We start from the raw sequence: 112,257 nt of genomic DNA on the forward strand, positions 1-112,257 counted from the left end.
GCCGGTACGGCGTCCCGGTAGAACGGCGTGAGCTGCTGCAGCGCACCCCAGTCGCGCGACCAGTCGTCCTTCAGGTAGGTCGGCAGCGTCGTCGGGCGCACCAGCAGTTCGGTGATGCCCAGCGGGCCACCGCCGAGGTAGTCCATCACCGGCGAGTTGGCCTCGGCGCCGAACCGGTCCGGCATGATCCGCCACTTGGGCACCTCGACGACGCCGTTGCGGTGTTCGAACGGCCGCTGGCAGGGGAAGGCGAGCCCGACCAGCCAGTCGAGCAGCACCGGGTCCTCGGAGCCCACCACGTCCTGCAGTGACCGCAGCTCCGGGATGCGCGGCGGGGTCAGCGCGGTCCACTGGTCGGGGCTCAGGTCGTCGTCGGTGGCGACCAGTCGCAGCCTGGTGGCCTCGGCGGGGATGGCGGACAGCGGCACCCGCAGGTTCCGCCACGCCGGCGATGCCCCGACATCGGCGAATCCGACGCTGCCGCCGGGCTCCGGGTCGGCGCCGCCCGCGTCGGTGGCCCACTGGACCACCACGTCGCCCGGGTCGAAGCGGCCCGCCGCCGACACCACGAGCAGCGGTCCGGCCTCGTCGCGTGCCGGCAGCCGGTACCACGCCGACCGCAGGTTGGCCGGCGCCTGAGTGCCGCTGCGCCAGCTGCCCAGCACGGGGGTGCGGGCCGGGTCCAGGTTGAACGGCAGCCGGGCGCGGGAGCCGTTGACACCGGCGCGGGCGGTGGTGCCGCCCTCGGTGCCGGCTTCGCCGCCGGTCTCGGTGTCGCCGTCGGTGTCGGCGAAGTTCGTCGCCCCCGTCTGGTTCATCACCGCGTCCGCGGACACGTCGGACGGGATGCCGTTGGGGCTGAACCCCTGTGCGGACCCCGCCCCCAGCGCGGCGCCGGCCGGACCGTCGAGGGGAGCGAGGAGCCCGTCGTTCGGATCCTGTTCGACCATGACGTCGTAGGCGAGCCCGCACGTCTTCCCGGTCAGCGCTTCGAGGTTGGACCGGCCGACCGTCCATGCCGGGTACTGGCTGACCATCGCCAGCGTCAGCGACACCACCTCGAACAGGACCACCAGCCAGGCGGCGATCGCGAGGGGGGACTGCACGATGCGGCGCCAGCGCCAGCGGCCGTCGTCGTCGGGGGAGGCGTCGCGGCCCGAGAAGTGGAACCACGCCGCCAGCAGCAGCGTGACCACCGACAGCCCGAGCAGCATCGTGGTGAAGCCGAACTTGTACTCCGGGAACGAATTCGACCACGGCACACCGAAATTCGAGACGTACCACCAGCCGTTGACGGTGGCGAACGACAGCGCGGCGACGAACAGCACCGTGGCCGCGAACATGGCCCGGTTGCGTCGTGAGCGCATCGCCACGGCCAGCACCGCGACCGCGGCCAGCGCGCCGAGCGAACCCGCGAGCCCGGCGAACACCCCGAAGTGGTGGGTCCACTTGGTGGGCGTGAACATCATCGCCAGGAACGAGATGATCGTGATGCCGACGATCCGGCGGCTCGGCCCCGCAGCGGTGCCGGGGATGCGGCCCTTGCGCAGCGTCATGGCCACCGACACCGTCAGCGCGAGCAGCAACGTCAGCACCGCGAAGCGCCGCGCCACCGACCCGTCGGGGCTGGTGGTGAACAGCCGCGCATAGCGGATGTGTTCGTCGAACCAGCTCAGGCTCGGCCCGACGGCGCTCTTGAAGCTGCTGGCCTGCAGCTCGCCGACCAGCGTCTGGTCCCGGAAGATGAGGATCGCGGTGACGGTGCCCGCGGCCAGGACCGGCGCCAGCAGCGCCAGGTGGCCGAACCGTGAGGTGTGCCGGGCGACGATCGTCTTCAGCGGTCCGACGGCGACCAGCAGCGCGCCGACGGCGGCGATGCCGGTCGGTCCGGAGAACAGGGTGAGCGCGCCGATGATGATGGCGATCGCGACGGGCAGCAGCCGGCTGGTGGCCACGCCGCGCTCCACCGAGCACCAGGTCAGCAGGATGCCCAGCGCGATGATCGGCTCCGGCCGCAGTCCGTTGTTCAGGGGCAGCCAGAACGCCAGGAACATGCCCGCCGCGGTCCAGGCCGCCGCCCGGTTGGCCTTCACCGCATGTCCGAGGCGGGGGATCACCTCGCGGCTGATGACCCACCAGCAGGCCAGCGCCATCAGCAGCGTCGGCAGCCGCATCCACACGCTGGCCGTGCTGACCTGCGACCACAGCGCGAGCAGGTCGTAGTACCAGCCGAACGGGGCCTCAGGGGTGCCGAACCAGCGGTAGTAGTTGGCCATGTAGCCGGCGTGCTCGGACACCCGGGCCATGGTCAGGATGTAGCCGTCGTCGGCGGTGTTGGCGCCGACGAAGTGCCACCACACCAGCACGGCGGTGACCAGGCCGTCCAGCGGTGTCATCGACCACCAGCGCGACGGCAGGAAACGGCGGTGGCGCATCCCGTCGTCGGTGTCGAGGACGTGCAGCGCGCCGAGCGCGATCACCGTCAGTGCGACGCCTGCGAACATCACCAGCAGTTTGAGCAGGGTCGGGGTGCTGCTGTAGCGGGAGTCGACGGTGGCCGAGAACTCCAGGCCGGGCGGCGCCGGTCCGGACAGGTCGGTGAAGACGCCGACGATCTGCGGCCGGAAGTCGTAGCCGCTGCGTTCCCCCCGCAGCGGGCCGCCGGGCTCCTCACCCGGTTGCACGTCGTCGGGGCCCTGGACGAGCCCGACGAACTCGCCGGTCACCTTGTCGGCGTGGGCGGTGAACACCAGCTGCTCGCACTGGGGGCTGAGCACTTCGGTCAGCGGCGCCGAGACGACGGGTGTGTTGCGGACGATGACCAGCAGGTCGTTGTTGACCCGCTCGATCAGCAGGCCCCGGTCGATGGCCTTGGGCGCCTGTTTGGGGACGGTGGACAGCAACACGGTGCGGCCGGCGTTGGCCGGTCCGGCGAGCCCGGCGGCCGCCTGGCACGGCACCGTGATGGTGAGATCGGTGGCGACGTAACCGATCAGCGGGGCGTCCACACTGCGCAGCACGCCGTCCTGTGGCCAGTTCAGCTCGGCCGTCGTCTGCTTCACCGGCAGCAGCGGGGTAGCCAGCGCCATCGCCGCGCCGAGCAGTCCCGCGACGATGGCGATGAGGCGCGCCGTCCGGTGGTTGCTCCCGACCGCAACCCCAGAGTTCACGGGCGTAGATGTTAACGGCCTGGGCTGGGTGTCAGCCATCGACCGGTTGCCTGATCGCCAGGACGAACGGTCCGATGTCGGAAACCTCGAAACGCGGGTCGTCGAAGAGTGCCGCGTCGAGCTTGACCTGGTACCGCCGCACGTTCGGCTGGTTGGGGTAGACGTCGGAGGCCAGCCGCAGGGTGTAGGTGTCCTCTGATCCGCGGCGCATCAGGAACACCGTCGGCGGATCCCACGGCAGGTCGTCGAGAGCGGCGACGAACTGGTCGGCATCGCCGAGGGTCTGCCATCCCTCGATCGCGTCGGCGCGCTGGTCGAACTGGGCCAGCGGGTTCGCGTAGTGCGACGTCAGACCCTGGAACCCGTAGTAGGGATAGTAGGACAGGAAGCTGTAGTCCGCGGTCAGCACGATCGTCTCGTTGCGGGGTCGGCCGGTGGCCTCGAGGATCGCCGCGTCCACTTCGCGGTAGTAGCGTTCGGCGCCGGGCGGCCTGCGGTCGGCGCGCTGTCCGTAGCCGTCGGTGTCGGTGTAGGCGACGGCGATGTCGGGCCGCAGCGTGTCGGGGATGTCCTGGCTGAACGTCAGCGCGCCGATGGCGCCGATCGCTCCGGCGGCCACGAGCAGGCGCCGGCTGGAGAAGCTGTCGGCCAGACCGCGCGCCGCCTCCACGAAACCGAAGACGCCGGCGGCCGACAGCAACACCACCAGCGTCGGCTGCAGCCGGAACGACAGCAGCGTGGTGCCCGCCAGCGTGGTCAGCATCGACAGCAGCGACCAGGCGTAGACCGCGAGCACGGCGATCGCCAGCGCACCGGCGCGGGTGGACATCCTGGCGCGCACCACCAGCCAGACGGTGCCGACGAGGCAGAGCGCCCCGAGCAGCGTGAAGCTCAACATCGGGAACGACAGCTGCGCGCCGTCGGCGGGCAGATAGTGCTGCGCGGTGCCGGTGTCGGCGGGGGTGCCGCGCAGCGCTTCGAGCAGGTACGGCGCCCACCCGATCAGCGCTATCGCGCCGGAGATCACCGCGATGACGAGCAGCCGCAGCAGCGGATCGACTCTCCGGCGGGCGACGGCGACGACGGCCGCCATGATCACCAGCGTGAACGCCGCATAGGCCAACAGCAGTGTGTAGAACAGTGCGGCCACCCCGAGGAACAATCCGACCCCGACGATCGCCGCCCAACCGCCGCCCCGCACACCGGCCCGCAGCCCGGACCACGCCAGCACGAACACCGGGGGCAGCAGCACGGCGATGATGGCGGCGTACGGTTCGGCCGGCGAGTAGGCCAGCATCACCGCGGTGGTGGCGGTGGCGACGATCAGCGCGTACTGGAACCGGACCATGGCCGCCCACAACACGAATGCCAGGGCGACGGCGACGGCGATCGAGATGATCGCCCACGGTTTGAACATCTCCCAGGCCGGGGTGCCGGTCAGGGCGGCGAGCCGACCGCCGAGCCAGAACCACCCGGGCGGGTAGAACGGCGGCAACCCGTAGTAGGTCATGTCGTGCAGCGCGGGGGTGTCGGCGAAGCGGGTCAGGTACTCGGTGCGGAACTGCTGGTCCACCGAGATGCCGAACAGGTAGAGCCTGGTCGCGCCCAGCGGCATCGCCAGTGTCACGACGGCGAAGGCCGACAGGAACACCGTCGACGCCGCGTGCGCGAGCAGGCGCCGTCCACGCCGGTGCAGCCAGCCGGCCGCGAACAACCCTGCCAGAGCGCCGAACTGGCCGACGGTGGTCAGCGCGTGCAGTTGGTTCGAGGAGTTGTACGCCGGCCACTCGACCCGCGCGATCGCCGCGAGCGAGATGACCGCGACGGCGGCGGCGATCAGCGCCGCCACCACCATCCGGCCCGCAATCGTGATCGGGGCGGCCAGCGAGTTGGTGCCCACCGGGTTAGATGGGCAGCTTGCGGAAGATGGGCCGCGGGATGTGGCGGAGCACCATCATCACGTAGCGGAAGGCGCCGGGCGCCCAGACCAGATCCTTGCCCTTGGCCGACGCGGTCACCGCCAGTTCGGCGACGTACTCCTTGTCGACGGTCAGCGGTGCTTCCTTGACGTGGGCGCTCATCCGCGTGCGCACCTGGCCGGGCCGGATGACAAGCACGTGAACCCCGTACTCGCGCAACGCCTCTCCGAGGCCGAGGTAGAACCCGTCCAGCCCGGCCTTGGTCGAGCCGTAGACGAAGTTGGACCGCCGCACGCGTTCACCGGCCGCCGAGCTCATCGCGATGATCTGGCCGAAACCCTGTGCGCGCATCTGCTCGCCGAGCAGCACACCGACCGAAACCGCTGCCGTGTAGTTGATCTCGGCGATCTGCACCGCCTTGCGCTGGTTCTGCCACAGTTCCTCGGCGTCACCGAGCAGCCCGAAGGCGACGATCGCCACGTCGATGTCGCGGGACCCGCCGGCGGTGGCCTTGTCGATGACGTCCGGGTGGCCTTTGGTGTCGACGGCGTCGAAGTCGATCACCTCGACGGATTTGGCTCCCGCGCTGCGCATCTGGGCGACCGCGGCGTCACGGCCCGGATCGTCGGGCAGGGCGGCGAGCACGATGCGGGCGGGCGCGTTGCGCAGGTAGCGCTCGCAGATCGCCAACCCGATCTCGGAGGTCCCGCCGAGCAGCAGGATGGTCTGGGGGTTACCCACGGCGTCCAGCACCATCTAGAGCAGCTCCAAACGTCGGGCCATGTCAGAGGCGAACACCCCGTCGGGATCGACGCGGCGGCGCACGGCGATCCACTCGTCGATGCGCGGGTACATGGCGTGGAAGGTTTCCGCGGTGGTGCGGGAGTCCTTGGCGGTGTAGAGCCGTCCGCCGAACTGCAGCACCCGGTGGTCGAGCCCGCTGACGAACTCACCGAGGCCGGGTTTGATCGGGAAGTCGACGCAGACGTTCCAGCCGGGGATCGGGAAACTCAGCGGCGCTTTGTTTCCCGGACCGAACAGCTTGAACACGTTGAGGAACGAGTAGTGCCCGGACCGCTGGATGTCGACGAGGATCGCCTTGAACTCGTCGACCGCCTCGGTGGGCACCACGAACTGGTACTGCAGGAAGCCGTTGCTGCCGTAGGCGCGGTTCCACTCACCGAACATGTCGAGCGGGTGATAGAACTGCGTCAGTTTCTGGATCTTGCCGCGATAGGTGCCCGACTTGCGGTACCACAGTTCGCCGATCGGCCCGAACGTCCACTTGTTGGCCAACCCGTTGGGGAAGACGTCAGGGAACGTGAGCAGTTGCGGTGCATCGAATTTCAGCGGATCGCGGCGCAGCTTCTTGGGCAACTGGTCGAGGGTGGCCAGCGAACCGCGGGAGATGGCGGCGCGGCCGAGCTTCGGCGGCGGGCTGATCGCGTCGAACCACGCGCTGGAGTAGGTGTAGTTCGCCTCGCTGCCGTCGCTGTGGATCGCGATGGTCTCGTCCAGGTCGGCGGTGACGTCGCCGTCGGCGATGAAGTACGCGGTCTCGGTCGGGGTCATCGCGATGGTCGCGCGAAGGATGATGCCGGTCAGTCCGTTGCCGCCGACGGTCGCCCAGAACAGGTCGGCGTCCTTGCCGCGGGGTTTGAGGGTGCGCACGGTGCCGTCGGCGGTGAGCAGGTCCATCGAGCGGACGTGGTTGCCGAAGCTGCCCGCGCTGTGGTGGTTCTTGCCGTGGATGTCGCAGGCGATCGCACCGCCGACGGTGACCTGCCGGGTGCCGGGCAGCACCGGAACCCACAGGCCCAGCGGCAGCGCCGCTCGCATCAACTGGTCGAGGTTGACCCCGGCGTCGACGTCGACGAGCGCGGTGTCCACGTTGATGGTGTGGATGCGGCTCAGGGCGGTCATGTCGACCACCAGACCGCCGCCGTTCTGCGCGTTGTCGCCGTAGGAGCGGCCCAGCCCGCGGGCGATGACGCCGCGCTGCGGATCGTCGGCGACCCGCGCGACCGCCTTGGCGATCTCCTCGGGGTCGGGCGTCGACAGCACCTCGGCCACGGTGGGCGCGGTGCGGGCCCATCCGGTGAGCCGCCGGGTCGTGGTCTGCAACATCGTGACGAGGGTACCGCCCCGGCCGTCGGGCCCCGTCGAGCCCGGAGAAAGGTGCGCGGAGCGGACGCGGCGCCGCGGTAGCGTTGAGCAAACTCGATCCGGGGGCGGGAATGCTGCTGAGTGACATCGACTCGTGGAATGTCGGTGCGCTGCATTCCATCGCGTTCGAACTCGGCGACGAGCTCAAGACCGTCGAGGGTGTTGCGTCCGATCTCGAGCTGATCTCCCGGTTACCGGGCTGGGAATCCCCGGCGGCCGACGCCGCCCGCGGCAAGATCCACGACACCCGCGGCAAAGTGCTCGACGACGCGGCGGTGATCGGCGCGGTCGCACAGCTCGCCGAGGAGACCGCTGCGGCGGTGACGACACTGCAGACGGAGCTGGCGTCGGTGCGCGCCGACGTGGCGGCGCAGGGCGGTTTCCTCACCCTCGCCGACAACGGCGACGTGACGGTCACCGGCCCACCCGAGGTCCAGCAGGAACTGCGGGCCGTCGCCGAGGACGTCGAGTCACGCGCCAAGGCGCTGATCCACCAGGCCGAGGACATCGACGCCGACTGCGCGGAGGTGTTCGGGCACGTGCAGGCCGGCGACATCACCGCGCGGGGCGCGACGGACTTCGCCACCGCCCAGGAGGTCGGGCGCGACCAGTCGGGGTTGTCGGCGCCGTATCCGCCCGAAGGCGACGGCGCCACCCCGGGCGACGTCAACGCATGGTGGAACGCGTTGAGCGAGGAGGAGCAGCGCAAGGTCATCGCCGAGCATCCGGAGTGGATCGGCAACCGCGACGGGGTGCCGGTGTGGGCACGCAGCGATGTGAACAAGGCCACGCTCGACCGGGAACTCGCCGACGCGCAGCGTGACGTCGACGCGATCCCCAGCCGCGAGGAGTTCCGGCGCGACCATCCCGGTCTGAACGGGGCGCAGCTCAACGCGTTGTACAACAAGATGGCGGGCGAGCGCCGGGCACGCCTCGAGGACCTGCAGGCGATGAAGAACGCGGTGTCGACCGGCGGCAAGGACGATCCGAACAAGTACCTGATGCTGCTCGAATTCCCTGAGGGCCGCGAACCGCGCGCGGCGGTCGCGGTCGGCAACCCCGACAACGCCAGGCATGTCGCGGTCACCACACCGGGGGTGGGGACGACCCCGACCAGCTTGCCGGACATGGTCAGCGAGGCGTCCGCGCTGCGCAGCGAGATCGAGAACCAACTCGGTCTGGCGGGCAGGGGCGGTGAGCCGGTATCGACAATCGCCTGGCTCGGCTACGAGCCGCCGGCCAAGGACGACATCTCGGTAATCGAGGCGGGGTTCGAACGCCGGGCGAACGAGGCTGCGCCGGATCTGGCCGACTTCTACCGCGGCGTCAACGCCACCAACGTGCACGGTTCGGACGTGAACCTGTCGGCGTTCGGTCACTCCTACGGATCCCTGACCACAGCGCAGGCGCTGCACGAACTCGGGGAGGCGGGGGTGGTCGACAGCGCAGCGTTCTACGGATCCCCCGGTCTCGGATTCACCGACCAGACGACCACCGAGTGGCACGGCAACGTGCCGTACGAGGCGGCGGTGCCGATCCGCGACGAATCGGACCTGTTCCTGCCCGACGGCCAGGCCTACGTCATGTCCGCTCCGGGCGATCCGGTCTCCGGCGATCCGACGGTGCTCGGCGTCCCGGTGCCGGCGCTGGGCGATTTCGGTGCCCTCGGCCCGAACCCGCTGACACTGCCGATGGAGCAGTTGTCCTCCGGTGCCACCGTCACCCCCGACGGCGTGTCCCGGGACGGCGCGGCCTCGCACGCCGACTATCCCCGTTCCGTACCGCAGCCCGACGGATCGCAGGTGCTGCGGACCCCGGCGTACAACCTCGCGATCATCGCCGGGGGCCTGGCCGGTGTGCCCCTTCCCAACGGAGACGAAAGGCTGGTCCGATGACAGCTCGGTGTGCGCGCTGGACGGTGGCCCCGCTGGCGGCGCTGTTGTTGACCGCATGTGGCGGCGGAAGCGGGGACGAATCCCCGATGGCGACCCAGGAGGTTCCGAAGATCGACATCGCACAACTTCCGGATATCGAACAGACCCGGACCCAGATGACCGAACTGGTCGACCGCGTGCGCGCGGAGGTCGCGCGACTCGTTCCCGGGAGCGAGCCATGGACGCAGTCCTACGACGAGTCCCGGGAGAACTGCACCCAGCAGGGGACCGGCAAGAAAGGGACGGCGCTCTACCTCGCCAAATGGACCTCGCAGCTGTCGATGACCGATGCGCAGTGGAGCCTGGTGTTCCCCGCGGTGCAGCGGTTGGCCGCCGACGCCGGACTGTCCACGGTGACCGCGATGGCCGACTCCAGCCGCAACCACGACGTGCGGTTCAGCAGCGATGACGGCCGGACGCTGGTGTTCGGCTCGAAGGAGGCCTCATTGCTCACCGGCAACATCGCGTGCCGCAGGTCGGCAGGAGACGCGCAGTGAGCGGGAACGTCCAGGTCGAGACGGCGGCGGTCCGCCTGTCCGCCGCTCAGATGCATGTCGTCGCCGAGGAGGCGTCGTCGAGCCGGGCCGCGGTGGCCGGCAGCATCTCCGGTCAGGAGTCGGCGTGGAAGACGGCCGGTAAGCCGGGCTTCTCGGCGTTCATCGACATCCTCGAGGCTCAGGCCACCCGGTTACACACCGATCTGACCGATCTCGGGGACAAACTGCGTGCCGCTGCCGACGTCTACGACCAGCAGGACGCCCTGGGCGGCGCGGCGCTCGACGGATCGGTCCGCTACCGCTGACGGCCTACCGCAGCCGGAAGATCACCGTGCGCTGGACGATGAAGTTGATCACCGTCGCGGTGCCCTGCGCGATGACGAAGGCCACCGGCACCCGCCAGGCCTTGTCCTCCCAGGCCATGTAGAAGACGTAGTTGAGGCCCACCTGCGCGGCGTAGGTCGTCGCGTACAGCGCGCACACCGCGAGGAACCGGGCGCGGCTCGGCGGGGCCTGGAAGGTCCAGCGCCGGTTGATCAGATAGGCGGTCGTGGTGCCTGCGATGAAGCTGAGCGTCTTGGCCACGTTGACGTGCAGTCCGGCTTCGAGCAGCAGCACGTAGAGGCCGAAGTCCACGATCGCGGAGAAGCCGCCGGTGAGCAGGAACCGCCACACCTGCGTGGTCAGCGACAGCTGGGGCGACATGGGGGGCTCGGCCACCCCGGCAGCTTATGCGGTGCCGCGCTCAGCGCAGCGTCGCCTCCAGCACGCCACACAGCGCGTCGACGGCCGCGGGGAAGGCGTGTTCGGCCGGTGCGCCGAAGCCGATGATGACGCCGTCGGGATCGGCGACGTCCGTCCCGGCGGCCGGGTGCCGCATCGCGGACAGCCCCACCAGCGCGACACCCGCGTGGCCCGCGCGTTGCAGCACCTCCTGCTCGGCGCCGTCGGGCAGGGTCAGCAGGACGTTGAGTCCCGCTGCGAGGCCACGGATTCCGATGTCGAACGGTGCGAGAGCTTCGACGAGGCGGTCGCGCCTGCGCCGGTAACGCATGCGCATCCGGCGGATGTGGCGGTCGTAGTGACCGCTGGTGATGAAGTCGGACATGGTCAATTGGGCGAGCGCGTCGACGAAGAACTGGTTGCCTCCCGAGGCGGCGACGACGGGTTCGACGAGGGCGTCGGGCAGCGCCATCCACCCCAGCCGCAGCGCGGGCGCCAGGCTCTTGCTGGCCGAACCGAGGTACACCACCCGCTCGGGGTCCAGGCTCTGCATCGCGCCGACCGGTTGCCGGTCGTAACGGAACTCGCCGTCGTAGTCGTCTTCGAGTACATACGCGCCGCGGCGCTGCGCCCACTCCACCGCGGCGGTGCGGCGGGTGGGGTGCAGCGGCATCCCGTGCGGACTGTGGTGGGCCGGGGTGAGCAGCACGGCGGGCACGTCGTGGCGGGCGAGGTCGCCGATCACCGCACCGTGGTCGTCGAGGCCGATGGGCACCGTCGACGAACCCAGCGCGCTGATCGCATCGCGAAAGATGAACAGACCGTAGGCCTCGACGGCGATCGGGCGCTGTGTGCCGAGGACGCGGGTGAGCAGTTCCACCGCGTGCCGCACGCCCGCGCAGATCACGATGGTCTCCGGTGAGGTGCGCACACCGCGCACCCGTCCGAGGTAGTCGGCGAGTGCCTCGCGGAGTTCCGGTCTGCCGCGCGGATCGCCCATCCACAACGCCTCGCTGGGCGCCGCGGCCAGCGCGCGCCGAGCCGAGGCGAGCCAGGCGCTGCGCGGGAACTCCGACACGTCGGGGGAACCGGGCATCAGGTTGTGCCGTGCGGTCGCGCGTGACCCCCGCGGCCGGGCGGGCCGGCGCCGCGCACCGGCGTTCACCACCCATGTGCCGGCGCCCTGCCGCGAGGCGAGCCAGCCCTCGGCGACCAGTTCGGCGTACGACTCGGCGACGGTGTTGCGGGCGATGCCGAGGTCATGGGCCAGTGTGCGCGACGGTGGCAGCATGGTGCCCGGGGTCAGCCGGCCCGACCGCACGGCCTCGCGCAGTGCGTTGACCAGCAGTTCGCGCACTCCGCGAGCGCCGGGACGGATGATTTCGCGCAGGTCGAGGTGGAGGTCGCGCGTCCCCGGATTGGCCCACGAAGTCATGTCTGAATTGAACCATCTGCGTGGGCTTTTCGGGATTACCGTTCGAGGTATGACACAGACACTGGAAGCCGAGAAGACCGCCCGCATCAAGATGTTCAAGGCCGCGCCGGAGCTCTACAGCGCCATGATGACGCTCTCGGAGGCGTCCGCGAAGGACCTGGATCCTGTGATCGCCGAGCTCATCAAGATCCGTGCGTCGCAGATCAATTGCTGCGCCTTCTGCCTCGACATGCACACCCGCGACGCGCGCAAGGGCGGTGAGACCGAACAGCGGCTGGCGTTGATCGCCGCCTGGGAGGAGGCCGGCGACCTGTTCACCGAACGCGAGCGCGCCGCGTTGGCGCTCGCCGAGGCCATCACCGAGGTCGCGGGGCGCGGGGCCGTCTCCGACGAGGTGTACGGGCGCGCGGCCCAGGTGTTCACCGACCGTGAGCTCGCCCAGGTGATCGCGATGACGGTGACCATCAACGCCTGGAACCGGATCAACCTCGCCGCGCCGCAGCAGTTCCTGCGCCGCTGACCCAATACCGTCGCAGGTGTGCAGACCCGGTCCGGTGCGCAGATCGCCTTCGACGGTGACGTCGTGGCCAAGCTGCACCGACCCGGGACCGACCCGCGGGCGTTGCGCACGCGGCTGAAGGTGGCCGACGCGTTGCACGGCGTTCTGCTGGCCCCGTTGTCGGTGACGCCCGAGCGTGTGGGGCCACGGTGGCGAACCCGGTGGCCTCGCGTGGAAACCGTTGAGCCGGAACCGGACCGGCTGCCGTGGGCCGAGGCCGGCGCGCTGCTGGCGAGGCTGCACGCCCAGCCCGTCACGGTGCGGCTGCCGCACGGCTGGCCCGTCCGGATGCGGCGCGTCGTCGAGGCGCTGCGATCGGCGGACTCCGCCGCCGAACCGGTGCGGCGGGCGCTCACGGAACTGCCGCCCGCGGTGTGGCGGGCGGGTTCACCGGACCGCCCCTGCACCGTCGTCCACGGCGACTTCCACCTCGGCCAGCTCGGCCGGTGCGCGCCCGGACAGCCGTGGGTGCTCCTCGACGTCGACGACCTCGGGGTGGGCGATCCGGCCTGGGATCTGGCTCGACCGGCGGGATTCTGGGCGGCCGGGCACATCCCCGACAAGGATTGGTCGGCGTTCTTCGACGCGTACCGGCAGACCGGCGGCGCAGCGTTGGCCGATGCGCCATCCGATCCGTGGCCGGTACTCGACCCGTTCGCCCGGGCGGCCGTGGTGGCCGCAGCGGTGCATGACCCGGACGACGAACTGCTGGCCGCCGCCTGCGCCCGGATGGTCTAGCTCGAGAAGAACAGCCGACCGAACCCCTGCTTGCGGTAGTGCTTGCTACCGCGGTGCCCCCAGCCCGGGCCGTAGCCGTAACCCGACCCGTAGCCGCCGCCGTAGCTCGCCGGTGGTGGCGGCGGTGGTGGTGCGGTCTGCATGAACCGGTTCTCCATCTCGGTGAGCGCTTCGAGTTCGCCGAGATCGAGGAAGATGCCGCGGCAGGTGTCGCACTGCTCGAGGTGAATTCCGTTGCGCTCGTAGGTCCGCATGACGCCCTTGCACTTCGGGCACACCAGGGTGTTGCCCGGTCCTGGTGAGGACGAAGAGGTCGGCGGCTGGTATGGCGGGATGCTCATATCCGCATAGCGCCGGATGATCGGTGAAAGTGCCGGGGCTCACAAACGCAATCGGTCCCTGCCGGGTGGCGGGGACCGATTGGTCGACGATGGTCGCGGCTCAGTGCCGCGGAACGGGTGTCAGTCGCCCGCTGCTGCGGCCTTCTCCGACGTGGTGTCGGTGTCCTTCTCCGCGGCCGGAGCCTTCTCCTTCTCGGCGGCCGGGGCCTTCTTCGACGGACGCTGCGTGAGCTTCTTGCCCAGATCGTTGACCGCCGAATTCAGTTGGTCGCCCGCCGACTTGAGGGCGCCCGCGAGCTTGGCTCCGGGGTTGACCCGCTTCTTGGCGGGCTTCTCCGCCGGCGTTTCACCGGCACCCTCGTCGAGGACCACCGGGGTCAGGGTGCCGTCGCCCGTCGCCTGCTCGGCGTCGGTGGGCGTTGCGCTGCCGGCGCCGGCTTCGACGCCGGGCGCCGCCTCGGTCGACGGTGCCCCGCCGGCGCCCTGGTCGGCGTCTGTCGTCGACACCGTGACCGTGGTGGTCGACGCAGTGAGAAGCTCGGTGTCGTCCACGAGTCGCAGAGTGGGCTCCGGCGCATCGAGCGGCGCGGGCGGTGCCTCTTCCTCCTCGTGCAGCGGATTGCCGGTGCCGTCCCACCCGAGCGCCCGGGCGATGGCCTGTGACAGGTTGATCAGCGAGCCGATGGCGCCCGGTCCCTGCCCGGGGATCGAGATGGGACCGAGGGCGATGTCAAGCGCGTTGAAGATCGACCCCCCGGGGCTGAGCAGACCGCCGAAGGCGATCCCGATCTCGGTACCCGGAGGCAGATCCAACCCGAGTGCAGGTCCCAACGCCGACAGCACGGGCGTCAAGTCGAGCACCTGGCCGCCGTTGAGGAACGCGTCAGCCACTGCGGCGGGCGTGTTGATCAGGGTGTTGAACGCCGCACCGATGTCCGGGGTCTCACTGGTGAGTTCGGCGAAGATCGCGCTTCCGCTAGCAGCGAGAGCCAGCACCGGGCCGATGATCGGGCCCACCAGGCCGAGTAGAACGCCACTCAGCGATGTAGTCGAGAAATCGAGGATCGGTCCCAGGTCGGCGAGTGCCGGCACGATCCCAGGAAGGAGGGCGAAGGCGAGTTGGTGCAGCGGGTCGAGTGTTGTCAGGTCCCGCTCGTACAGAACACCCGCCGCCGCCTCGATGTTCTCGGCGATCTGTCCGGCGATCAGCTCGAAGTCGGGGAGCTCGCTGAAGTAACGGAGCTGGTTGACGATGACCTGCTGCAGCACCGGGAACGGAGCCTCGGCCCAGTCCTCGATGAGGCCGGCGAGGTTCGTCTCCGCGTTCTCGAAGACGTCCACCCACGGAGTGATCGGGTCGATGGTGGCGGAGAGGTTGATCGACGGGCTGGAGATCTTGATGTCCGGCAGCGGCGGCGCCACCGGAGCCATCGCGATCGCACTCGCGCCCACGAGCGCGACCCCGGCAGACGCGTACGGACGAAGTCTCAGTTCCATCACGATCTCCTTACGGCTACGTAAATAATGTGTTTGAGAACGTAACTGAAAAGACCTCGAACGGAAGCAAATTTGCTTGATTCGTCGAGCTATTTATTGGCGGATGCAAACATTTTCAAGATCAATAAAATGGGAGCCCATTCTTGAAAGCTCAGCATTCACGCAGTTCCGCGCGTGCGGACACCCGGCACCGATCGGAAATTGCCTCTGTGGGGACGCGTTCGCCATGTCAAATTTTGCGATGACACGCAGTCGGCGGGGCGCGGACGGAAGGATCTGACGGTTCGTAGCGCGGGCGCCGGCCGGTGGCTATCCCGCAACCAGCGCCGCTATTGCGCGCGGCTCGGAGCCCCTAGACCCAGTACGGCACCCGCGCCCGGTACTGCTTCATCGCCAACGCCGCCATCGCCCACCCGAAGACGGTCAGCACGAGCACCACGATCCAGTGCCGCAGCTCCTGGTCCGCGCCCAGCAGCGGCGCCCGCACGATGTCGAGGTAGTGCAACAGCGGGTTGAGTTCGACGATCTTGGCGTAGGACCCGGCCCCCTGCTGCTGCAGCGTCGCCTCGTTCCAGATGATCGGCGTCATGAAGAACAGCAGCTGCACGACGCTGTTGAGCAGCGGGCCGATATCGCGGTAGCGGGTCGCGAGGATGCCGAAGCACAGCGACACCCACACACAGTTCAGCATGATCAACACCAGCGCCGGAATCACCGCGAGATCAGTCCAGTGCCACGGCTTCGGATAGATCATCGCGATGATCACGAAGATGATGATGTTGTGCCCGAACAGGATCATCTGCCGCCACACCAGCCGGTAGACGTGCACCGACAGCGGCGTCGGCAGTTGTTTGATCAGGCCCTCGTTGGCGATGAAGACCTCGGCGCCCTCGAGGATCGACGCGTTGATGAGGTTCCAGACGATCAGGCCCATCGTCACGTACGGAAGGTGTTCGGACAGCTCCAGTTTGAACAGCTTCGAGTACAGCAACCCCATCGCGACCGCGGTGGCGCCGGTGGCGATGGTGATCCAGAACGGACCGAGCACCGAACGGCGGTAGCGCTGTTTGATGTCCTGCCATCCGAGGTGCAGCCACAGCTCGCGCTTGCCGAACCCCTCACGGAGGTCACCCCAGGCGCGCGCCATCGTCTTCGACTGCGCTGAAGCCTCATCGAAACTCATGTGCCCGGCCTCCCGAACCTCTCCTCGCGACCAAGACGGCGCAACCGGATCCATTCCCGCAGCCCGGCGGGGTCGCGTCGCGACACCAGGAAGTACCAGCCGAACCGCACCCACTCCTGCGGAAGCAACTTGCGAAGTCCCGGCTGGGACAACAGGTATCCGCGATTTCGGTAGGTGAAGAAGCGTTTGGTCGCGTCGTCGGGATACTGCGTGTGCATGCGCCCACCGAGGATCGGCTTGAATTCGTCACTGCCGCAGGGGTGGACGTATGTCGCGTCGAGGCACGTGCCGAACGGCAGACCCGATCGCACCAGGCGGCGGTGCAGTTCCACCTCGTCACCGCGCACGAACAGTCGCAGGTCCGGTACGCCGACCGCCTCGATGGTCGAGGCGCGGAACAAAGCGCCGTTGAACAGCGAGGCGATGCCCGGCAGCAGGTCCCCGTCACCGAGTTCCGTGACGCGTCGCCGCCACACCAGCCCCCGCCGCAACGGGAACGCCAACCGGGTGGGGTCGGCGATGTCGCACACCATCGGCGACACCTCCGCCAGGCCGTGACGCTCGGCGCACGCCAGCAGCGTCTGCAGCACCGAGGGATCCAGCGGCCGTCCGTCGTCGTCGGCCAGCCACACCCAGTCCGCGCCCTCGGCCAGCGCGTGCAACATGCCCAGCGCGAAACCTCCGGCGCCCCCGAGGTTCCGGCGCGAACCCAGATACGTCGACGGAATCGGTTGGGCCGCAACCAGGTCGCGCACGAGCGAATCGTCGTCGTTGTCCACCACGATCAGCCCGTCGGGCCGCCGTGTCTGTGCGCACAGCGCGTCGAGCGATTGCGCCAGTGACTCCGGACGCCGGTGGGTCACGACGACGGCGTAGATCCTCGAGGTCATCGCGACGGCTGGTCCGATTCGTCGGTTGCTGGATCCTCGTCGGTTGCCGACCACTCTCCGCGGTGTTCGTCCAACACCTCGCGCACGTGACGCGCGGCGTCGTCACCCTCGTACGCACGCACGACGTCCTCGATGCCGCCGGTCATCTTGACCGTGCCGTGGTCGATCCACATCGCGGTCTTGCACAGCCGCGCGAGGAACTCGTTGGAGTGGCTGGCGAACACCAGGATTCCGCTGCGCTCGACCAGGCTCTGCAGCCGCGACTGGGCCTTCTTGAGGAAGTCGGCGTCCACCGCGCCGATGCCCTCGTCGAGCAGCAGGATCTCCGGGTCGATGCTGGTGACGACGCCCATCGCCAACCGCACCCGCATACCGGTGGAGTACGTGCGCAGCGGCATCGACAGGTAGTCACCGAGTTCGGTGAACTCCGCGATCTCGTCGACCTTGGCCAGCATCTGCTTGCGTGTCTGCCCGAGGAACAGGCCGCGGATGATGATGTTTTCGTAGCCGGAGATCTCGGGGTCCATCCCGACGCCGAGGTCGAACACCGGCGCCACCCGTCCGGTCACCGTGGCCGAACCCCGGGTGGGTTCGTAGATGCCCGAGAGCAGGCGCAGCAGCGTGGACTTGCCCGCGCCGTTGTGCCCGACCAGACCGACCCGGTCCCCGAGTTCCAGCGACATCGTGATGTCGCGCAGGGCCTCGATGACGACGACGTTCGAGGCGTTGCGTCCGATGGCGCCGCCCGCCTTGCCGAGGAACGCCTTCTTCAGCGATCGGGTCTTGGCGTCGAAGATCGGGAACTCGACCCACGCGTCACGGGTCTCGATGCGAGGAACCGGCACCGCAGCCCTAGAGGTACTGCCCGGTGCCGGGGTGCGCGGGTCCGCCGCGCTGGCCCTGCACCGCGATGCCGGGAGGCAACGCACCCTGACGCATCTGTTCGAGCTGGGCCCTGGCAGCCATCTGCTGGGCGAACAGCGCGGTCTGGATCCCGTGGAACAGCCCCTCGAGCCAGCCGACCAGCTGCGCCTGGGCGATGCGCAGCTCGGCATCAGACGGGACGCTGTCCTCGGTGAACGGCAGCGTCAGCCGTTCTAGCTCATCGCGCAGCTCCGGCGCCAGGCCCTCTTCGAGCTCCTGGATGCTGGTGTGGTGGATCTCGCGCAGCCGGTTACGGCTGGCGTCGTCGAGGGGAGCGGCCCGCACCTCCTCGAGGAGCTGCTTGATCATGGTGCCGATCCGCATCACCTTGGCCGGCTGTTCGACCAGGTCGGACAGCGACTTGCCGTCGCCGTCGGCGGGGTCGCCGCCACCGGGGTCGCCGCCACCGGGGTCGCCGCCGATGATCTCGATGTTGTCGTCGTCGTTGTTCAGCGTCATCTGAGTCGCATTCCCTCTTAAGGCTGTTCTACCGGTGTGACACTAGTCCGTTGTCGGCGCGACTCCCGCACGCCACCGCCCGCTCGGGTTGCCGGTGCCTCGGAAGGCGAACAGCGGGCACGCCCGAGGAACCCGTCCATTGCCCACACAGTCGCCGCGGAGGCCCGTGGACGCCTCGCACGCGTCGGTGAGCGCCGCTGTCGGCAAACACGAAGCAGACAGTGCGAAATGCCGGTCGCCGACACATCCACCGTCGCGAGGTCGGTCGCGGCGTCGCCGAGACGACCAGGAAGCCCGGCGCGAGAACCGCCTCAGCAACGACGGGGGGATTAGCACTCAACTCTCGAAGGGTCCTGGACTAGTATGGCTCGGCAGGTGTTCCGATCCGGTGCGGCGACGGGCATGCGCGCGGTCGGACACCGACGGGAAATCGTGTCGGTTTGTGGAATTCACGAACGCTCTAAGGTGGCTGGAATGGCATACGACGTCGCCCGGGTGCGTGGATTGCACCCCTCATTGGGCGACGGATGGGTGCACTTCGACGCCCAGCACGGGATGCTGGTCCCCGACGCGGTGGCCACGACGGTCTCCACCGCGTTCCGGGGATCGATGTCGACCACCGTCGGCCCGCATCCATCGGCGCGGCGCAGCGCCGCGGTGTTGCATGCGGCCCGCCAGGCGGTCGCCGACCTGGTGAACGGTGATCCGCGCGGTGTGGTGCTCGGCGCCGACCGCGCGCTGCTGCTGGCCTCGCTGGCCGACGCCGCGTCGTCCCGGGTCGGGTTGGGATACGAGGTGGTCGTCACCCGACTCGACGACGAGGCGAACATCGCGCCCTGGCTGCGGGCGGCGAACCGGTACGGCGCCAAGATCAAGTGGGCCGAGGTCGACATCGAGACCGGCGAACTGCCCGCCTGGCAGTGGGAGGGGCTGATCACCGGACCGACGCGCATGGTGGCGATCGCCTCGGCGTCCTCGACCATCGGGACGGTGACCGACCTGCGGGCGGTGACCAAGCTGGTGCACGAGGTCGGCGGTCTGGTGGTCGTCGATCACTCCGCGGCGGCCCCCTACCGGCTGATCGACCTCGAGGAGATCGACGCCGACGTGGTCGCGCTCAACGCGGTGGCGTGGGGTGGCCCACCGATCGGCGCGCTGGTCTTCCGCGATCCGTCGACCATCGAACAGTTCGGGTCGGTGTCACTGGACCCGTATGCGACGGGACCGGCGCGCCTGGAGGTCGGCGTGCACCAGTTCGGCATGCTTGCCGGGGTGGTGGCCAGCATCGAGTATCTGGCCGGCCTCGACGAGAACGCCACCGGCACCCGGCGCGATCGGCTGTCGCTGTCGATGCAGTCCGCCACCTCGTACATGAGCCGGCTGTTCGACTACCTGTTGATGTCCCTGCGCTCGCTGCCGCTGGTGATGGTGATCGGTCAACCCGAGGTCCGGATCCCCGCGCTGAGTTTCGCCGTGCGCGACGTGCCTGCCGAGAAGGTGGTGCAGCGGCTCGCCGACAACGGTGTGCTGGCCATCGCGAACGCGAACTCCCGCGTGCTCGACGTCATCGGCGTCGACGACATCGGCGGTGCCGTCACCATCGGCCTCGCGCACTACACGACCACCGCCGAGGTGGATCAGTTGGTGCGCGCGCTCGCGTCACTGGGCTGAGGGCCCGAGCGGTCAGTCCCTGACGCGCAGCAGAACCTTGCCCGACACCTCACCGGAGGCGAGCAGTTCCTGCGCGGCCCGGGCCTCGTGCACCGGGAACTCGGCGCCGATGATCGGGCGCACCCTGCCGTCGGCGACCATCGGCCACACGTTGGCGACCACCTCCGCGACGATGTCGCTCTTGCTGCCCGCTCCGGTGACAGGGCGTGAGCGCAGCGCGGTCGCGGTCACGCTCGCGCGCTTGGCGAGCAGCTTGCCGATGTTGAGTTCTGCCTTGACGCCGCCCTGCATGCCGATGATGACCAGCCGTCCGCCCGTGGCCAGGGCGTCGATGTTCCGGTCGAGGTACGCCGCACCCATGATGTCGAGGATCACGTCGGCGCCCGCCCCGTCGGTCTCGGCGCGAAGCCGCTCGACGAAGTCCTCGTCGCGGTAGTTGACGGCCACCTCGGCGCCCAGTTCCCGGCAGAGGTCGAGCTTGTTCGCCTTCCCCGCGGTGACGGCGACCCGGCAGCCGAGCGCGTTGGCCACCTGGATCGCGTGGGTGCCGATCCCGCTGGCGCCGCCGTGGACCAGCAGCACCTCGCCGGGGGCGAGTGCGGCGGTCATCACGACGTTGGACCACACGGTGCACGCCACTTCAGGCAGGGCGGCCGCATGGGCTAGTTCGACCGACTCGGGCACCGGCATCACCTGACCCGCCGGAACCGTGACGTTCTCGGCGTATCCGCCGCCTGCCAGCAAAGCGCAGACCGGTTGCCCGACGGACCAGCCGGACACCCCGTCGGCGATGTCGCTGATGACGCCGGAGACCTCGAGACCCATGATGTCGCTGGCGCCCTTCGGGGGCGGATACTTGCCTTCGGCCTGTAACAGGTCGGCGCGGTTGATACCGGCGGCAACGACCTCGATGCGGACCTCACCCGATTGAAGTGCACGTTCCGGTACTTCGGTCCAATTCAGCTTTGCTGGGGACTCCGCGACAATCGCATGCATCATCTCAACCCTACCCTTAGGTACAGTTCGCTTCCCGGACACCGCTTCGTGCTTTACCATGAGCGGATGGAGGGGATGATAGGGGGGCGTACGGCGAGCGACATGCCGGGCCTCGACATCGCAGAACAGCGGTCCTGGCAAAATTTCCTGGACGCCGCGCTGAGGCTCTACGCCACGCTGAACAAGACGTTGGTCGAACAGCACCATCTGACGCTGAACGACGTCCGCCTGCTCGACATGCTGGACAAGTCACCGACGGGGGCCGCCCGAATGGGCGATCTCGCGGAGAAGCTGATGTCGCTGCCCAGCCGGGTGACGCGGCAGATCCGCCGGCTGGAGATGCAGGGCCTGGTGCGGCGGGGCGCCAGCCCGGACGACGGTCGCGGCGTGCTGGCCTCGATCACCGACGACGGGCGCACCCAGGTCCGCGAGGCGATGGTCACCTACTCCGAAGGCGTGCGGAACCATTTCCTGGGCAGGCTGTCCCGGCCGCAGATCGCGGCAATGGGGGAGAACTGCCGCCGGGTGAGCGCCGCGATGCGCGCCGGCTCGGCGCCCGCCAGGCTCGGCCGCGTCTAGCACCCACTACGCTGTTGCGCGGTGGCGTGGCAGAGCGGCCTAATGCACTCGCCTTGAAAGCGAGAGACGGCTAACACCGTCCGGGGGTTCAAATCCCTCCGCCACCGCTCATCGGATCTATTCGCCGGTGAAGTTCGGCGGCCGCTTCTGGAACATCGCGGTCACCGCTTCGCCCAGATCCTTCGACGGCAGGAACGCCGAGTTCCACGCCGCGACGTAGCGCAGACTCTCCGACACCCGAGCGATGCGCTGCTGGTCGAGGACGTCCTTGACGCCGTGGACGGTGAGCGGCGGGTTCGCGGCGATCTCCTCGGCGGTGGCGTGCGCGGCCGCCAGCGACGCCTCCTGATCGTCGTACACGTCGTTGACCAGACCGATCTTCTCGGCCCGGGCGGCGTCGATGTCCTTGCCCGTCAGCGCGAGTTCGCGAAGGTGCCCGTCGGTCAGGATCAGCGGCAACCGCGCCAGCGAGCCGACGTCCGCGACGATCGCCAGCTTGACCTCGCGCACCGAGAACTTGGCGTCGGCACTCGCGTACCGGATGTCCACCGCGCTGATCAGGTCCACGCCGCCGCCGATGCACCAGCCGTGCACCGACGCGATCGTCGGGGTGCGGCAGTCGGCGACCGCGCTGATCGCGCCCTGCATCTTCTGCAGCGTCTTGTGGAAGTCGGCACGCGACCGGGCGCCGGCGTCGAGGCCGGGCAGCGTGCCACCCATGGCGGCGAGGTCGAGGCCGTAGCTGAAGTTGCGGCCCGAGCCGGTGAGCACGATGGCGCGCACGTCGGGGTCCGCGTCGAGCGAGGTGAACACCTCGGGCAGTTCGGCCCAGAACGCCGGCCCCATCGCATTGCCCTTGCCGGGACCGATCAACGTCACCCGCGCGACGTGGCCGTCGACGTCGACGGTCACCGACTCGTATGTATCGCCCATGGTGGTCGAGGCTAGCGCCCGATGAGGATGTCGCTGAGCTTGGCCGAGGGCAGCACCTCGCAGATCGCGTCGGCCAGCGTCTTGGCGACGACCGCGCGCTGGTTGCTCAGCCGGCCGCTGCCCTCGGCGACCAGTTCGCCGACGATCGCCAACTGGGCGTCCTCCTCGAGTCCGAGGTACTCCTTGCAGGTGACCGTCGTCGCGTCGGGGATCGGCGGGCCCGGTTCGGTGGTCTGGGCGACCGTCCCGGTGACCGTCTGTGTGCAGCCGGCGAGCACTCCCGCGCACAGCAGTGCCGCAACCGTCAGAGTCCTCGCGTGCGTGCCCATCTGGGCCACGATAGGTCACCGGCCACGTAACGTGAACGCCATGCGTAGTGACCTGCCGCAGGGCCCGGATTCACCGCCGACCGACGAACTGCGCAGTGCCGAGCTCAGTCTCGGTGTGCTGCATCAGGTGGTCCGCCCGATCGCGGCCGACGACATGGGCAAGCAGACGCCGTGCCGTGAGTTCGACGTGGCCGGGCTCACCGAGCACCTGCTCCGGTCGATCACGATCCTCGGCGGCGCGGCGGGCGCCGAGATCCCGGAGCGCGATCCGTCTGATTCGGTCGAGCGTCAGGTGATCCTCGCGGCCCGGCCCGCGCTCGACGCGTGGCACCGCCGTGGCGTCGACGGCGTTGTCGACGTGGGTGGCAACACGATGCCGGCCACCGTCCTGGTCGGCATCCTGTCGCTCGAATTCCTGGTGCACGCTTGGGATTACGCGACGGCGGTCGGACACACCGTGCCTGCACCCGATTCGTTGAGTGAGTACGTCCTCGGCATGGCGGAGAAGATCATCACCCCGGAGGGCCGGGACCGGGCGGGGTTCGACGAACCGGTCGAGGTGCCCGACGACGCCCCGCCGCTGCAGCGGCTGCTGGCATTCACCGGCCGTCGCGCCGAGGTCTAGACCCGTTCGAGGTAGAAGTACAGGTGACGGTCGCCGTCGAGGGCGCCCTTGCCGTTCATGATGCCCATGACGGCGTTGTCGTCGACCTTCTTGAAGTGGTCGTGCACGGGCGCGCCGTCGTAGACCATGGATGCGGTCACCTCACCGCGGAACTGCTCCATCCACAGGCTGGCCTCGCCCTTCATCGCCTCGGTGTTGGAGAACCTGTTGCCGTCGGCGTCCAGACACACCAGGGGTTTGGCGTCGGTGGCCGAATGGAACGTCTTGCCGAACCAGTTGAGGCGCTCCATGAACCCGTTGGCCTTGTGCCCGGTGTGGAACTCGCCGCCCTTCCACTCGCCGATCATGAAGTCGATGTCGACGGGTTCGAGTGTGGCCCAGAACTCGTCGAGTTCGGCGTCGCCGAGGGTGCCGGTCCGACCCTTGAGCTCGTCGAAGGTCTCGCGGGTCGTGCGCGTCGAGGTCATGGTTGTCCAATCCACTTGCGGGCGAAGTCGAGGAAGGCGTCGTTCTCGTGGGGCGCGGAGACGGTCACCCGGACCCCGTCCTCACCGTAGGGGCGGACCACGAGCCGGTTCTGCGCGGCCTTCTCGACGAAGTCGAGGGTGCGCTCGGCCAGCGGCAGCCACACGAAGTTCGCCTGCGACGGCGGCAGCGTGAACCCGGCACTGCGCAGAGTGTCGGTGACACGGTCGCGTTCGGCGACGACCTCGTCGGTGCGGGCCAGCAGTTCGTCGGCGGCGTCGATCGAGGCGATCGCGGCGGCCTGGGACAGGCTGGTCGCGGAGAACGGCACGTAGACCTTGCCGAGCGCGGTGACGATGTCGGCGTCGGCGACGGCGTAGCCGACGCGCAGGCCGGCCAGCCCGTAGGCCTTCGAAAAGGTCCGCAGCACCACGACGTTCGGGTGGGACCGGACCAACCCGAAACTGTCGGGCAGCATGCCGTCGCGGATGTACTCGACGTAGGCCTCGTCGAGCACGATCAGGATGTGCGGCGGAACGGCCGCGACGAACTCGGCCAGCGCCGCGGGGTCGACGACCGTGCCGGTCGGATTGTTGGGGTTGCAGACGAAGATCAACCGGGTGCGGTCGGTGATCGCGGCGAGCATCGCGTCGAGGTCGTGGGTGTGGTCGCGCAGTGGAACCTGCACCGGGGTGGCCCCGGCCGTACGCACCTGCAGCGGGTAAATCTCGAAGCTGCGCCAGGCGAAGATCACCTCGTCGCCGACCGACGTGGTGATCTGGATCAGTTGCTGGCACAGGCTGACCGAACCGCAGCCGACGGAGATCTGCTCGGGGGCGAAGGATCCGCCGTCGAGGTGCTTGGCCAGGTGCTCCCGCAGCTCGAGGTAACCGTTGTCGGGGTAGCGGTTGATCTGGTCGGTTGCCTTCTCGATCGCGGCGCGCACGCTCGGCAGCGGGCCGTGCACGGTCTCGTTGCTGGCGATCTTGATGGCACCCGGAACCGTCTTACCCGGTGTATAGGCCGGGATGTCGGCCATCTCGGGGCGGAGGCGGGCGGTCACCTGACCAGCATAGGGGGGTGGATCGACCGCTTTGCTTCCGCGGCCGACGGATGTGTAGGCTGTGCGACCGGCGGTAACGTCAGGAGGCGTGCCAGAGCGGCCGAATGGGACTCACTGCTAATGAGTTGTCCCCCTTACAGGGGACCGGAGGTTCAAATCCTCTCGCCTCCGCCGCGGCTGACTCGTCAGCCACGACACAACTGAACATGCAAGCGCCCGTAGCTCAACGGATAGAGCATCTGACTACGGATCAGAAGGTTAGGGGTTCGAATCCCTTCGGGCGCACTCACCGAGCGACAACGACTCCCGGAGCCTGCACCAGGCCCGGGAGTCGCGTCGTCTCGCCGTCTTACAGCCGGTCCACCGCGTACGTGGCGCCCTGCTGCGTCATCCCGTTGACCCCGTACAGCGCGTGCGCGATGCTCGGCTGCCCGCCGGGTGCGCCGTTACAGATCGTGTCGCCCTCGGCGCACAGTTGCAGCGTCTTCGGTGCGTATTGCGGACCGATGACGACCGGCGGGGCGCCGAACGTGCCGAGCCACTGCGGTGACGGGAGTCCGAACAGGGTGACCGCCGCGACGTGCTCCGAGATCTCGGCGGCGAGCGGCTGGGGCACCGAGTTGCGGTACGCGGCCGGCACGGCATCCGGAACCGTCGACGAGGTGACGAATCCGGCGACCACCGCGCCCTGCGAGAACCCGCCCAGCACGATCCGGGTGTCCGGGCACGTCGTGGCGATGGTCTGGACGCGGTTCCCGGCGTCGCGGATTCCTTCGACGACGGTCCTGGCGAGATCGTCGCGAGCGTCGAAGTTGTTGGACGCCGCGTAGTTCACCGAGTACACGTTGACGGTCCGCGGGCCGGCCTGAGCGCGCACGGCGTCGACGAACGACTGGCCGACGCCGCCGACACCCGGCGCCTCACCGCTGCCGCGGGCGAAGACGATCTCGACGTCCGGACACGCCTCAGCGGAGGCCGACGGGGCGGCCACGCCCACCAACGCGGCCCAGGTGGTCACGGCCACCGCGCCGAGGACGCGACCGAGGGGACGAACTCTCATGAGGTAACTCCTGCTGAACGTATTGGCCCGACGAGAGGCGTGATTACCCTCACGTGGGTCCGCCAAACTCCGCGTAATCTCGCACGGTATGACGACACCCACCGTGATCCAGCGCTGGCTCGACCTCATCGACGGTGATCACGGCGATGTGACGCCGCTTCTGGCCGAGGACGCGGTGTTCTACTCACCCGCGGTGTTCACCCCGCAGGAGGGGCGGGACAAGACCGCCGCCTATCTGAACGCGGCGGCAAAGGTGTTCGGTGGGAACGGGTTCCGCTACGTCAACCAGTGGTATGCCGACCGATCGGCGGTGCTGGAGTTCGTCGCCGACCTCGACGGCGTCCATGTCAACGGCATCGACATGATCGAGTGGAACGACGCGGACGAGATCACGTCGTTCAAGGTGATGCTGCGTCCGTTCAAGGCGCTGCAGACCGTCATCCCGAAGATGGCCGAACTGCTGCAGGGCTGACCGATGCGGCTGCTGATCATCGCCGACACCCACGTGCCCAAACGGGCCCGCGACCTGCCCGCGGCGGTGTGGGACGAGGTGGCGCGCGTCGACGTCGTCATCCACGCCGGCGACTGGGTCGAGCCGGGCCTGCTCGACGTGCTCGAACAGCGCTCGCAGCGGCTGGTGGCGTGCTGGGGCAACAACGACGGCGCCGAGTTGCGCCGCCGCCTGCCTGAACGCGCCGACGTCACGCTGGGCGGGGTGCGGTTCACCGTCGTGCACGAGACCGGGGCGTCCGGTGGGCGGGACGCGCGGATGGCCAAGCTGTACCCGGACACCGACGTGCTCGTGTTCGGGCACAGCCACATCCCGTGGGACACCACCGCGACGACGGGCCTGCGGCTGCTGAATCCGGGTTCGCCGACGGATCGGCGCCGCCAGCCGTACTGCACATACATGACGGCGACGGTCGGCGACGGGGCGCTCGGCGACGTCGTCCTGCACAACGTGGTTCCCGCCGGTGCGGCGCGGCGTGGCTGACCGTCCCGCCCGGGTCGCCGACGTCCACGAGGTCGCGGCCGCGATGCCGCACACCACACGCATCGAGGGGCCGAAGGGCAACGCGATCTACCAGGTCGGCGGGAAGTCGTTCGTGTTCTTCCGCACCCCGCAGCCGGACGCCGCCGATCCCGCCACCGGTGATCGGTATCCCGACGTCATCATGATCTGGGTGGAATCCGAGGCCGACAAGCTGGCCCTGGTCCAGGACCCGCACTCACCGTTCTTCACCACCGACCGTTTCGACGGTCACCTGTCGGTTCTGGTGCGCGGCAAGGACATCGGACGGATCGGGCTCGATGAACTGACCGAGTTGATCCAGGATGCGTGGCTCTCGCGGGCGTCGCGCCGGCGCGCCGAACGCTGGCTGGCCGGTCGGCAGGACTGAGAAGCCGCTGCACGCCGGGGAGCATGGTGACATCATCGCCAAGGTGGCCCCCGACACCCCGCAGTCCATCGCCTATCCCGCGCCCGGTGCGCATCCGCACCGCATCGACGAGGAGAAGCTCGATCCCCACGTCATCGTGTTGTTCGGGGCGACCGGCGATCTGGCGAAACGCAAACTGCTGCCCGGTATGGCGTACCTCGTGCAGTCCGCGCTCGCACCCAAGATCCGTGTCGTCGCCACCTCACTCGAGGAGCTCAGCGGTGACGAGTTCCGTGCGCTCGCCCGCGAGGCCGTCGACGCGTTCGGCAACCACACGCTGACCGACGAGGAGTGGGAGGGCTTCGCCTGCCGGATCTCCTACGTGCCGCAGAGCGCGGGGCCCGAGGCGCTCTCCTCGGCGGTGAAGGCGGCCGAAGCCGAACTCGGCCCCGACACACGGCGGCTGCACTACCTGTCGGTGCCGCCCAAGGCGGCCAAGGCCGTCATCACCATGCTCAAGGAGTCCGGACTCGTCGACCGCTCGCGGGTGGTGATGGAGAAACCGTTCGGCACCGACCTGGCCAGCGCATGCGAACTGAACGCTTTCGTGCACGACACCTTCGACGAAGCGCAGATCTTCCGCATCGACCACTTCCTGGGCAAGGAGGCGGCGCAGAACATCCTGGCGTTCCGGTTCGCCAACGGGTTGTTCGAACCGATCTGGAACCGCAACTTCATCGACCACATCCAGATCGACATCCCGGAGAAGCTCGGCCTCGACCAGCGGGCCAACTTCTACGAGAGCACCGGCGCGTTCAAGGACATGGTGGTCACCCACCTGCTGCAGGTGATGGCCTTCGTCGTGATGGAGCCGCCCACCGCGCTGGAGCCCAGGGCGATCAGCGAGGAGAAGAACAAGGTCTTCCGGTCGATGCTGCCGGTGGACCCGAAGAAGGTGATCCGCGGTCAGTACGTCGGGTACCGGCGGGAGGACGGCGTCGCACCGGATTCGGAGACCGAGACGTTCATCGCGATGCAGGTCGGCATCGACAACTGGCGCTGGGCCGGCGTGCCGATCTATCTGCGTACCGGCAAGAGGATGGCCGAAGGGCAGCGGATCATCTCGATCGCGTTCAAAGAGGCGCCGCGCTCGATGTTCCCGCCGGGTTCCGGCGTCGGGTCCCAGGGGCCGGACCACCTCACGTTCGACCTCGCCGACAACTCGAAGGTGTCGCTGTCGTTCTACGGCAAGCGGCCGGGGCCGGGGATGAAACTCGACAAACTGTCCATGCAGTTCTCGACCCAGGAGACGGGCCGCGTCGGCGACGTGCTCGAGGCCTACGAACGGTTGATCCTCGACGCGATGCGCGGTGACCACACCCTGTTCACGACGGCCGCGGGTATCGAATCACTGTGGGAGCGTTCGGCTTCGCTGATCGAGGACCCGCCGCCGGTGAAGATCTATCAACCCGGTACGTGGGGCCCCAACGCCATCCATCAGCTGATCGCCCCCAACGCGTGGCGGTTGCCGTTTGAACGTGAATGGCGGGACAACACGCCCGATTAGGTCAGCCGGCGTCGCGGCCGGCTTCGGCGCCGACGAGATCAGCCGCATCGCCCACACGATGAGGTGATCTGATGGCAGGGTCGACTGTATGGATGCGAAGCCACCGAGCGCGGCCATCGACGCGGCTCACCGGGATCACCTGAGTACCCTGCCGTTCGCCGACAGAAGGGATTTCGACGACGCCGACCGCGGGTTCGTCGCCGCCCTCGATCCGTGCGTGGTGACCGCCGCCGACGGGCGGGTGGTGTGGGACAACGACGCCTACGCCTTCCTCGGCGGGGACGAGGCGCCGCCGTCGGTACACCCCAGTCTGTGGCGGCAGTCCCGGCTGGCCGCCAAACAGGGTCTGTACGAGGTGGTCGAGGGCATCTACCAGGTGCGTGGCCTCGATCTGTCGAACATCACGTTCGTCGAGGGGGACACCGGCGTCATCGTCATCGATCCGCTGGTGTGCACCGAGACCGCTGCAGCGGCACTGGCGCTGTACCGCGCACACCGCGGTGAGCGCGCCGTCAGGGCGGTGATCTACACCCACAGCCACGTCGACCACTTCGGCGGTGTGCTGGGCGTGACCAGCCAGGCCGAGGTCGACGCGGGCACCGTGTCGATCATCGCGCCGGAGCACTTCACCGAACACGCCGTGCAGGAGAACGTCTACGCCGGCACCGCGATGGCCCGGCGCGCGGCCTACATGTACGGCACCGTGCTGCAGCGCGGCGTACGCGGCCAGGTCGGGTGCGGCCTCGGTCAGGCGCCGTCGACCGGTGAGGTCGCGTTGATCGTGCCGACCGTCGACATCCGCGTGACCGGCGAGACCCACACCGTCGACGGCGTCGAGATCGAGTTCCAGATGGCGCCCGGCACCGAGGCTCCCGCCGAGATGCACTTCTACTTCCCGCGGTTCCGCGCGTTGTGCATGGCGGAGAACGCCACCCACAACCTGCACAACCTGCTGACGCTGCGCGGTGCGCTGGTGCGCGACCCGCACGGCTGGGCCGGTTACCTCACCGAGGCCATCGATGCGTTCGCCGACCGTGCCGACGTGGTGTTCGCCTCCCACCACTGGCCGACCTGGGGACGCGAGCGCATCGTGGAATTCCTGTCGCTGCAGCGGGATCTGTACGCCTACCTGCACGACCAGACGCTGCGCCGACTCAACCAGGGCCACACGGGCATCGAGATCGCCGAGACCTTCGCGCTGCCGCCCGCGCTGGAGAAGGCCTGGCACGCCCACGGCTACTACGGCTCGGTCAGCCACAACGTCAAGGCGGTGTACCAGCGCTACATGGGCTGGTTCGACGGCAACCCCGGCCGGCTGTGGCAGCATCCGCCCGCGGCCGCCGGACCGCGCTATGTCGCGGCGATGGGTGGGCTGGACCGCGTGGTCGAACTCGCCCGCGCCGCTTTCGATGACGGTGACTTCCGCTGGGCGGCAACGCTTCTCGATCACGCCGTGTTCACCGACGAACACCACGGCGGCGCACGCGACCTGTACGCCGACACGCTGGAGCAACTCGCCTACGGGGCGGAGAACGCCGTCTGGCGCAACTTCTTCCTGTCCGGGGCGACAGAACTGCGCGAGGGCAACTTCGGAACCCCCACCCAGGCGACGTCGCCGACGGTGCTGGCGCAGCTCACCCCGGAGCAGATGTTCGACGCGCTGGCGATCAACGTGGACGGTCCGCGGGCGTGGGACCTCGACGTGGCGGTGGACGTGACGTTCGTCGACACCGGCGACAACCACCGGCTGACGTTGCGCAACGGAGTCCTGGTGCACCGCAGGGTTCGTGCGGACGGGGAGAGCGCGCAGGCCACCATCCGGCTGTCGGACAAGCTGCGCCTGCTCGCCTACGCCGCGGGCGACACCGCCTCGCCCGGCGTCGAGATCGCCGGCGACGAGGCGGCGCTGGCGTCGATCGTGGGTGTCCTGGACCGGCCGGATCCGGGGTTCGACATCGTCACGCCGTAGCGGCCGTTCCGCACAAGCCAGGAGTCAGGGGATGCCGCCGTCGGCGCGCAGGATCGAGCCCGTCGTGAAACTCGACGCATCCGACATGAGGAACAACGCGGCGCCGACGATCTCGCCGGGTTGACCGGCCCGCTGCAGGGCGGAGTGGCCGAACGGGTTCGAGTCGCCGTCGGTGAACGTCCACGCCTTGCTGATGTCGGTGAGGAACGGCCCCGGCATCAGCGTGTTGACCCGAACGGTGGGCCCGTAGGCCTGCGCCAGGGCCTCGGTCATCGCGTTCAGGCCCGCCTTGGACGCCGCGTAGGGGATGAACGACGGGTGCGGTCGCAGCGAGCCGTGCGTGCTGACGTTGATGATCGAGCCGCCGCCGTCGGCGGCCATGCGCTCACCGGCCAGAACCGACAACCGGAACGGGCCCTTGAGATTCAGGTTCACCACCGCGTCGAACAGCTTCTCGGTGACGCCGCTCAACGAGTCGTACAGCGGCGACATCCCGGCGTTGTTGACCAGCACGTCGAGCTTCCCGAACCGCTCGTACACCGCGTCGACGAGGCCGTCGAGCTGATCCCAGCGCCCGACGTGCACCGGATAGGCCATGGCCTGGCGGCCGGTCGACGCGGTGATCTCCGCGGCGGTCGCCTCGCACGTCTCGAGCGAGCGGCTCGCGATCACCACGTCGGCTCCGCACCGGGCCGCACCGAAGGCGATCTCGCGGCCGAGACCGCGGCTGCCGCCGGTCACCAGCACCACCCGGTCGGTCAGATCGAACAGATCGTCGGCGTAACCCATGGGCCCATATGGTGTCACGGTGCAATTGCTTTTGGTCAGACATGCGCTGCCGATGCGCAGCGAACCCGGTCAGGGCTCCGACCCGGACCTCTCTGAGGACGGATTCGAACAGGCCAAGCGGCTGCCCGACGCCCTCGCCCGGTTCCGGGTCGCGCGGCTGGTGAGCAGTCCGCAGCGGCGCGCCGTGCAGACCGCGCAGCCGGTGGCCGACGCGCTGGGCCTGGCCGTCGAGGTCGACGAGCGGCTGGCCGAATACGACCGGGACCTGCCGCACTACATCCCGATCGAGCAGATCGCGAAGGAGAACCCTCAGGAACTCGAGCGTCTGATGAGCGGTCGGCTGCCCAGCGGTGTCGACGAGGAGGCGTTCATGGCGCGCATCGTCGCCGCCGTCGACGACCTCGTGGCCGATGCCCAGCGGGAGGACACCGTCGCGGTGTTCAGCCACGGCGGGGTGATCAACGCGCTGCTGCACCGCGTGCTGGGCACCCAACGGTTGCTGTCCTTCCACGTCGACTACGCCTCGGTGACCCGGCTGCTGTGGTCGTCACGGGCCGGTCAACTGGCGGTGGCATCGGTCAACGGGACCGAGCACGCATGGGACCTGCTGCCCCGAAATCTGCGGTGGTAGACATTTCGCCATGACGTCTTCCACCCTCGACGGGCTCGACCTCGGCGCACTCGACCGCCATCTGCGGGCCGAAGGCATCGCCCGCACCGGCGAGCTCCGGGCCGAACTGATCGCGGGCGGCCGCTCCAACCTGACGTTCCTGGTGTTCGACGAGGCGTCGAAGTGGGTGCTGCGCCGCCCGCCGCTGCACGGCCTGACTCCCTCGGCGCACGACATGGCCCGCGAGTACCGCGTGGTGGCCGCGCTCGCCGACACCGCCGTCCCGGTGGCCCGCGCGGTCACGATGCGCAACGACGACTCGGTGCTCGGCGCCCCGTTCCAGATGGTCGAACACGTCGAAGGCCGGGTGGTGCGCACCGCGGACGAACTGCAGGCGCTCGGTGACGTGGCGACACTGCACTCCTGCGTCGACGAATTGATCCGGGTGCTGGCCGAACTGCACGCTGTGGACCCGGCCGCGGTCGGACTCGGCGATTTCGGCAAGCCCAACGGATACCTCGAACGTCAGGTCAAGCGGTGGGGGTCGCAGTGGGGACACGTGCGCCTCGACGACGACCCGCGCGATGCCGACGTGCACCGGCTGCACGCCGCGCTCGCCGAACGGGTGCCCGCCGAGAGCCGCGCGTCGATCGTGCACGGCGACTACCGGATCGACAACACGATCCTCGACGCGACGGACGCCACCACGGTAAGGGCGGTGCTGGACTGGGAGATGTCCACGCTCGGTGATCCGCTCAGCGATGCGGCGTTGATGTGCGTGTACCGCAACCCGATGTTCAACTACGTGCACAGCGATGCGGCGTGGACCTCGGAGCTGCTGCCGACCGGTGACGAGATGGCCCAGCGCTACGCGACGGCGTCGGGGCAGGAACTCGCGCACTGGGACTTCTACATGGGGTTGGCGTACTTCAAACTGGCGATCATCGCCGCGGGCATCGCGTTCCGCGCCCGGATGGGCGGCGTCGAGGACAACGTGGGCGAGGCCGTCGGCCCGCTCATCGCCGCGGGGCTGGACGCGCTCGGTTAGCGCATGGCCGCCTTGTAGTTCTTCTTCGCCGCGCGCCGCAGCTGGAAGAGCCGCGCGGCCCCGGCGAGGGAGGCGATCAGGCCGCCGCACACCGCGGCCAGCAGGATCGCCACGCCCACCGGCAGGCTCCAATGCCAGCCGAGGAAGGCGAGTTCCACCGACTCGGTGTTCTGGGCGATGAAGATCAGCAGCACGATGAGGATGAGCAACCCGACGATCACCGCCGTCCAGACGGCGGCCGCGCGGGTGAAGTGGACCTTCTTCACCTCGGGCGGAGTGCGATCCGCGACGTTGTAGTCGCCCGGGACCGGGGGACCGGGGTTCGGCGCGTCGTAGGGCTCTGGCTCACGCCCCGCTGACGGTCCGTACGGATCGGTGCTCATAGCTCATCATTTCCCCTCGCGGCTGTTTGCGAAACCCCCGTGCGCAGGCATCGCGGTGAGGCAAAGGACGGCGCGTCCCGCCGCATCCCGCTAGTGTCCGCAGGAGCCACCGCACGAGCCCACCCGCCGAGAGGACTTCCGCATGGCGAGCACGCGCAGACGCAGACGGGGTGTCACCCGATGGGTGGCCCTGCTGGCCTCGGCGACGCTGACACTGGCCGGCTGCGGCAGTTCCAACCCGCTCGGCGGCGGAGAGATCTCCGGTGACCTGAAGACGATCACCGTCGGGTCGGCCGACTTCACCGAATCCAAAATCATCGCCGAGATCTACGCACAGGCGTTGGAGGCCAACGGTTTCGAGATCAGCCGGCAGTTCGGTATCGGCAGCCGTGAGACGTACATCCCTGCGGTACAGGACCACTCGATCGACCTGATCCCCGAATACACCGGAAACCTGTTGCAGTACTTCGACGAAGAGACCGAGGTGACCACCCCGGACGCCGTCGTGCTCGGATTGCTGCGGGCGCTGCCCGGCGACCTGTCGATCCTGTATCCCTCGCCCGCCGAGGACAAGGACACCGTCGCCGTGTCGGCCGAGACGGCGCAGCGGTGGAATCTGAAGACGATCGCCGATCTCGCCGTTCATTCGCCGGAGGTGAAGTTCGGCGGCCCGTCGGAGTTCCTCAACCGCACCGAGGGCCTGCCCGGGCTCAAGGCGAAGTACGGGTTGGACGTCGCGCCGTCGAACTTCATCGCGATCAGCGACGGCGGCGGGCCGGCGACCGTGCGCGCCCTCACCGACGGAACGGTCACCGCGGCCAACATCTTCAGCACCTCGCCGGCCATCGAGCAGAACAACCTGGTGGTGCTGGAGGATCCGAAGAACAACTTCCTGGCGGCCAACGTCGTTCCGCTGGTCGCGTCGCAGAAGAAGTCCGACGACCTCAAGGCGGTCCTCGACGCGGTGAGCGCGAAGCTGACCACCGAGGCCCTCATCGAACTGAACTCCGCGGTCGAGGGCAACCGCGGTGTCGACCCCGACGAGGCCGCGCAGAAGTGGGTCGCCGACAACGGGTTCAACCAGCCCCTGCGGAAGTAGGCGACCTGTGATCACGTTCTCCAACGTCACCAAGCGGTACCCGGACGGCACGGTCGCGGTCGACGACCTCAGCCTCGAGGTGCCCGAGGGCACGCTGACGGTGTTCGTCGGTCCCTCGGGCTGCGGCAAGACCACCTCGATGCGGATGATCAACCGGATGATCGAGCCCACCTCGGGCACGCTGACCGTCGACGGGAACGACGTCACCCAGGTCGACGCCGTCAAACTCCGGTTGGGCATCGGGTACGTCATCCAGAGCGCCGGGCTGATGCCGCACCTGCGGGTGGTCGACAACGTCGCGACGGTGCCGGTGCTGCGCGGCGAATCCCGCCGCAGCGCACGCAAGGCCGCGCTGGCGGTGATGGAACGCGTCGGCCTCGATCCCGCACTGGGCGACCGCTATCCGGCGCAGCTGTCCGGCGGTCAGCAGCAGCGCGTCGGGGTCGCCCGCGCACTCGCCGCCGACCCGCCGATCCTGTTGATGGACGAACCGTTCAGCGCCGTCGACCCGGTTGTCCGCGAGGAACTGCAGACCGAGATCGTCCGGCTGCAGAACGATCTGCGCAAGACGATCGTCTTCGTCACCCACGACATCGACGAGGCGATCAAGCTCGGTGACAAGGTCGCCGTCTTCGGCCGCGGCGGTGTGCTGCTGCAGTACGACGCGCCGGCGCGGCTGCTGTCCAACCCGGCCGACGATGCGGTGGCCGGTTTCGTCGGCGCCGACCGCGGTTACCGCGGTCTGCAGTTCTACCCGGCGACGGGCGCAGCCGGTCTACCGCTGCACGACATCCGCCACGTCCGCGAATCCGAGGTCGACGCACTGCGATTGGGGCCGGGCGACTGGGTGCTGGTGACCCGGCCCGACGGGACGCCGTATGCGTGGATCAACGCCGACGGCGTCGCGCTGCACCGCAGTGGGAGCTCGCTCTACGACAGCACGATCGCCGGCGGCTCGCTGTTCCGGCCGGACGGCACGCTGCGACTGGCGCTCGACGCGGCGCTGTCCTCTCCGTCGGGGCTGGGCGTGGCCGTCGACGACGCCGGTCAGGTGATCGGCGGGGTGCGGGCCGACGACGTGCTCGCCGCGCTCGACGAACAGCGCACCGCGAGTCAAGAGGCGTAGCCACGATGCGCTACCTGCTGACCCACCTCGACGACCTGTGGGCACTCACCGTGATTCACCTGCGGCTGTCGCTGATCCCGATCGTGCTCGGGTTGGTGATCGCGGTGCCGCTGGGCGCGCTGGTGCAGCGCACCACGGCGCTGAGACGGTTGACCACGGTCACCGCGAGCATCGTCTTCACGATCCCGTCGCTCGCGCTGTTTGTGGTGCTGCCGCTGGTCATCCCCACCCGCATCCTCGACGAGGCCAACGTGATCGTCGCGCTGACGCTCTACACCGTGGCCCTGCTGGTGCGCGCGGTGCCCGAGGCGCTCGACGCGGTGTCGCCCGCCGTGCTCGACGCCGCCACCGCCGTGGGCTACAAACCGCTCACCCGGATGATCAAAGTCGAACTGCCCCTTGCTGTTCCGGTGCTCGTCGCCAGCCTGCGCGTCGTCGCGGTCACCAACATCTCGATGGTGTCGGTCGGTTCGGTGATCGGGGTCGGCGGGCTCGGCACCTGGTTCACCGAGGGGTATCAGGCCAACAAGAGCGACCAGATCGTCGCGGGCATCATCGCGATCTTCGTGCTGGCGGTCGTGATCGACACCCTGATCATGCTGATCGGCAGGGCGCTGACGCCCTGGACCAGAGCCATCCGGCCGGTCCGGCGCAAGGCGGGGGCGGCCGCGTGAACTTCCTGTCCGAGGCGCTGTCGTTCATCTTCACCGCCGCCAACTGGGCCGGCCCCGCGGGTCTGGGCGCGCGCATCGTCGAACACCTCGAATACACCGTCATCGCGGTCGCCTTCTCCGCGCTCATCGCCGTCCCGCTCGGGATGATCATCGGCCACACCGGCAAGGGCACGTTCCTGGTCGTGACGGGAGTGAACGCGTTACGCGCGCTGCCCACCCTCGGCGTGCTGCTCCTCGGCGTGCTGCTGTGGGGCCTGGGCCTGGTCGGCCCGACCGTCGCGCTGATGCTGCTGGGCATCCCGCCGCTGCTGGCGGGGACCTACGCCGGGATCGCCAACGTCGACCCGGCGGTGGTCGACGCGGCGCGGTCGATGGGGATGACCGAGCGGCGGGTGCTGCTGCGGGTCGAGGTGCCGATCGCGCTGCCGCTGATCCTCGGCGGGCTGCGGACGGCCACCCTGCAGATCGTGGCCACCGCCACCGTCGCCGCCTACGCGAGCCTCGGCGGGTTGGGCCGCTACCTGATCGACGGCATCAAGGTCCGGGAGTTCTATCTGGCACTCGTGGGCGCACTGATGGTGACGGCGCTGGCGCTGATCCTCGACGGGTTGCTCGCGTTCGCGGTGTGGCTGTCGGTGCCGGGCACCGGGCGGTGGCGCCGGGCGGCCCGGATGCCGCAGCCGTTCCTCGGCGACGAGGTGGCTCTGGAGTCACGAAGTCACGGCGGTTCGCGGTCGACTTCGGCGGCGGGCTACGAACCGGCGGGCGCGTCGCCTACGGTAGAAGGGTGAGTGAAGCCGACCGCTCTGACCTGAAGAACACCTGGCCCGCGGTCCTGACGTGGCGGGCGCACGACGTCGCCCGGATGGAATCCGTCCGGGTGCAGTTGTCGGGCAAGCGCATCAAGGCCTACGGCCGGATCGTCGCCGCCGCCTGCGATGCGCACCCGGCGTTCTCCGCCTCCTACGACCTGGTGACCGACGAGCACGGGGCGACGAAGCGGTTGGCGATGACGGTCACACTGGCCGAGCGGGAGCGCCAGGTGTCGTTCGCCCGTGACGAAGAAAACATGTGGCTGGTCCGCGATCAGCAGAACCAGATGAAACGCGCCGCGTTCGACGGAGCGCTGGACGTGGACGTGGCGCTCAGCCCGTTCTTCAACACGCTGCTGATCCGCCGTGCCGGCCTGCACGAGCACAGCGATTCGATCACCGTCCCGGTGGTGTACGTGCGGCTGCCCGAGTTCTCCGTCGAGCAGGCGTCGATCAGCTACAGCGGCGGGCCCGGCCCCGGCGGCATCAAGGTTCAGTCGCCGGTCGCCGACACCACGATCACCGTCGACGCCGACGGGTTCATCGTCGACTATCCCGGGTTGGCAACGCGGATCTGATCACCCCGCCCGCGCGCCCGGCGGCGGCCAGTTCGTCGCGCCAGTCCTCGGCGCCGATCACGGTGGTGATGATCTCGGGGCGGCTGAAGCTGTCGTAGCGCATGCGGGCGGCGTGACCCGATTCGACCAGTTCGGCCAGCGACCCGTGCCGCGCCAGCGCCTCGCGTGCGGCGGTGAGCAGGTCGATGCTGCGGTCCAGGGCCGGGACGAGTTGCGGAGAGTTCGCCTCGCACATGGCCCGCACCAGGTCGGGCGCGGTACCGGCCACCCGGGTGCCGTCCCGGAACGATCCGGCAGCCAGCGCGAATGCCAGCGGCACCTCACCCGCGGTGACGGCCAGCGCCTCGGCGAGCAGATGCGGCAGGTGCGAAATGGCGGCGGCGGCCGCGTCGTGTTCGTCCGAGCGGGCGGGCACCACCACCGCCCGGCAGTCCAGCGCGAGCGTCATCACGTGCGTCCACACGTCGGGGTCGACGTGGTCGTCGACGCTGATCACCCACGGCGCACCGACGAACAGCGCGGCGTCGCCGGCTGCCCAGCCCGAGTGTGCGGTGCCGGCCATCGGGTGCCCGCCGACGAAGCGGTCCTGCAGGCCGAAGGTTCGAACCTGTTCCAGCACAGTGCCTTTGACACTCGTCACATCGGTGAGCGGGCAGTGCGGCGCGGTGTCGCGGATGTGGCCCAGCATCAGCCCCAGGGCGGGCACCGGCACGGCGAGCACGATCAGCGCCGACGTCTCCGCGGCGCGGCCGAGCACCTCGTCGAGGTGTTCGCTGGCGTCGAAGCCGTCGAAGCGCGCAGCCTGCACACCCTCGACCGAGCGGTTGTAGCCGAACACCACGCGTCCGGCGGCCGCGGCCGCGCGCATCACCGAGCCGCCGATGAGGCCCAGGCCCAGTACGCACACGGGTGGATTCGTCACCGTTCCAGGTTGGCATACGGTGTCTGCGGTCGTGGCCACGCCTGGTCAAAAGCGCTGGTGGGCGACTACCGTAACGCGACATGGGAGCACAGAGTGCGCCGGCGCAGGGCACGCCCGACGGGTTCGGGGTGGCCGTTGTCCGCGAGGACGGCAAGTGGCGTTGCGCGCCCATGCGACGGGCTTCGCTCAACAGCCTCTCGGTCGCCGAGAAGGAGTTGTGTGAGATCCGCAGTGCGGGAGCGGTGTTCGGTCTGCTCGACATCGACGACGAGTTCTTCGTGATCGTGCGCCCCGCCCCGTCGGGCACGCGGCTGCTGCTGTCGGACGCCACCGCGGCGCTGGATTACGACATCGCCGCCGAGGTGCTCGAACAGCTCGACGCGGACATCGAACCCGACGACCTCGACGACGTCGACCCGTTCGAGGAGGGCGACCTCGGCCTGCTCTCCGACGTGGGGCTGCCCGAGGCGGTGCTCAGCGTCATCCTCGACGAGACCGACCTGTACGCCGATGAGCAGCTCGGCCGCATCGCCCGCGAGATGGGGTTCGCCGACGAGTTGTCCGCGGTGCTCGACAAACTCAATCGGTGAGGTCCGACGAACTCCTGATCCGCGCCGCGCTCGACGCCGCGGCGCTCGCCGGTCCCAGGGATGTGCCGATCGGCGCGGTGGTGTTCGGACCCGACGGCGCCGAACTGGCCCGCGCCGCGAATGCGCGCGAAGCGCTGGGTGATCCGACCGCGCACGCGGAGGTGCTGGCGTTGCGGGCGGCGGCCGTGGTGCTCGGCGACGGGTGGCGGCTGGAGGGGACGACGCTGGCGGTCACCGTCGAACCGTGCACGATGTGCGCGGGTGCCCTGGTGCTGGCGCGGGTCGCGCGGGTGGTGTTCGGGGCGTGGGAACCCAAGACCGGTGCGGTCGGATCGCTGTGGGACGTCGTCCGCGACCGCAGGCTCAACCACCGTCCGGACGTGCGTGGCGGGGTGCTGGCCGACGAGTGCGCCCGGCCGCTGGAGGCGTTCTTCGCCCGGCAGCGCTGAGCCTCAACGCCGAACGTGCGCTCACCGCGAAATTCTGGGCGGATTCTCGCAGTGGACGCACGTTCAGCGAGGGCCGGCAGGCGATTAGGGGCTGCGCGGCCCGTTCGGTAAGCTGCCACACGGTGGCGTGTCCGAGCGGCCTAAGGAGCACGCCTCGAAAGCGTGTGACGGGTAACCCCCGTCCGAGGGTTCAAATCCCTCCGCCACCGCCACAAAGCTCCCACCGGTTCACGCTGGTCGGGAGCTTTCTTTCTCGCACGCTTACCCGGCGGACAGTAAACCCTTCCTTCCTACCTGGTGATTCTGGCTTTCCGGCGATTACGCAGCCGCTGCCTGGTCGGCAGTATTTCCTCTACCGCCCCACCGAGAGGAACCACCATGATCACCGCCACCGCCAGCAAACTGTCCCGCCGCAACTACGCCGCCGCGCTCCTCGGCGCCGCAGCCCTGTTCGCTCTCGCCCCGGCCACCGCCCACGCGCTTCCGCCGGGCAACACCACCGGCAACACCGGCTGCCACTACACCGACAAGGACGGCTACGACATCCCGATCGACGACGGCCAGTCCGTCATCGTCGACGGGAAGACCGTCACCTGCAGCGGCGGAACGATCACCGTCAGCGGGGCCAAGGTCGACGGCGTGCGCCCGCAGCGCATCCCCACCCTGCAGGTCTTCGAGGCCCAGAAGCCGGTCCTCACGCAAGCCCGCTGACCCACGCGTCGGCCCGCCACCCGCGACAGCAGATGGCGGGCCGGTTGGCGGAAGCGGTCGCCGGCGGGCCGGCACCGGCGATACTGACCCGGTGTCTGACCGCAATGTGCTCGGCGGCCCGCTGCAGGAATGCGGCACCGATCCGCTGACCGGCTTCTACCGCGACGGCTGTTGTTCGACCGGACCCGAAGACCTCGGCGCGCACACGATCTGCGCCGTCGCCACCGCGGAGTTCCTCGACCACCAGCGCTCGATCGGCAACGACCTGTCGACCCCGCGGCCCGAATACCGGTTCCCCGGGCTGAACCCCGGCGACCGCTGGTGCGTCACGGCCGCCAACTGGCTGCGCGCGCACCACGACGGGTGCGCCGCGCCGGTGGTGTTGGCCGCCACCCACGAACGGACCCTGGACGTGGTGCCGATCGACGCGCTGCGCCGGCACGCGGTCGACGTCCCCGACGACCCGGGCGGTCTCTGATCAGTAGTAGAACGCGGTGAAGTCGGGTTCCCAGCCGTCCTGACACGTCAGGACCAGCCCGTCGGGGGACTGCGCGACACCGGTGCTGCCGTCACACGGGGCGCCGATGGTCCGCACGCCCACCAGCGGTGGCTGCGGAACCCAGGCCCGCTGCGCATTGCACAGGTAGTTGTTGCCCGACGCGTCGAGCCCGAACAGGTAGCGACTGCCACCCGAGACGCAGGCGTCGCTCGGATCGATGTTGCGGTCCACGTACGGCACGCAGTCCACGCTGTTGCAGGGGATCGCCGCGGCCGGCGAGGCCGTGACGAGGGGCGCGGCGAGCACACCGCCGGCCACGGCCAGGACAGCCACCAGTTTCATGGGCTCAGCTTGCCCGATTCAGCCCGCCGGCCGCAGGAAGTTGCCCGAGACCGTGATCGCCGGCGCCGACGAATCCCCGCCGACCACCAACGTCGCGAACGCGATGTCACCGGCGATCCCCGCGAACCACCCGTGTGAGTGGGTGTTGTCGCCGAACTCCGCGGTGCCGGTCTTGCCGCCGAGGTCGGCGATGTCGGACAGCTCGCTCGCGGTGCCCTCGGTGACCGTCGCGCGCATCATCGTCCGCAATGCGTCCACCACGTCGGCGGGCAGCGGTTCGGGCTGCGTGTCGGCCGTCGTCTTCTCGCCGAGGACGAGCGTGGGGGTGATCGTCGAGCCGTGCGCGAGGCTGGCCTCGGCGACCGCGAGACCGAACGGGCTGACCGTGACCGTGCCCTGGCCGATCCCGTTCTCCACCCGCTGGGCGGCGGTGTCCGCGGCCGGCACCCGCCCGGTCACCGTGGTCAGGCCCGGGATCACGTAGTCGACGCCGATCCCGAACGCGCGCGCCGTGGTGGACAGCGCATCGGCGGGCAACCGGTCGGCGAGCGCGGCCATCGAGGTGTTGCAGGACCGGGCGAACGCGGTGGTCAGCGGCACCGTGCCGAGATCGAACTCATCGTCGTTGGGGATCGTGCGGTTCTCGATCGTGAGCCGGCCCGGACACTCCACCGGCGTCTGAGGGGTCGCCAGGCCGGCCTCGAGGGCGGCGGCGGTGGTGATCGTCTTGAACGTCGACCCGGGCGGATACAGCCCGTTGAACGCGATGGCTCCCTGCGCGTCGGCCGCCTCGTTCTGCGCGGCCGCGAGAATGCCACCGTCCGATGGCGAGATCGCGACGAGCATCGTGGGCCGCGGCTCGGCGGCGACGGCGGCCTGGGCCAGCAGCTGCAGCCGCATGTCCAGCGAGGTGCGGACGGGGTCGGTCGGTGCGGGCGGGGTGGCGGTCAACCGTTGCGCCGCGGCGCCCTCGCCGTCGACCAGGTACACCGACCAGCCGGCGGTCCGGGTGATGCGGTCGTGCCACACCTTCGGCAGGTCGGCCATCGCCGGGGAGGACAGCGCCCGGTCCGCGGTCAGCAGGTCGCCCTGCTCGACGATCGCCACACCGGGCACGGCGCGCAGTTGCTCGGCGATCGGCGTGAGATCGGCTTCCCGCAACCGGATCACGGTGACCACCTGGTCGTCGTTGCCGTCGAACTGTGCCCGGATGGAATCGGGTGTGACGGTCGGTTCGATCGGGGCGAGCAGCGCTGCGAGCGCGGGAGCCGAATCCCGATGAGCGCGGTCCAGATCGACCAGCCCGACGGTCTGCCACGTCATCAGCGGCTGACCGGTGCGGTCCAGCACCGGTGTCTGCAACTCGCTGTCCTCGCTGTACTGAAACGCCATGCCGGGCTTGAGATCCGGGTGCAGCAGCGCGGGCGACCAGTCCAGCCGCCACTCGTCACCGCTGCGCTCGGCGGTGCCGGTCGCCTGGTAACCGAACTCGCGGCCGGGGGCCAGCGTCCACCGATAGCTCAGCGTCTCGGTCGCCTCCTCACCGGCGGCCTGCACGCGCACGGTGGCGTCGGCGCCCAGTCCCGCGAACATCGCGGCCATGACCGGTTCCGCGGCGGCCGGGTCGTCGGTCTGCTGGGCGGCCGCCTTCGCGTCGCGTCGGCCGAGGGCGTCGGCGAAGGCGCGGAACGGGTCCGCGGGGCTGGGCGACGAGCAGGCCGTGAGGGTGAGGACGAGTGCGCACACCAGCGCGAGGACGAGTCGCTTCACGACCCCATCGTGACAGTCCGCGAAAAGGGCCAGAAACGCCGACCAGTAATGGGCGTCGCGTGTCGCGCGCCGAGGCGGCAGGATCGTCGCTGTGACGGAAATCAACGACCTCGCCCAGGGTCGGATGCGGATCCTCGACGCCAAAGCGGTCAACCTCGACGGATTCAGCGTCACCGACCCGGTGCTGGGCCTGGTCGCCATGCGCAGCCCACACGACCCCGAACCGTCGCTGGTGGTGCGTGACGGCCGCGTTCTCGAACTCGACGGCAGGCAGGCCGCGGACTTCGACGTGATCGACGAGTTCATCGCCCGCTACGGCATCGACCTCGCGGTCGCCGAGGAGGCGATGGCGCTCGACGATGCGGTGCTGGCCCGCATGGCGGTCGACGTCAACGTGCCGCGTGCCGAGGTGGTGCGCCTCGTCGGCGGGATCACGCCCGCCAAACTCGCCCGCGTCATGGCGGTCATGACTCCGGTCGAGATGCAGATGGCGATGCACAAGATGCGGGTCCGGCGCACCCCGAGCAACCAGGCGCACGTCACCAACCAGCTCGACGATCCGCTGCTGATCGCCGCCGATGCGGCCAGCGCGGTGGCCTACGGGTTCCGCGAGGTGGAGACGACGGTGCCGGTACTCGGTGACGCCCCGTCGAATGCCGTTGCGCTGCTGATCGGTTCGCAGGTCGGCGTCGCGGGGGCGATGGCGCAGTGCTCGATCGAGGAGGCGCTCGAACTGCGGCTCGGCCTGCGCGGGTTGACCAGTTACGCCGAGACGATCTCCATTTACGGCACCGAGCAGGTGTTCGTCGACGGTGACGACACCCCGTTCTCCAAGGCGATCCTCACCTCCGCCTACGCGTCGCGCGGGCTCAAGATGCGGGTGACCAGCGGCGGCGGCGCCGAGGTGCTGATGGGTGCGGCCGAGAAGTGTTCGATCCTCTACCTCGAATCCCGGTGCGTGTCGCTGGCGCGGGCGCTGGGGTCCCAGGGGGTGCAGAACGGCGGGATCGACGGTGTCGGCGTGGTGGCGTCGGTGCCCGAGGGCATGAAGGAACTGCTCGCCGAGAACCTGATGGTCATGATGCGCGACCTCGAGTCGTGTGCGGGCAACGACAACCTGATCAGCGAATCCGACATCCGCCGCAGCGCGCACACACTGCCGGTGCTGCTGGCCGGCGCCGATTTCATCTTCTCGGGATTCGGTTCGATCCCGCGCTACGACAATGCCTTCGCGCTGTCGAACTTCAACGCCGACGACATGGACGACTTCCTGGTGCTGCAGCGGGACTGGGGCGCCGACGGCGGTCTGCGCACCGTGTCGCCGGAACACCTGGCGCGTGTGCGCCGCCGCGCCGCCGAGGCGGTGCAGGCCGTGTACCGCGACCTCGGGCTGGCCGATTTCGACGACGACCGCATCGACGCGGTCGTGGTCGCCAACGACTCCCGCGACCTGCCCGCCGGTGATCCGAAGGCCGTGGCGGAGGCGGCCACCGCCGTCGAGGCCCGCCAACTCACCGTGTTCGACGTCGTCGCTGCGTTGCACCGCACCGGGTACACGCCGGAGGCCGAGGCGATCATGCGGCTGACCCGGGAACGCCTGCGCGGTGACCAGTTGCAGACCTCGGCGATCTTCGACGAGGAGTTCCGGGTGCTGTCCAAGATCACCGACCCGAACGACTACGCCGGGCCCGGCACCGGATACACGCTCAGCGAGGATCGTCGCGCGGAGATCGACGGTATCCGCCAGGCCCGCACCGCCGCCGAGCTCACCGCCGACCAGGCCGAGCACCAGGGCCACCTCGTGTTCTCCGACGTCGAACCGGCCCGTCAGGGCAGCGATCCGCGGGAGGTCTGCATCGGCCTGTCCCCGGCGCTGGGACGGTCGGTGTGGCTGACGCTGTGCGGTCTGACGGTCGGCGAGGTGCTCCGTCAGCTCTCCGCCGGTCTCGAGGAGGAGGGCTGTGTGCCGCGCCTGGTCCGGATCCGGTCGACCATCGACGTCGGGCTGATCGGGCTGACCGCCGCCCGCCTGTCCGGATCCGGTATCGGAATCGGGTTGCAGGGCAAGGGAACCGCGCTGATCCACCGACGCGACCTGGCACCGCTGGCCAATCTCGAGCTGTTCAGCGTCGCCCCGCTGCTGACCGCGAAGATGTACCGGGAACTGGGCCGCAACGCCGCCCGGCACGCCAAGGGGATGGCGCCGCTGCCGATCCTCGCCGGCGGCACCGACGAATCCATCTCCGCCCGCTACCACGCCCGCGCCGTGGCGTTGGTGGCGCTGGAACGCCAGGCCTGCGAACCGGGGCAGGTGCCGATCACCGTGGAGGCCGAACGCGTATGACCGACAGATTCACGGTGGAAGCCGCCGTCGACGGCAAGCTGACGTTGTCCGATCTGCGGATGGACCCCACCACGCTCGCGTACCAGGCGGTCGTCGCGGAGGAGAACGGCAATCCGCAACTGGCCGAGAACTTCCTGCGCGCAGCCGAACTCGCGGTCATCGACGACGAGGCGGTGATGGGTCTCTACGAGGCGCTGCGCCCCTACCGGTCGACGGCGGCCGAACTCGAGGCGCTGCGCGTCTCGCTGGACAACCGCGGGGCATCGCGGTGCGCCGAACTCGTGCGCCAGGCCGCCGACGTCTACGCCAGGCGAGGTCTGTTGCGGTGAGCGGGCATTCGGTCGTGGTGGCCGGATGCGACGTCGGCAACCACACCACCGAGATCGTGCTCGCCCGCGTCGGCGCGGGCGTGGTGGAGCCCCTGACCCACGGGCAGGCGCCGACCCGCGGGCGCAAGGGTTCGGCGGAGTCCCTGGAGGGGGCCGCGGCGTTACTGCACCGCCTGGAGGTCGACGCCCGGGTGCGCGTCGACGAGGTGGTGCTCGCGGCGATCCGGCCGGTGGACACCGCGACCGCGCCGCTCCCGCCCGCGGTGTCCCCGCGCGCGCCGGTGCGCAGCCTGCGCCGGCCGGACGCCAGCACGCCCGCGGGCACGGGCCACGGCGTCGGCGCCCACGTGCCGCTGGCCGATCTGTCCGGACCGGTGCATCCCGGCCCGGTGATCGTGTCGGTCTCGGCGGCAACGGATTTCGAGGTCGCCGCGCAGGCGGTCAGCGACGGGGTGGCGCGGGGCTGGGACATCGTCGGTGTGCTGGTCGCCCAGGACGATGCGGTGCTCATCCGCAACCGCATCCCGATCGACGTCCCGGTGGTGGACGAAGTCGACCTCGACGGGCTGCGCCGGGGTGCACTCGTGGCGGTCGAGGTGGTCGCCGAGGGCCGGGCGTACCGCGCGCTGGCCGATCCGATCGCGCTGTCGGCGGCGCTGCACCTCGGCCATGACCGCCTGTTCGACGTCGCCGAGTTCACCCGCGAACTGGCCGACGCCCCGGCGATCGCCGTCACCGCACGCACCGAACCACCGGCTCCACCGGCGGTCGACGACGACTACGTCGACTGCCGCACCGGCGGCGAGATCGTCCGGTACGTCCCTGCGGCGGCGCACGCCGTCCTGCGTCTGGAACCGCCGGGCAGCGCGGTCGAGGTCCGGTTGCGCGCGGTGCCGGCCGCCGAGCACGGCATCGCGGTCGACGACGCGTTCTTCACCGACCTCGCGGCGATCGACAACGGCGCATGGTTGCGCCGCGGCGTGGCCGACGCGCGCGGCACCGTCGTCGCGCTGCTCTCCGCCGAGCCGGTGACCGACGCGGCCGCAACGCTTTCCGCGCTGACCGGCCGCCCCGCGAGCACCATGGCCGGCGAACCCGCGGCGGCCGCACGTGGCGCGCACACCACGCCGGGACTGCCGCCTGCAGCGGTGGTGTGCGACATCGGCGGCGGCACAGTGGATCTGATCGGGCAGGGTCGCACGGTCACCGCGGCCGGCGCCGGCGAGACGATCACCACGGCGGTGGCCCGGGTGCTCGGCATCCCGCGCGCGCTGGCCGAGCGGGTCAAACGGACACCGGCGCTGCGGGTGGAGGGTCCGCACGTCGCCCATGAGGAGGACGGCCGCCGGGTGTTCCTCGACAGCCCGGCGCCCGCCGACGCGATCGGCAGGTTGTGCACGCGGGGCAGCGCGGGTCTGGTGCCGTTCTCGCACCGGTTGGCCGCCGAGGAGTGGCGCAGCCTGCGGTTGGCGATCAAACAGGAGACCGTCGCGGCGAACATCGCACGGTGTCTGGCCACGTTCGACGAACCGCCGCGCGCGCTGGTACTCGCCGGCGGCGGCGCACTCGACGACGAACTGCTGCGCACGGTGGGGGAGTCGCTACGGCCGGCGCGGGTGGTGGTGGGCCGGGCCGACATCGACGGGGTGCACGGTCCGCGGTTCGCGGTGGCCTCCGGTCTGGTGCACCTCTATGCCGAGGAGCGGGCGCAAGCCGTTCCTCGCGGGTGAGGCTCAGGCGGCGTCGGCCGGGGTGTCCTGGGCCTCGCGGTCGGTGTCCTGGTCGGGCGCCTCATCGGCGGGTTCGGTCTTCGCCGAACCGTCGTCACGCGGCCCGGAATCCCGGTCCCCGACCGATTCGTCGTCGTCGTTCGTGCGCTGCACGGCTTCGGCGTCGTCCCGGAGGTCGTCGGCGACCTGCTTCTGCTTCTTCTTCGCCACCCGGGTGTTGACGGCGGGCGCGGACGGCAGGGCGTCGACGAAGTTCTGCGCGCCGTCGCGCAGCGCGTCGGGCAGCGCGGATGCGGTCTCGACGATCCGGTCGGGCGGGGTGATCACGGAGAACCGCGTCGGCTGGTCGGCGTCCTGGTAGTCGGCCTTCTCGTCCACCCCGACGGTGCGGTAGTCGCGGTCGGTGTAGCCCATGTCGACGAGCAGGCGCAGCGTGGGTTCGACGGCGCCGACGAACGGTTCGACCACCGCCGTGGTCCCGGTGGCCGCCGCCAGATCGCGGATCGGCCGCAGCAGGGGAAGGTGTTCGGCGCGGATGAGGACGTAGGTGTCGGTGCCGCCCGCGTCGCTGGTCACCACCATCACCGACTGCGGGGCGGATTCCAGGTCGACGTTGTCGGGTCCCTGGTCGCCGTGGACGTAGATCAGGCCCGCGACGGCGTTGGCCAGCGACAGCGGGTTCGCATACGCGGGGAAATCGCCGATGAGGTCGTACTCGAGCGTCACGAACGTCTCGTCGTACGGCGACGGCGCCGCCGCGCCGGTGCTGGTGAACCCGGGGAGCCGCAGGCCGGGGAACCGGGAGTAGACGCCCCCGTTGGGAACGAACGGCGCGGCGATGAACAGGAAGGTGATGCCGTCGACGTCCGGGGCGCCGTCGGCGACCAGGGCGCGCTTGTACCGCTCGGCGACCAGGGAGCCCTCCGAGTAGCCGACGATCAGCACGGAGCCGTCGGCCGCGTCCACCGCATCGTCGAGCGGTTCCTGCCCGGCGGCGACGCTCGGATCCACCGGCAGCTGGGCCGGATACCGCACGCCGACGAACGGCTGCCCCGGCGCCACCAGCGCGCCCTCGAACTTGTTCGGGATCCGGTCGCTGGTCGGATTCCGCCAGCCGCCGACGCCGATCACCGTGTCGGCGGTGGGAATCGTGGCGGCGGTCGCGTTGGTGGCGTGACCCAGAGCCAACGCGGTGGAGATCGCGGCGGTGGCGCCGGCGACGAAGACGGGGGCCGCAGCGGAACGCCGCGTCCTGCGATGTTTGGCCAAGACCGTGCTTTCTGGGAAGGGTGGCGGAGAAGTCGCCGACCTCGAAGGCTACCGCACAGCAAATCGACCCGCGCACCGAAACCGTTACCGCAGCAACGAAGACGGCGGCCGCCCGCAGGGCAGCCGCCGTCACCGTGCAGATGCAACGACTACGGGCAGGTGACCTCGATCTCGAAGGGTTTGGTCACCGGCTGCAGCGGGTTGGCCATGTCGACGCCGGTGGCGTTGCCCTTGATGTTGTAGGTCTTGTCGTCCTTCTCCACCTCGGCGTTGCCCTGGCCGGTGCCCTGCTGGAAGCCGAGCGTGACGCCGTTGAAGTTGCCGAGGCCGACCGACTGCACCGCCGGCGGATCGGCCTCGGTGACCACCGCACCGATCCCGGTGGTGGCCTGACCGATCGCGATGTTGAGGTTGCCGCCCATGGAGGTGCAGGCGACGGTGCCCTGGATGTTCTGTTCCTGTCCGTCGATCACGACCTTCGCGCCGCCGGGGGCCGAGGTGGCCTCCGCCGAGGCGCTGGCCGTGGCGGTGTCGCCCGACTCCGCGGATGTCGTGGACTCGGAGGAACCGCTGTCCGAGGAACAGCCCGCCAGCCCCGCGATCACGATCGCCGCGCCGCCCACGCTCACCAGGAACCCACGTTTCACAATCGATCTCCTTCAGTCTTCGCGGCCCGTCCTCAGTGGCGGAGCCGTCCCGAGCAGTATCGGTGCGCTCAGCGCCGCCGATCATGATATTCGGGAAAATCCGCTTGCGGACGCGAGTAGGTTCGCCGTCATGCAGACCCTGCGCACCCCGGACGACCGCTTCCGGAGCCTGCCTGACTTCCCTTATCCGCCAGACTATTCCGACATCGACGACGGTGACGGTGGGCACCTGCGGGTGGCCTGGGTGCAGGACGGCCCGGTCGACGGCGAACCGGTGCTGATGCTGCACGGGCAGCCGTCATGGTCGTTCCTCTACCGGAAGATGATCCCCGTGCTGGCCCGCGCGGGGTACCGCGTGGTGTGCCCCGACCTGGTCGGCTTCGGCCGCTCCGACAAGCCCACGCGCATCGAGGACCACACCTACGCCCGGCACGTCGAGTGGATGCGGACCCTGGCGTTCGACGTGCTCGACCTGCGCGGTGTCACGCTCGTGGCACAGGACTGGGGTGGGCTGATCGGGTTGCGGTTGGCGGCCGAGCACCCCGACCGGTTCGCCCGCATCGTCGCCGCGAACACCGGTCTGCCCACCGGCGACTTCCCGATGCCCGACGTCTGGTGGCAGTTCTACAACGCCATCTCGAGCCTCTCGGAACTGGAGGTCGGGAGCTGGGTCCAGGCCGGTTGCGCACGCCCCATGTCCGTCGAGGTCCGCGCCGCATACGACGCCCCGTTCCCGGACGACTCCTATTGCGCCGGCCCCCGGGCGATGCCGCTGCTGGTGCCGACGACTCCCGACGACCCGTCGTCGGCGGCGAACCGGGCGGCGTGGGCGACCCTGACGCGAAGCGAGACCCCGATGCTCGTCGCGTTCAGCGACAGCGACCCGATCACCGGCCCGATGGCGCCGATCTTCGCCCGCCAGATGCGCGGCGCCGCGGGCATCGACCACCCGACGATCCGCGAGGCGGGACACTTCCTGCAGGAGGACGCCGGCGAGGAACTGGCGGCGGCGATCGTGGATTTCCTGGCCCGGCACTGATCGGTGTTGAATACCTGCGTGCAGCAGGGGTTCTTCGACGTCGAGACCGAACTCCCCGGACGACGGGGCCGGGTCGGCGTGATCCACACGCCGCACGGGGACATCGAGACGCCGGCGTTCATCGCGGTCGGAACCCAGGCCACGGTCAAGGCGGTGCTGCCTGAGACGATGAGTCAGCTTGGCGCCCAAGCCGTTCTCGCCAACGCCTACCACCTGTACCTGCAGCCCGGGCCCGACATCGTCGACGCCGCCGGCGGGCTCGGCGCGTTCATGAACTGGTCCGGACCCACGTTCACCGACAGCGGCGGGTTCCAGGTGATGTCGCTGGGAGTGGGGTTCAAGAAGGTGCTCGCGATGGACACCGCGCGGGTGCAGACCGACGACATCATCGCCGAGGGCAAGGAACGGCTGGCGCACGTCGACGACGACGGTGTGACGTTCCGCTCGCATCTGGACGGCTCGCGTCACCGCTTCACGCCCGAGGTGTCGATCGGCATTCAGCACCAGCTCGGCGCCGACATCATCTTCGCGTTCGACGAGCTGACCACGCTGGTCAACACCCGCGGTTACCAGGAGCAGTCGGTGCAACGCACCCACGAGTGGGCCGTGCGGTGCCTGGCCGAGCACAGGAAGCAGTCGGCGTTGCGGGCGGAGAAGCCGGCGCAGGCGCTGTTCGGGGTGGTGCAGGGCGCGCAGTACGAGGATCTGCGCAGGCAGGCCGCCCGCGGACTGACCGAGATCGTGGACGCCGAGGGGCAGGGTTTCGACGGGTACGGCATCGGTGGGGCGCTGGAGAAGCAGAACCTCGCCACCATCGTCGGTTGGGTCACCGACGAACTGCCCGACGACAAACCCCGCCACCTGCTCGGCATCAGCGAACCCGACGACCTGTTCTCCGCGGTCGAGGCCGGCGCCGACACCTTCGACTGTGTGTCGCCGTCGCGGGTGGCCCGCAACGCCGCGGTGTACTCGGCGACCGGTCGCTACAACATCACCGGGTCGCGCTACCGCCGAGACTTCACGCCGATCGACGGCGAATGCGACTGCTACACCTGCGCCCATTACACCCGCGCCTACATCCACCACCTGTTCAAGGCCAAGGAGATGCTGGCGTCGACGCTGTGCACGATCCACAACGAACGCTTCGTCATCCGCCTCGTCGACCAGATCCGGGCCTCGATCGTGGCGGGCAACTTCGACGAACTCCGCGAGCACGTGCTGGGCCGCTACTACGGCTAGTGGCACTCTGACCTTCGGTTTCCCCGCGCGGCTGCACAATGACAGCCATGACCACCGCGGATCCCCAGACGCTGCTCGGCCGGCTGCTCGACCCCGCCAACCGCGCCGATCCCTACCCGCTGTACGCCGATCTGCGGGCCGCCGGACCGCTGGTGCTGCCCTCGGCGAACCTGGTGGTGTTCTCGTCGTTCGCCGACTGCGACGAGGTGTTGCGGCACCCCGCCTCGGCCAGTGACCGGCTGAAGTCGACCGTCGCGCAACGGGAGATCGCCGCGGGCGCGGTCGCGCGGCCGTTCGGCGCGCCCGGATTCCTGTTCCTGGACCCGCCCGACCACACGCGGCTGCGCCGGCTGGTCAGTTCGGCGTTCGTGCCGAGGGTGGTCAAGGCGCTGGAACCGGAGATCGTGTCGCTGGTCGACGCGCTGCTCGACGCGGTGGCGGCCAAGGGCGAGTTCGACGTCGTCGCCGATCTGGCCTATCCGCTGCCGGTCGCGGTGATCTGTCGCCTGCTCGGCGTGCCGCTGGAGGACGAGCCGCAGTTCAGCCGCGCGTCGGCGTTGCTGGCCCAGTCCCTCGACCCGTTCGTCACCGTCGCCGGGCAGGCGGCGCAGGGGTTCGAGCAGCGGCTGGAGGCGGGGCAGTGGCTGCGCGGGTACCTGCGGGAGCTGATCGGCAAGCGCCGGGTCGAACCGCGTGACGACCTGATCTCCGGGCTGATCGCCGCCGAGGAGGCCGGTGACCAGCTGACCGAGGACGAGATCGTCGCGACCTGCAACCTGCTGCTGGTGGCCGGACACGAGACGACGGTCAACCTGATCGCGAACGCGATCCTGGCGATGCTGCGCCACCCGGATCAGTGGGGCGCGCTGGCCGCGGATCCGCAGCGGGTGTCGGCGGTGGCCGAGGAGACGCTGCGCTACGACCCGCCCGTGCAACTGGTCGGCCGTATCGCCGCCGAGGACATGACCGTCAACGGGGTGACGGTGCCCAAGGGCGACTGCATGCTGCTCCTGCTGGCGGCCGCGCACCGCGATCCGGACGCCTTCGAGCGGGCCGACGCGTTCGACCCGGACCGAGCCCACCTCCGGCACCTCGGGTTCGGCAAGGGGCCGCACTTCTGCCTCGGGGCGCCGCTGGCCCGGTTGGAGGCGGCGGTCGCGCTGTCGGCGGTGACGGCCCGTTTCCCCGACGCCCGATTGGCGGCCGACCCGGTCTACAAGCCGAACCTGACGCTGCGCGGCATGGACACGCTCCCCGTCGCCGTGTAGCGCCCAAACGAACAAACGGGCGGGAAAGTGCGAGAAGAACTCGCCATTTCGTCGATCTCGGCGGCGAGCGCCGTCCAGCGGCACGCTTTCCGTCGCCATATGGCGCCCAAACGAACGAATCGGCGGAAAAGTGCGAGTAAAGCCGACCATTTCGTCGTTCTCGGCGGCTAGGTTCGAGGGATGCGAATCTTGTTGGTGGGCGCCGGCGGCGTCGGTTCGGCGTTCTGCGCGATCGCCGCGCGCCGCGACTTCTTCGAGCAGATCGTCGTCTGCGACTACGACGAGGCCCGCGCACGCCAGGCGGCCGAAGCGGTGGGTGACCCGCGGTTCGCCTCGGCGCAGGTCGACGCGACGTCGGCGGACGGGGTCGCGGCGCTGGTCCGCGAGCATGCGATCACCCACGTCATGAACGCCGTCGACCCGCGGTTCGTGATGCCGATCTTCGACGGGGCGCTGGCCGGCGGCGCCGACTACCTCGACATGGCGATGAGCCTGTCGCACCGCCACCCCGACCGGCCCTACGAACTGACCGGGGTGAAACTCGGCGACGAACAGTTCGCGGTCGAGGACCGGTGGCGCGACGCCGGCCGGTTGGCGCTCGTCGGCATCGGCGTCGAACCGGGCCTGTCCGACGTGTTCGCCCGCTACGCCGCCGACCACCTGTTCTCCGACATCGACGAACTCGGCACCCGCGACGGGTCCAACCTCACCGTCGAGGGTTACGACTTCGCGCCCTCGTTCTCCATCTGGACCACCATCGAGGAATGCCTCAACCCACCGGTCATCTGGGAGGACGGCCGCGGCTGGTTCGTCACCGAACCGTTCAGCGAGCCGGAGACCTTCGACTTCCCCGACGGCATCGGCCCGGTCGAGTGCGTCAACGTCGAGCACGAAGAGGTGCTCCTCATGCCGCGCTGGGTGAAGTGCAAACGGGCGACGTTCAAGTACGGTCTGGGCGCCGAATTCATCGATGTGCTCAAGACGCTGCACAAACTGGGCCTGGACCGCACCGACAAGGTCAGGGTGGGTCCCGTGGAGGTGTCACCGCGCGACGTGGTGGCCGCGTGCCTGCCCAACCCGGCGACGCTCGGTCCGAAGATGAAGGGCAAGACCTGCGCCGGGCTCTGGGTGACGGGCACCGGCAAGGACGGCAATCCGCGGTCGACGTACCTCTACCACGTCGTCGACAACGAGTGGTCGATGGCCGAATACGGCCACCAGTGCGTCGTCTGGCAGACCGCCATCAATCCCGTTGTGGCACTGGAACTCCTGGCCAACGGCACCTGGCGCGGTGCCGGCGTGCTCGGTCCTGAGGCCTTCGACGCGGTGCCGTTCCTGGACCTGCTCACCGAATACGGCTCCCCCTGGGGCGTGCAGGAGATCTAGAGCGGGTTGAGGATGCGCTGCAGGAACTGACGCGTGCGCTCCTCCTTCGGGTCGCCGATCACCGCCTCGGGCGGCCCCTGTTCGAGGATGACGCCCCGGTCGGTGAACAGCACCTGGTGCGACACCTGTCGCGCGAACTGGATCTCATGGGTGACGACGACCAGAGTCCACCCCTCGACGGCCAGATCCTTGATGACGGAGAGCACTTCGCCGACGAGTTCGGGATCCAGGGCCGAGGTCGGCTCGTCGAACAGGACCACCTTGGGCCGCAGCGCCAACGCCCGCGCGATCCCGACCCGCTGCTGCTGTCCACCGGAGAGCTGGTACGGGTACTGGTCGCGTTTCTCCGCCAGCCCCACCTGGGCGAGCAGCTCGTCCGCGGCCGCCTCGGCCTCCTCCTTCGGTCGCTTCTGCACGACGATCGGGCCCTCGGTCACGTTCTGCAGCACCGTCTTGTGCGGAAACAGGTTGTGGGACTGGAAGACGAACCCACTCTGCATCCGGTAGCGGCGCAACTCGTCCTTGCGCACCGGCTTGGCGAAGTCGACGCTGACGTCACCGATGCACACCGTTCCGGCATCGGGCACGTCGAGCGCGTTGAGCGCGCGCAGCAGCGTCGTCTTGCCCGACCCCGACGGCCCTATGATCGTCGTCACCGACCCCGCGGGCACCCGGAACGACACGCCCTTGAGCACTTCGTTGTCGCCGAAGGCCTTGTGCAACCCCTCGGCGACCACCCGATCCTCGGTCATCTCGCCACGTACCTTTCCAGCCGGCGTTCGATGCGGCCCTGGCCGAACGACAACACCAGGCAGATCACCCAGTAGTACACCGCGGCAGTGCCGTACAGCGCGAAGAACTCGAACGTCGGGGCGGCGACGATCTGCGCCTGCCGCAACAGTTCGGTCACCAGGATGGTCGACGCGAGTGACGTGTCCTTGACCAGCGAGATGAGCGTGTTCGACAGCGGCGGCACCGCCACCCGCGCGGCCTGCGGCAACACGATGCGGCGCAGCGACGTCGCGTAGTTCATGCCGATCGTCTCGGCGGCCTCCCACTGACCCTTCGGGATGGACAGGATCGCCGACCGGATGATCTCGGCGGCGTAGCCACCGACGTTGAGCGAGAACGCGATCACCGCAGCCGGGAACGGGTCGATACGGACCCCGAACTCCGGCAGCGCGAAGAACACGATGAACAACTGCACCAGCAGCGGCGTACCGCGGATGACGGAGATGTAGAAGCGGGCGACATTGCTCAGCACCACATTCGACGACAGCCGGGCCAGCGCCACCCCGAGCGCGATCACCAGGCCGATCGCGAAGCTGATCACGGTCAGCGGAATCGTCATCGTCAGCGCCGCCCGCGCCAGCGGCCACAGATTGTCGCCGATCAGCTGCCACGTCGAGCGCGGCGCCGCGGCGTCGGCCCGTTCGGGTGCCCCGGAGGCGTTGGCGTTGAGGTACTTCTGCGATATCGACGCCAGCGTGCCGTCGGCGCGCAACTCGTCGAGTGCGCGGTTGAGTTCGGGCAGCAACCCGCTGTCCTTGCGCGCGGCGAAGCCCTGTTCGCTCTTTTCCCCGACGGTACCGGCGATCTTGACCGAGGTGTCGCCGGTCTCGGCCAGGTACGCGTACACCGCGATGCTGTCGTTGACGACGACGTCCACCCGGCCCTGGTTGAGCAGCGTGATGGCCTGGGTGAAACCCTCGACGGCCTCGACCCGGGCGCCGGCCTTGCGCGCGACCTCCGACCAGTTGCTGGTGGCGTTCTCCGCGGCGACCTTGCCCGCCAGGTGGTCAAGCGTGGTGATGGAGTCGTCGTCGGCGCGGGTGACGATGACGCCCTCACCCACCGAATAAGGCTGGGACAGGTCGTATTTGGCCTGCCGTTCGGCGTTGATGGTGACCTCGTTGGCGACCACGTCGAAGCGGCCGGCCTCCAGCGCGGCGAACATGGAGTCCCACGGCGTCTCGACGAACTCGACCGTCACCCCGATTCGCTCGGCCACCGCCCGTGCCACGTCGACGTCGTAGCCGACGAGCTGACCGGAGGCGTCGTGATAGCTGAACGGGGCGTACACCCCCTCGGTGCCGACGCGCAGCACCCCCGCCGACTTGATCGGTTCGTCGCTGCTGTCCCCGCCCGATCCGCACGACGCCACGGCCAGGACGGCGAGCAACATCAGGAGCGCTCGAAGAAACCTCACCGGCGGACGCTAACAAGCCCGCCGTCGCGACAGTAGGGTTCTGCTCAGTCCGGGACGTATATCCACGGATGGCGGGGGAGCCGGGCCGGGTCGAACCGGTCGAGGAGTTCGTCGAGTGTGTGAGCCGGCCAGCCGAGCGAGGCGGTGATCCGGGCGAACGCGCGCTGCACCCCGATCTCGGCGAGCGTCACGGCGCCGTCGCGCTTGGCCAGCCGGGCGCCGTCCTCGTTGAGCACCAGCGGGACGTGGGCATACGTCGGCTCCGCGAATCCGAGCAGTCGGGCGAGGTAGGCCTGGCGCGGTGAGGAACTGAGCAGGTCGTCGCCGCGCACCACCTGGTCGATGCCGGACGCCGCATCGTCGACCACCACCGCGAGGTTGTAGGCGGGCACCCCGTCGCCGCGGCGCACCACGAAGTCGTCGACGATGCCGGTGTGCTCACCGTGCAGCAGGTCGGTGACGGTGTAGGTGAGGACGTCGGTGCGCAACCGCAGGGCGGGCGGGCGGCCGGTCTCGCGGCGGCGCGCGGCGCGCTGCGCGTCGGTGAGATCGCGGCAGATCCCTGGATAGGCGCCCTGCGGTGCGTGTGGCGCACGGGGTGCCTGCGCGATGTCCTTTCTGCTGCAATAGCATTCGTAGACCATGCCGTCGGCGATCAGACCGTCGATGACGCTGTCGTACCGGTCGCGGTGTGCGGACTGGTACTCCGCGGGCCCGTCCCAGGTCAGTCCGAGTGCGGCCAGGTCGTCGAGTTGCCGGGCGGCGACGTCGGAGTCGGTGCGGTAGTCGAGGTCCTCGACCCGGATCAGGAAGCGTCGGCCGGTGGACCGGGCGAAGAGCCAGGCGAGCACCGCCGTGCGCAGGTTGCCGATGTGCAGATCGGCCGACGGGCTCGGCGCGAACCGGCCCGCGGGGGAGCGGGTCACGACCGCAATCTAGCCCGCACCAGCGCGTCGGTTCGGTACCGGTCGACGGAACCCGTACGCTTACTGTGACCGCCGTGGACACATACATTTAGGGGACGCCGTGGCGAAGGACCTGACACAGGTGCAACTGCTGACCGAGCTCGAACCGGTCGTGGAGGCCAATCTCAACCGTCACCTGCGCATGCGCAAGGACTGGAACCCGCACGACTTCATCCCGTGGTCGGACGGCAAGAACTTCTACGCGCTCGGTGGCCGGGACTGGGATCCCGAGCAGTCGCAACTGTCCGAGGTGGCCAGGACGGCGATGGTGCAGAACCTGCTCACCGAGGACAACCTGCCGTCGTATCACCGCGAGATCGCGATGAACTTCGGCCTCGACGGCGCCTGGGGGCAGTGGGTCAACCGCTGGACGGCCGAGGAGAACCGGCACGGCATCGCGCTGCGCGACTACCTGACGGTGACCCGCGCGGTCGACCCCGTCGAACTCGAGGAACTGCGCGTCGAGCAGATGACCCGCGGCTTCTCCCCGGGCCAGAACGGCCAGGGCGAGGCGGCGTTGTTCGCCGGAAGCCTGTTCGACTCGGTCATCTACGTGTCGTTCCAGGAACTCGCCACCCGCGTCTCGCACCGCAACACCGGCAAGGCCTGTAACGACCCGATCGCCGATCAACTGCTGCAGCGGATCTCCGCCGACGAGAACCTGCACATGATCTTCTACCGCGACGTGTCCGAGGCCGGGTTCGACATCGCACCCGACCAGGCCATGCACTCGCTGCACCACGTCCTGCGCAACTTCAAGATGCCGGGGTACACCGTTCCCGACTTCCGCCGCAAGGCCGTCGTCATCGCCGTGGGCGGCGTGTACGACCCGCGGATCCACCTCGACGACGTGGTGATGCCCGTGCTCAAGAAGTGGCGGATCTTCGAGCGCGAGGACTTCACCGGTGAGGCCGCCCGCATGCGCGACGACCTCGGCGTACTCGTCGAGGAACTCGAGGAGACGTGCGAGAAGTTCGAGACCGCCAAACAGCGCCGCCTCGAGCGCGAGGCCAAGATGGCCGAGAAGCGCAACGCCAAAGTGGCCGTCTCCGTTTGATCTCGGCGGCCTGACTCAGCCGCCCAGCCCCGGCACGATATCGCCGAGGCTGAAGGTGACCGGCTGCTCGAGCTGCGCGTAGGTGCACGAGCGCGGATCGCGGTCCGGGCGCCAGCGGTTGAACTGCGCGGTGTGGCGGAACCGTGCACCCTCCATGTGGTCGTACCGCACCTCGACCACCCGTTCGGGACGCAACGGCACGAACGACAGGTCCTTGCCTGCGTTCCAGCGCGAGCCGCCGCCGTAACGGCGCACGACGTCGGGGTCGACGTGGGCACCCCAGTTCCACGGGTGGCCCTCGAACGCGGTGACCAGCGGCTGCAACTCGATGAACAGCCGGCGGCGCGTGGCCATCGGGAAGGCGCCGATGACCCCGACCGAGGCCAGGTCCCCGTCGTCGGTGTAGAGGCCGAGCAGCAGCGAGCCCACCGCGTCGTCGCCCGATTTGTGCAGCCGGTAGCCGGCGACCACACAGTCGGCGGTGCGCTGGTGCTTGATCTTGTACATCACCCGTTTGTCGGGCTGGTAGGTCAGCGTCAGCGGTTTGGCGATGACCCCGTCGAGCCCGGCGCCCTCGAACTCGTGGAACCAGCGCTGTGCGGTCGCGAGGTCGGTGGTGGCGGGGGTGAGGTGGATCGTCGGCCCGCTCTTCGCGAGCACGCGCTCGAGAGCTTCGCGTCGCTCGCTGAACGGACGGGCTGTGTAGTCATCGCCGCCGAGAGCGAGTAGATCGAAGGCGATGAACGACGCCGGCGTCTTCTCGGCCAGCATCCGCACCCGCGACGCGGCGGGATGCAGCCGCAGCTGCAGCGCCTCGAAGTCCAGACCGTCCGCGGTGGCGATGACGATCTCCCCGTCGACGACGCAGCGTTCGGGTAGCTCGGCGGCCGCCGCGGCGACGAGTTCTGGGAAATAGCGGGTCATCGGGCGTTCGTTGCGGCTGCCCAGCTCGACCTCGTCGCCGTCGCGGAAGAAGATCGACCGGAACCCGTCCCATTTCGGCTCGTAGGACAGCGCGGCGGGATCGCGGGGGAACCCGGGCACCGATTTGGCGAGCATCGGCCGCACCGGCGGCGAAACGGGAAGTTGCACCCAACCATTGTCGCCGAGGCCGTACTATACGGCCGTACAGCGAGACGAGAGGCGATACATGGCCGGCTACGACTACATCATCGCCGGTGCGGGCACGGCCGGATGCGTGCTCGCCAACCGGTTGTCACAGGACCCGAAGGTCACGGTGTTGCTGCTCGAGGCCGGCGGCGGCGACCGAAACCTGTGGTTCCACATCCCCAAGGGTTCGGGGAAGCTGTTCGAGAGCGAAAAGCACATGTGGCACTACGAGACGACGCCGTTCGGGCCCGACTCCCACGTCGAGCAGTGGATGCGCGGCAAGGCGCTGGGCGGGTCCAGTTCCATCAACGGCATGATCTACAACCGGGGCAGCCGCGCCGACTACGACGGGCTCGAACGGCTGGGCAACAAAGGTTGGGGCTGGGACGAGATCCTGCCGATCTTCAAGTCCTTCGAGGACAACGCATTCGGTGCGTCCCCGACGCGCGGCGCCGGCGGGCCGCTGCACATCTCCGTGCCGCGTGACCCCGATCCGCTGTGCGAGGAGATGATCGACGCGGCGGGCCGTACCGGTATGACGCGCGTGCAGGACATCAACGAGTCCGACGGGGAACGCATCGGCTACGCCACCTCCACGATCCGCAACGGATGGCGCGTCAGCGCGGCCACCGCGTTCCTCAAACCCGCGCTGCGCCGACCCAACCTGACCGTGCGCACCGGAGCGATCGTCCGCCGGGTGCTGTTCGACGGTGACCGGGCCGCAGGTGTCGAGGTGGTGACGGGTGAGGGCGCCGAACAGGTGCGTGCCGGCCGTGAGGTGATCGTGTCGATGGGCAGCCTGAACTCCCCGAAGCTGCTGCAGTTGTCGGGCATCGGTCCCCGCGACGTGCTGACCGCGGCTGGGGTGGAGGTGCGCCTCGAACGCGACAACGTCGGCCGGGGGTTGCGCGAACACCGCTGTGCGACATTGCGGTTGCGTCTCAAGGAAGACCTCGGATACAACAAATACCTGGCCGGCAGATTCGGGCAGGCGCTCACCGGCATGAGATTTCTGGCCAGCCGCAAGGGTCCGCTCGCCGCACCGTCCTTCGACGTCGTGGGATTCGTCAAGGCGCAGGCCGACGCCGAACGGCCCGACGGCCAGGTGATGATGGGGCCCTACACGCTCCCGCCCTACAACACGGGCGAACCGGTCGTCATCGAACGGTCGGCGGGTGTGTCGTGTCTGGGGATGGTGCTGCGGCCCACCTCCGAAGGCTGTGTCGAGATCACCTCCGCGGATCCGGTTGGGCCGCTGCGGATCAACCCGAACTATCTGGACACCGACTACGACCGTGAGACGACGGCGAAGCTGCTGCGCAGGATGCGTGCGGTCTTCGAACAGTCGCCGATCGCCGAACGGATCAGCCACGAGACCTATCCCGGTCCGCACGTGCGAAGCGACGATCAACTCGTCGACGCCGCGCTCGACGGCGGGTACTGCGGCTACCACGCCACGGCGACCTGCGCGATGGGGCCGGGTGACGACGACGTCGTCGACGATCGACTGCGGGTCAGGGGCGTCGACGGCCTGCGGGTGGTGGACTGTTCGGTGATGCCCACGATGGTGGCGGGCAATCTCAACGGTCCCATGATGGCGATGGCCTGGCGGGCAGCGGATTTCATCCTGCAAGGCCGCTGACCTCACATCACCGCGAATCCAGCGTCCACGGGCAGCGCGGTCCCGGTGATGTAGCGGGCCCCGTCGCTGACCAGGTACATCACGGCCGCGGTCACATCGCTCGGCTCGACGAACGGTACCGGCAGCAGGTTCCCCGACATCGCACTGCCTTCGGGGTTGGCCTCGAACACCCGCGCCATGTGCTCGTTGAAGATCATTGGCGTCGCAAAACCCGTCGGGTGGATCGAGTTCACCCGGATGTTGTGCGGGGCATGCGCATGGCTGCCGAGCGCATCAGGCCGACGACACCGTGTTTGGACGCCGCGTAGGCCAAGGTCGCGGCACTGCCGTCGCGGCCGCGCCCGACCAGGCCCTGCATCGAGCTGATCAGAATCATCGATCCGCCGATTCCGCCACGAATCATCGACGGTGCCGTCGCGGCGATGGTGTGCCACGCCATCCAGGTTCACGTCGACGATGTCCCGGTAGACGCGGTACCGGTGATCACCGCGACGCGAGATGCGCTGTCTGTCATCGGATCACTGCGGGCATGCTGTCCCAGCCGCGCACCGTCGAGGTCCGCGACCGGCGGGCGCCGCTCATGTCGATGTCCCACTCCGGCCAGCGTTTGAGCACCTCCTCAAGGGCCACCCGCCCCTCCAGCCGGGCCAGCGGGGCGCCGACGCAGAAATGGGCTCCGCGGCCGAAGGTGAGGTGACCGCCAGGCTTGCGGTGGATGTCGAACTGATCGGCGTTCTCGAACTGTCGTTCATCGCGGTTGGCGGAAGCGAGCATCAACAACAGCGGGCTTCCCGCGGGCACGACCACCCCGTGGAAAGTGACGTCGTCGGTGGCGACGTAGCGCGCGACATGGGGGCCCGGTGGTTCGTAACGCAGCAACTCCTCGATCGCGGTCGGGATCGATGTAGGGGTGCAGGCCAGCTCTTTGCGCTGATCCGGGTGTTCTGCCAGTACCTTGCCCATCCAGCCGAACAGGCGCCCGGTGGTCTCGACGCCCGCACCGGCGACGACCGCGAGGAACACGGTGAGCTCCTGTTTCGTCAGCTTGCGGACCGTGCCGGTCTCGTCTTCGAACTCGACGTTGAGCAGTTCGGTGATCAGGTCGTCGGACGGGTTCTTCTCCCGCCACTCGATGTACTCGCCGAACATCTCGCCGGTGAAGTAGCGGTCCTTGTCGATCGCCATCGGCTTACCGGCCTCGTTGCGCAGGACTTCGTTGGCGTGCTCGCGCACCGCCGGCTGTTCGGAGTTGGGGATGCCGGCGAGCATGCCGATCGTGCGCATGGGGAGTTCGGCACCCAGGTCCTCGACGAAGTCGAACCGGTCGCCGCCGACGAGCGGATTGAGGCACGCGACGCAGAACGCGCGAATCTTGTCCTCGATCGCCCTCATCTTCTTCGGCGTGAACGCCCTGGCGACGATCGCGCGGTGGATGGTGTGCAGTGGCGGATCTTCGTTGATGAAGATGCCGGGAGGCATCACCGGATCCGTCATGACGACCTCGAGAATGTCACCCTTGGCGGAACTGAGGCGCGTCGTATCCTTCAGCGCCGCATCCACATCGGCGTACCGGCTCACGCCCCAGAAGCCGTGCTCGTCGTTGTGGTACACGGGCGCCTCGTCGCGCAACCTGCGGTAGGTCGGATAGGGGTCGATGTCGATGTCGACGTGCCACGGGTCGTAGTACAGATCGCTCAACGTGCTCTCCTTGCCGGCTGGTTCGTGCGAGCATATAGGCTGTGCTATACATCCGTACAGCTTGTGAGGAGACCTGTTGAGTCGTGTAGCTGTGGTGACCGGCGGGGCGTCCGGGCTGGGCGAGGCGATCAGTGCCGGTCTTGCCGCCGACGGCCATCGGGTGGCGGTGCTCGACGTCAACGCCGACGCCGCGGAGAAGATCGCCGCCGAATTGCGTGGCCACGGCGCGCAGGCGCTCGCCGTGGGCGTCGACGTCTCCGACGAATCCTCGGTCGAGGAGGCGTTCGCCGACGTACGGGCCGAATTCGGGCCGGTCGAGATCCTGGTGACCAGCGCCGCGATCGGCGGCTTCACCCGTTTCGACAAGATCACCCTCGACGAGTGGAACCGCTACCTGGCGGTCAATCTGACCGGCACGTTCCTGAGCATCCGCGCCGCGCTGTCGGACATGGTGGCGGCCGGCTGGGGTCGGGTCGTCACGATCTCGTCGGCGGCCGGCCAACAGGGAGCGCCGCGGCAGGGGCACTATTCGGCGACCAAAGGCGGCGTCATCGCGATGACCAAGACCGTCGCCCGCGACTACGCCCGGCACGGCATTACCGCCAACTCCGTGCCGCCGTTCGCGATCGAGACGCCGATGCTGCGCCGGCAGCAGTCCGAGGGCAAGCTACCGCCGAACGAGTACCTCACCCAGGCGATCCCGGCCGGACACGTCGGCAAACCCGAGGATGTGGCCGCGGTGTGCGCGTTCCTGTGCACGGACGCAGCCGGCTATGTGACCGGACAGGTCATCGGTGTCAACGGAGGAGCAGTGCTGTGAATCCCCCACCCGCGGAACAACCGAACTACCACTTCGACCGGCACAGCCCGCAGTACCGCGACGAGTTCCTCGACATCACCCACGAGATGCACAGCAGGTGCCCGCTGGCGTGGACCGACACCTATGACGGTCACTGGGTCGCCGCGGGCAGCGACGCGGTGTTCGAACTGGCGCGCTGCCCGCACGTGTCCAACGACCACGACGTCAACAACGAACGGCGCGGCTACAAGGGCATCTCGATCCCGCGGATGGTGGAGGCGGAGGGCTTCCGCGGCGGCATGCTGGAGATGGACGATCCCGAACACCGCCACTACCGGACGGTGTTGAACCCCTACCTGTCGCCGGCGGCGGTGAAGCGCTGGGAACCGTTCGTCGACGAGATCGTCCGCGCCTGCCTCGACGACCGCATCGAGACCGGCCGGATCGACTTCGTCGACGACCTGGCCAACGTGGTGCCCGCGGTGCTGACCCTGGCGATGCTCGGTGTGCCGCTGCAGAAGTGGGAGATGTACAACGAGCCCGCCCATGCCTCGGTGTACACCCCGCCGGACTCACCCGACGCCGAGCGGGTACGCGAGCTGTACCTGGCCATGGGGGTGGACCTGTTCACCAACCTGGTCGAGATCAGGGAGAATCCCCGGCCCGGCATCATCGACGCATTGGTGAAGCTGCGTATCGACGGCGAGCCGGCACCCGACATCGAGCTGATCGGCATGCTGAACCTGCTCATCGGCGGGGGATTCGATACCACGACCGCGTTGACCGCACATGCGCTGGAATGGCTGTCGGAGAACCCCGCCGAACGGACCCGGCTCAGCGCCGAGCGCGACACGCTGCTCAATCCGGCCACCGAGGAATTCCTGCGGTACTTCACCCCGGCGCCGGGCGACGCCCGCACCGTCGCCGAGGACATGACCCTCGACGGCATCGAACTGCGGGAAGGTCAACGGCTCTGGTTGTCCTGGGCGATGGCCAACCGTGACCCCGCCGTGTTCGGCGAGCCGGACCAGATCATCCTGGACCGAAAGGGTAACCGGCACTTCAGCTTCGGCCTCGGCGTGCACCGGTGCATCGGATCCAATGTCGCGCGCACGGTGTTCAAGTCGATGCTCACCGCGGTCCTGGACCGGATGCCGGACTACCGGTGTCTACCGGAGGGGACCGTGCACTACGACAGCATCGGCGTGATCCAGGGCCTGCGGCACCTGCCCGCCGAGTTCACCCCGGCGGAGCGCCGTGGCGCCGGAGTGGCGGAGACCGTCGACAGGCTTCAAAAGATCTGCGAAGAGCAAGGATTGGCGCGACCCATCACCGAACTGAAGGAATCCGCGCGCATCGAGGTGACGGCGTGACCGGTGAACGTCCGGTCGCCGTCGTCACCGGAGCCAGCCGTGGCGCCGGCGCAGGGATCGCACACGCGCTGGGCGCACACGGCTGCACCGTCTACGTGACGGGCCGCACGGTGGATGCAGGCGGGACGGCGCCGGGCACCATCGGCGAGACGGCGCAGAAGGTCACCGCCGCAGGCGGGCAGGGCATCGCGGTCCGTGTCGATCACGGCGACGACGAACAGGTGAAGAACTTCTTCGATCGGGTCGCCCGCGATCACGGGCGGATCGACATCCTGGTCAACAATGCCGCCGTCATCCGCGACGAGATGATGGGCCGCACCAAGTTCTGGGAAGAACCCATCAACGTCATCGACACCCTCGATGTCGGACTGCGCAGCAGCTATGTCGCCACCGTCTTCGCTGCGCCGCTGATGGTGCCCAACGGTGAGGGGCTGGTGGTGTTCACGTCGTCGTCCGGTGCGGTGCACTACGCGTTCGGACCCGCCTACGGGGTGCCGAAGGCGGGCGCGGACAAGATGGCCGCCGACATGGCCTACGACTTCCGTGACGCCGGCATCGCGTCGGTGTCGATCTGGATGGGCTCGCTGCTGACCGACCGGGTACGCAAGATCGTCGCGAGCAACCCGGAGAAGTTCGGCCACATCCTCGACACCGCCGAGACACCGGAGCTGACCGGGCACGTGATCTGGGAGCTGCATCGCGATCCAGACGTGATGTCGCTCAGCGGGCAGACGCTGATCGGCGCCGAGCTGGCGGTGAAGTACGGGATCAAGGACGAGGACGGCCGGCAACCACCCTCCTATCGCGACCTGTTCGACGTACATCCGCCTCGACAGTGCACCCATGTGATGCGATGAGGCCGTGCGGATAGGACTGACCGGCGGGGCCTCTACTGTCGACAAGATCGTGGCGCAGGCGCAGCAGGCCGAAGCCGACGGGTTCTCCGCGCTGTGGTACGCGAGCGCGGTCGCCGGCGATCCGTTGGTGGCGATGGCGATCGCGGGTCGCGCCACCACGTCGATCGAGCTGGGCACCGCGGTGCTGCAGACCTATCCCTGTCATCCGCTTCTGCAGGCAAACAGGGTGGCGGCGGCCGCCAACGCGATGGGACGCCCCGGTCTGACACTGGGAATCGGGCCGTCCCACGAACCCATCGTCCGTGATGTGCTGGGGCTGTCCTACGACTATCCGGTGCGCAACACCCGCGAATATCTCCAGATCCTCACCGGCCTGCTCGCGGGGCGCAACGTGGACGTCGACGGCACCGACTGGACCACGCACAGCTCCGGCCGGATGGCCGCGGTTGATCACCGCGTCCCGGTTCTGCTCTCGGCACTGTCGCCCCGGATGCTGCGGGTCGCCGCGGAACTGACCGACGGCGTGGTGTTATGGCTGGCGTCGGCGACGGTGATCGCCGAACGGATCGTCCCGACGCTCGCCGGCGGCCGCGTCGTGGCGGGGTTGCCGGTCGCGGTACACGACGACGAACGCGAAGCCCGCGAGGCGATCGCCGCGACGGCCGGCGGCTACGAACGAATGGTCAACTACCAGAACATCATCCGAGCCGGAGGTGGCGCCTCGGCGGCCGACGTCGGCATCGTCGGTGACGAGGAGGCCGTAACCCGACAGCTTGAGGAACTGCTCGCTGCCGGTGCGACCGACGTGTGGGCGCAACCCGTCGCGGTGGGTGCCGACCGGGTGCAGCTGTCGGCGTCGGTGAAACGAACCCGGGCGCTACTCGGTGAGCTGGCGCGCGCGGGATAGTTCACTTGCCGCGGGGTCTGGCTCCGCGCCCGTAGGTGATGTCGGCGCGCTCGGGGTTCCACCGGTTGCGGAACACCACATCCGAGAGCGGCCGACGCCGCACCGGGCCATGGCGGCCGCGCGGCCAGCCCACCACCACGTGACCGGCCAGGAACCATTCGTCCGGGATGCCGACCGCCTCGCGCAAGGCCTTCTCCCCGCCATAGGACGCCCAGCTGGTGATGCACGCGCCGAGTCCCTGGGCCCGGGCGGCGAGATAGAAGTTCTGCAACGCGGGGTAGATCGAACCGCCCTGCAGGAATTCCGACGAGAACTCGTTCTTGTACGCGACGAACAGCACCGAGGTGAACTCGCCGGCACGGTCGTGCAACTCGTAGGTGGCCCGGTTGTTGCGTGCGGCGCGGCTGTCGTCGTCGGCAGCGGGACGTGTCATCCCGTAGATGGATTCAATTGACTCCAGGGCGATTTGGGCCGCCTGAGCCACCGCGGCCCGCTGTTGCGCACCGTCGAGGACGATGAACCGCCACAGCTGCGCGTTGGCGCCGTTGGGCGCCCACGTCGCCGCCTGTAGGCAGCGGTCCAGGGTTTCGGCGCTGACGGGTTCGTCGGTGAACCGCCGGATCGAGCGCGCGGTGGCCATCACTTCCCAGACGTCATCGGTCGGATGCGGCATGTCCACTGGTGTACTCGACTCAAGCCGGGGTGTCCAGCACCACTGATGCTGTACAGTCGTACTGCACGAGGGCAGACTGAATGGGAGTGATGCTGTGAGCGACAGGTTTTCGATGGACGGCAAGGTTGCCGTCATCACCGGCGGTGGTACCGGCATCGGGCGTGCCTCGGCATTGGTACTGGCCGAACACGGTGCCGACGTGGTGCTGGCCGGACGGCGCGCGGAGCCGCTGAAGGAGACGGCTGCCGAGGTCGAGGCGCTGGGTCGGCGCGCCCTGGTGGTGCCGACCGACGTGACCAAGCCCGAGGAGTGCCAGGCCCTGGTCGACGCCGCGCTCGCCGAGTTCGGGCATGTCGACGTGTTGCTAAACAATGCCGGCGGCGGCGAGACGAAGTCGATGATGAAGTGGACCGACGACGAATTCCACCAGGTGCTCGATCTCAACCTGTCCAGTGCGTGGTATCTGTCGCGGGCCGCGGCGAAGGCGATGATCGCGCAGGGCAAGGGCGCGATCGTCAACATCTCCTCCGGCGCCGGGCTGCTGGCCATGCCGCAGGCGCCGGTCTACGGTGCCGCCAAGGCCGGATTGCAGAATCTGACCGGTTCAATGGCCGCTGCCTGGACGCGAAAAGGCTTGCGGGTCAACTGCATCGCGTGCGGAGCGGTCCGCACCCCCGGACTGGAAGCTGACGCGAAGCGGCAGGGCTTCGACATCGACATGATCGGCCAGACCAATGGATCCGGCCGGATCGCCGAGGCCGACGAAATCGGTTACGGTGTCCTCTTCTTCGCCTCCGATGCCTCGAGTTACTGCTCGGGGCAGACGCTCTACATGCACGGTGGCCCCGGACCGGCGGGGGTCTGAGCATGGACGTCAGCCACGTCGGTGTCCGGGTGCGTGATCTGGACGCGTCGGTCAAGTTCTATGAAGCGCTGGGGTTCGCCGAGGTCAAGCGGCTGACCGTGCCCGACGGAATGGCCGAAGGCCTGCTCGGGTTGGCTCGGCCGATCGGGTTCGAGGCTGTCTACCTGCGCAACGGCGGTGTCGTGCTGCAGCTGCTGACGTTCTCCGGACACCCGGCGCCCGACGAGCCCGAGCGGGGCATGGTCGGGGCCGGCCTGACCCACCTGTCGATCGCGGTCTCGGATCTGGCCGCGGCGCAGGAGGCGGTGACCGCGGCCGGGGGTTCCGTGGTGGCCGATCCCGGCGGCGGATTCGCCTGCATGGTCCGCGATCCCGACGGTCAGCTGCTCGAGCTGGTCAACGAACGGGTGCGTCCGGTACCTGCGTCCTGAGGCGCACCGGGGCGGCCACCGGTCAACGGAGCTCGGTGGCCAACTCCGCGTACCGGTCCAAGAACTCCCACGACGACGCGACGTCGTCGCCGTTGCGCCGACCACCTCCGACCACGACCCGGTTGAACCCGAGATCCCGGTACCGGGCCAGCCGGTTCGCCGACGGGTCACCCCACGCCATCACCGTCAGGTCCAGTTCGGCCGGATTCCGGCCGGCCTCCTCGGCGCGCCGGCGGAACTCCGCCACCGCGGCAGGGAGATCCCGGTACGCCGCGTCGCCGGGCAGCCAGCCGTCGGCCCACGGTAGACACTCACCGATCGCCTTGGGCCCGGTGGCCGCGGCAAGCAGTGGCGGGCCGGGCCGCTGCGCCGGTTTGGGGTGGCACCACACCGGCTCGAAGTCGAAGAACTCGCCGTGGTGTTCGGCCTCGTCCTGGGTCCACAGCGTGTGCAGCGCGGCCACCATGTCCGTGAGTGCCTTGTAGCGGTCCGCCCATGCGATCGGGCTCGTGACCGCGAGCTCGGCGCGCACGCCGACACCGATCCCCAACACCACCCGGCCATCGCTGAACTGGTCCAGAGTCGCCACCTGCTTGGCGAACGTGAACAATTCGTGTTCCAGCGGCAGGGCGACCGCGGTGCCGAGACGCAGCGTGGACGTATTCTGCGCGGCGGCCAGCAGCGACAGCAGGGGGTCCCAGATCCGCTGCTGGGCGTGCAGCAGCGCCGCAGGCATGCTGCCTGCGGCCGACACCGGGATCTGGGGATGCTCGCCCACCCACAACGATTCGAAGCCCCGCTGTTCCAGCTCAACGGCCAGGACGCCGGGGGCAATGTCAGCAGGGGTGTTCATGCTGACGAATCCGATGTACATCGACTCTCCCTCACGCGGCGGCTTGTGCTGTACGATCGTACAGGTGAGCGGCTTGCGTTACGACCCTTATGACGTCGAGATCGATGTCGATCCGTATCCGGTGTACCGGCGGCTGCGCGAGGAAGCGCCGCTGTACTACGACGAGAAGTTCGACTTCTGGGCGCTGAGCCGTTTCGACGACGTGGAATCCGCGCTGAAGGACGTCGACAACCTCAGCAACGCCAAGGGTGACATCCTCGAGGTGGTCAAGGCCGAACCGGTCATGCCCGAGGGTGTGTTCATCAACGAGGATCCGCCGGTGCACACGGTGCACCGACTGCTGGTGGCACGGGCGTTCACGCCGCGCAAGATGAATGCTATCGAGGAGCAGATCAGGGCGTTCTGCGCAGCCTGCCTGGATCCGCTGACCGGCGGCGACCGCTTCGACTTCACCCTCGACCTGGGTTCGGAGATGCCGATGCGGGTGATCGGCATGCTGGTCGGGATGCCGGACGAGTTGCAGCGCAGCGTCCGCAAGGTCGCCGGTGCGCGGCTGCGCAACAAACCGGGCGAGCCGCTGCCGGTGAAGAAGGACAACTACTTCAACGGCAACATGTTTCGTGACTACGTCGCGTGGCGGAAGGACAATCCCTCCGACGATCTGGTGACCGAGTTGCTCAACGTCGAGTTCGACGACGTCGACGGCCGGCGCCGCAAGCTGCGCAGCGAGGAGTTGCTGGTGTTCCTCGGTGTCATCGCCAACGCGGGCACCGAGACGGTGGGCCGGTTGTTCGGCTGGCTCGGCAAGGTGCTCGCCGACCATCCGGATCAGCGCCGCGAACTCGCGGCCGACCCGTCGCTGATCCCCGGGGCCATCGAGGAAGTGCTGCGCATCGAGCCGCCGGTGCACAACATCGCACGTTATGTCGCCAACGACGTCGAGTTCCACGGGCAGACTGTGCCGGCCGGCAGTGCGCTGCTGCTGATGGCGGGCGCGGCCAACCGGGACGAGCGCAGATTCGACGATCCGGACCGATTCGACATCCGGCGCAACCCCAACCATCTGACCTTCGGTCGGGGCGCGCACTTCTGCCTCGGCACATCGCTCGCCCGGATCGAGGGCCGGGTCGCGCTGGAAGAGATCTTGAAGCGCTGGCCGGACTGGACCATCGACGAGCAGAACGCCGTCCGTGCGCCCACCGCCACCGTGCGGGGCTGGGATTCGATGCCGGCGATCGTCGGTTAGCGCGGGCGCACCGGCACGTTGAGACGGCTGTCCGGGCCCGGTACCACGCCGAACTTCATGGGCCACGGCGGTTTTCCGTGCTGCGCCACCCAGCAGGTGCCGGTGGTGTCCTGCGGGGCGGCCAGTGCCGTCAGCACGGCGTCGGCGATCGCCTCGGGTTCCATGACGGGCACACCGATGCGTTCGACTAGGGAGCGTCGGTCGCCCAGGACGCCGGTCTCGGTGATGCCGGGGCAGATGGTGTGCACCACAATGCATTCGGCGGCCAGGCTGGGGGCGACCGACCGCATGAACCCGACCACGCCGTGCTTGCCCAGCGCATAGACGGGATCGGGATACCAGGGCATCAATCCGGCCAGCGATGCCGTCGCCAGGATGGCGCGATCGGCGGAACCTCCCAGCGATCGCATGGTCCGCACCGCCGCGCGGGCGCCGAACACCACACCGTCGAGGTTGACGCCTACCGACCGGCGGTACTGGGCCAGGTCGAGTGAGCCGATGTCACCGGACCAGTCGATGGTGATGCCGGCGTTGAGGAACGCGAGATCCAGCCCGCCGAGTCGATCGGCACACGCCGCGAACGCCGCATCCACCTGATCGGGATCGGTGACGTCACAGGCCAATCCGGCACCTCCGAGCGGCTCGGCGACCGCCTCGGCCGCCGAACCGTCGATGTCGACCACGCACACCCGCATGCCCACGGCGGCCAACCGGACGGCGGTCGCGCGCCCGATCCCCGACGCGCCGCCGGTCACCAGCGCGACGCGTCCCGTGAGCTTCACGCCGTCACCACCGGTCGACAGGATCGTCCAGTTTCAGCGGGCGGAGATAGGAGGCGTCGGTCTTGTCCCACGCGCCCTTGATGAATCCCTTGACCGCGCCTTTTCCGAGGATCGACGAGTCGCCGCTGATCATCCACTCGATGGTGCATCGGCGCAGTGCGATCTTCCAGACGCCGTCGCGACGTTCCAGGCGGTCGATGTAGCGGCCACCCATCAGTGACACGATCTTGCCGCCCTTGACCCGCATCGCACCCATCACGTAGCTCTCGGCGTGGGCGACGTCGCCGTCGATCTCGCAGGTGTGGGTGGTGACGTTGTGGAGATGGTCCTCGAAGACGGCGGTGTGGGCGGCATTGGCCCAGTCGCCGTACTCGGGGCCGGTCTTGACGGTCGGTCCGTGCTCGTCGATGCCGTCTTCGAAATACACGCTGCCCATGAGTTCGGCGTCGTGGCGGTCGTGCCCGCGGGCCTGGTTCATCACGCAGTCGAGGACTGCGGTGCGGTCCTCGAGGTACTGCACGCGCTTGCGAAGCTGTTCTAGTTCATCGGAATCGGGCACAGATCTGTCCTTCCACAACGATTGCCTTGTACGAGTGTATAGCATGAACTGATGGACAAACGCATGATCTTCACCCTGCTGGTGATGGACTCGATCGGGCACAACTTCCACGGCAGCTGGCGCCACCCGGACGCGCGGAATCGCGAGTACAAGGAGTTCGACCTGTGGGTCGACCTGGCCAAGAAGGCCGAGCGGGCCAAGGTCGACGCATTCTTCTTCACCGACGTGATGGGTGTGCAGGGCGAATACAACGGCTCGCGCGACATCGTGTTCGAAATGGCGATGAACGTTCCGATCGCCGACTGCACCATGTTGATCCCGGCACTGGCCCAACAGACCGACGACATCGGCTTCCTGTACACCAGTTCGGTCATCTCGCACCACCCGTTCGTGTTCGCCCGGGCGGCATCGAGTCTCGATCAGCTGTCGAACGGCCGGATCGGGTGGAACATCGTGACCTCGGCCAACGAGAAGGCCTTTCGTAACCTCGGCCTGCCGGGCAATCTCTCGCACGACGAGCGCTACGCCTGGGCGCAGGAATACGTCGACGTCACCTACAAGCTGTGGGAGGGCTCGTGGGACGACGACGCGATCGTCAACGATCCCGGGAAGGGTGTGTACGCCGACCCGTCGAAGGTTCACGACATCAACCACAAGGGTGAGCGGTACAGCGTCGAGGGTTTCAACCTGATGGAGCCCTCACCGCAGCGCACCCCGGTGCTCGCCCAGGCCGGCGGCTCACCGGCGGGCCTCGACTTCGCGAGCAAACACGCCGAATTGATGTTCCTGTCGGCGTTCTCGCTGGAGACCATCGCCCAGCAGGTCGGTGCGGTCCGAGAGTTGGCTCGGGCCAAGGGCCGTCAGGACGGCGACATCCTGTTCCTGCAGGGCATGATGTTCGTGATCGGATCGACCGACGAAGAGGCCTACCGCAAGTGGGGTGAACTCGAGGAGTGGCGCAGCCCGGAGGCGCAGACGGCGTACTTCTCCAGCCTCAGCGGGATGGACCTGGGCCGATACGACTCGGCGACCCCGCTGGAGGACATCCTCGACGAGATCCCCGGAATCCAGGGAGCTTTCCTGGCGGTGATCAACGCGTGGCCCGAAGGTTCCAAACCGACCATCAAGGACTTCTTGACCTCGCTGTCGTTGCCGCAGATGGTGGTCGGATCGCCGGAGACCATTGCGGGCCGGCTTCGTGAGTATCAGGGTGCCGGTGTGGACGGTGTGCAGGTGATGAACGCGCTGATGCCCAACAGCTATGAGGAGTTCTTCGAGCATCTGGTGCCGGTGTTACAGGACCAGTGCATCATGCAGAAGGAGTATCAGCCGGGAACGTTGCGGGAGAAGCTGTTCGGGCACACAGCTGACATCTCGGAGCGGCACCCGGCGCACGGGTACCGGGGGATGTTCTGCTAGATCAGCGGGAACGCTTGCGCGCGGACGGTTTCCGCTTGGGTCCCGAGGTCGGCTCGATCGAAGCGAGGTAGCCCTCGAAGGCGTCGACCAGCTCCGCGTGTGCCGTCTCGACCCCCACGCCCTTCTCCAGGTTCAGGAACTTCGGCAGACTCGAGATCAACAGCTGCAGGGCGGGCAGCGACAGATCGCCCCAGGGCCTGGCGTCCTCGCCGAACCTGGCCACCAGTGCGTCCAACTGCAGCGTGCGCACACTCTCGGTGACCGCCGCGATCTCGGTGCGGATCGACTTGCGATGGTTGCCCAGCGCCATGAACTCCGTCATCAACGTTCCGGTGGCCTCGTCCCAGCTGTACTCCCAGAGCGCCCGCAGCGGATCCTCGACCCGTTTCTGCATCACCTTGTCCAGATACGCCAGGTTGCGTTCGGAGTACCTGCGGATCGCGGCGATGAAGACGTCATCGAGGGTGGGAAAGTAGTACTGCACCAGGCTCGGCGTCACACCGGCCCGTGCGGCCAGTGCCCGGTAGGTGACGCTGGCGTAGCCGTCTTCGAGCATCATCTTCTCCACACAGTCGAGCAGCGTGTCCCTGGTCTTGGACGTTTCGGCGCCGACGCGCCGCGACGATGTCGCCATGCCCGTATTTTGTCATCGAATAGCCCTGTACCGGTGTACAGGCGGGTTGTCTGTCGGCATCCGGGCGTAAGAATGGACATCGTGGACCTGCCCGTGACGCCGCCGCTGGAACCGATGCTCGCCAAGGCCCAGACCACGGTGCCGGCCGATCCGGGCGTGTGGTCCTACGAGCCGAAGTGGGACGGCTTCCGCGCGCTGGTGTTCCGCGACGGCCCCGACGTCGTGCTCCTGTCCCGCAGCGGCAAGGATCTCGGCCGGTATTTCCCGGAGGTCCTGGACTCGGTGCGCGACGAACTCGCGCCCCGCTGTGTGCTCGACGGTGAGATCGTCGTCCCGCGCGAGATCAACGGGCGCACCCGGCTGGACTGGGAGTCGCTGAGCCAGCGCATCCACCCTGCGGCCTCACGCGTCAAGATGCTGTCCGAACAGACGCCCGCGCATTTCATCGGGTTCGACGCGTTGGCCGTCGGGGACAGCTCGCTGTTGAAGGAGCCGTTCCGGAATCGGCGCCACGCTCTCATCGACGCCGTCGACGAGAAACAGTGGTGCCACGTCACCCGGACCACCGAGGATCCGGGGCTCGGCGGGCGGTGGCTCGAAGAGTTCGAGGGCGCCGGACTCGACGGCGTGATCGCCAAACGCCTCGACGGGGCCTACCTGCCCGGCAAGCGGGAGATGGTCAAGGTCAAACACGCCCGCGACGCCGATTGCGTGGCCATCGGCTACCGCATCCACAAGAGCGGAGAGGGCATCGGCTCGCTGCTGCTCGGCCTGTACACCGACGAGGGTGAGCTCCAGATGGTCGGGGGCGCCGCCTCTTTCACCGCCAAGGACCGGCTCAAGCTGCTCGCCGAACTCGAACCGCTGCGCGAGGGCGACGAGGTGCGCGAGGGTGATCCGAGCAGGTGGAACTCGGCGGCGGACAAACGCTGGATACCGATCCGGCCGGAGCGGGTCGCGGAGGTCGCCTACGACCAGATGGAGGGAAACTCGGTGCAGGGACGACGGTTCCGCCACGCGGTGAAGTTCCGGCGGTGGCGGCCGGACCGGGATCCGACGAGTTGTACTTTCGACCAACTGGAGGTCCCGCTCACCTTCGACCTGTACGACGTGCTGGAGAAGGCCTGATGGCCACGCCCGCAGAAGAGATCGACGTCGACGGCGTCAGGGTTCGGCTGACGAATCCGGACAAGGTGTACTTCCCGAAGCTCGGCTCGGCCGGCACCAAACGGAAGTTGGTGGAGTACTACCTGTCGGTCGGCGATCGGATGGTGTCGCTGCTGCGCGACCGGCCGGTCCACCTGCAGCGGTTCCCCGACGGCATCGACGGGGAGGAGATCTACCAGAAGCGGGTGCCGCAGAAGCACCCCGACTATCTGCAGACCTGTCAGGTGACGTTCCCGTCCGGCCGTACCGCCGACGCGCTCAAGATCACCCACCCGTCGGCGATCGCGTGGGCGGCTCAGATGGGCACGATCACGCTGCACCCGTGGCAGGTGCGCTGTCCCGACGTCGAACACCCCGACGAACTGCGCATCGACCTCGACCCCCAGCCGGGCACCGGTTTCCGGGAGGCGAGCGTGATCGCGGTCGACGTTCTCAAACCGCTGCTGGACGAACTCGGGCTGGTCGGCTATCCGAAGACCTCGGGTGGTCGCGGATTCCATGTGTTCCTGCGGATCAAGACCGACTGGGACTTCATTGCGGTGCGCCGTGCCGGGATCGCGCTGGCTCGGGAGGTCGAGCGGCGTGCGCCCGACGCCGTCACCACCTCGTGGTGGAAGGAGGAGCGCGGACAGCGGCTGTTCATCGACTACAACCAGAACGCCCGCGACCGCACCTTCGCCTCGGCCTATTCGGCGCGCAAGACGCCGATCGCGACCGTGTCGACACCGCTGACCTGGGCCGAACTGGCCGATGCGGATCCCGACGACTACACGATCACGACGGTGCCCGACCTCGTCGCCGGCCGGCCCGATCCCTGGGCGGCCATCGAGGAGGACGCCCAGTCGATCGACAAGCTGCTGGAGATGGTCGCGGCCGACGAGGAGCGCGGCCTCGGCGACCTGCCGTACCCGCCGAACTACCCCAAGATGCCGGGTGAGCCGCCCCGGGTGCAGCCGAGCAAGAAGGTCGCCGCCCACTGGGACGACGAGGGCAACCGGAAGTAGAGCGGCCCGCCACCATGGAGGTGGCGGGCCGACCCGTACCGCTCAGTGCTACGCGCGCGGCGGCGTCCCGTAACCGGGAGTGCCCGGTGCCGGAGTGGTGGCGACGTGGCGGTCCTTCTTCGGCTTGAGGCCGAGCAGGCCCAGCAGACCCAGCAGGCCCGCGAGACCCCACAGACCGGTGTTGTCGCCGTCCTCCTGCTCGTCGGCCTGCGCCACGACGCTGGTCGTCGGGCCCTGGACGGGGGCGTACTCGGCCGTGGCGTTGGCCACGCCGGCCCCGCCGAACAACAGCGCACCGGTGGCGGCGGCGACAGCAACGATTTCACGCATGGATACTCCAGACTTCGTGGCCCGTTCCGGGCCTGTGGACGATCGGGACCATGGGCTTCAGTCCACGCACGGCAGGGAGCGACTCATGCTCCCCCCGGTCGCAAGCGATCAATACCCCAGCGGAATGTCACCAAACGTTAATCCTCGAATCAGGGTCGCCGCGTAGAATGCCGAGCTGCTTCACCTGGGCGTCGAATGCTCACCGAGCGGGCACCACACCGCGCGCTTGCGGCAGCGGCAGATCGGTGTAGGTCGCGATGCCCGGTTCGGCGGCCACCACCGCCGGGATCGCGTGGATCGGTGGCATCGCCGTCATGATGTGGCCGAGCACGAAGAAGTCCTCGATCGTCTTGGCGTTCTCGATCATGTCCTGCGGCGGCAGGAAACCGACCTGCATGTTGACCGTGGGTCGGCCCTCGATCGTGATCTTCCAGCCGTCGCCGTCGAGCTGCCAGTCGGGTTCGAGCGTCGTGCCCTTCTTCCACCGCACGTTGATGTCGATGACGGTCCTGCCGCCGACGATGCCCTGCCAGCTGGCGTAGACCCCCGCGACGTGACCGGCCGGGATGGTCCACGAGGCCATCACCAGATCCTCTGTGGTCTGGGCGTATTCGGGCACGCATCTGATCTCGTCGAGCTCGACGCCGAGGGAATCGGCGACCAGCTGCACCGCCTCGGCGAACACCGCGGTGCCGTTCGCGGCCATCGGTTCGAGGTTCGGATCGTCGATAGCGGTGCCGAAGCCCGTCGGACGTTCGGTGTCGGGCGAGTCGTAGAGCGTGGTGTCGGCGGACTCGGCGATGGTGATCTTGTCGACGCGGTCGCAGGCCGTCGCCGCCACGATCGCGAGTAGTTCGGCGAACCCCGGGCTGACCCCGGAGCCGAACAGCGTGGCACCTCCGCGCCGGCACGCCTCGACCAGTCGGTCACGGTCCGCGCCGAGGTTGCGGCCGGTGATGAACGACGCGCTCGCCACCACGTTCACCCCGGCTTCGAGGATGCGCACCAGTTCGTCGACGTCGATCCACATCGGGTTGTACACCACGACATCGGGTTTCAGCGCGAGCAGGGCGTCGACATCGCCGGTCGCGGTGACCCCGAGCGGGTCGATGCCCGCCAGTTCGCCGACGTCGCGGCCCGCCTTGTCCGGCGACCAGGCGTAACAGCCGACCAGTTCGAGGTTCGGGTTGGCGGCGATCGCCGCCACGGAGCTCTTTCCGACATTGCCGGTCGTCCACTGGACGACCCGATACGAAGTGTTGGGCACTCGCTCAGGTTAGGACGGTGTCCGTGGCTTTTTTCCCGTTCGGCGAAAATTCATATCCCGCTGCGTAGGCTGCCCTTGTGGAGCTGACGTGAGCGCGCCGGAACCGCGCCGCGCCCGGGGCAGGCCCGCCCGCATCAGTCGGGAGCAGATCGTCGCCGCTGCGCGCCGGGCGACCGGACCCGAACTCACCATGCAGGCCGTGGCCGACCAACTCGGTGTCAGCCGCAAGGCCCTGCACTACTACGTGGGCAACCGGCAGGGTCTGCTGACGCTCGTCGTCCTCGACCGGTTCGAACACGAACTGAACCGTGTGCACCTGCCCGACGACGGGGACTGGCGTGTGGTGCTGCGCGCCTACGCCCACGCCTACCGAGACGGCATGGTCCAGGTGGGCGTCGCGGTCGACCACACGCCTTTCCGAGGGGTGGGTGCGGTCGCAGTGCTCGCGCTCGCCGAACGGGTCCTCGCCGCGCTGCTGGCCGCCGGGTTCGGTGTCGACGACGCGCGCCGCGGCGTCACCGCGGTGGCGAACATCGCGCAGTCCGCCGCGCAGAACGCCCTGAGCACGTCGATGCGGGACGTGCACCAGGCCGAGACCCGGGCGGCGCTCGCAGGCGTCCCCGAAGCCGACTACCCGGCGCTGCGCCGGGTGCTCGAGGCGGCCTCCGGGCCGGACGACGGCCAGTTCGAGTTCGAACTCGACCTCGCGATCGCCGGGCTGGAGAGACTGTTGCGGCGGTGAGGCTCAGGGCCCGGGAGCGAGCGTCGCCTTCGCCGTACGCTCCTGGCCGAACTGGTCGATCCACGTCACGTCCACGACGTCACCCGGGTAGAACCGGTCCAGCGTGTAGGTCAGCGCGGTGGCCGACGGGAGGCGCACGCCGTTGATCGCGATCAGCACGTCGCGGTCCACCAGGCCGGCCGCTTCGGCGGGACCACCGCGCAGCACTTCCTGGATCAGCACGCCGGGCACGTCGCTCGGTGCGGTCCGGACACCGACGCCGAGCAGCGCGGGCGGTCCGATGTGGACGGTGTCCGAGGGAATCCGCGACCGGATCTGGTTGGCGACGCCGATCGCCTCGTTGATCGGAATCGCGAAGCCCTTACCCCCGGGGCCCATCCGGAAGTTCACCGACGCCGCGGTGGTGATGCCGACGACCTGGCCTGCGCTGTTGACGACCGGCCCGCCCGAGTCGCCGGCGCGCACGGGCGCGGCGAACTCGATCAAACCGGTGAGTTCGTCGGAGCTGCCGGTCAGGGAGTCCTCGGCCTGAACCGTGCGCCCGAAGGCGGTGACACTGCCGACCTCGCGGGTCAACGGCGCGGCGGAGCCCTGCGCGTTGCCGAGCGCCACCACGGGCTCACCGGCGGCGAGCGCCGCGGAGTCACCGATGGGCGCGACCGGCAGACCGCCCGCACCGAGCAGTTGGATCACCGCGATGTCGCGGCCCCGGTCGTATCCGACGAGGTCGGCCGGGTACGACCGGCCTGCGACGGTGACGTTGACCCGGTCGGCGCCCTGGACGACGTGGAAGTTCGTCAGCACCTGGCCGCCCGGATCGAGCACGATGCCGGTCCCGGTGCCGATGGCGCTCTGATAGTCGATCTCGGTGTCGATCCGCGCCACCGCGGGCTCGACCGAAGCCGCCGCCGCGACCGGGTCGGCGGGTGCGGCGCTCGAGGTGGCCGGGGCGAACGGGCCGATCAAGGTGAGCAGCGCGGCCAACACGACCGAGAGCACGGACACCCAACGGGAACGAAGCATGCCCATGAATTGCCCTTCGACGAGGTTTTGTAACTCGGGTTCTGCTCACATTCTTGGTGATCAGACCGCGACGTGTCGACGAACGGGCGCTGACCTCAGTCTTCGACGGCGATTCCGCCGCGCAGACGGCGGCGGCGGCGCGCAGAATCGCCCTTGCCGGACGGCCGCCGGTTGCGCAACCCACCGCTGGAGGGGGCAGCGTCGTCGCCGGCCTCTTCGGTCACGCCAGCCTCGGCTGTCCCGTCGGCCTCATCGGCCTCTCTGGCCTCGACGACCGGTTCGTCGGATTCCGAGCGCTCGGCTTCCTCGGTGGCGTCGTCGTCCGTCGTGTCGACGGTCTCGGTCTCGTCGGTCGCCTCGGAGTCCGCGGCGACGTCCGTGTCCTCGGCGACGTCGGCGTCCTCGGCAGTGGTCCCCTGCGCGGCCTTGCGGCGGCCTCGACGGGTCTGCGATGTGGGCTTGAGCGGTTTCGGCGGGGGCGGCGGCATCTCGGCGACGAACGCCAGATAGAACGCGAAGATGCCGAGCAGCGCGATCGCGGCGGCCGCGCCGTAGATCCCGAACAGCCAGGGTCCCGCGGAATCGAGGTCCAGCCAGATCTCACTGATCGCGGCGCCCAGGATCAGGGCACCGGCCAGCACATGCAGCGCGATCGACGCGGTGCGCAGGCGCAACGCCAACCGCGGGGTGCCGAATTCGGGGCGGCGGGTGCGCAGCAGCGTGAACACCACGGGCAGCGCAGCCAGGCCGATCAGGGCCGCCGTGACGATCCGCAGCACCGTGCCCAGCGTGTGCGACGTCGTACCCATGAGCTCGAACCATCGGGGCAGGACGAAGAAGAAATAGAGGACAGCAGCGATGACGGAGAACGATGCGTGCCAGATGACCGCGACCGAGCGCCGCATACTCCTCCTCGAGATTGGTGGGCCGGCGGTGCGAACAGGACCTCGGATCGCTGATCGCACCCCGGACCGAGTGCGGAGGATGCGGGATTTGAACCCGCGAGGGCTGTTAACCCAACCCGCGTTCCAGGCGAGCGCCATAGGCCACTAGGCGAATCCTCCGCGGGCCATGGTAGCCGACGGCCCGGGTGCGCCCGTCGAGGATGCGCCCGACGCGGGTATTACACTCAGGTCGGACCCCGCGCGGCGTCCATCCTGTGAACTCCCCCAGGGCCGGAAGGCAGCAAGGGTCAACGGGCTCTGGCGGGTGCGCGGGGTCCCCTTTGTTTCCCGCTACGGGTACCCCAGGCGAAAGGCTCGCGGTGTCGTTCCACTCCCTCAGCCGCGACGACCTGACTGCCGAGCACGAGCGGCAGCAGCGCGACTACGCCGAACTCCAAGGCAAGGGTCTGCGCCTGGATCTGACCCGCGGCAAGCCGTCGCCCGCCCAGCTCGACCTGTCCAACGCGCTGCTCGAACTGCCGGGCCGCGGCACCTACCGCGACGGGGACGGCACCGACGTCCGCAACTACGGCGGTCTGCACGGACTGCCGGAACTGCGTGCGATCTTCGGCGAGCTGCTCGGTATCCCGGTGCCGAACCTGATCACCGGGAACAACGCCAGCCTCGAGCTGATGCACGACACCGTGGTCTTCTCGCTGCTGCACGGCGGTGTCGACTCCCCGCGGCCGTGGATCGCCGAGCCGGTCGTCAAGTTCCTGTGCCCGGCGCCCGGCTACGACCGGCATTTCGCGCTCACCGAGAACCTCGGCATCGAGATGATCGCCGTGCCGATGCTCGAAGACGGCCCCGACGTCGACCTCATCGAGGAACTCGTCGCGGCCGACCCGGCCATCAAGGGCATGTGGTGCGTTCCGGTGTTCGGCAACCCCACCGGGGTCACCTACTCCTGGGAGGTCGTCCGCCGACTGGTCCAGATGCGCACGGCGGCATCGGATTTCCGGCTGTTCTGGGACAACGCCTATGCGGTGCACACCCTGACCCCGGACTTCATGCGGCAGGTCGACGTGCTCGGCCTGGCGGCCGCGGCGGGGAACCAGAACCGGCCGCTGGTGTTCGCCTCGACCAGCAAGATCACCTTCGCCGGCGCCGGGGTCAGCTTCCTGGGCGGTTCGCTCGGCAACATCGCCTGGTACCTGCAGCACGCGGGTAAGAAGACGATCGGCCCGGACAAGGTCAACCAGTTGCGGCACCTGAAGTTCCTCGGCGACGCCGACGGCGTGCGACTGCTCATGCAGCGCCACCGCGAACTGCTGGCGCCGAAGTTCGCGCTCGTCGGCGAGGTCCTCGAGGACCGGCTGGGCGAGTCGAAGATCGCCTCGTGGACGGACCCGAAGGGCGGCTACTTCGTCAGCCTCGACGTGTGGCCGGGCACCGCCAGGCGCACGGTCGCCCTGGCCAAGGATGCGGGCATCGCGGTGACCGAGGCCGGATCGGCGTTCCCGTACCGAAAAGACCCCGAGGACAAGAACATCCGGATCGCCCCGTCGTTCCCTTCGGAGGACGATCTGCGGTCGGCCATCGACGGCCTGGCGACATGCGCGCTGCTCGCCGCCACCGAGTCACTGCTCGGTTGACCGTCCGTCGTAGTCCGTCGGTAGCCTGCTGACCGTGGCGCTCTACCGCAAGTACCGACCGGCGACCTTCGCGGAGGTGGTCGGGCAGGAGCATGTCACCGAACCGCTGTCGACCGCGCTGTCGGCGGGCCGGATCAACCACGCCTACCTGTTCTCCGGCCCCCGTGGCTGCGGGAAGACGTCGTCGGCGCGCATCCTGGCCCGTTCGCTCAACTGCGAGCAGGGCCCGACTCCCACACCGTGCGGAACGTGTGACTCGTGCGTGGCGCTGGCCCCCAACGGGCCGGGCAACATGGACGTCACCGAACTCGACGCCGCCAGCCACGGCGGTGTCGACGACACCCGCGAACTGCGCGACCGGGCGTTCTACGCCCCCGCGCAGTCCCGGTACCGCATCTTCATCGTCGACGAAGCGCACATGGTCACCACGGCCGGTTTCAACGCGCTGCTCAAGATCGTCGAGGAGCCGCCGGAGCACCTGATCTTCGTGTTCGCCACCACCGAACCGGAGAAGGTGCTGCCGACGATCCGTTCGCGCACCCACCACTACCCGTTCCGCCTGTTGGCGCCCAAAACCATGCGCACTCTGCTGGAACGGATCTGCGCCGACGAGGGCGTCACCGTCGACGACGCCGTGTATCCGCTGGTGATCCGCGCCGGCGGTGGTTCACCGCGCGACACGCTCTCGGTGCTCGACCAGCTGCTGGCCGGCGCGGCGGGCAACCGGGTCGAATACGGGCGGGCGCTGGCGCTGCTGGGGGCCACCGACGTCGCGCTGATCGACGACGCGGTGGACGCGTTGGTCGCAGGTGACGCGGCCGCACTGTTCGGTGCCGTCGAGTCCGTCATCGACGCCGGACACGATCCGCGACGCTTCGCCATCGACCTGCTCGAACGCTTCCGCGACCTCATCGTCCTGCAGGCGGTGCCCGACGCCGCGGCCCGCGGAGTGGTGGACGCCCCCGGTGACGTGCTGGACCGGATGCGTGAGCAGGCCGCCCGGCTGGGTGCCGCGACGCTGACCCGGTATGCCGAGGTGGTGCACGCCGGGCTGGGGGAGATGCGCGGTGCGACGGCTCCGCGGCTGCTGCTCGAGGTGGTGTGCGCCCGGCTGCTGCTCCCGTCGGCCAGTGACACCGAATCGGCACTGCTGCAACGGGTGGAGCGCATCGAGACCCGCCTGGACATGTCGATCCCCGCGTCCGAGATGCCGGCCGCCGCCCGCCCCGTCGAGCCGGCCAAGACCTTCACCCGCAGGAGTCAGGCGCCCGAGGCGCCGGCTCCCGCTCCTCCTGCCGCTGAACCCGTCGAGGCGCGCCCGGCTCCCGCGCCTACGCCCGCGCCGCCCGCCCCGCCCGCGCCTGTGTCACGTCCGGCGCCCACGCCACCGCCGGCGCCCCCGTCCCCGCCCCCGGTGCGGCCGCCCGCCGATCCGGTGGTCGAGGCGCCCGCGACCACACCGCCCCCGGCCGCCGGTGCGCCCAATGCGGCGGCGGTGCGCAGCATGTGGACGACGGTGCGCGAGAAGGTCCGTCAGCGCAGTCGCACGATCGATGTGATGCTGGCCGGTGCGATCGTGCGTGCGGTGGAGGGCGATACGCTGGTGCTGAGCCACGAGTCGGCTCCGCTGGCGAAACGCCTTGTCGAGCAACGCAACTCCGACGTCATCCGCGAGGCGCTCAAGGATGCGCTGGGTGTCGACTGGGCGATCCGCTGTGACGCGGGCGGCGGGCCGGCGCCCGCGGCCGCCCAACCGGCACGTCCGGCTCCCGTCGCCGTCGCGGCGCCCCCCGAGGACGACGAGGAGAGCATGCTGGCCGAAGCGGTCCACGAGGAGGCGGGGCCCCGTCGTGACCCGGAGGAAGCCGCGCTCGAACTGCTGCAGAACGAACTCGGCGCCCGCCGCATCGACGGCAGTTAGGTTCGGCCACGCTGTATCGCTGGAGTGTGCCGTGAGGGCGTCGAACCTAGGCCGACCACCACGGCCGTAGCGGCAGCCCGCCGTCGTCGCCGCGCTCGTCCAGTTTGACCGCCAGAACCTGGTGCAGCTGAACGATGTTGGTCTCGAAGCCGAGCCGCGAACCCGCCATGTAGAGCCCCCACACCTTCGCGGTGCCCAGCCCCACCTCCTCGACCGCCTCGTCCCAGTGCTCCACGAGGTTGCGGCACCAGTCGCGCAGGGTCAGCGCGTAGTGGTGGCGCAGGTTCTCCTCGTGGACCACTTCGAGTCCCACGTTCTGCGCGTCGGTGATGATGCGGCCGGAGCCGGTGAGCTCGCCGTCGGGGAACACGTAGCGGTCGATGAAACCGCCGGCGGTCGGCGCGGTCAGATTGTCCGGCCGGGTGATGCAGTGGTTGAGCAGCAATCCGCCGCGGCGCAGCTTCGACTGCAGGAAGCGGAAGTACGACGGATAGTTGTGGACGCCGATGTGTTCGGTCAGCCCGATCGAGGACACCGCGTCGAACCCGATCTCGCGCACGTCGCGGTAGTCGCCGTGCCGGATCTCCGCCAGGTCGGTCAGGCCCTGGTCGGCGATGGCCTTCTGACCCCACAGCGCCTGTTCCTTCGACAGCGTGACGCCGACGGCGTTCACACCGTGGCGGGCCGCGTGCCGCACCATGCCGCCCCACCCGCACCCGACGTCGAGCAGTCGGTCACCGGGCTGCAGGCGCAACTTCTCGAACACCAGCCGGTACTTGTTCTCCTGCGCCTCCTCCAGCGTGGCATCCGGCTGCGGGTAGCACGCGCACGTGTAGGTCATCGACGGCCCGAGCACCCACTCGTAGAACGCGTTCGACACGTCGTAGTGGTGGTGGATCACCTCGGCGTCGCGGGTTCGGCTGTGCCGGAACCCTTCCGCAATCCGGCGCCACCGGGGCAGGGTCTCCTGCGGCGGCGGGGCGATCGGCTTGAAGTGCTCCAGCCCGATGGAGCGCACGATGTCGCGCAGCACCTTCGGCGGCGGCAGCGTGAATTTCATCTTCTCGGTCAGCGCGCGCAGCAACTCGTACGGGTCCCCGGGGTGGACGCCGGTGAGTTCGAGGTCGCCGGAGACGTACGCGCGGGCCAACCCCAGATCACCCGGCGCGGTGGCCAGATACGTGGTGCCGCGCGGCGTCCTGAGGTGGAGGCCGAACCGGGCGTCCGAAGGTCCCGCGGTGCTGCCGTCGTAGGCGCTGAACTTCAGCGGCTGCTGCCCCGCGACGAAGATCTCGAGGATCTCCGAGAGGGTCAACTTGTGCTCGGGTACGCGTTTCGTCATAGCTGCCTCCACATGCTCGCGCCATCACTCATCGTCTCTGCACCGCTTTGGCATACAGATCCAGCAGACGTGAGTCGGGGTCGTATGCCTTCTTGACCGTCTTGTACGCCTCACCGCCGTAGAGTTCGTCGAACTCCTCTCGGGGGTAGTACGCATCCGAGTACAGCGATTTGTGTCCGTCGAGTTCGCTGACCTTGCGCTCGATGAGCCTGTTGGTGTGCCCCTCCTCGGGGCCGACCGGCACCGAGGACCAGAAGCCCACGTTGACGTAGGTGTGCCGCGGTCGGATCGGGTACAGCGGCCAACTGGTGTCGTCCCGTAAACGCAACGGGCACAGCCAGATCGGTTCGATCGGCACGTTCTGCAGGAACCACGACAGGAACTCGGCGGTGCGTCCGATCGGCACCTCGATGTCCTGGACGACACGTTCGCGGGGCGGGCGGCCGTTGCGGATCTCGATGCGGTCGGCGATGTCGAACCGCTGGTCGTAGCCGATCAGCTTCCAGTAGAAACTGCTGCGCCGGTAGCGGTGTGGCCAGAACCGGCGGATCCTGGGGTTCTGCGCGCCGAATGCCCGTGAGCACCAGAACCAGTCGGTGTCCCAGCGCCACAGGTAGTCGTGAATGGTCAGCCGGTCGTGCTTCTCACCGTCGGGGTGCTGGATCGACCGGTAGTAGATCTGCCGGCCGGTGTAGTCGCTGACCGGGCCGGGCGTCGCCGTCTTCACACCGACGCACAGGTAGCTCTCGTCGGCGCTGAACACCACGCCGTCGAGGTAGTCGACGGATTCGCCGTCGAGGCCGCCGGTTTCGACGATGCGGTCCATCGCCGCGACCAGGTCGGTGAGCGAGTGGAACCGCAGATGCCGCAGCGCCACGAACGGTGGGACCGGTTCGAGTTCGATCTTCAGCCGCACCGAGTACCCGAGCGTGCCATAGGAGTTGGGGAACGCGTGAAAGAGATCGGGATGGTGGTCCCGGCTCGCGGTGAGCACCTCCCCCGCGCCGGTGAGGATGTCCATCTCCAGCACCGATTCGTGCGGCAGGCCGTTGCGGAACGAGGTGGACTCGATCCCCAGCCCCGTCACGGCCCCGCCGAGGGTGATGGTCTTGAGTTGAGGCACCACCAGCGGCGCCAGACCGTACGGAAGCGTCGCGGCGACCAGGTCCTCGTAGGTGCACATGCCTTCGACATCGGCGGTACGGGCGTCGGGGTCGACGGCGATGACCCCGGTCAGACCGGACACGTCGAGGCCCTTGACGGTGCTCTTGGCACGGGCGCGGAACAGGTTGGAGGTGGGTTTGGCCAGGCGCACAGCGGCCGTCGGCGGAATCGCCCGGTAGCTGGCGAGTAGCCGCTCCACGCCTGCGGCGTGAGCAGCCCGTGCGTCGGTCGGGACAACAGACACGGATATACGCTAGTCCGCGGCCGCAGCCGATGCGACCGCACCGCGACGAAGGAGTGTCACATCATGGGACAGGTCAGCGCGTCGAGCACCGTCATGATCAACGCCGAACCGGCCGCGGTCCTGGCAGCCGTCGCCGACTACCAGACCGTCCGGCCCAAGATCCTCTCCGAGCACTACCGCGACTACCGCGTGCTCGAGGGCGGGCAGGGCGCGGGGACCGTCGCCACCTGGAAACTGCAGGCGACCAAGTCCCGCGTGCGCGACGTCAAGGCCACCGTCGACGTGGCCGGTCACACCGTCATCGAGAAGGACGCCAACTCCACGCTCGTCACCAACTACACCGTCGCGCCCGCGGGACCGGGCTCCTCGGTGACGGTCAAGACGTCGTGGACCGGTGCAGGCGGCGTCAAGGGCTTCTTCGAGAAGACGTTCGCGCCGCTGGGGCTCAAGAAGATCCAGGCGCAGGTTCTCGAGAACCTCAAGCGTGAGGTCGAGAAGGGCGCCTGACGCGCCGTCAGGACGTCGCAAGGAAGCCGGCGATCCCGCGCACGACCGCGTCGGCGTAACGCTGTCTGCCCTCGGCGGTCTTCATCACCGCCGAGTCGGCCGGGTTCTTCATGTTGCCCAGTTCCACCAGGATCGACGGGTACTGCGCGAGGTTGAGCCCGGCGATGTCGCTGCGCGGGTTGAGCCCTCCCGAACCGATGTAGGTCGACGGGACGAACCCGGACCCGGACAGTTGATCGCGCATGATGCGCGCGAACTGCACGGCGGGGCCGGCCTGCGCGTCGTTGAGCGGGGGCGACGAATACAGCACATGAAATCCGCGCCCGGTCGGCGGTCCGCCGTCGGCGTGGACGGACACGATCGCGTTGGGCCGAACCGAGTTGGCCAGGGCGGCCCGCTCGTCGACGCACGGGCCGAGCGCGTTGTCGTTGCCGCGCGACATCGCGGTGCGGACCCCGAGCGCGGTCAGCGCGGCCCGGATGCGCAGCGTGGTGTCCCACGCGAAGGTGTGCTCCGGGTAGCCGTCCTCGGTCGACGTCCCGCTGGCCTGACAGTCCTTCGTCCCGCCGCGGCCGGTGGGCACCTGCCTGCTGATCGAGGCGTCGTTGGCGCCGTTGTGGCCGGGGTCGAGGAAGACGATCTTCCCGGCGATGCCGGCGGGTGCGGCGGAGGCGGGGGCGGCGAACGTCGAGGCGGCGATGAGCAGGCTGGTGGCGATCGCGGCTCCGACACGCAGGCTGGCAGGCACGGGCGCCACCGTAGCCCGCGTGCCGACTACGCTTAAAGCCCGAAGCCCCGGATATGGGCGAGAGAAACCAAGTCGAGACCAACGCGACATCAACACGCAAGGGGACCAGGCATGCAACCCGGTGGCCAGCCCGATATGTCCGCACTGCTCGCGCAGGCTCAGCAGATGCAGCAGCAGCTGATGGAGGCGCAGGAGTCCCTCGCCAATTCCGAGGTGCACGGTCAGGCCGGCGGCGGTCTGGTGCAGGTGACGATGAAGGGCAGCGGCGAGGTGACCTCGGTGGCCATCGACCCCAAGGTCGTGGACCCCGACGACGTCGAGACCCTGCAGGATCTCGTCGTCGGTGCGATCGCCGATGCCGCCAAGCAGGTCACCATCCTCGCGCACGACCGGCTCGGGCCGCTCGCAGGCGGGATGGGCGGCCTGGGCATCCCGGGACTGTAGTTGTCCTTGCATGTTTGAGGGCCCCGTACAGGATCTGATCGACGAGCTCGGCAAGCTGCCGGGCATCGGACCGAAGAGCGCGCAGCGCATCGCGTTTCACCTGTTGAGCGTGGAGCCGCCCGACATCGACCGGCTGACCGCCGTGCTCAACCGGATCCGCGACGGGGTGCAGTTCTGCGAGGTGTGCGGCAACGTCTCCGACGCCGACCGCTGCCGCATCTGCAGCGATCCGCGGCGCGACGCGTCGCTGGTGTGCGTGGTCGAGGAACCCAAGGACGTGCAGGCCGTCGAGCGCACGCGTGAGTTCCGCGGCCGCTACCACGTGCTCGGCGGGGCGCTCGACCCGTTGAGCGGGGTGGGGCCGGATCAGCTGCGCATCCGTGAGCTGCTGAACCGGATCGGGGAGCGGGTCGACGGCGTCGACGTGGCCGAGGTCATCATCGCCACCGACCCGAACACCGAGGGCGAGGCGACCGCCACCTATCTGGTGCGGATGCTGCGCGACATCCCCGGGCTGACCGTCACGCGGATCGCGTCGGGGTTGCCGATGGGCGGCGACCTCGAATTCGCCGACGAGCTGACGCTGGGGCGGGCGTTGGCGGGCCGCCGCGCGATGGCGTAGGTCTCCGTTCGCCGAAACGAACAAACGGGCGCATTTGTGCGAGTAAATCCCGCCATTTCGTCGATCTCGGCGTCGTGTCGGACCCGTCGACCACCATGCGGCCATGACTGAGGTATTCCTGGGCGTAGAAGCCCTCGGCGACGGCCTGCCCCGTAGCGAGCTGCGGCGTTGGTATCGCCCGATATTTCGGGGTGTGTACATCCCGAAGAACGCCACACCGACGCTGCACGACAGGACCGTCGCAGCATGGCTGACGTCGGGCCGCGCGGGCGTCGTGACCGGGGTCGCCGCGTCCGCCTGGCACGGCGCCGAGTGGGTCGACGACTCAGAACCGATCGAGATCCTCGTCCGCGAACGACGCAAGCAGGCGGGGCTGCTGGTGCGGATGGACCGCGTCGCCGACGACGAGGTGACCACGCTCGACGGCATCCGCGTGGCGACACCCGCCCGCACCGCGTTCGACCTAGGCCGTTATCTCAAGCGCGCCGCCGCCATGGGCCGACTCGACGCGCTGATGCGCGCGGCGCCGTTCGACATCCAAGATGTGACGGCGTTGATGGACCGCTACGGGCCGGTGCGGGGAGTCCGCCAGCTACGGCAACTGCTGCCCCTGATCGACCCGGGCGCGGAATCGCTCAAGGAGAGCTGGCTGCGGCTGCTGTTGATCGACGACGGCTTCCCGATTCCCGAGACGCAGATCCCGGTGGTCGACGGAACCGGGGAGCCGTTCGCGTACGCCGACATGGGCTGGCGGGATCTGAAGTTGGCGGTCGAGTACGACGGCGACCAGCACCGGACGAGCCGGACGGTGTACGTCAACGACATCCGGCGGCTCGAGAAAATCCAGCGGTGTGGCTGGGAGGTCATCCGGGTGATCAACGAGGACCGTCCGGCGTCGGTGCTGGCTCGCGTGCGCGAGGCCTACCTGCGGCGCGCCGAGATCGACGAAATGCCCGTATCGTCTCGGCCTTTGGCGCCCGTACGTTCGTTTGGGCGACAAGCGGCGGCGGCCTAGGCGCGGCGCGGGGCCGCCAGCCGCTCCCGCCGCAGCCGCGCCACCTCGTCGAGGTCCAGCGGCGGCAGGTCGCCGACGACCTGGCGCAACAGATGGTCGGCCAGTTCCGGGTTGCGGGCCAGGCAGGGGCCGTGCAGGTACGTCGCGATCACGCTGCCCTGCACCGCGCCGTCGAACCCGTCACCGTCCCGGTTGCCCGCACCCTTCTCGACCCGGGCCAACGGCGCGGCCTGCGGCCCTAAAACCGTTCCGCCCCGGTGATTTTCGAATCCGGTCAGCTTGTCGTGCAGTCCGGCGACCAACGGCTGGGACACCACCTCGCCGATCGTGCGGGCCGGTTGAGGTGTGGTCGTGACGTCGAGCATCCCGACGCCGTCGACCCGTTCGCCCGACGACGTCTCGTACCAGTGGCCGAGCACCTGGATCGCCGCGCAGATCGCCAGCACCGGCGCCCCGCGCGCGGCCGCCTGCTGCAGTCCCGGATGGCGCTGCAGGTGTCTGGTCGCCAGCCGCTGCGCGTAGTCCTCGGCGCCGCCGAGGGTGTAGAGGTCGAGTTCGGCGGGCACCGGATCGGCCAGCGTGATCTCGACGACCTCGGCGTCGATGCCGCGCAGCCGCAGCCGCTGCCGCAGCACCACGGAGTTGCCGCCGTCGCCGTAGGTGCCCATCACATCGGGCAGCACCAGCCCGATCCGCACCGTGGATTCGCTCATCGCCCCAGCCGCCGATTCAGTTGAAGGAACGCCGTGTAGTTCGCGATCACCTCGACATGGCCGGGCGGGCACGACTTGATCGCAGCGAGGGTGTCGTGCACCAGCGTGTGCTCGACACCCGCGTATCCCAGCCGCACCGCCAGATCGGTGCCGCGTTCCCCGGCGGCCACCACCTGCGTGTCCTCGAAATGCTCGAACCGCACGTCCCACAGCCACGACAGATCCTCTCCGTCGGGAACCTGCCCGTTGACCGCGATCACCACCCCGGCGCCGTGTTTGTCGACCATCGACAGCGCCTCCTGCCAGCCGGCCGGGTTCTTCGCCAGCAGCACCCGCGCGGTGTGCTCGCCGAGGCGTACGGTGCGGTACCGGCCGGCCACCTCGTCGACCCCGGACACGGCCGTCACCGCGGCCGCCGGGTCGACGCCGAGGGTGACCGCCGCGGCGACGGCCTGCGCGGCGTTGCCGCGGTTCACCGCACCGGGCAGCGCCAGCGTCATCGGCAGCGACAGCCCGCCCGGGCCGTGCAGGTGGGTGTCGTCGTACCACCACTGCGGCGACGGCCGCTTGAAATCCGTGCCCGTCGAATACCAGTGCTGACCGTCGCGGACGATGACCTCGCCGGAGCGGGGGCAGCTCACCGAGTCGTTGGCCCACCCGCCGCCCGCGGCGACCCACACCACGTTCGGGCTGTCGTAGGCCGCCGACGTCATCAGCACGTCGTCGCAGTTGGCGACCACGACCGCTGACGGATGCCGGGCCAGACCCGCGCGAAGCGTGCGTTCGATGTGGTTGATCTCACCGACACGGTCGAGTTGGTCGCGGGACAGATTCAGCAGAACGACGACGGCGGCCTCCACCGCATCCATCACGTGCGGGACGTGCATCTCGTCGACCTCGAGCGCCGCCAGCGTCGCCCCGCGGTCGGCCGCGAGGGCGGCGACCAGGCCGGCGTCCATGTTGGCGCCTTCGGCGTTGGTCGCCACGGCGCCCAGGGTGCCCAGCGCCGCTGCGGTCATCCGCGTGGTGGTGGACTTGCCGTTGGTTCCGGTGATGACGACGGTGCGCCGGCCCGCGCCGAGCTGGCCGAGGATCGAGCGGTCCAGCGTCATCGCGACGAGCCCGCCGATCATCGCGCCCGCGCCGCGACCGGTGACGCGCGACGCCCATCGTGCCCCCGCACCGGCCGCGAGCGCGGCCCTTCCTCGAGCGGTGACCATTCTCCGGTCCCTGCGTGCCTGTCCTCCGGTGACCATCCCCGGCAGTTTAGGTGCCCGACACGCACCGCTGCGATCCGAGATTGTCGGAGGGCCGTGCCACGCTGAGGTGGTGAGCCACGGTTGGGGAAGACCGGCGGTCGACACCGGTACAGGCTGGGCCGTCGTCGATGTCGAGACGTCGGGTTTCCGGCCCGGGCAGGCGCGCATCGTCAGCCTCGCCGCGCTCGCGGTGGGTGACGACGGCAACGTCGAGCAGAGCCTGGCCACGCTGTTGAACCCGGGTGTCGACCCGGGGCCGACGCACGTGCACGGGCTGACCGCCGAGATGCTCGAGGGTGCGCCCCGCTTCGGCGACGTCGTCGCCGACCTGGCCGAACTGCTGCGCGGCCGCACGCTCGTCGCGCACAACGTCGGGTTCGACTACTCGTTCCTGACCGCCGAGGCCGAACTCGTCCGCGCCGAACTGCCGATCGACTCGGTGATGTGCACGGTCGAACTCGCCCGCCGCCTCGATCTCGGGACCGAGAACCTGCGGTTGGAGACGCTCGCCGCTCACTGGGGCGTCCCGCAGCTCAAACCGCATGACGCACTCGACGACGCGCAGGTCCTCGCACAGATCCTCAAGCCGACGCTGGCCCGCGCCCGCGAGCGCCGGGCCTGGCTGCCGACGCGTCCGGTGAGCCGGCGGCGGTGGCCCAACGGCCGGGTGACCCACGACGAGCTGCACCCGCTGAAGATGGTGGCCGCACGGCTGCCCTGCGCCTACCTCAACCCGGGCCGCTACATCGCGGGGCGTCCGCTGGTGAAGGGGATGCGCGTTGCGGTCGCGGCGGAGGTCGCCCGTACCCACGAGGAGTTGATCGAACGGATCGTCGCGGCCGGGCTGGCCTACACCGACGCGGTGGATCCAGAAACCTCACTGGTCGTCTGCAACCAGCCCGACGTCGAACATGGCAAGGGCTACCAGGCGCAGGAGTTCGGCGTCCCCGTGCTCTCCGACACCCACTTCCTGCGCGCGCTCGACCACGTGATCGGGGGCACCGGCATCGAGGAGTTCTTCGACGCCACCACAGTGGGCGATCAGTTCGCGCTGTTCTGACCCGGGACGAACCGGCGCGCGACCTCCAGCCACGTGTCCAGGTCCGGCGACGTCTCGTACTCCGAGTCGAGTAGGTACAGGCTCGGTGCCGGACAACTCGCACCGATCTCCACCAGCACCGGGCGCAGTGTCAGTTCCGGCGCGAGCGCATGGGCCGGTGATCCGCCGAGCATGAGCGGGAACGTCGGGACCTGACCGAGTTCACCGTGGCCGAACTGGTCGAGGAACAGCTTGAGCAGCCCGGTGTAGGTGGCCTTGAAGGTCGGCGAGGCGACCACCAGTGAGTCGGCGGACTTCACGATGTCCTTCGCCTCGGCCACCTTCGGGTCACCCCACCCGAGCAGCCCGGCGCCGAGGTCGACGACATCGATGACGTGCTCGGCGGGCGAGCCGGTCAGCCGCTCGGCGACCAGTTCGGCGGCGGCCCTCGTCCGCGACTTCGGTTTCGGATTGCCCACGACGACGACAGTCACCCACGCACCTTCTCACGGGAGGGCGCGGCCCGATGATCGTTGCGATCGGTGCGAGCGAATGTCAGCTGCGGGCGGCGCGGTTGACCGCCGACACCACCGCGCGCAGTGAGGCCGTCGTGATCGACGTCGCGATACCCACACCCCATACCGTCCTGCCGCCAACGGAGGCCTCGACGTAGGCCGCGGCCTGCGCCTCTTCGCCGGCGGACAGCGCATGCTCGGAGTAGTCCAGCACGCTGATGTCGAATCCGATGGCGCCGAGGGCGTCGACGAACGCCGCCAGCGGACCGTTGCCCGCGCCGACGATCTCGCGTTCGACGCCGTCCACCTTGACCACGGCGGTGATCGTGTCGGTGCCGCCGTCGACCTCCGCGGCGTCCACGCGCTGCCGCATCCGCTCGAGCGGCCGCACTGGGGACAGGTACTCGTCGGCGAAGACGTCCCACATCTCCTTGGGCGACACCTCGCCGCCCTCACCGTCGGTGATCTTCTGGATCGCCTGGCTGAACTCGATCTGCAGGCGGCGCGGCAGCACCAGCCCGTGGTCGGCCTTCATGATGTAGGCGACGCCGCCCTTGCCGGACTGGGAGTTCACCCGGATGACGGCCTCGTAGGTGCGGCCGACGTCCTTGGGGTCGATCGGCAGATAGGGCACCTGCCACAGGATGTCGTCGACGTCCATGTCGGCTTCGTCGGCGTCGACCTTCATCTGGTCCAGGCCCTTGTTGATCGCGTCCTGGTGGCTCCCGGAGAACGCCGTGTAGACCAGGTCGCCGCCGTAGGGGTGTCGTTCGTGCACCGGCAGCTGGTTGCAGTACTCGACGGTGCGGCGGATCTCGTCGATGTTCGAGAAGTCGATCTGCGGGTCGACGCCGCGGCTGAACAGGTTCAGGCCCAGCGTCACCAGACAGACGTTGCCGGTGCGCTCACCGTTGCCGAACAGGCAGCCCTCGATGCGGTCGGCCCCCGCCTGGTAGCCCAATTCGGCTGCGGCGACGGCGGTTCCGCGGTCGTTGTGCGGGTGCAGGCTCAGGATGATGGACTCGCGCGGGCTCAGGTGCCGGTTCATCCACTCGATCGAGTCGGCGTAGACGTTGGGCGTCGCCATCTCGACGGTGGCGGGCAGGTTGACGATCAGCGGCACCTCGGGGGTGGGCTGCACGACGTCGGCGACCGCGTTGCAGACGTCGACGGCGTATTCCAGTTCGGTGCCGGTGTAGGACTCCGGGGAGTACTCGAATCGCCACTGCGTGTCCGGATACTTGGCGGCCTCCTCGACGCACAGGCGGGCGCCGTCGACGGCGATCTGCTTGACGGCCTCCCGGTCGGCGCGGAACACGACGCGCCGCTGCAGGATCGACGTCGAGTTGTAGAAGTGCACGATCGCCCGCGGCGCGCCCTGACAGGCCTCGAAGGTGCGGGTGATCAGTTCGGGCCGGCACTGGGTCAGCACCTGGATGGTGACGTCGTCGGGGATCGCGCCCTGCCCGATGATCTCGCGGACGAAGTCGAAATCGGTCTGGCTGGCCGACGGGAAGCCGACCTCGATCTCCTTGTAGCCCATGCGCACCAGCAGGTCGAACATGCGGCGCTTGCGCTGCGGGCTCATCGGGTCGATCAGCGCCTGGTTGCCGTCGCGCAGGTCGACCGCGCACCACATCGGCGCGGTCTCGACGACCTTGTCGGGCCACGTGCGGTCGGGCAGCGTGATGTTCTCGACTTCGTCGGCGAAGCTGCGGTAGCGGCTGACCGGCATCGAGGAGGCGCGCTGGGTGTTCCAGGCCGGTTGGCCGGGATGCGGCGGGCCGGACGGGGTGGTGATGGCGCGGACGGACGAGAAGGCGTCTGGGGATTCAGGGGTGTTCATGATCGATTGCTCCGGGAGTTTGGACGAGGGACTCGACCGGCGCATCGCGAAAACCCGCGACGGGAAGCCGGTCTGGTCAGACCCCGCCGCGGCGGCCGAGAAGAAGCACCCGCTGCACGTTGCCCACTGTAGCGTGCCGGGCCCCGACCCCCAAACCCTGCGTCACACGGCGGAGTCAGGGAACGCGATCACCGACAGGAACCGGATCGGCAGTTCGACCAGGTCGACCGGGCCGTGCGCACCTTCGCCGTCGATCTGCAGCGAGTCACCGGGGTGCAGGCGGTACACCGACCGGCTGTGGCTGTAGTCCATGACGCCTTCGAGCATGTAGATGAACTCGGTGCCCGGATGCTGGAACAGCGGATAGGTCCGGCTCTTCTCCGACAGCCTGACCTCGAGGCACTCCAGCCGCTTGTGCTCACCGCGCAGCGACCCCAGCAGCTGGTAGTCGTGCCCCTCCTTGGTGCCGTTGCGCACGATCCGCGCGCCGGTGCCCGCTTTGACGAAAGCGGCCGGGCGCTCGACGTCCGCGCCGCGGAACAGGCTGGTCACCGGCACGTCGAAGCCCTTGGCCAGCAAGGCCAGGGTGGACAGACTGCAGGAGGTCTGCGCGTTCTCGATCTTGCTCATCATCGCCTTCGAGATGCCGACGCGGGCGGCCATCTCGGCGACGGTCAAACCGTGCTGCTGACGCAGCTGGCGCACGTTTCGCCCGATCGCCGCCTCGAACTCGGTGTCGGTGACCGGTTCGTGTGGGTCACGCTCGCGCGCGGTGCCCGACTCGTTGCGGAGCAGTGGCACGTGATCGTCGGAGGGGCTCACAGCACCTGTCTAACGCATCTCGCCGGCGCCGACGTACGGGTACGGCGTGCGGAGCAGGTCGCCCTCGGCGAAGCGGGACAGCCGGAAGTCGGTCTCGGGGATTCGCGGGTCGGCGCTGTGTCCTTCGACGATCAGGTCCGCCACCAGCCGGCCGACCGCGGGCGCGATCTTGAAACCGTGGCCGCTGAATCCGGCCGCGACGACGAGGCCGTCGAGATCGGTGCGCGAGATCACCGGGTTCCAGTCCGGAGTGACGTCGTAGCAGCCGGCGTAACTGCTGGTGATCGAGGCGTCGGGGAATCCGGGGAATCTCGTGCCCACCTTGTCGACGGTGATGTCGACGAACGAGTCGGTGGCGCGGTTGAGGTAGTCGTCCGGGTCGGTCTCCTCGTTGTCGGCCAGATCGCTGTTGCCGAACAGCACGGTTCCGTCGGGTTCGGGCCGGATGTACTGCAGCGACACCAGGTCGGAAAAGACCGGCACCGGACCGAGTTCGACTCCGGGGTCGATCATCACGATCTGTTCGCGCACGACGCGGATCGGCACGTCGATGCCGTGCTGGGCGAGGAACGGGCGGGTCCAGGCGCCGGTGGCCACGACGACGGTCTCGGCGGAGATCTCGCCGCCGTCAGCGAGTTTCACCCCGGTGACGCGGCCACCGTCGGTCAGCAGGCTGCGCACGGCGGTGCTCTGGCGCACCCGCACACCGGCCGCTCGGGCGGCCACCGCGAACGCCTGCGCGGTCTGGTACGCGTCGCCGTAGCCGCCGCGCGGTTCCCACCCGAACGCCGCGAACGGTGTGAGGTCCGCGAACGGCCACATGCGCGCGACCTCGGCGGCGTCGACCTCCTCGGTCTGTACCCCGACCGCGCGCTGCGCGGCGAGGCTCTTGCGCATGGCGTCGACGTTTGGTTCGCCGACGCCGACGACGTAGCCGGTCTGGCGGAACCCGATGTCGGATGCCTCATCTCCCAGGAACTTCTGCGGGTTCTCGAACACCTCGAGCCCGACGGTGGCCATCGCGGCCAGTGAGCTCACGCCGTAGTGGCAGCGCACGATGCCACTCGATTTGCCCGTCATCCCGGACCCGACGGTGTGCCGTTCGGCGACAACCACATTCGTGACCCCGCGCTCGGCCAGCGCCCAGGCCGCCGCGGCGCCCTCGAGACCGCCTCCGACGATGACGACGTCGGCCGTCTCACCCATCAGAAGCCCGCCCCGGGGATCCAGTTGGTGCCGGCCAGCGGGACCCGGGCCATCGCGGCGGCCTCGATGGTGACGGCCACCAGATCCTCGGGTTCGAGGTGGCAGACGTGGGCCTTCCCGCAGGCGCGGGCGATGGTCTGCGCCTCCATCGTGAGCACCCGCAGGTAGTTGGCCAGCCGGCGGCCCGCCTCGACGGGGTCGAGCCGGGCGGCCAGTTCCGGGTCCTGCGTGGTGATCCCGGCCGGATCGCGCCCGTCCTGGAAATCGTCGTAGAAGCCTGCGGCGCTGCCGATCTCCTCGTACTCGGCGGCGTACCGCGGGTGGTTGTCGCCGAGTGCGATCAGCGCCGCGGTGCCGATCGCGACGGCGTCGGCGCCCAGGGCGAGCGCCTTGGCCACGTCGGCGCCGGTGCGGATACCGCCGGAGACGATGAGCTGCACACCCTGTCTTCCGGCCCGGTGCACCCCGAGTTCCTGCAGCGCCTGCACCGCCTGGGGGATCGCGGCCAGCGTCGGGACGCCGACGTGCTCGATGAACACCTCCTGGGTGGCCGCGGTCCCGCCCTGCATCCCGTCGACCACCACCACGTCGGCGCCGGCGTGCACCGCGAGCTTGACGTCGTAGTAGGTGCGGGTGGCGCCGACTTTCACGTAGATCGGCTTCTCCCAGTCGGTGAGCTCACGCAGCTCGTTGATCTTGATGGTGAGGTCGTCGGGTCCGGTCCAGTCCGGGTGCCGGCACGCCGACCGCTGGTCGATGCCCTGCGGCAGCGTGCGCATCGCCGCGACACGCTCGGAGATCTTCTGCCCCAACAGCATTCCACCGCCGCCCGGTTTGGCGCCCTGACCGAGCACCACCTCGATCGCGTCGGCCTTGCGTAGGTCGTCGGGGTTCATGCCGTAGCGCGACGGCAGGTACTGGTACACCAGGTGCTTGCTCTGCCCGCGCTCCTCCGGCGTCATGCCGCCGTCACCGGTGGTGGTGGACGTGCCGACCTCGCCGGCGCCGCGGCCCAGCGCCTCCTTGGCCTGGCCGGACAGTGCCCCGAACGACATGCCCGCGATGGTCACCGGGATGTCCAGGTGCAACGGGTATTTCGCGTGCCGACCGCCCAGCACCACATCGGTGGCGCACTTCTCGCGGTAGCCTTCCAACGGATACCGCGACATCGAGGCGCCGAGGAAGAGCAGATCGTCGAAGTGGGGCAGTGCCCGCTTGGCGCCCCAGCCGCGGATGTCGTAGACGCCGGTGTCGGCGGCGCGCTGGATCGCGGCGATGGTGGCGCGGTCGAAGGTGGCTGATTCGCGCAGTGCGGCACGATCGGCGGCAGTCATCAGTACGCCCCTGCGTTGTCGACGTGGAAGTGGTAGAGCGTGCGGGCGGAGCCGTAACGGGTGTAGGACGCGGTGTCGTCGTCCTCGAAGCCCGCCGCCTTGAGCAGCTGCCCGAGTTCCTCATGGTGTTCGGCACCCATCTCCTTGGCGACGCAGTCCGCGCCCAGCGACGCCACGGCACCGCGCACGTAGAGGCGGGCCTCGTAGATCGAGTCGCCGAGCGCCTCGCCCGCATCCCCGCGCACGACGAGCCGGCCGGCCTGGGCCATGAAGGCGCTCATGTGCCCGATGTCGCCGCCGACGACGATGTCGATGCCCTTCATCGAGATACCGCACCGCGCAGCGGCGTTGCCCTCGATGACCAACAGGCCGCCGTGTCCGGTGGCACCCGCCGACTGGGAGGCGTTGCCCTTCACCCACACGGTGCCGCTCATCATGTTCTCGGCGACACCGGTGCCGGCGTTGCCCTCGATGACGACCTCGGCGTGCTGGTTCATGCCTGCGGCGTAGTAGCCGACGTGGCCCTCGACCGTCACCCGCACGGGTGCGTCGAGCCCGACGGCGACGTTGTGCGCCCCGTCTGGGTGCTCGATCACGAATTCGCCGGCGAGATCGGGCCGGTGCAGTGCGGCGTTGACCTCGCGCAGCGAGGTCGTGCGCAGATCGAAACGGGTGGGGGTCAACGCGTCCATGCGTACACCACCTCGGGTTCGGGCTCCCAGATCGCGGCGTGCTCGACGCCGGGCAGTCCGGACAGCGCGCGGTATTCACTGGCCATCGCCACCCAGTCGGCGGTCTCGGCGATGACCGCGGGTTTGCAGGCGATGGCGTCGCGCACCACCGCGAAGGAGTCGCGGTTGGACACCAGCAGCGTGTAGAAGCCGTCGAAGGTGGCGCACAGTTCCTTGAGCGCGGTCTCGACGTCACGACCGGCCGCGAGTTGGGCGGCGACGAAGCGCGCGCCCACCTCGGTGTCGTTCTCGCTGTCGAATTCCACACCGGCGGCGCGTAGTTCGCGCCGGACCGTGGCGTGGTTGGCGAACGACCCGTTGTGCACCAGGCACTGGTCCGGTCCGACCGCGTACGGATGGGCCCCCGACGGGGTGACCGCCGACTCGGTGGCCATCCTGGTGTGCCCCACGCCCTGCCAACCCTGCGCCGACGCCAGTCCCCATGCCTCGGTCAACGCGTGCGGATCGCCGACGCCCTTGAGCACCGCCAGATCGGTGCCGAACCCGGCGACGAGCGCGCCGGGAAACGCCGCGCGCGCCGCGGCCAGCAGTGCCTCGGATTCGGCCGGCGCGGTCACCAGGTAGGTGGCGTCCAGCACTGTCACCGACACCGGCACGCCCAGCGCCGTACCCACCGCGTCGGTCACCGACTCCGGGGACGCCCCGATCTCGAGCAGCGAGACGCAGCCGTGGCCGGGCGGCGTCCAGGTCGGGTCACCGTAGACCGCGACGCCCGCCGAATCGCTTCCGCGATCGGACATCTCGCACAGCATCCCGGTGAGCAGTTCGCCCAGCCGTGGATGGAGTTCGGGGTTGCGCAGATGCAACCCGACGATGCCGCACATGTGTCGCTCTCTCTTTCGTCGTCGGAACGTCAGAACGCCGTCAGGTACTGGTCGACCTCCCACGGGCTGACCGTGCCGTGGTAGTCGAAGAACTCGCGACGCTTGAGGTCGGCGAAGTAGCGCGCGACGCCGTCACCCGCGGCGTCGAGGACGCCGGAGACGACGGGGTCACCTTCGAGCTCCTCGACCGCGTGCAGCAGGGTCGGCGGCAGTGTGGAACGGCCCTGCATGACCGCCCCGACCGCACCCGGGTCAGTCGAGCGCTTGATCCCGTCGAGGCCGGCGCCCAGGGCGGCGGCGACCGCGAGGTACGGATTCGCCGACCCGTCGCCGCCGCGCAGTTCGATGCGCTGGGCGTCGGGCACCCGGATGTAGTGGGTGCGGTCGTTGCCGCCGAAGGTGGCGCTGCGCGGCGCCCACGATGCGCCCGACGCGGTGCTGACAGCGCCGGTCCGCTTGTAGGAGTTGACCGTCGGGGCGATCACGGATTGCAGCGCGCAGGCGTGGTCGAGGATGCCGCCGATGAAGGCGTATGCGGTGTCCGACAGGCCGAGGCCCCTGCCGTCCTCGTCGTCGGACCGTGCGGGGAACACCGGGGTGCCGCCACTGGTCAGCGACAGGTGGAAGTGCAGGCCGCTACCGGTGCGGTCCCCGAACGGTTTGGGCATGAAGGTGGCGACCATGCCGCGCTCGGCGGCGATCATCGACAGCAGGTAGCGCAGCGTGATGACGCGGTCAGCGGTGGTCAGCGCGTCGGAGAACTGGAAGTTCTGCTCGAACTGGCCGTTGCCGTCCTCGTGGTCGTTGGCGTAGTTTGACCAGCCCAACTGGTTCATCGCCGACGAGATCGCGGTCAGGTGGTCGTACATGCGGGTCACCCCGCGGGCGTCGTAGCAGGGCTGGGCGGCGGTGTCGGCGGCGTCGGCCGTGGCGAGGCTGCCGTCGGCGTTGCGGGTGAGCAGGAAGTACTCGACCTCCGCGCCCACCCAGGGCTCGAAGCCGGCATCGGCGGCCTGCTGGATGATGGTCTTGAGGATGATGCGCGGCGCGTACGGCCACGGCTTGCCCTCGACGTGGGGGTCGCAGTGCACGATCGCCAGGCCGTCCTTGACGAACGGGACCGGCGTGAACGACTCAGTGTCCGGGATCGCCATCAGGTCAGGGTCTTTGGGCTCCTGCCCGATGGCGCCCACCGCGTACCCGGCGAAGCCGACACCCTCGGTGGCGAGCTGCTCGACGGCTTCGACGGGAACCAGCTTGGCGCAGGGCTTTCCGCGCAGATCGACGAACAGCGCCAGGATGAACCTGGTGCCGGTCTTCTCGGCGAGGGCGGCGAGATCGGCGGACATGGCAGAACCTCTGTCTCTTGTTATGAATCAATGTATCACGATAAGAAACTCGACGGACATGCGAATGCGGCCGACGCGGGGGTGTGCACGCCCCGCGCCGGCCGCGGTCCGGATCAGACGGGTTGCATGTCGTATGAGGATTCGCGGTGGAACTTGGCGTCGATGCCCTGCTCCTCCTCGTCGGGCGAGATGCGGATGCCGACGGTCTTCTTGAGCGCGAAGGCGATGATGTACGCGACCGCGAACGAATAGAGCATCACCGCACCGGCCGCGACCGCCTGCTTCCACAGTTGGTCGATGCCGCCGCCGTAGAACAGGCCGTTGACCCCGTTCGGCATGCCCTCGCTGGCGAAGAAACCGATCAGCAGCGTGCCGACCACGCCGCCGACGAGGTGCACGCCGACGACGTCGAGCGAATCGTCATAGCCGAAGCGGGATTTGAGTCCGACCGCGTACACGCAGATGGCGCCGGCGATACCGCCGACGAAGATCGCGCCGACCGGCGTGACCGCGCCGCAGGCGGGGGTGATGGCGACCAGGCCGGTGATCGCGCCCGACGCGGCGCCCACACCGGTGACGTGGCCGGTCTTGATCTTCTCGACGGCCAGCCATGCCAGCACCGCGGCGCAGGTGGCGACGAACGTCGTGACCATGACGATGGCCGCGGAGTTGCCCGCGGCGAGGGCGGAGCCGCCGTTGAACGCATACCAGCCGGCCCACAGCAGACCCGCACCGAGCAGGGTCAGCGGCACGTTGTGCGGTTTGCGCAACTGACCGAACATCGCCGACTTGCCGAGCACGATCGCGACGGCCAGCGCCGCGGCGCCGGCGTTGATGTGCACCGCGGTGCCACCGGCGAAGTCGACGGCGCCGAGCGTGTTGGCGATCCAGCCGCCGACCGAGTTCTCCGTGACCACGCCGTCGAACGCGAACACCCAGTGCGCGACCGGAAAGTAGACCAGCACGGCCCACAGCGTGGCGAAGCCCATCCAGGCGCCGAACTTCATGCGGTCGGCGACCGCACCGGAGATGAGCGCGACGGTGATCGCGGCGAACAGGGCCTGGAAGACAGCGAAGAGGCTGATCGGCAGGCCGTCGACGGTGGTCATCGGCTCGAGGAGGTCGGTCATGCCGGCGAACTCGGTGAAGCTGCCGACGAACCCTCCGTACGAGGTGCCGAACACCATGGAGAAGCCGAACAGGACCCACAGCAACCCGACGGCTGCGACGGCCCCGAAAGTCATCATCATCATGTTGGTCGAGCTCTTCACCGAGACCATGCCGCCGTAGAACAGGGCGAGGCCGGGGATCATCAGCGTGAGGCCGATGATGCAACACAGCATGAAGGCTGTGGTTCCTGTATCCATGTGAAACCTTTTCTGCGGGTAAGCGGCCCACGGCAGGCCGATCACTGGCAGTAACCGATGTTTCTGTTACGGAGGCAGGTCCGATTGTGTTGCAACGGCGTTAATTGTGTTCGTGTCGCCGAGAATCAGAGCGCGGGGCGGCCCCAGGTCCGGCTGAACGCGACGTCCGCCAGCGGCAGCCGCTCGCGCGGCCGCGAGTCGCGTTCGACGACGGCCTCGTCGGCCTGCGCGTAGTCACCGAGCAGTCCGACCGCGACGACGGCCAGCGGGATGACACCCTCGGGGATCCCGAACGCCTGCCGCGACGCCTCGGGGTCGAAGCCCGCCATCGGATGGGTGATCAGCCCGCGCGAGACCGCCTCGACGGTGAGGTTGGCGACCGCCGCGCCCGCGTCGAACACCGCGTAGCGGGCGGTGCGCTCGTCATCCCCCTCGTCGGCGCAGACCAGGATGAGCGCGCTGGCCGCCTTCGCGTAGCTGTTGCCGCGGCGCAGCACCCCGGCCAGTGCGTCGAACGTCGGGTCGCCGCGGCGCCCGACGACGAACCGCACCGGTTGCCTGCCGCCCCACGTCGCGGACCACCGCGCGGCCTCCAGCAGCCCGGTGAGGTCGTCCTCGCCGAGTTCGGCCGCCGGATCGAACGCGCGGGGGCTCCAGCGCGCGGCGAGGTGGGGATGGATGGGGACGCGGGTGTCGGCGTGCCGATCGGTGGGCGGAGTGGCCACGCGTCGACGCTACCGGTGTGGCCCGCGGCGCGACGGAGGGAAAAAGCAGGTGCGCGCAGCCCTTATCCTTGGTGGGACTTTTTCCCGCGCGAAAGGCTTGTTCAGTGGCGCTCGTCGTCCAGAAATACGGTGGCTCCTCGGTGTCCGACGCCGAGCGCATCCGCCGCGTCGCCGAACGCATCGTCGAGACCAAGAAGCAGGGCAACGACGTGGTCGTCGTGGTATCGGCGATGGGTGACACCACCGACGATTTGCTGGACCTGGCCCAGCAGGTGTGCCCGGCGCCGCCCGCGCGCGAATTGGACATGCTGCTCACCGCCGGTGAGCGCATCTCCAACGCCCTGGTGGCGATGGCCATCGAGTCCCTCGGCGCGCAGGCCCGCTCGTTCACCGGCTCGCAGGCCGGCGTCGTCACCACCGGCACCCACGGCAACGCCAAGATCATCGACGTCACCCCGACCCGGCTGCGGTCGGCGCTCGACGAGGGCCAGATCGTTCTGGTCGCCGGGTTCCAGGGCGTGAGCCAGGACACCAAGGACGTCACCACGCTCGGCCGCGGGGGGTCGGACACCACCGCGGTCGCCGTGGCCGCCGCGCTGAACGCCGACGTCTGCGAGATCTACACCGACGTCGACGGCGTCTACACCGCCGACCCGCGTATCGTGCCCAACGCCCACAAGCTCGACACCGTCAGTTTCGAGGAGATGCTCGAGATGGCGGCGTGCGGCGCCAAGGTGCTGATGCTGCGCTGTGTGGAGTACGCCCGCCGCTACGACCTGCCCATCCACGTGCGCTCGTCGTACAGCGACAAGCCCGGGACCATCGTCAAAGGATCGATCGAGGACATCGCCATGGAAGACGCCATCCTGACCGGAGTAGCTCACGACCGCAGCGAGTCGAAGGTCACCGTCGTGGGCCTGCCCGACGTCCCCGGATACGCCGCCAAGGTGTTCCGCGCGGTCGCCGACGCCGACGTGAACATCGACATGGTGCTGCAGAACATCAGCAAGATCGAGGACGGTAAGACCGACATCACGTTCACGTGTGCGCGGGACAACGCTCGCACCGCGGTGGAGAAGCTCACCTCGCTGCAGGACGAGATCGGCTTCACCCGCGTGCTCTACGACGACCACATCGGCAAGGTGTCGCTGATCGGCGCGGGGATGCGCAGCCACCCGGGCGTCACCGCCACGTTCTGTGAGGCGCTCGCCGAGGTCGGCGTGAACATCGACCTGATCTCGACCTCGGAGATCCGCATCTCGGTACTGGTCAAGGACACGGAATTGGACAAGGCCGTGGCCGCGTTGCACGAGGCGTTCGGCCTCGGCGGTGACGAAGAGGCGGTCGTCTACGCAGGGACCGGACGGTAGTGATGCGGCGAGCGAAGCGACGGGGGATCTGACATGGTCAGCATCGGTGTGGTCGGCGCGACCGGCCAGGTCGGCCAGGTGATGCGCACGCTGCTCGAAGAGCGCGACTTCCCCGCGACCAGCGTCCGGTTCTTCGCCTCGGCGCGCTCACAGGGCAAGAAGCTGCCGTTCCGCGGTCAGGAGATCGAGGTCGAGGACGCCGAGACCGCCGATCCGTCCGGTCTGGACATCGCGCTGTTCTCGGCGGGCGCCACCATGTCGCGGGTGCAGGCGCCGCGGTTCGCCGAGGCGGGCGCCGTCGTCGTGGACAACTCGTCGGCGTGGCGCAAGGACCCCGACGTCCCGCTGGTGGTCAGCGAGGTCAACTTCACCCGCGATGCCGGCAATCGGCCCAAGGGCATCATCGCCAACCCGAACTGCACGACGATGGCCGCGATGCCGGTGCTCAAGCCGCTGCACGACGAGGCCGGTCTGGTGCGCATGATCGCATCGACCTACCAGGCCGTGTCGGGCAGCGGGCTGGCCGGTGTCGAGGAACTGTTCGGCCAGGCCAGCGCCGTCGTGTCGGGTAGCCGCGACCTGGTGCACGACGGTGGAGCCGTCGACTTCCCGGCGCCGAACAAGTACGTCGCGCCGATCGCGTTCAACGTGGTGCCGCTGGCCGGATCGCTGGTCGACGACGGTTCGGGCGAGACCGACGAGGACCAGAAGCTGCGCAACGAGAGCCGCAAGATCCTCGGCATCCCCGACCTGTTGGTCAGCGGGACATGTGTGCGCGTGCCGGTCTACACGGGGCACTCGTTGTCGCTCAACGTCGAGTTCGCGCAACCGCTTTCGGTGCAGCGCGCGCAGGAGCTGCTGGCCGGGGCGCCCGGTGTGAAGCTGGTCGACGTGCCGACGCCGCTGGCCGCCGCCGGTGTCGACGAATCGCTGGTCGGCCGGATCCGTCAGGACCCGGGTGCGCCGGAAGGTCGCGGGCTGGCGCTGTTCATCTCCGGTGACAACCTGCGAAAAGGCGCGGCGTTGAACACCATTCAGATCGCCGAGCTGCTGGCCGCCCAGTTGTGACCGGCTCTCGCCGAAACGAACGTTTGGGCGAGAAAGTACGAGTGATTCTCGCCATTACGTCGATCTCGGCGATGGCTGCCGCACCCGCCGCGCACGCGCAACCACCCGCGCCGGTGCCCGGCCCGGTGTTGCCGCCGTTGGCGCCCGGCCAGGTGGTGCGCATCGGGCCCACGGCCGGAACCGGGACGCCCACGCGCGATTACGGTATCGGTGCGACGGACCTGTGTGAATTCATGGAGTTCCCGAGCGGGATCCTGCAGGTGTGCGGCGACAGCTTCGCCGGGCAGGGCGTGGGGTTCGGGGGCTGGTATTCGCCGATCGCGCTGCACGTCGACACCGACTCGATCCTCGATCCGGGCGGGGTGCGCTACGACGGCGTCACCGGAGTCGACGTCCCGTTGCTGGCCGATCCGGCGCCGGCCGGGTCGTCGCAACTGCCTGCGGGCGTGGTGCAGATCAACCGCGAGAACTACATGCTGGTCACCACGACCAGCGATCTGCGGCCACAGACCTCCCGCCTGGTGAAAGCCGAAGCGGGACAAGGGGAGTGGCGCACGGTTCCGGGTTCGGAGCGCGACGCTGAATACGCCGAGGGGCGGCAGTCGCAGATCAGCGGCTACTACGACCCCATCCCGACCGCGGACTCCCCGAGCGGGTGGGTGTACATCGTGGCCAACGACTTCGACCGCAGCGGACCGGTGGTGCTGTATCGCGTTGCGCCGCAGGCATTCACCGACCGCGATGCGTGGCAGGGCTGGTCGGCGGAGCAGGGTTGGGGATACGCGCCGACGCCGCTGTGGCCGGACCGCATCGGCGAGATTAGCGTGCGGCAGATCGACGGTGAGACGGTGCTGTCGTACTTCAACGCCAGCACGGGCAACATGGAGATGCGGGTGGCCGACAACCCCGCCGGCCTGGGCACCGCGCCCGTGACGACGGTCGTGGTGGCGGGGGAGTGGCCGGATCAGGCCGAGTTCCTGCCGCCGCCGGAGGTCAACCGGCTGGCCCAGCCGTACGGCGGCTACATCTCACCGGGGTCGACGCTCGAGGAGGTGCGGGTGTTCGTCAGCCAGTGGAACACCACGCCGCTCGGCGACAACGCGCCGTACCGGGTGATCCAGTTCGCGGTCAATCCTTACAAGCCGGGTCAGCCGGCACCGTGGCCGCCGCGTTGAGCCACCCGTTTGCGTGACGTGGTGGCGGTTCCGGGCGCGACTTTCCGCCGTGGCGTTACGCAGCCCGGCGACCACCGCACTCTCACAGCGGATTCATAGCGCATACAGATCCTCCACATGAGCAGCGCTCGCATGATCGGGCGCATGACCGAAACACCGTCGACCCCCGCGTCGTCCCCCGATCCGCGTACCGAACCCGTCGTCACCACCACACCGCCGCCCCCCTACGTCGACACCACCGAGCAGCGCCGCCGCCCCAACCGCGTGGCCACGATCGCCGCGTGGGTCGGCATCGTCGCGGGCGTGGTCTTCATCGTCGCCGTCGTCTTCTTCTCCGGCTTCGTGCTGGGCAGGAGCTCCGACGGCGGCGGCCATCACCGTGACGGCGGGCCCGGCCACGGCCAGATGTTCCACCGCGACGGGCCTGCGCCGATGATGGGGCCGCGCGGACAGTTCGACCGCCCCGGCATGCCTTTCGGCCCAGGTCAGCCCGGTATGCAGACCCCGCAGCAGACCCCGCCGGAGAGCCCGACGACCACCGCGCCCGCTCGACCGTGATTGGAATCATTCCAGTTATTATCTTGACTGAGTCCAGATTGGGCGCATACTCGATGGCATGACCCCGATGCGTGCAACCGAACCCGCGGCCCGTCTCCGGGCCGCGGGCCTACGGGTCACTGCGCCCCGTCTCGCGGTGCTGTCCGCACTCGAACAGGCGCCGCACTCGACGGCCGACGACGTGACGGGCCGCGTGCGCGAGGCGCTCGGCTCGGTGTCCACCCAGGCGATCTACGACGTCCTGCGGGCCTGCGTCTCGGCGGGCCTGGTCCGGCGGATCGAGCCGGCGGGTTCGTCGGCGCGTTACGAGACCCGTATCGGTGACAACCACCATCACCTGGTGTGCCGCGGCTGCGGCCGGGTGGCCGACGTCGACTGCGTCGTCGGGGCCGCGCCCTGCCTCGAGCCCTCCCACGTCGAAGACGGGTTCACCGTCGACGAGGCCGAGGTCGTGTTCTGGGGCACCTGCGCGGATTGCCGCTCGCAGCAACAGGTTTCCGCCCGTCGCATCGGGCAGTTCGCCGACTGACCAGCGGGAAGGGAGCGGCGTCTTGCCGTCTGCGACGAGGCTGGCATGATCGGACACCATGAGCATCGAAGTGAAGTACACCGCAGAATCCACCGCGAGCGGCGGCGGCCGGGACGGTCACGTGAAGTCGGACGACGGCCGCATCGACCTCGACACCCGTCCGCCGAAGGCCGCCGGTGGCAGTGGTGAGGGCACCAACCCCGAACAGCTGTTCTCGGCCGGTTACGCTGCCTGCTTCCTGGGCGCGCTGCGGCTGATGGCCAAGAACGGCGACGTCACGCTCGACGAGGCCACCAGCATCACCGCGCAGGTCGGGTTCGGTAAGGACTCGGAGGGCGGATTCGGCATCAACGCCCACCTGATCGGTTACCTGCCGGGGCTCGAGCAGGCGCAGGCCGACGACCTCATGCAGCAGGCGCACCAGTTCTGCCCGTACTCGAAGGCCACCCGCGGCAACATCGACGTGAAGCTGTCGGCGAAGGTCTAGTGCCGGTGCGTTTCCTGGTGGGCATCGCCGTGGCCGGTCTCGCACTGGCCGCGGCGGCGCCCGCGCAGGCCCGCCCCTCCGATCCGGGCGTGGTGAACTACGCCGTGCTCGGGAAGGGGTCGGTCGGCAACATCGTCGGTGCCACCATGCGGTGGGAGTCGGTCTTCACCAACCCGGTGCAGGGCTTCTACGTCGACAACCCGGTGTGCAACAACTGGGCCGACGTCGGGCTGCCCGAGGTGTACAACGATCCGGACCTGGCGTCGTTCAACGGCGCCGTCGCCCAGGAGTCACCCACCGACGCCACCCACCTCGTCAAACAGGCGGTCGGGGTGTTCGCCACGCCGGACGCCGCCGAACGCGCGTACCGCCGTGTCGTCGACCGCACCGCGGGGTGCGCGGGGCAGACGACCGCGATGCACCTCGACAACTTCACCACCCAGGTGTGGACGTTCACCGGCGGTCCGGCAGGCGCTGCGGACGCCGACTGGGTGAAACAGGAAGCGGGCACCGACCGGCGCTGTTTCACCACCACCCGCAAGCGCGAAAACGTGCTTCTGCAAGCAAAGGTCTGTCAATCAGGCAACGGCGGTCCGGCGGTCAACGTGCTGGCCGGCGCCATGCAGAACACACTGGGGCAATGACCGCTCTCATGTGCACGCGCATGTCACCAAGCTGTCACGCATAAATCAGGTGCACTTGTCGGTCCGCTCTGGACAATGAGGACGGTAGCGGTGATCAGCCGATCCCGCTGCCGCCAACCAGCGGTCCAGTCACACGGCCCGGACCCGGGAGGGATGGGTGAGATGACCGTTCCGATCACGTGCGACCCGGGGTGCGATGCCGCACCCGACGAATTCGCCTCGGCAGCCGATGCCGCCGAGCACATCACCGCGCACTGTCTGCACGACGGCCCGGTGGGGCAGGTCGGTCTCGAGATCGAGGCGCACTCCTTCGATCTCGCCGACCCACTCCGACGCCCGGGATGGGGTGAGGTGACGGATGCGATCGCCGAGGTTCCGGCACTGCCCGGCGGCAGCAGGATCACCGTCGAACCCGGTGGCGCGGTGGAGTTGTCCGGCCCGCCCGCACACGATGCGGTGACCGCGATCGCCGCGATGACCTCCGACCGGGCCGTGCTGCGGGCCGCCTTCGCCCAGCGCGGGCTCGGGCTCGTCCCGCTCGGCGCCGACCCGCTGCGCCGGCCGCGCCGGGTCAACCCGGGTCCCCGGTACTCGGCCATGGAGACCTTCTTCACCGCGAGCGGTACCGGCGCCGCCGGTGCGTTCATGATGACGGCGACGGCGTCCGTTCAACTCAACCTCGACGCCGGACCCCGGCACGGATGGGCCGACCGGGTCCGGTTGGCGCATGCGCTCGGCCCGACGATGATCGCCGTCACCGCCAACTCCCCACTGCTCGCCGGCCGGTTCTCGGGTTGGCAGAGCAGCAGGCAGTGGGTCTGGGGTGAACTGGACGAGGCGCGTTGCGGGCCGGTGCTCGGCGCGAGCGGGGACGACCCGGCCAGCGACTGGGCCCGCTATGCGCTGCGCGCCCCGGTCATGCTGGTGCACACCCCGGAGCCGGTGGCGGTGACCGACTGGGTGCCGTTCGCGGATTGGGCCGACGGGCACACGCTCCTCGGCGGGCGGCGGCCGACGCGGGCCGACCTCGAGTACCACCTCACCACCCTCTTCCCGCCGGTGCGTCCGCGCCGCTGGCTCGAAATCCGTTATCTCGATGCGGTTTCCGATGCGCTGTGGCCGGCCGTTGCGTTCACACTGACCACCCTGCTCGACGATCCGGTGGCCGCCGACATCGCCGCGGAGGCCACCGAGTCGGTGGCCACGGCCTGGGACCGGGCCGCGCGCATGGGACTCGGAGACCGCCGGTTGCACGCCGCGGCGACGCGCTGCGTCCAGACCGCGGCCGAGCGGGCGCCCGCGCCCGTGATGGAATCGATGCAGCAATTGGTGCGTTCGGTCGAAGAAGGCAGGTCCCCGGCCGACGACTTCGCCGACCGGGCGGTCGCCTACGGGATTGGCCGAGCCGTCCGCCAACTCGCGAAAGGTGAGTCTTGACCGCACGTGACACGCTGGCCGACGAACTGACCCGAGCGCGCGACCGCACGTTGCGCCTGGTCGACTTCGACGACGCGGAACTGCGGAGGCAGTACGACCCGCTGATGAGCCCGCTGGTGTGGGATCTCGCGCACATCGGGCAGCAGGAGGAGTTGTGGTTGCTGCGCGACGGCAACCCCGACCGGCCCGGAATGCTGGACCCGGGCGTCGAACGCCTCTACGACGCGTTCGTCAACTCGCGGGCCAGCCGGGTGAACCTGCCGCTGCTGCCCCCGACCGATGCCCGCGCGTACTGCCGGACCGTGCGCAACAGGGTGCTCGACGTGCTCGAGGCGCTGCCCGACGACGTCGACGAC

114 protein-coding genes, 5 tRNA genes, 1 other RNA gene and 1 pseudogene (2 of these 121 running past the window's edge) are annotated in these 112,257 nt (G+C 69.0%); 65 read left to right on the forward strand and 56 right to left on the reverse strand.

Features of this window, described 5'->3' with window-relative positions:
• The 4 genes in view from AU195_RS07710 to dprE1 are tightly spaced (at most 49 nt apart) and all read right to left on the reverse strand, a layout consistent with a single transcriptional unit that may run on beyond the window.
• On the reverse strand, positions 1–3,209 hold the 5' portion of the coding sequence (locus tag AU195_RS07710; protein WP_059158478.1) for an arabinosyltransferase domain-containing protein. 64 nt of this gene lie to the left of the window's left edge; only the first 3,209 of its 3,273 coding nucleotides appear in the window; the start codon lies at positions 3,207–3,209; its stop codon lies beyond the left edge, outside the window.
• The gene (locus AU195_RS07715) at positions 3,202–5,025 is read right to left on the reverse strand and encodes a galactan 5-O-arabinofuranosyltransferase (protein WP_059158769.1); all 1,824 of its coding nucleotides are present in this window, start codon (positions 5,023–5,025) and stop codon (positions 3,202–3,204) included. The genes AU195_RS07710 and AU195_RS07715 overlap by 8 nt, the downstream gene beginning before the upstream one ends.
• A 49-nt stretch (positions 5,026–5,074) precedes the next feature.
• Entirely contained in the window at positions 5,075–5,845 is a 771-nt protein-coding gene (dprE2, locus tag AU195_RS07720; protein ID WP_059158479.1) for a decaprenylphospho-beta-D-erythro-pentofuranosid-2-ulose 2-reductase, read from the reverse strand.
• Entirely contained in the window at positions 5,846–7,216 is a 1,371-nt protein-coding gene (gene dprE1 / locus AU195_RS07725; RefSeq protein ID WP_059158480.1) for a decaprenylphosphoryl-beta-D-ribose oxidase, read from the reverse strand. It lies immediately after the preceding gene.
• 110 nt (positions 7,217–7,326) lie between these two features.
• Between dprE1 and AU195_RS07730 the strand changes: the two genes are divergently transcribed.
• Genes AU195_RS07730 through AU195_RS07740 form a run of 3 tightly spaced genes read left to right on the forward strand, consistent with a single transcriptional unit; the run spans position 7,327 to position 9,991 of the window.
• On the forward strand, positions 7,327–9,150 hold the full coding sequence (locus tag AU195_RS07730) for an alpha/beta hydrolase (protein WP_059158481.1): 1,824 nt from the start codon (positions 7,327–7,329) through the stop codon (positions 9,148–9,150).
• Positions 9,147–9,686, forward strand: a complete 540-nt coding sequence (locus AU195_RS07735; RefSeq protein ID WP_059158482.1) for an LppA family lipoprotein — start codon at positions 9,147–9,149, stop codon at positions 9,684–9,686. The genes AU195_RS07730 and AU195_RS07735 overlap by 4 nt, the downstream gene beginning before the upstream one ends.
• A complete protein-coding gene (locus tag AU195_RS07740; RefSeq protein WP_286149156.1) occupies positions 9,683–9,991 on the forward strand; it encodes a type VII secretion target in 309 nt (102 codons plus the stop codon). Before AU195_RS07735 ends, AU195_RS07740 begins: the two co-directional genes overlap by 4 nt.
• 4 nt (positions 9,992–9,995) lie before the next feature.
• Here the strand turns inward: AU195_RS07740 and AU195_RS07745 are convergent, their stop codons facing one another.
• Together AU195_RS07745 and pdxR are read right to left on the reverse strand one after the other, a co-directional pair.
• Complete coding sequence (locus tag AU195_RS07745) at positions 9,996–10,391, reverse strand: GtrA family protein (RefSeq protein WP_059158484.1); 396 nt, start codon at positions 10,389–10,391, stop codon at positions 9,996–9,998.
• Positions 10,392–10,431: 40 nt separating this feature from the next.
• Positions 10,432–11,844, reverse strand: a complete 1,413-nt coding sequence (gene pdxR / locus AU195_RS07750; protein WP_059158485.1) for a MocR-like pyridoxine biosynthesis transcription factor PdxR — start codon at positions 11,842–11,844, stop codon at positions 10,432–10,434.
• A 49-nt stretch (positions 11,845–11,893) separates the two neighbouring features.
• Here pdxR and AU195_RS07755 point away from each other — a divergent pair, with 49 nt between their 5' ends.
• Together AU195_RS07755 and AU195_RS07760 are read left to right on the forward strand one after the other, a co-directional pair.
• Positions 11,894–12,364 carry a carboxymuconolactone decarboxylase family protein gene (locus AU195_RS07755; protein WP_059158486.1) on the forward strand — a complete coding sequence of 157 codons (471 nt, stop codon included), beginning with the start codon at positions 11,894–11,896 and terminating at the stop codon, positions 12,362–12,364.
• Positions 12,365–12,382: 18 nt separating this feature from the next.
• A complete protein-coding gene (locus AU195_RS07760; RefSeq protein WP_059158487.1) occupies positions 12,383–13,141 on the forward strand; it encodes a phosphotransferase family protein in 759 nt (252 codons plus the stop codon).
• Here the strand turns inward: AU195_RS07760 and AU195_RS07765 are convergent.
• From AU195_RS07765 to AU195_RS07790, 6 genes are all read right to left on the reverse strand, one after another.
• The gene (locus AU195_RS07765) at positions 13,138–13,482 is read right to left on the reverse strand and encodes a TFIIB-type zinc ribbon-containing protein (RefSeq protein ID WP_059158488.1); all 345 of its coding nucleotides are present in this window, start codon (positions 13,480–13,482) and stop codon (positions 13,138–13,140) included. The two genes, AU195_RS07760 and AU195_RS07765, sit on opposite strands and share 4 nt — an antisense overlap.
• Before the next feature lie 120 nt (positions 13,483–13,602).
• Positions 13,603–14,979 (reverse strand): outer membrane porin GjpA, encoded by a 1,377-nt coding sequence (gene gjpA, locus AU195_RS07770; RefSeq protein WP_059158489.1) that lies wholly within the window; start codon positions 14,977–14,979, stop codon positions 13,603–13,605.
• Positions 14,980–15,331: 352 nt separating this feature from the next.
• Positions 15,332–16,162, reverse strand: a complete 831-nt coding sequence (gene wzm / locus AU195_RS07775) for a galactan export ABC transporter permease subunit Wzm/RfbD (RefSeq protein WP_059158490.1) — start codon at positions 16,160–16,162, stop codon at positions 15,332–15,334.
• Complete coding sequence (gene glfT1, locus AU195_RS07780) at positions 16,159–17,052, reverse strand: galactofuranosyltransferase GlfT1 (protein ID WP_059158491.1); 894 nt, start codon at positions 17,050–17,052, stop codon at positions 16,159–16,161. Before glfT1 ends, wzm begins: the two co-directional genes overlap by 4 nt.
• Positions 17,049–17,897 (reverse strand): galactan export ABC transporter ATP-binding subunit Wzt/RfbE, encoded by an 849-nt coding sequence (gene wzt, locus AU195_RS07785; protein WP_059158492.1) that lies wholly within the window; start codon positions 17,895–17,897, stop codon positions 17,049–17,051. Before wzt ends, glfT1 begins: the two co-directional genes overlap by 4 nt.
• Positions 17,898–17,904: 7 nt before the next feature.
• On the reverse strand, positions 17,905–18,435 hold the full coding sequence (locus AU195_RS07790; RefSeq protein ID WP_059158493.1) for a bacterial proteasome activator family protein: 531 nt from the start codon (positions 18,433–18,435) through the stop codon (positions 17,905–17,907).
• A gap of 474 nt (positions 18,436–18,909) precedes the next feature.
• On the opposite strand from AU195_RS07790, the gene AU195_RS07795 reads away from it, so the two are divergent.
• Complete coding sequence (locus AU195_RS07795; protein WP_059158494.1) at positions 18,910–20,106, forward strand: cysteine desulfurase-like protein; 1,197 nt, start codon at positions 18,910–18,912, stop codon at positions 20,104–20,106.
• Positions 20,107–20,118: 12 nt separating this feature from the next.
• Here AU195_RS07795 and AU195_RS07800 read toward each other — a convergent pair whose 3' ends face one another.
• On the reverse strand, positions 20,119–21,102 hold the full coding sequence (locus tag AU195_RS07800; protein WP_059158770.1) for an NAD(P)H-quinone oxidoreductase: 984 nt from the start codon (positions 21,100–21,102) through the stop codon (positions 20,119–20,121).
• A 66-nt stretch (positions 21,103–21,168) separates the two neighbouring features.
• Between AU195_RS07800 and AU195_RS07805 the strand changes: the two genes are divergently transcribed.
• Together AU195_RS07805 and AU195_RS07810 are read left to right on the forward strand one after the other, a co-directional pair.
• On the forward strand, positions 21,169–21,681 hold the full coding sequence (locus tag AU195_RS07805) for a MarR family winged helix-turn-helix transcriptional regulator (protein ID WP_059158495.1): 513 nt from the start codon (positions 21,169–21,171) through the stop codon (positions 21,679–21,681).
• A 20-nt stretch (positions 21,682–21,701) separates the two neighbouring features.
• Positions 21,702–21,788, forward strand: a tRNA-Ser gene (locus tag AU195_RS07810).
• Positions 21,789–21,798: 10 nt separating this feature from the next.
• Here the strand turns inward: AU195_RS07810 and AU195_RS07815 are convergent.
• Together AU195_RS07815 and AU195_RS07820 are read right to left on the reverse strand one after the other, a co-directional pair.
• The gene (locus AU195_RS07815; protein WP_059158496.1) at positions 21,799–22,614 is read right to left on the reverse strand and encodes a crotonase/enoyl-CoA hydratase family protein; all 816 of its coding nucleotides are present in this window, start codon (positions 22,612–22,614) and stop codon (positions 21,799–21,801) included.
• A gap of 11 nt (positions 22,615–22,625) precedes the next feature.
• A complete protein-coding gene (locus AU195_RS07820; protein ID WP_286149157.1) occupies positions 22,626–22,943 on the reverse strand; it encodes a hypothetical protein in 318 nt (105 codons plus the stop codon).
• 40 nt (positions 22,944–22,983) lie between these two features.
• On the opposite strand from AU195_RS07820, the gene AU195_RS07825 reads away from it, so the two are divergent.
• Positions 22,984–23,568 carry a TIGR03086 family metal-binding protein gene (locus tag AU195_RS07825; protein ID WP_059158498.1) on the forward strand — a complete coding sequence of 195 codons (585 nt, stop codon included), beginning with the start codon at positions 22,984–22,986 and terminating at the stop codon, positions 23,566–23,568.
• Here AU195_RS07825 and AU195_RS07830 read toward each other — a convergent pair.
• Entirely contained in the window at positions 23,565–24,035 is a 471-nt protein-coding gene (locus AU195_RS07830; protein WP_059158499.1) for a DUF4334 domain-containing protein, read from the reverse strand. The genes AU195_RS07825 and AU195_RS07830 overlap by 4 nt on opposite strands.
• Positions 24,032–25,096: a histidinol-phosphate transaminase gene (gene hisC, locus AU195_RS07835; RefSeq protein WP_059158500.1), complete on the reverse strand. Its 1,065-nt coding sequence runs from the start codon at positions 25,094–25,096 to the stop codon at positions 24,032–24,034. Before hisC ends, AU195_RS07830 begins: the two co-directional genes overlap by 4 nt.
• A gap of 82 nt (positions 25,097–25,178) precedes the next feature.
• Here hisC and AU195_RS07840 point away from each other — a divergent pair.
• Together AU195_RS07840 and AU195_RS07845 are read left to right on the forward strand one after the other, a co-directional pair.
• Positions 25,179–25,267: transfer RNA gene (locus AU195_RS07840), tRNA-Ser, on the forward strand.
• Positions 25,268–25,308: 41 nt separating this feature from the next.
• Positions 25,309–25,381, forward strand: a tRNA-Arg gene (locus tag AU195_RS07845).
• 64 nt (positions 25,382–25,445) lie between these two features.
• Here the strand turns inward: AU195_RS07845 and AU195_RS07850 are convergent.
• Positions 25,446–26,156, reverse strand: coding sequence for a cutinase family protein (locus tag AU195_RS07850; protein WP_059158501.1), 711 nt, complete (start codon positions 26,154–26,156; stop codon positions 25,446–25,448).
• A gap of 88 nt (positions 26,157–26,244) precedes the next feature.
• On the opposite strand from AU195_RS07850, the gene AU195_RS07855 reads away from it, so the two are divergent.
• The 5 genes from AU195_RS07855 (at position 26,245) to AU195_RS07875 (ending at position 31,071) form a co-directional block, all read left to right on the forward strand.
• Positions 26,245–26,628, forward strand: coding sequence for a nuclear transport factor 2 family protein (locus AU195_RS07855; RefSeq protein ID WP_059158502.1), 384 nt, complete (start codon positions 26,245–26,247; stop codon positions 26,626–26,628).
• 3 nt (positions 26,629–26,631) lie between these two features.
• Entirely contained in the window at positions 26,632–27,150 is a 519-nt protein-coding gene (locus AU195_RS07860; protein ID WP_059158503.1) for a metallophosphoesterase family protein, read from the forward strand.
• Entirely contained in the window at positions 27,143–27,556 is a 414-nt protein-coding gene (locus AU195_RS07865; protein ID WP_059158771.1) for an MmcQ/YjbR family DNA-binding protein, read from the forward strand. Before AU195_RS07860 ends, AU195_RS07865 begins: the two co-directional genes overlap by 8 nt.
• Positions 27,557–27,599: 43 nt before the next feature.
• Positions 27,600–29,102 (forward strand): glucose-6-phosphate dehydrogenase, encoded by a 1,503-nt coding sequence (zwf, locus tag AU195_RS07870; RefSeq protein ID WP_059158772.1) that lies wholly within the window; start codon positions 27,600–27,602, stop codon positions 29,100–29,102.
• 88 nt (positions 29,103–29,190) lie between these two features.
• On the forward strand, positions 29,191–31,071 hold the full coding sequence (locus AU195_RS07875) for an alkyl/aryl-sulfatase (protein ID WP_059158504.1): 1,881 nt from the start codon (positions 29,191–29,193) through the stop codon (positions 31,069–31,071).
• A 24-nt stretch (positions 31,072–31,095) separates the two neighbouring features.
• Here AU195_RS07875 and AU195_RS07880 read toward each other — a convergent pair whose 3' ends face one another.
• Positions 31,096–31,860 carry an SDR family NAD(P)-dependent oxidoreductase gene (locus AU195_RS07880; protein WP_059158505.1) on the reverse strand — a complete coding sequence of 255 codons (765 nt, stop codon included), beginning with the start codon at positions 31,858–31,860 and terminating at the stop codon, positions 31,096–31,098.
• 19 nt (positions 31,861–31,879) lie between these two features.
• Between AU195_RS07880 and AU195_RS07885 the strand changes: the two genes are divergently transcribed.
• Together AU195_RS07885 and AU195_RS07890 are read left to right on the forward strand one after the other, a co-directional pair.
• On the forward strand, positions 31,880–32,491 hold the full coding sequence (locus AU195_RS07885) for a histidine phosphatase family protein (protein WP_059158773.1): 612 nt from the start codon (positions 31,880–31,882) through the stop codon (positions 32,489–32,491).
• Between the two features lie 10 nt (positions 32,492–32,501).
• Positions 32,502–33,518, forward strand: coding sequence for a phosphotransferase family protein (locus AU195_RS07890; RefSeq protein ID WP_059158506.1), 1,017 nt, complete (start codon positions 32,502–32,504; stop codon positions 33,516–33,518).
• On the opposite strand, the gene AU195_RS07895 is transcribed toward AU195_RS07890, so the two are convergent.
• On the reverse strand, positions 33,515–33,901 hold the full coding sequence (locus AU195_RS07895; protein WP_059158507.1) for a LapA family protein: 387 nt from the start codon (positions 33,899–33,901) through the stop codon (positions 33,515–33,517). The two genes, AU195_RS07890 and AU195_RS07895, sit on opposite strands and share 4 nt — an antisense overlap.
• A 142-nt stretch (positions 33,902–34,043) precedes the next feature.
• On the opposite strand from AU195_RS07895, the gene AU195_RS07900 reads away from it, so the two are divergent.
• Genes AU195_RS07900 through AU195_RS07920 form a run of 5 tightly spaced genes read left to right on the forward strand, consistent with a single transcriptional unit; the run spans position 34,044 to position 38,190 of the window.
• Complete coding sequence (locus tag AU195_RS07900; RefSeq protein ID WP_059158508.1) at positions 34,044–35,000, forward strand: ABC transporter substrate-binding protein; 957 nt, start codon at positions 34,044–34,046, stop codon at positions 34,998–35,000.
• 7 nt (positions 35,001–35,007) lie between these two features.
• Positions 35,008–36,126, forward strand: coding sequence for an ABC transporter ATP-binding protein (locus AU195_RS07905; RefSeq protein WP_059158509.1), 1,119 nt, complete (start codon positions 35,008–35,010; stop codon positions 36,124–36,126).
• 5 nt (positions 36,127–36,131) lie between these two features.
• Positions 36,132–36,800 carry an ABC transporter permease gene (locus tag AU195_RS07910; protein WP_059158510.1) on the forward strand — a complete coding sequence of 223 codons (669 nt, stop codon included), beginning with the start codon at positions 36,132–36,134 and terminating at the stop codon, positions 36,798–36,800.
• Positions 36,797–37,591, forward strand: coding sequence for an ABC transporter permease (locus AU195_RS07915; RefSeq protein WP_059158511.1), 795 nt, complete (start codon positions 36,797–36,799; stop codon positions 37,589–37,591). The genes AU195_RS07910 and AU195_RS07915 overlap by 4 nt, the downstream gene beginning before the upstream one ends.
• Positions 37,588–38,190, forward strand: a complete 603-nt coding sequence (locus tag AU195_RS07920) for a putative glycolipid-binding domain-containing protein (RefSeq protein WP_059158512.1) — start codon at positions 37,588–37,590, stop codon at positions 38,188–38,190. Before AU195_RS07915 ends, AU195_RS07920 begins: the two co-directional genes overlap by 4 nt.
• On the opposite strand, the gene AU195_RS07925 is transcribed toward AU195_RS07920, so the two are convergent.
• On the reverse strand, positions 38,153–39,097 hold the full coding sequence (locus tag AU195_RS07925; protein WP_059158513.1) for a prephenate dehydrogenase: 945 nt from the start codon (positions 39,095–39,097) through the stop codon (positions 38,153–38,155). The two genes, AU195_RS07920 and AU195_RS07925, sit on opposite strands and share 38 nt — an antisense overlap.
• A 95-nt stretch (positions 39,098–39,192) precedes the next feature.
• On the opposite strand from AU195_RS07925, the gene AU195_RS07930 reads away from it, so the two are divergent.
• The 5 genes from AU195_RS07930 (at position 39,193) to AU195_RS07950 (ending at position 41,340) form a co-directional block, all read left to right on the forward strand.
• The gene (locus AU195_RS07930) at positions 39,193–39,702 is read left to right on the forward strand and encodes a tRNA adenosine deaminase-associated protein (RefSeq protein WP_059158514.1); all 510 of its coding nucleotides are present in this window, start codon (positions 39,193–39,195) and stop codon (positions 39,700–39,702) included.
• Positions 39,699–40,151 (forward strand): nucleoside deaminase, encoded by a 453-nt coding sequence (locus AU195_RS07935; protein WP_059158515.1) that lies wholly within the window; start codon positions 39,699–39,701, stop codon positions 40,149–40,151. The genes AU195_RS07930 and AU195_RS07935 overlap by 4 nt, the downstream gene beginning before the upstream one ends.
• Before the next feature lie 121 nt (positions 40,152–40,272).
• Positions 40,273–40,363, forward strand: a tRNA-Ser gene (locus AU195_RS07940).
• Between the two features lie 166 nt (positions 40,364–40,529).
• A complete protein-coding gene (locus AU195_RS07945; protein ID WP_059158516.1) occupies positions 40,530–40,862 on the forward strand; it encodes a hypothetical protein in 333 nt (110 codons plus the stop codon).
• A gap of 91 nt (positions 40,863–40,953) precedes the next feature.
• Positions 40,954–41,340, forward strand: a complete 387-nt coding sequence (locus AU195_RS07950; protein ID WP_059158517.1) for a DUF2237 family protein — start codon at positions 40,954–40,956, stop codon at positions 41,338–41,340.
• Here the strand turns inward: AU195_RS07950 and AU195_RS07955 are convergent, their stop codons facing one another.
• Entirely contained in the window at positions 41,341–41,703 is a 363-nt protein-coding gene (locus AU195_RS07955) for a hypothetical protein (protein WP_059158518.1), read from the reverse strand. It lies immediately after the preceding gene.
• Between the two features lie 18 nt (positions 41,704–41,721).
• Positions 41,722–43,473, reverse strand: coding sequence for a penicillin-binding transpeptidase domain-containing protein (locus tag AU195_RS07960; RefSeq protein WP_059158519.1), 1,752 nt, complete (start codon positions 43,471–43,473; stop codon positions 41,722–41,724).
• A 124-nt stretch (positions 43,474–43,597) separates the two neighbouring features.
• Here AU195_RS07960 and AU195_RS07965 point away from each other — a divergent pair, with 124 nt between their 5' ends.
• Genes AU195_RS07965 through AU195_RS07975 form a run of 3 tightly spaced genes read left to right on the forward strand, consistent with a single transcriptional unit; the run spans position 43,598 to position 47,876 of the window.
• Positions 43,598–45,817 carry a propanediol/glycerol family dehydratase large subunit gene (locus AU195_RS07965; RefSeq protein ID WP_059158774.1) on the forward strand — a complete coding sequence of 740 codons (2,220 nt, stop codon included), beginning with the start codon at positions 43,598–43,600 and terminating at the stop codon, positions 45,815–45,817.
• Positions 45,814–46,146: a diol dehydratase small subunit gene (locus AU195_RS07970; protein ID WP_059158520.1), complete on the forward strand. Its 333-nt coding sequence runs from the start codon at positions 45,814–45,816 to the stop codon at positions 46,144–46,146. Before AU195_RS07965 ends, AU195_RS07970 begins: the two co-directional genes overlap by 4 nt.
• A complete protein-coding gene (locus AU195_RS07975) occupies positions 46,143–47,876 on the forward strand; it encodes a diol dehydratase reactivase ATPase-like domain-containing protein (protein WP_059158521.1) in 1,734 nt (577 codons plus the stop codon). The genes AU195_RS07970 and AU195_RS07975 overlap by 4 nt, the downstream gene beginning before the upstream one ends.
• Before the next feature lie 3 nt (positions 47,877–47,879).
• Here the strand turns inward: AU195_RS07975 and AU195_RS07980 are convergent, their stop codons facing one another.
• Positions 47,880–49,145, reverse strand: a complete 1,266-nt coding sequence (locus tag AU195_RS07980; RefSeq protein ID WP_286149158.1) for a PE-PPE domain-containing protein — start codon at positions 49,143–49,145, stop codon at positions 47,880–47,882.
• Between the two features lie 149 nt (positions 49,146–49,294).
• Positions 49,295–49,792, reverse strand: coding sequence for a lipoprotein LpqH (locus tag AU195_RS07985; RefSeq protein WP_059158522.1), 498 nt, complete (start codon positions 49,790–49,792; stop codon positions 49,295–49,297).
• Positions 49,793–49,922: 130 nt separating this feature from the next.
• Between AU195_RS07985 and AU195_RS07990 the strand changes: the two genes are divergently transcribed.
• From AU195_RS07990 to AU195_RS08005, 4 genes are all read left to right on the forward strand, one after another.
• The gene (locus AU195_RS07990) at positions 49,923–50,831 is read left to right on the forward strand and encodes a haloalkane dehalogenase (RefSeq protein ID WP_059158523.1); all 909 of its coding nucleotides are present in this window, start codon (positions 49,923–49,925) and stop codon (positions 50,829–50,831) included.
• Positions 50,832–50,849: 18 nt separating this feature from the next.
• Positions 50,850–52,070, forward strand: a complete 1,221-nt coding sequence (gene tgt / locus AU195_RS07995) for a tRNA guanosine(34) transglycosylase Tgt (protein WP_059158524.1) — start codon at positions 50,850–50,852, stop codon at positions 52,068–52,070.
• 38 nt (positions 52,071–52,108) lie between these two features.
• Positions 52,109–53,338 (forward strand): cytochrome P450, encoded by a 1,230-nt coding sequence (locus tag AU195_RS08000; protein ID WP_059158525.1) that lies wholly within the window; start codon positions 52,109–52,111, stop codon positions 53,336–53,338.
• A gap of 180 nt (positions 53,339–53,518) precedes the next feature.
• On the forward strand, positions 53,519–54,724 hold the full coding sequence (locus AU195_RS08005) for a saccharopine dehydrogenase C-terminal domain-containing protein (protein ID WP_059158526.1): 1,206 nt from the start codon (positions 53,519–53,521) through the stop codon (positions 54,722–54,724).
• Here AU195_RS08005 and AU195_RS08010 read toward each other — a convergent pair.
• The 3 genes from AU195_RS08010 to gluQRS all read right to left on the reverse strand — a co-directional run bounded on the left by AU195_RS08010 (position 54,721) and on the right by gluQRS (position 57,859).
• A complete protein-coding gene (locus AU195_RS08010; RefSeq protein ID WP_059158527.1) occupies positions 54,721–55,476 on the reverse strand; it encodes an amino acid ABC transporter ATP-binding protein in 756 nt (251 codons plus the stop codon). The two genes, AU195_RS08005 and AU195_RS08010, sit on opposite strands and share 4 nt — an antisense overlap.
• A complete protein-coding gene (locus AU195_RS25085) occupies positions 55,473–56,909 on the reverse strand; it encodes an ABC transporter permease subunit (protein ID WP_082702991.1) in 1,437 nt (478 codons plus the stop codon). Before AU195_RS25085 ends, AU195_RS08010 begins: the two co-directional genes overlap by 4 nt.
• Before the next feature lie 68 nt (positions 56,910–56,977).
• The gene (gluQRS, locus tag AU195_RS08025; protein ID WP_059158528.1) at positions 56,978–57,859 is read right to left on the reverse strand and encodes a tRNA glutamyl-Q(34) synthetase GluQRS; all 882 of its coding nucleotides are present in this window, start codon (positions 57,857–57,859) and stop codon (positions 56,978–56,980) included.
• 100 nt (positions 57,860–57,959) lie between these two features.
• Between gluQRS and AU195_RS08030 the strand changes: the two genes are divergently transcribed.
• Positions 57,960–58,955: an acyl-ACP desaturase gene (locus AU195_RS08030; protein WP_059158529.1), complete on the forward strand. Its 996-nt coding sequence runs from the start codon at positions 57,960–57,962 to the stop codon at positions 58,953–58,955.
• Between the two features lie 15 nt (positions 58,956–58,970).
• Here the strand turns inward: AU195_RS08030 and AU195_RS08035 are convergent, their stop codons facing one another.
• Complete coding sequence (locus tag AU195_RS08035) at positions 58,971–60,047, reverse strand: ATP-dependent DNA ligase (protein ID WP_059158530.1); 1,077 nt, start codon at positions 60,045–60,047, stop codon at positions 58,971–58,973.
• A 58-nt stretch (positions 60,048–60,105) separates the two neighbouring features.
• Here AU195_RS08035 and AU195_RS08040 point away from each other — a divergent pair, with 58 nt between their 5' ends.
• Entirely contained in the window at positions 60,106–61,707 is a 1,602-nt protein-coding gene (locus AU195_RS08040; protein ID WP_059158531.1) for a GMC family oxidoreductase, read from the forward strand.
• 2 nt (positions 61,708–61,709) lie between these two features.
• Here the strand turns inward: AU195_RS08040 and AU195_RS08045 are convergent.
• Positions 61,710–62,180, reverse strand: a pseudogene (locus AU195_RS08045) (SDR family oxidoreductase); the annotation flags it as partial.
• Between the two features lie 37 nt (positions 62,181–62,217).
• A complete protein-coding gene (locus AU195_RS08050; RefSeq protein ID WP_059158532.1) occupies positions 62,218–63,405 on the reverse strand; it encodes a cytochrome P450 in 1,188 nt (395 codons plus the stop codon).
• 76 nt (positions 63,406–63,481) lie between these two features.
• On the opposite strand from AU195_RS08050, the gene AU195_RS08055 reads away from it, so the two are divergent.
• The 4 genes from AU195_RS08055 to AU195_RS08070 are packed head-to-tail and all read left to right on the forward strand — an operon-like array spanning position 63,482 to position 67,341.
• A complete protein-coding gene (locus AU195_RS08055; protein WP_059158533.1) occupies positions 63,482–64,225 on the forward strand; it encodes an SDR family NAD(P)-dependent oxidoreductase in 744 nt (247 codons plus the stop codon).
• Positions 64,222–65,577, forward strand: coding sequence for a cytochrome P450 (locus tag AU195_RS08060; RefSeq protein WP_059158534.1), 1,356 nt, complete (start codon positions 64,222–64,224; stop codon positions 65,575–65,577). Before AU195_RS08055 ends, AU195_RS08060 begins: the two co-directional genes overlap by 4 nt.
• Positions 65,574–66,434 (forward strand): SDR family NAD(P)-dependent oxidoreductase, encoded by an 861-nt coding sequence (locus AU195_RS08065; protein WP_059158535.1) that lies wholly within the window; start codon positions 65,574–65,576, stop codon positions 66,432–66,434. The genes AU195_RS08060 and AU195_RS08065 overlap by 4 nt, the downstream gene beginning before the upstream one ends.
• A gap of 4 nt (positions 66,435–66,438) precedes the next feature.
• Positions 66,439–67,341, forward strand: coding sequence for a TIGR03564 family F420-dependent LLM class oxidoreductase (locus AU195_RS08070; protein WP_059158536.1), 903 nt, complete (start codon positions 66,439–66,441; stop codon positions 67,339–67,341).
• Position 67,342: 1 nt separating this feature from the next.
• Here AU195_RS08070 and AU195_RS08075 read toward each other — a convergent pair whose 3' ends face one another.
• The gene (locus tag AU195_RS08075; RefSeq protein ID WP_059158776.1) at positions 67,343–68,014 is read right to left on the reverse strand and encodes a nitroreductase family protein; all 672 of its coding nucleotides are present in this window, start codon (positions 68,012–68,014) and stop codon (positions 67,343–67,345) included.
• Between the two features lie 94 nt (positions 68,015–68,108).
• On the opposite strand from AU195_RS08075, the gene AU195_RS08080 reads away from it, so the two are divergent.
• Both AU195_RS08080 and AU195_RS08085 read left to right on the forward strand, forming a co-directional pair.
• On the forward strand, positions 68,109–68,879 hold the full coding sequence (locus tag AU195_RS08080) for an SDR family NAD(P)-dependent oxidoreductase (protein WP_059158537.1): 771 nt from the start codon (positions 68,109–68,111) through the stop codon (positions 68,877–68,879).
• 2 nt (positions 68,880–68,881) lie between these two features.
• Positions 68,882–69,310 carry a VOC family protein gene (locus tag AU195_RS08085; RefSeq protein ID WP_059158538.1) on the forward strand — a complete coding sequence of 143 codons (429 nt, stop codon included), beginning with the start codon at positions 68,882–68,884 and terminating at the stop codon, positions 69,308–69,310.
• Between the two features lie 22 nt (positions 69,311–69,332).
• On the opposite strand, the gene AU195_RS08090 is transcribed toward AU195_RS08085, so the two are convergent.
• A complete protein-coding gene (locus tag AU195_RS08090; protein WP_059158539.1) occupies positions 69,333–70,184 on the reverse strand; it encodes a TIGR03619 family F420-dependent LLM class oxidoreductase in 852 nt (283 codons plus the stop codon).
• 43 nt (positions 70,185–70,227) lie between these two features.
• Here AU195_RS08090 and AU195_RS08095 point away from each other — a divergent pair, with 43 nt between their 5' ends.
• Positions 70,228–71,409: a cytochrome P450 gene (locus AU195_RS08095; protein WP_059158540.1), complete on the forward strand. Its 1,182-nt coding sequence runs from the start codon at positions 70,228–70,230 to the stop codon at positions 71,407–71,409.
• On the opposite strand, the gene AU195_RS08100 is transcribed toward AU195_RS08095, so the two are convergent.
• Together AU195_RS08100 and AU195_RS08105 are read right to left on the reverse strand one after the other, a co-directional pair.
• Complete coding sequence (locus tag AU195_RS08100; RefSeq protein WP_059158541.1) at positions 71,406–72,191, reverse strand: SDR family oxidoreductase; 786 nt, start codon at positions 72,189–72,191, stop codon at positions 71,406–71,408. The genes AU195_RS08095 and AU195_RS08100 overlap by 4 nt on opposite strands.
• Before the next feature lie 4 nt (positions 72,192–72,195).
• Positions 72,196–72,750, reverse strand: coding sequence for a nuclear transport factor 2 family protein (locus AU195_RS08105; RefSeq protein WP_059158542.1), 555 nt, complete (start codon positions 72,748–72,750; stop codon positions 72,196–72,198).
• Positions 72,751–72,801: 51 nt separating this feature from the next.
• Between AU195_RS08105 and AU195_RS08110 the strand changes: the two genes are divergently transcribed.
• Entirely contained in the window at positions 72,802–74,169 is a 1,368-nt protein-coding gene (locus AU195_RS08110; protein WP_059158543.1) for an LLM class flavin-dependent oxidoreductase, read from the forward strand.
• Between the two features lies 1 nt (position 74,170).
• Here AU195_RS08110 and AU195_RS08115 read toward each other — a convergent pair whose 3' ends face one another.
• Complete coding sequence (locus AU195_RS08115; protein WP_059158544.1) at positions 74,171–74,803, reverse strand: TetR/AcrR family transcriptional regulator; 633 nt, start codon at positions 74,801–74,803, stop codon at positions 74,171–74,173.
• 72 nt (positions 74,804–74,875) lie between these two features.
• Here AU195_RS08115 and AU195_RS08120 point away from each other — a divergent pair, with 72 nt between their 5' ends.
• Positions 74,876–75,931, forward strand: coding sequence for an ATP-dependent DNA ligase (locus AU195_RS08120; RefSeq protein ID WP_059158545.1), 1,056 nt, complete (start codon positions 74,876–74,878; stop codon positions 75,929–75,931).
• On the forward strand, positions 75,931–76,974 hold the full coding sequence (gene ligD / locus AU195_RS08125; RefSeq protein WP_059158546.1) for a non-homologous end-joining DNA ligase: 1,044 nt from the start codon (positions 75,931–75,933) through the stop codon (positions 76,972–76,974). Before AU195_RS08120 ends, ligD begins: the two co-directional genes overlap by 1 nt.
• 48 nt (positions 76,975–77,022) lie before the next feature.
• Here ligD and AU195_RS08130 read toward each other — a convergent pair whose 3' ends face one another.
• Together AU195_RS08130 and AU195_RS08135 are read right to left on the reverse strand one after the other, a co-directional pair.
• Complete coding sequence (locus tag AU195_RS08130) at positions 77,023–77,304, reverse strand: WGxxGxxG family protein (protein ID WP_059158547.1); 282 nt, start codon at positions 77,302–77,304, stop codon at positions 77,023–77,025.
• A 199-nt stretch (positions 77,305–77,503) separates the two neighbouring features.
• Positions 77,504–78,571: an NAD(P)H-dependent amine dehydrogenase family protein gene (locus AU195_RS08135; protein ID WP_059158548.1), complete on the reverse strand. Its 1,068-nt coding sequence runs from the start codon at positions 78,569–78,571 to the stop codon at positions 77,504–77,506.
• Between the two features lie 88 nt (positions 78,572–78,659).
• On the opposite strand from AU195_RS08135, the gene AU195_RS08140 reads away from it, so the two are divergent.
• Complete coding sequence (locus AU195_RS08140; RefSeq protein WP_059158549.1) at positions 78,660–79,313, forward strand: TetR/AcrR family transcriptional regulator C-terminal domain-containing protein; 654 nt, start codon at positions 78,660–78,662, stop codon at positions 79,311–79,313.
• A 3-nt stretch (positions 79,314–79,316) separates the two neighbouring features.
• Here the strand turns inward: AU195_RS08140 and AU195_RS08145 are convergent, their stop codons facing one another.
• The 3 genes from AU195_RS08145 to AU195_RS08155 form a co-directional block, all read right to left on the reverse strand.
• Positions 79,317–80,342, reverse strand: a complete 1,026-nt coding sequence (locus tag AU195_RS08145; protein ID WP_059158550.1) for a S1C family serine protease — start codon at positions 80,340–80,342, stop codon at positions 79,317–79,319.
• An 89-nt stretch (positions 80,343–80,431) separates the two neighbouring features.
• Complete coding sequence (gene lucA, locus AU195_RS08150; RefSeq protein WP_059158551.1) at positions 80,432–81,241, reverse strand: lipid uptake coordinator LucA; 810 nt, start codon at positions 81,239–81,241, stop codon at positions 80,432–80,434.
• A gap of 73 nt (positions 81,242–81,314) precedes the next feature.
• Positions 81,315–81,400: transfer RNA gene (locus AU195_RS08155), tRNA-Ser, on the reverse strand.
• Between the two features lie 68 nt (positions 81,401–81,468).
• On the opposite strand from AU195_RS08155, the gene ffs reads away from it, so the two are divergent.
• The 3 genes from ffs (at position 81,469) to AU195_RS08165 (ending at position 84,796) form a co-directional block, all read left to right on the forward strand.
• Positions 81,469–81,565, forward strand: an RNA gene (gene ffs / locus AU195_RS25090) — signal recognition particle sRNA small type.
• Positions 81,566–81,600: 35 nt separating this feature from the next.
• Complete coding sequence (locus AU195_RS08160) at positions 81,601–82,875, forward strand: aspartate aminotransferase type Ic (protein ID WP_059158552.1); 1,275 nt, start codon at positions 81,601–81,603, stop codon at positions 82,873–82,875.
• A 34-nt stretch (positions 82,876–82,909) separates the two neighbouring features.
• Complete coding sequence (locus AU195_RS08165) at positions 82,910–84,796, forward strand: DNA polymerase III subunits gamma/tau (RefSeq protein WP_059158553.1); 1,887 nt, start codon at positions 82,910–82,912, stop codon at positions 84,794–84,796.
• A 46-nt stretch (positions 84,797–84,842) separates the two neighbouring features.
• On the opposite strand, the gene AU195_RS08170 is transcribed toward AU195_RS08165, so the two are convergent.
• Both AU195_RS08170 and AU195_RS08175 read right to left on the reverse strand, forming a co-directional pair.
• Positions 84,843–86,138 carry a class I SAM-dependent methyltransferase gene (locus AU195_RS08170; RefSeq protein ID WP_059158554.1) on the reverse strand — a complete coding sequence of 432 codons (1,296 nt, stop codon included), beginning with the start codon at positions 86,136–86,138 and terminating at the stop codon, positions 84,843–84,845.
• Between the two features lie 28 nt (positions 86,139–86,166).
• Positions 86,167–87,546 carry an FAD-binding oxidoreductase gene (locus tag AU195_RS08175; RefSeq protein WP_059158555.1) on the reverse strand — a complete coding sequence of 460 codons (1,380 nt, stop codon included), beginning with the start codon at positions 87,544–87,546 and terminating at the stop codon, positions 86,167–86,169.
• A gap of 63 nt (positions 87,547–87,609) precedes the next feature.
• Here AU195_RS08175 and AU195_RS08180 point away from each other — a divergent pair, with 63 nt between their 5' ends.
• Positions 87,610–88,053, forward strand: coding sequence for an SRPBCC family protein (locus AU195_RS08180; protein WP_059158556.1), 444 nt, complete (start codon positions 87,610–87,612; stop codon positions 88,051–88,053).
• 7 nt (positions 88,054–88,060) lie between these two features.
• On the opposite strand, the gene AU195_RS08185 is transcribed toward AU195_RS08180, so the two are convergent.
• The gene (locus AU195_RS08185; RefSeq protein WP_059158777.1) at positions 88,061–88,801 is read right to left on the reverse strand and encodes an Rv3717 family N-acetylmuramoyl-L-alanine amidase; all 741 of its coding nucleotides are present in this window, start codon (positions 88,799–88,801) and stop codon (positions 88,061–88,063) included.
• A 111-nt stretch (positions 88,802–88,912) separates the two neighbouring features.
• Between AU195_RS08185 and AU195_RS08190 the strand changes: the two genes are divergently transcribed.
• From AU195_RS08190 to AU195_RS08200, 3 genes are all read left to right on the forward strand, one after another.
• Positions 88,913–89,245, forward strand: coding sequence for a YbaB/EbfC family nucleoid-associated protein (locus tag AU195_RS08190; RefSeq protein WP_011562280.1), 333 nt, complete (start codon positions 88,913–88,915; stop codon positions 89,243–89,245).
• Between the two features lie 10 nt (positions 89,246–89,255).
• Positions 89,256–89,867 (forward strand): recombination mediator RecR, encoded by a 612-nt coding sequence (gene recR / locus AU195_RS08195; RefSeq protein ID WP_059158557.1) that lies wholly within the window; start codon positions 89,256–89,258, stop codon positions 89,865–89,867.
• A gap of 103 nt (positions 89,868–89,970) precedes the next feature.
• On the forward strand, positions 89,971–90,882 hold the full coding sequence (locus tag AU195_RS08200) for a type IV toxin-antitoxin system AbiEi family antitoxin (protein WP_059158558.1): 912 nt from the start codon (positions 89,971–89,973) through the stop codon (positions 90,880–90,882).
• Here AU195_RS08200 and AU195_RS08205 read toward each other — a convergent pair.
• Entirely contained in the window at positions 90,879–91,595 is a 717-nt protein-coding gene (locus tag AU195_RS08205) for a type 1 glutamine amidotransferase (protein ID WP_059158559.1), read from the reverse strand. The genes AU195_RS08200 and AU195_RS08205 overlap by 4 nt on opposite strands.
• Positions 91,592–92,815, reverse strand: a complete 1,224-nt coding sequence (locus tag AU195_RS08210; protein WP_059158560.1) for a Mur ligase family protein — start codon at positions 92,813–92,815, stop codon at positions 91,592–91,594. Before AU195_RS08210 ends, AU195_RS08205 begins: the two co-directional genes overlap by 4 nt.
• 106 nt (positions 92,816–92,921) lie before the next feature.
• Here AU195_RS08210 and AU195_RS08215 point away from each other — a divergent pair, with 106 nt between their 5' ends.
• On the forward strand, positions 92,922–93,914 hold the full coding sequence (locus AU195_RS08215; protein WP_059158561.1) for a DEDDh family exonuclease: 993 nt from the start codon (positions 92,922–92,924) through the stop codon (positions 93,912–93,914).
• Here AU195_RS08215 and AU195_RS08220 read toward each other — a convergent pair.
• The 10 genes from AU195_RS08220 to AU195_RS08265 all read right to left on the reverse strand — a co-directional run bounded on the left by AU195_RS08220 (position 93,896) and on the right by AU195_RS08265 (position 104,633).
• Positions 93,896–94,387, reverse strand: a complete 492-nt coding sequence (locus AU195_RS08220; protein ID WP_157531066.1) for an NADPH-dependent FMN reductase — start codon at positions 94,385–94,387, stop codon at positions 93,896–93,898. The two genes, AU195_RS08215 and AU195_RS08220, sit on opposite strands and share 19 nt — an antisense overlap.
• 61 nt (positions 94,388–94,448) lie before the next feature.
• Complete coding sequence (gene leuA / locus AU195_RS08225; protein WP_059158563.1) at positions 94,449–96,254, reverse strand: 2-isopropylmalate synthase; 1,806 nt, start codon at positions 96,252–96,254, stop codon at positions 94,449–94,451.
• Positions 96,255–96,416: 162 nt separating this feature from the next.
• The gene (locus tag AU195_RS08230; RefSeq protein ID WP_059158564.1) at positions 96,417–97,076 is read right to left on the reverse strand and encodes a helix-turn-helix domain-containing protein; all 660 of its coding nucleotides are present in this window, start codon (positions 97,074–97,076) and stop codon (positions 96,417–96,419) included.
• Positions 97,077–97,085: 9 nt separating this feature from the next.
• Positions 97,086–98,282: an NAD(P)/FAD-dependent oxidoreductase gene (locus AU195_RS08235; protein WP_059158565.1), complete on the reverse strand. Its 1,197-nt coding sequence runs from the start codon at positions 98,280–98,282 to the stop codon at positions 97,086–97,088.
• Positions 98,282–99,616, reverse strand: a complete 1,335-nt coding sequence (locus AU195_RS08240; protein WP_059158566.1) for an FMN-binding glutamate synthase family protein — start codon at positions 99,614–99,616, stop codon at positions 98,282–98,284. The genes AU195_RS08235 and AU195_RS08240 overlap by 1 nt, the downstream gene beginning before the upstream one ends.
• A complete protein-coding gene (locus AU195_RS08245) occupies positions 99,616–100,308 on the reverse strand; it encodes a protein glxC (protein ID WP_059158567.1) in 693 nt (230 codons plus the stop codon). Before AU195_RS08245 ends, AU195_RS08240 begins: the two co-directional genes overlap by 1 nt.
• The gene (locus AU195_RS08250; protein WP_059158568.1) at positions 100,296–101,192 is read right to left on the reverse strand and encodes a class II glutamine amidotransferase domain-containing protein; all 897 of its coding nucleotides are present in this window, start codon (positions 101,190–101,192) and stop codon (positions 100,296–100,298) included. Before AU195_RS08250 ends, AU195_RS08245 begins: the two co-directional genes overlap by 13 nt.
• A 29-nt stretch (positions 101,193–101,221) precedes the next feature.
• Complete coding sequence (gene glnT, locus AU195_RS08255; protein WP_059158569.1) at positions 101,222–102,541, reverse strand: type III glutamate--ammonia ligase; 1,320 nt, start codon at positions 102,539–102,541, stop codon at positions 101,222–101,224.
• A 113-nt stretch (positions 102,542–102,654) separates the two neighbouring features.
• The gene (locus AU195_RS08260; RefSeq protein WP_059158570.1) at positions 102,655–103,908 is read right to left on the reverse strand and encodes an ammonium transporter; all 1,254 of its coding nucleotides are present in this window, start codon (positions 103,906–103,908) and stop codon (positions 102,655–102,657) included.
• A 125-nt stretch (positions 103,909–104,033) separates the two neighbouring features.
• A complete protein-coding gene (locus AU195_RS08265; RefSeq protein ID WP_059158571.1) occupies positions 104,034–104,633 on the reverse strand; it encodes a nitroreductase family protein in 600 nt (199 codons plus the stop codon).
• Between the two features lie 104 nt (positions 104,634–104,737).
• Between AU195_RS08265 and AU195_RS08270 the strand changes: the two genes are divergently transcribed.
• From AU195_RS08270 to egtB, 9 genes are all read left to right on the forward strand, one after another.
• Positions 104,738–106,003, forward strand: coding sequence for an aspartate kinase (locus AU195_RS08270; RefSeq protein WP_059158572.1), 1,266 nt, complete (start codon positions 104,738–104,740; stop codon positions 106,001–106,003).
• A 33-nt stretch (positions 106,004–106,036) separates the two neighbouring features.
• Positions 106,037–107,071: an aspartate-semialdehyde dehydrogenase gene (locus AU195_RS08275; protein ID WP_059158573.1), complete on the forward strand. Its 1,035-nt coding sequence runs from the start codon at positions 106,037–106,039 to the stop codon at positions 107,069–107,071.
• A gap of 71 nt (positions 107,072–107,142) precedes the next feature.
• Positions 107,143–108,246, forward strand: a complete 1,104-nt coding sequence (locus AU195_RS08280) for a DUF4185 domain-containing protein (protein WP_157531082.1) — start codon at positions 107,143–107,145, stop codon at positions 108,244–108,246.
• 132 nt (positions 108,247–108,378) lie between these two features.
• Complete coding sequence (locus AU195_RS08285) at positions 108,379–108,804, forward strand: hypothetical protein (protein ID WP_059158574.1); 426 nt, start codon at positions 108,379–108,381, stop codon at positions 108,802–108,804.
• 58 nt (positions 108,805–108,862) lie between these two features.
• Complete coding sequence (locus AU195_RS08290) at positions 108,863–109,333, forward strand: Fur family transcriptional regulator (RefSeq protein WP_059158575.1); 471 nt, start codon at positions 108,863–108,865, stop codon at positions 109,331–109,333.
• Positions 109,334–109,391: 58 nt separating this feature from the next.
• Positions 109,392–109,820: an organic hydroperoxide resistance protein gene (locus tag AU195_RS08295; protein WP_059158576.1), complete on the forward strand. Its 429-nt coding sequence runs from the start codon at positions 109,392–109,394 to the stop codon at positions 109,818–109,820.
• 5 nt (positions 109,821–109,825) lie between these two features.
• Positions 109,826–110,464, forward strand: coding sequence for a sensor domain-containing protein (locus AU195_RS08300; protein WP_059158779.1), 639 nt, complete (start codon positions 109,826–109,828; stop codon positions 110,462–110,464).
• A 162-nt stretch (positions 110,465–110,626) separates the two neighbouring features.
• Entirely contained in the window at positions 110,627–111,901 is a 1,275-nt protein-coding gene (gene egtA / locus AU195_RS08305; protein ID WP_059158780.1) for an ergothioneine biosynthesis glutamate--cysteine ligase EgtA, read from the forward strand.
• On the forward strand, positions 111,898–112,257 hold the start of the coding sequence (egtB, locus tag AU195_RS08310; RefSeq protein ID WP_059158577.1) for an ergothioneine biosynthesis protein EgtB. 936 nt of this gene lie beyond the right edge of the window; only the first 360 of its 1,296 coding nucleotides appear in the window; its start codon is at positions 111,898–111,900; its stop codon lies beyond the right edge, outside the window. The genes egtA and egtB overlap by 4 nt, the downstream gene beginning before the upstream one ends.

Source organism: Mycobacterium sp. IS-1496 (assembly GCF_001499995.1).
Classification (GTDB): domain Bacteria; phylum Actinomycetota; class Actinomycetes; order Mycobacteriales; family Mycobacteriaceae; genus Mycobacterium.

Bases quoted from the DNA above. Each gene is read 5' to 3' on its own strand.
- AU195_RS07715 (WP_059158769.1), bottom strand. From the start codon at position 5,025: ATGGTGGTGGCGGCGCTGATCGCCGCCGCCGTCGCGGTCATCTCGCTC.
- dprE2 (WP_059158479.1), bottom strand. From the start codon at position 5,845: ATGGTGCTGGACGCCGTGGGTAACCCCCAGACCATCCTGCTGCTCGGC.
- dprE1 (WP_059158480.1), bottom strand. From the start codon at position 7,216: ATGTTGCAGACCACGACCCGGCGGCTCACCGGATGGGCCCGCACCGCG.
- AU195_RS07730 (WP_059158481.1), top strand. From the start codon at position 7,327: ATGCTGCTGAGTGACATCGACTCGTGGAATGTCGGTGCGCTGCATTCC.
- AU195_RS07735 (WP_059158482.1), top strand. From the start codon at position 9,147: ATGACAGCTCGGTGTGCGCGCTGGACGGTGGCCCCGCTGGCGGCGCTG.
- AU195_RS07745 (WP_059158484.1), bottom strand. From the start codon at position 10,391: ATGTCGCCCCAGCTGTCGCTGACCACGCAGGTGTGGCGGTTCCTGCTC.
- pdxR (WP_059158485.1), bottom strand. From the start codon at position 11,844: ATGACTTCGTGGGCCAATCCGGGGACGCGCGACCTCCACCTCGACCTG.
- AU195_RS07755 (WP_059158486.1), top strand. From the start codon at position 11,894: ATGACACAGACACTGGAAGCCGAGAAGACCGCCCGCATCAAGATGTTC.
- AU195_RS07765 (WP_059158488.1), bottom strand. From the start codon at position 13,482: ATGAGCATCCCGCCATACCAGCCGCCGACCTCTTCGTCCTCACCAGGA.
- gjpA (WP_059158489.1), bottom strand. From the start codon at position 14,979: ATGGAACTGAGACTTCGTCCGTACGCGTCTGCCGGGGTCGCGCTCGTG.
- wzm (WP_059158490.1), bottom strand. From the start codon at position 16,162: ATGAGTTTCGATGAGGCTTCAGCGCAGTCGAAGACGATGGCGCGCGCC.
- glfT1 (WP_059158491.1), bottom strand. From the start codon at position 17,052: ATGACCTCGAGGATCTACGCCGTCGTCGTGACCCACCGGCGTCCGGAG.
- AU195_RS07790 (WP_059158493.1), bottom strand. From the start codon at position 18,435: ATGACGCTGAACAACGACGACGACAACATCGAGATCATCGGCGGCGAC.
- AU195_RS07795 (WP_059158494.1), top strand. From the start codon at position 18,910: ATGGCATACGACGTCGCCCGGGTGCGTGGATTGCACCCCTCATTGGGC.
- AU195_RS07800 (WP_059158770.1), bottom strand. From the start codon at position 21,102: ATGCATGCGATTGTCGCGGAGTCCCCAGCAAAGCTGAATTGGACCGAA.
- AU195_RS07805 (WP_059158495.1), top strand. From the start codon at position 21,169: ATGGAGGGGATGATAGGGGGGCGTACGGCGAGCGACATGCCGGGCCTC.
- AU195_RS07815 (WP_059158496.1), bottom strand. From the start codon at position 22,614: ATGGGCGATACATACGAGTCGGTGACCGTCGACGTCGACGGCCACGTC.
- AU195_RS07820 (WP_286149157.1), bottom strand. From the start codon at position 22,943: ATGGGCACGCACGCGAGGACTCTGACGGTTGCGGCACTGCTGTGCGCG.
- AU195_RS07825 (WP_059158498.1), top strand. From the start codon at position 22,984: ATGCGTAGTGACCTGCCGCAGGGCCCGGATTCACCGCCGACCGACGAA.
- AU195_RS07830 (WP_059158499.1), bottom strand. From the start codon at position 24,035: ATGACCTCGACGCGCACGACCCGCGAGACCTTCGACGAGCTCAAGGGT.
- AU195_RS07850 (WP_059158501.1), bottom strand. From the start codon at position 26,156: ATGAGAGTTCGTCCCCTCGGTCGCGTCCTCGGCGCGGTGGCCGTGACC.
- AU195_RS07855 (WP_059158502.1), top strand. From the start codon at position 26,245: ATGACGACACCCACCGTGATCCAGCGCTGGCTCGACCTCATCGACGGT.
- AU195_RS07860 (WP_059158503.1), top strand. From the start codon at position 26,632: ATGCGGCTGCTGATCATCGCCGACACCCACGTGCCCAAACGGGCCCGC.
- AU195_RS07875 (WP_059158504.1), top strand. From the start codon at position 29,191: ATGGATGCGAAGCCACCGAGCGCGGCCATCGACGCGGCTCACCGGGAT.
- AU195_RS07880 (WP_059158505.1), bottom strand. From the start codon at position 31,860: ATGGGTTACGCCGACGATCTGTTCGATCTGACCGACCGGGTGGTGCTG.
- AU195_RS07890 (WP_059158506.1), top strand. From the start codon at position 32,502: ATGACGTCTTCCACCCTCGACGGGCTCGACCTCGGCGCACTCGACCGC.
- AU195_RS07895 (WP_059158507.1), bottom strand. From the start codon at position 33,901: ATGAGCACCGATCCGTACGGACCGTCAGCGGGGCGTGAGCCAGAGCCC.
- AU195_RS07900 (WP_059158508.1), top strand. From the start codon at position 34,044: ATGGCGAGCACGCGCAGACGCAGACGGGGTGTCACCCGATGGGTGGCC.
- AU195_RS07910 (WP_059158510.1), top strand. From the start codon at position 36,132: ATGCGCTACCTGCTGACCCACCTCGACGACCTGTGGGCACTCACCGTG.
- AU195_RS07930 (WP_059158514.1), top strand. From the start codon at position 39,193: ATGGGAGCACAGAGTGCGCCGGCGCAGGGCACGCCCGACGGGTTCGGG.
- AU195_RS07945 (WP_059158516.1), top strand. From the start codon at position 40,530: ATGATCACCGCCACCGCCAGCAAACTGTCCCGCCGCAACTACGCCGCC.
- AU195_RS07955 (WP_059158518.1), bottom strand. From the start codon at position 41,703: ATGAAACTGGTGGCTGTCCTGGCCGTGGCCGGCGGTGTGCTCGCCGCG.
- AU195_RS07965 (WP_059158774.1), top strand. From the start codon at position 43,598: ATGCGGATCCTCGACGCCAAAGCGGTCAACCTCGACGGATTCAGCGTC.
- AU195_RS07970 (WP_059158520.1), top strand. From the start codon at position 45,814: ATGACCGACAGATTCACGGTGGAAGCCGCCGTCGACGGCAAGCTGACG.
- AU195_RS07990 (WP_059158523.1), top strand. From the start codon at position 49,923: ATGCAGACCCTGCGCACCCCGGACGACCGCTTCCGGAGCCTGCCTGAC.
- AU195_RS08000 (WP_059158525.1), top strand. From the start codon at position 52,109: ATGACAGCCATGACCACCGCGGATCCCCAGACGCTGCTCGGCCGGCTG.
- AU195_RS08005 (WP_059158526.1), top strand. From the start codon at position 53,519: ATGCGAATCTTGTTGGTGGGCGCCGGCGGCGTCGGTTCGGCGTTCTGC.
- AU195_RS08010 (WP_059158527.1), bottom strand. From the start codon at position 55,476: ATGACCGAGGATCGGGTGGTCGCCGAGGGGTTGCACAAGGCCTTCGGC.
- AU195_RS25085 (WP_082702991.1), bottom strand. From the start codon at position 56,909: ATGTTGCTCGCCGTCCTGGCCGTGGCGTCGTGCGGATCGGGCGGGGAC.
- AU195_RS08040 (WP_059158531.1), top strand. From the start codon at position 60,106: ATGGCCGGCTACGACTACATCATCGCCGGTGCGGGCACGGCCGGATGC.
- AU195_RS08075 (WP_059158776.1), bottom strand. From the start codon at position 68,014: ATGCCGCATCCGACCGATGACGTCTGGGAAGTGATGGCCACCGCGCGC.
- AU195_RS08085 (WP_059158538.1), top strand. From the start codon at position 68,882: ATGGACGTCAGCCACGTCGGTGTCCGGGTGCGTGATCTGGACGCGTCG.
- AU195_RS08090 (WP_059158539.1), bottom strand. From the start codon at position 70,184: ATGTACATCGGATTCGTCAGCATGAACACCCCTGCTGACATTGCCCCC.
- AU195_RS08110 (WP_059158543.1), top strand. From the start codon at position 72,802: ATGGACAAACGCATGATCTTCACCCTGCTGGTGATGGACTCGATCGGG.
- AU195_RS08115 (WP_059158544.1), bottom strand. From the start codon at position 74,803: ATGGCGACATCGTCGCGGCGCGTCGGCGCCGAAACGTCCAAGACCAGG.
- AU195_RS08120 (WP_059158545.1), top strand. From the start codon at position 74,876: ATGGACATCGTGGACCTGCCCGTGACGCCGCCGCTGGAACCGATGCTC.
- ligD (WP_059158546.1), top strand. From the start codon at position 75,931: ATGGCCACGCCCGCAGAAGAGATCGACGTCGACGGCGTCAGGGTTCGG.
- AU195_RS08130 (WP_059158547.1), bottom strand. From the start codon at position 77,304: ATGCGTGAAATCGTTGCTGTCGCCGCCGCCACCGGTGCGCTGTTGTTC.
- AU195_RS08145 (WP_059158550.1), bottom strand. From the start codon at position 80,342: ATGGGCATGCTTCGTTCCCGTTGGGTGTCCGTGCTCTCGGTCGTGTTG.
- lucA (WP_059158551.1), bottom strand. From the start codon at position 81,241: ATGCGGCGCTCGGTCGCGGTCATCTGGCACGCATCGTTCTCCGTCATC.
- AU195_RS08170 (WP_059158554.1), bottom strand. From the start codon at position 86,138: ATGACGAAACGCGTACCCGAGCACAAGTTGACCCTCTCGGAGATCCTC.
- AU195_RS08180 (WP_059158556.1), top strand. From the start codon at position 87,610: ATGGGACAGGTCAGCGCGTCGAGCACCGTCATGATCAACGCCGAACCG.
- AU195_RS08190 (WP_011562280.1), top strand. From the start codon at position 88,913: ATGCAACCCGGTGGCCAGCCCGATATGTCCGCACTGCTCGCGCAGGCT.
- recR (WP_059158557.1), top strand. From the start codon at position 89,256: ATGTTTGAGGGCCCCGTACAGGATCTGATCGACGAGCTCGGCAAGCTG.
- AU195_RS08200 (WP_059158558.1), top strand. From the start codon at position 89,971: ATGACTGAGGTATTCCTGGGCGTAGAAGCCCTCGGCGACGGCCTGCCC.
- AU195_RS08205 (WP_059158559.1), bottom strand. From the start codon at position 91,595: ATGAGCGAATCCACGGTGCGGATCGGGCTGGTGCTGCCCGATGTGATG.
- AU195_RS08210 (WP_059158560.1), bottom strand. From the start codon at position 92,815: ATGGTCACCGCTCGAGGAAGGGCCGCGCTCGCGGCCGGTGCGGGGGCA.
- leuA (WP_059158563.1), bottom strand. From the start codon at position 96,254: ATGAACACCCCTGAATCCCCAGACGCCTTCTCGTCCGTCCGCGCCATC.
- AU195_RS08235 (WP_059158565.1), bottom strand. From the start codon at position 98,282: ATGGGTGAGACGGCCGACGTCGTCATCGTCGGAGGCGGTCTCGAGGGC.
- AU195_RS08240 (WP_059158566.1), bottom strand. From the start codon at position 99,616: ATGACTGCCGCCGATCGTGCCGCACTGCGCGAATCAGCCACCTTCGAC.
- AU195_RS08245 (WP_059158567.1), bottom strand. From the start codon at position 100,308: ATGGACGCGTTGACCCCCACCCGTTTCGATCTGCGCACGACCTCGCTG.
- AU195_RS08250 (WP_059158568.1), bottom strand. From the start codon at position 101,192: ATGTGCGGCATCGTCGGGTTGCATCTGCGCAACCCCGAACTCCATCCA.
- glnT (WP_059158569.1), bottom strand. From the start codon at position 102,541: ATGTCCGCCGATCTCGCCGCCCTCGCCGAGAAGACCGGCACCAGGTTC.
- AU195_RS08260 (WP_059158570.1), bottom strand. From the start codon at position 103,908: ATGGATACAGGAACCACAGCCTTCATGCTGTGTTGCATCATCGGCCTC.
- AU195_RS08275 (WP_059158573.1), top strand. From the start codon at position 106,037: ATGGTCAGCATCGGTGTGGTCGGCGCGACCGGCCAGGTCGGCCAGGTG.
- AU195_RS08280 (WP_157531082.1), top strand. From the start codon at position 107,143: ATGGCTGCCGCACCCGCCGCGCACGCGCAACCACCCGCGCCGGTGCCC.
- AU195_RS08285 (WP_059158574.1), top strand. From the start codon at position 108,379: ATGATCGGGCGCATGACCGAAACACCGTCGACCCCCGCGTCGTCCCCC.
- AU195_RS08290 (WP_059158575.1), top strand. From the start codon at position 108,863: ATGACCCCGATGCGTGCAACCGAACCCGCGGCCCGTCTCCGGGCCGCG.
- AU195_RS08295 (WP_059158576.1), top strand. From the start codon at position 109,392: ATGAGCATCGAAGTGAAGTACACCGCAGAATCCACCGCGAGCGGCGGC.
- egtA (WP_059158780.1), top strand. From the start codon at position 110,627: ATGACCGTTCCGATCACGTGCGACCCGGGGTGCGATGCCGCACCCGAC.